The sequence below is a fragment of the Frederiksenia canicola genome (genome assembly GCF_011455495.1).
Taxonomy (GTDB): Bacteria; Pseudomonadota; Gammaproteobacteria; order Enterobacterales; family Pasteurellaceae; genus Frederiksenia; species Frederiksenia canicola.
This window is the reverse complement of sequence record NZ_CP015029.1, coordinates 1,557,128-1,672,470: the sequence shown is the minus strand read 5'-3', so window position 1 is coordinate 1,672,470 and position 115,343 is coordinate 1,557,128. Positions and strand designations below refer to the sequence as shown.

Genomic DNA, 115,343 nt, shown 5'->3' with positions numbered 1-115,343 from the left:
TAGTATTTCCTGAATACGCTGATTTTCCGATAATACAGCCATCCAAGCAAACAAACCACGTAGCTCATCACGCACTATATCATTAGGGGCAATAATAGATAAAATTTTACTCAGAGCTAATGGATTCGATGCTGAAGTCAATTTTTTAGCAAGATAATTACCAGCACAATATTCAGCAACAATTCTATGAACAGGGCGATGTTGTTCTGCCTCATCAGAGGGAATGAAAAATTGAGTAGATAAAATTTGTGTAATGTTTGTATCTGAATTTAAAGTAACAATATGTGGATAAAACCGATTAGAGGCCGAATCACTTAAACTTATTCCTTCTGAACCTGATAACATTAATTTAGTAAAAATATCTTCTACTAATTCAATTTTTTTAGAAGCAGGTAATATATTTTTATCATAAGAATAGCTACTATTATTTTCTTTTGCTAATCCTTCAATAGCTAGCCTAAATGCAGAATAACGATTTTCAAAGCATTGGTTGTTCTCTACATAGGATTTTGAAAATAGTTTCATAAATAAAGGATTAGCTAATAATGGCGTTAATTCAATATTAGCTGCTTCTTTTAAAAATTGTTCTGCATTTTGTTGTGGGTAATAATGTAAGAAAAGATCTTTTTGTTCTATTTCGTCGAAAGGTTTTAAATAAACTAATAAAGGTTCTTCGTCAAAAAGAGTTTTACAATAATGTGTATAACCTTCAGACCACTCACTAGAACGACTAGATAAGATTATTCTTTCTGCTGAAGTATTTTTAACCATTGTAAGAGCTTTCATTACCGTTGATGAGCCAATTTTTACTAATTCATCAAAACCATCAATAACAAGTAGGGAACATTTTTCTTCATTTGAATGAATAAAAATATTTGCAGTATTTTTAGTAACACCGATTTGTTTTGCCAAACTATCTAATAAATAACTTTTCCCTGCACCAGGTTCTGCAAGAATAATAATTACTTTCTTTTCAACCAAAAGCAGTTCAGATTCATTAAATTCTTGATTATTAGTTGTATATAAAACTCTAGAAAGATAAAATTTTGAATCCATATTTCTCTCCCTGAAACAATCTAATATTGATATACAATTCGTTATTCTAACTCAAATTCCCGCTAAATAAGTGTAAATTTTCATGCTTTCAATAACTTTATGGTCAAATATTATCTGTTTGGTATCTCATAGCAAGTACATTGTGTAAAAATAAAATCTGAAATCTAGCCTTTTTATACTTTATTTTTACGTATTCATACTTCAATCTGGGTAGATTAGTGTTTAATTAATTGATTTAAAATAGTTTTATAATTTACATTCCCAAATAATATGGAAACAACCATTCTAAAAATTCATTATGAATTTTTTTACGACTAGTTATGAAAAAAAAGAAGAGCCTTTTATGATAGTGGCTCTTCTTTTTTGTTATGTTTCTCACTATATTGAATCCGTTTACTCTTAGATTTTCTTCTTAGGATCAACAATGAAAAAAAACTTAATCACAACATCACTGTTACTCGCTTTACCAAATGTCGTTTTTGCTGAAACCGCAAAGTTATCACCAATCAACGTTTATTCTGCTTATGCAACCCCTGTCAATCAAGATAAAACCGCTTCGTCAGTTACCGTGTTGACCGAAAAAGATTTCGCAGCTCGCAATGCGACTTATGTGAGCGATGTATTAAAAACGGTACCTGGGGTGGCAATGGGAGCAAATGGTGGACGTGGTGCATTGACTAGCCTCTTTTTACGTGGTGCGAATTCAAATCAAACAGCGATTATTATTGATGGCGTTAAAATGCAGCCTGTTTCAAATTTAGGTTTTGATTTTGGAGGATTAGTATTAAGTAATGTAGAACGCATTGAAGTGCTACGTGGTGAGCAATCTGCCTTATGGGGTAGTGATGCGATGGGAGGTGTCGTTTATATCACGACTAAAAGTGGCTTATACAAAGACAAACCATTTAATGTTGATTTTGACTTAGGCACGGGTTCGCACGGTACTTATGATAGCTCTGCCACTATTTCTGGCTATCACAATGGCTTTTATTATGCCTTACACGGCGATAGCCACCGTACTCGTGGTATTTCTGCGTTAAGCTCCGATAAGTTTCACTATACTTCGACAATGGGTACTGCATTTTCTACTGGTGGTGCAGTTGAAAGAGATAAATTCCATCGAGATAATGCATCATTACGTCTAGGTTATGATGATAATAATAAAGGCGTTGAGATTTTAGCAACGCATTCATCTCAATCAGCACATTACGATGAAACTTACGATCGGAGCGAAACTTTCTATGATGATTACGCTCGCATGCGTGAGACTCTATTCAAATTAAGCGGTTATTTAGGCAACGATGAACAATTAGTGAAGCAAAAAGTTGTCGTGAGCCAAATCAAAACAGATAGCGATACATTCACCACACAAAATATTTATGATCCAACAACTTATGTGAAAACAGGCACTATTCCAAGACATAATGCTTATGATGCGAAAAAACAAAATGCGAATTATCAGTTAGATCTCAATTTTGATCGTGAAGGGGATGTAACACAATCAGTCAGTTTTTTAGGCGAATACCAACGTGCGAATTATGCATCCACTGAGTATGCGTCAGAGAAAAAATTAACTGAAAAAAGTATTGCAATGGAATATCGTTTGTTCACTGAACAAGATCATAGTTTATCCTTAAGCGGACGATTCACCGATAACTCCCAATATCAAAATGCGTTTACAGGACGTATTGCTGGGGCTTATCGTTTATTGCCAAATTTAAAAGCTCACGCAAGTGTTGCTCAAGCAATCCAAAACCCGACACTGACAGATTACTATGGCTACTATGGTTCTTATAAAGCTAATCCTGATTTAAAACCAGCGAAAAGTTTAGGGGGAGATGTAGGATTATTGCTTGAAACCACAAATAAAGCCCACAGCCTTGATGTCACTTATTTTGCTCGCAATGTAAAAGATTTTATTAGCAATAATTCGACTTATACTCAGTCCATAAACCTTGCTGGCACGAGCAAAATTAAAGGGATGGAAGTTGCTTATAATGGAAAACTCACTGATGATGTGACGACTTATGCAAATTACACCTTTACTCGAGCGAAGGACAGCAAAGGTGTGGAATTGGCTCGCCGTCCTAAACACTCTGCGAATGTTGGCTTGGGATATCAAATTACCGAGCAGCTAGGTTCCAATCTGAGCCTATCCTATGTGGGTAAACGCATTGATACCTATCCACACAGAACCAAAATGCCTTCATACACTTTGGTGAATATAGGTGTAAATTATCAGCTCAACAAAAATGTAAATATCTATGCGAATTTGAACAACCTGTTCAACAAAAAATATGAAAACGTGCTTGGCTATGGTCAAGATGGTCGTAATGTTTACGTTGGCTTAAAAGGGTCGTTCTAATCTTATCGGGCGTGGCAACACGCCTGTTTGTTATGCGTAAAACTCTCCAACTTTGTACCACACTTTTGCTTTCGATCGGCACGGCTTACGCTGAAACCGAGCAATTTATCTCGCTCAATTTGTGTAGCGACCGCTTGCTGATCGAACTTGCTCGCCCTGAACAAATTGCGGCACAGTCGCCTTATTCCAACAATCCGCTGATGATGTTGGATAAAATCAATGCTGACAAACCTATGGTTGAGCCTCAACTCAATCAGCTTTTGCCTTATTTGGATAAAACAGTGTTGATCAATCCGCTTTTTTATCCGCAGTTGGTAGAAAAATTGCAACAGTTAGGCGTGAAAGTGGTGTCGATTCGGGATCCACAAACGCCTGAAGAATTGTTCGCTTTGATAACACAGATCGGCAAGCTGACGGACAATGAAGCTCAAGCTAATCAGTTGATTTCTGAGTTAAATTTGCAATATTTTTCGCTAAACCGACCGCTTGCAGAAACCTTGATTTTGTCCGACACGGGCGTGCTAGACGGCAATAGCCAGCCTTTCCACACCTTGCTACAATTGGCTGGACTTGAACCGATGAAAAGCACACTCACACCGCAGAATTTTTCTCTTGAAAAATTGCTGCTAAGCCAGCCCAATCAGCTTGTGATATTCAGCGATAAGCAAGGCTACAACGAACAGGCAGAGTTGCTACGCCACCCGATTTTGCAAAAAATCTTCCAAAACCGACCGCTTGTTCAGCTTCCGTTAAAGTATAGTTATTGCTTCGACCACGGCTTGTGGCAAGGTGCAGAGAATATTCGACAACAGATAAAATGAAGAAAATCAATCAATTAAACCTGATTTTGACTGCAATATTGATGACACTCATCGCCCTTGCGTGCAGCTATCAGCTCGGCGATTTTTCTGCCCTTCGCAATGCGGATGGGGTATTAACAGATATGCGTTCCTTGGTGCTGGTGGATATTCGCCTACCGCGTTTTTTGCTGGCAGTGCTGACAGGAGCGAGTTTGGCGTTGGCAGGCAATGTGATGCAAGGCGTCTTTCAAAATCCACTTGCAAGCCCAGGGTTACTTGGTGCAGCGAATGGGGCGACCACGGCAAGTGTATTTATGTTGTACTATTTTTCCGTGCCGTTTTCGCTACTGTTATTTGGCGGAGTGGCTGGGGCATTGGCGAGCTTTTTGTTGGTCTATCTGATCGCCAAAAATTACGGCAGTACGATGATGATTTTAGCAGGCGTGGCGGTCAATATGTTGCTAGGTTCGACAATTGCGTTGTTGCTCTCCAACGCCAAAAGCCCTTGGGCGTTAGCGGAACTTTATCGCTGGTTGCAAGGCTCTTTAGTGTGGGCGAAATTCGATAACTTATTGATTTCATTGTTGATTGTGTTGCTTGGGGTATTCTGCATTTACCGACAACGGCGTTATGTGGATCTACTTACCTTTGGTGAAGAAACGGCTAGCACGATGGGGATTGACCCTAAACGTAGCTTCTTTATCACCACCTTGGGCGTGGCGTTATTGGTGGGAGCAACTATTCCGCAGACGGGCACTATCGGTTTTATCGGCTTAATTGCCCCACACTTTGCTCGCATTTTGCTGAAAAAACGCCCATCGCAGCTCTATCTGACCAGCAGTTTGATCGGGGCATTGTTGTTGCTAATTGCGGATCTTGCCATTCAATATCTGCCATTTTTCTCGCATATTTATATTGGCACGCTAACAGCGATTATTGGAGCTCCAGTATTGATTTGGATTTTGCTTACGCAGCAACGGAGACTTTATGATTAGCATCGAAAATGTGAGTTTGCCCTACGGTTTAAAAAACGTGAGTTGCCATATTCCACAAGGAAAACTGGTAGGCATTATGGGAGCGAATGGTGCAGGAAAATCGACCTTACTCAAAGTGATAGCAGGGATTTTGCCCGCAACAAGCGGTCAGATTTGGCTAGAAAATTGCAAATTGAGTCAGCTTTCACCTAAGGAAAAAAGTCAGAAACTTGCCTACCTCGCCCAAAGCACGGCAATTCATTGGGATTTAACCGCTTATGATGTCATCGCTCTTGGCTTGCCACAGCCATTGCCAAGCTGCCAAGAGCAGCAAAAAGTGCGGTCAGTGTCAGACAAGTTTTCTATTTCGCATTTGCTGAGCAAACCATTCCAACAGCTTTCTGGTGGCGAAAAAACACGGGTGCAGCTCGCCCGTTGTTGTATTAAACATCCGCCAATTTTGCTCGCCGATGAACCGATTGCCTCTCTCGATCCTTACTACCAAATCGACATTATGGAGCAGATCAAATCTCTCACACCTAAGCAAACCTGTGTGGTTGTAATCCATCACTTATCTTTAGCATATCGTTTTTGCGATGAGATAATTTTACTGAAAGCAGGCGAGATCATTGCCAGTGGGGAAACACAAAAGGTTTTGACAAAACGAAATCTTGCAGATGGATTTGGGATTCAGGTAGATATTGATGAAAGTAAACGTGATATTTTTTCGATTGAAAAACTACCAAGTTAGCGGCTGTGTTTTACCATGCCTTGATAACATTCGAGGGTGCGTTGTTTGAAAGAGTGGTTGTATTTAGTCATAAAAATCTGCACCTTAGTCAGTTGGATTTATAGTTCAACTTTTGGGGTGCAGATCATACGCCAGGTTATTTAAACTTAATTTAATAGCCAAACTCGCCCATAATGTTTCATATGCCCAGCTTGGTGGCCAGCTTTATCGCCAATGCCTTGGTATAAATCGAAGTGTTGGTTCTTAACAGCACCACCCACATCGAGAGCAACCATCAAACGCATTTCGTGTTTGCCTGTCCAGTTTCCTTGTTGATCAACTAATGGCATTTCCACAAGTAATACACTGCCTGTTGGAACAATGCGTTTATCTGATGCAACTGATGAAAGTGCAACCAGCGGAACTTGTGCAGAGCCTTTTACATCTAGTGTTGGATCATGACGGAAATAAACAAAAGATTTATTCCGTTCTAAAAGTCCTTTTAAGCGGTGTGGATTACGATTTGCCCAGTCTCGGATAGCTTGCACAGACATTTTTTCTTTAGGAATTTCGCCATTTTCAACTAATAAACGACCAACACTAGTGTAGCTGTAGCCATTTTTATCACCATAAGCAAAGTGTCTTAAATTACCACCGCCTAGATCAACAAAACCGCTACCTTGAACTTCCATTAAGAAATTCTCTAAATAAGAATTCGTATAGGCAAGTTCTAAGCCTTTTCCGTATAAAGCACCATTATAAATTTCTGCTCGACTGTATTTTTTATTGCCACGAGGAATAGCGTAAATAGGATGACGGAATTCACCTTGTGGTGACAAGCGAGCCTGAATAACGGGGATATAATATCCTGTCATTAAGACATTTTGGAAGCCATCTTCACCACGCATTTGACGAGAGAATAACCCGTAGCGTGCCAAATCGTTAATATTTCCGCCTGACTGAACCCAAGCGGTCACTTTACGGTAAGTATTTGCAAATGTAGCAGAAAGATTGCCTGAATATTGATAAACATGATTAAGCTGTTTTAGAAAATCGGATGAATTGACGATATTTCCATGTGCATCAACAGAAGCGGTGGCAAAGTAAGGAATATGTTCAGGCACGAACTGTCTCCCTTGAGTCACGGCTCCAAATTTTGCTCTATCCGCCGTATAGGCACCACTTTGTTTTTTTGTCGTGGTCGAACAGCTAGCGAGAAAGAACATTGTGCCAACTAACAATGCATATTTTGTGTATGCTTTCCAAGTCATTTTTAAATCCTTATGGAGAATAAAAGGTAGTTAGCATAGCAAAAGCTAAGACAAATAGATAGAATCAAATTGCATCAAAAACCGACAAATTTGCTGTTAAATAAGCAAATTTTGTGCTTATTTGGTTCAAATGAATCATCATTAAAAATAAATGATTGAAAATAAAAATGAGCAGAGTATGATACCAACCACTCAGACGCGGGGTGGAGCAGCTTGGTAGCTCGTCGGGCTCATAACCCGAAGGTCGTTGGTTCAAATCCAGCCCCCGCAACCATTTCTTTATGTTCTTTGCTAGCTACCTGCCTATTTTGTCTCTTTTCATTCTTCTCACTTATTTATTTTTATCCATGGTAATTATTTGTCTCTAAAACGATTTTTGCCTTTTATTAGTATAAAAAATGGCTTAAAACGTAATGTCTTAAGCCATTTTTTTGTTACTCGTTGTTATTTAAAGATAACATCATCTTTCGGGTCGTATTTTGATGCGTCTAACACTTTGTTTTCTTCAAAGTATTTTTTCAACATTTCGGCATCAATAAAGCCTGTATTGACATAGCTTGGGTGTTTTTTCAATACTGGGTAGCCGTCACCGCCACCAGCACAGTAGTCTGGTACAGAGAGTTTATATTTTTTGCTTAAATCTAGTGCTTTTCCACCAACTTTGACATCGGTGATTGTTTTAGATGCACGATCAACTACCATTGAGATGCCTGCAAACTGTGGATACGCCCCGCTATCAGGTTCTTTGAATGCAACTACATTTAAGTAATCGAGTAGTTCTTGACCGGTGAAATCAACAGTGGCGATCATATTACCGAAAGGTTGAACGCTTAGGAGATCTTTGTAAGTCGTCGGTCCTTCATTGATTGAAGTGCGGATACCACCGGAATTCATTACTGCCACATCTGCTTTTACACGCTCCATTTGAGATTGGGCGATCAATCGACCTAAATTAGTTTGTTGGAAGCGTATAATTTTGCGATCACCTTCAAATTTACCTTTTACTTCACCCACTTTTACCCCTAATAAGCGATCACCTTCGTCTTGATAAACTTTTAAGTGGTCAAAAACAGCTTTATCTTCAGCTATTTCATTCTGGTAGAGCTTATATTCCGATTTGCCATCAGCCAGTTTGATTTTTTGTTTCAGGTTAATTGGAATGAGTTGGTAATTGAGTAATTTTGCTTCACCATTTTTTAATTCAAAATCGGCACGCCCAACGTATTTACCCCATTCTCCAGCCTGAACAATCCAAGTACCATTTTGGAAATCTGGTTTACATTCATCACCTGGTGTGTATTTAACCTTAAATTCACCTTTTTCATCAATGCAAACGGTATCGTGAGTATGTCCGCCGATAATTAAATCAAATGCACCTTTGTCTAGAGAGCGAGCAAGAGATACATCACCAGGTGCATTTTGTCCATGTTTACCGTCGAAATAGTAACCCATATGCGTTAATGCAATATGGAAATCAGGCTTTTCTGTTGTATTGATATGGGCAAGAGTACTCTTAGCAGTGGCTAATGGATCTTGGAATACAACGTTTTCGGTTACATCTGGATTACCCAATTTACCGGTATCTTCAGTAGTTAAACCTACAACAGCGATTTTTAGACCATTTTTTTCTAGCATCACGTAAGGTTTTACCATAGGTTTATTGGTTTTTTTATTGATAACGTTAGCCGAAATAAATGGGAAGGTAGCCCATTTTTCTTGCATTTCAAGTACTTGTAGTGGGAAGTCGAATTCGTGGTTACCTAGTACGGCGACATCGTAGCCGATCATATTCATCCCTTCAATATCGGGTTTAGCATTTTGCATATCCGATTCTGGTACACCAGTGTTGAAATCACCAGCATGCAGTAAGAATACAGGTTCGCCTTTTGCTTCAAGCTCTTGGCGAATATTATCAATAGCGGTTTTTTGAGCGGCAAAACCATATTCACCTTTGTCATTTTTCCAAAAGTGGCCGTGAGTATCATTCACGTGTAATATAGTAAAGCGGTAAGTTTTGTCCGCTTCGGATGCCATTGCGGTGGTTGCAGAAAGTAATGCAACGGAAAGTAGAGTTTTAGTAAATCTCATGTAACGTTCTCCTTGTGTTGAAATTAGGGGCGAATATCAATTATCGCATGATGAATAACCGCTTGGTAAAGCTCATCAACTTCCTCATCAGTGACAGCAATACAACCGTGAGTCCAGTCTTTGAGTAAATGCATTTTTCCAATAGCACCAGTACCATTTCGTAAACCGTGAATTTTTATTAAACCACCCGGTGATTTCCCTTGCGAAGCCGCATAGGCTTTGTCGGCTTCATTTGGGTAAGACACACCTAAGTTTTTATGATAGCCGCTGTTTGGATTGCGTTCATTGATGCGATAAATGCCTTCTGGTGTTTTACCATCACCTTCAAACTGTTTGTGCCCAATAGGGTTGAAACCAAGAGCAATAGGGTAAACTTTAATCAATTGTTCACCTTGATATGCCCACATTTGTCGTTTTGCTTTAAAGACAACAAGCCGATCAATTTTGACATCGGGTAGGGCATCGTCACTGTTGACCAACGGTGGAGTAGGGCTATCAATTTGCATTTGGCTGATTTGCATCATACTTGACCAATAAAAATAGCTAAAAATTGCCGATGAAAGCAGAATAATTGTGCCGGCTATGTACAGTAATCGTTTCATTGGAAATCAACTGCTCTAGAAAAACAGAATGAGCAACCAGGTCAATGCAAAGATCATCATTGACATAAAGACCGCCGCGGAGCCAATGTCTTTAGCTCGTCCAGAAAGTTCGTGATAGTCTGATCCGATCCGATCTACAACAGCTTCAACCGCACTGTTTAATAATTCGGTCACTAACACTAACAGTGTTGAACCAACTAACAAAATTTTTTCAATTGACCCATCACCGAGATATAAACCGAACGGAATCAGAAAAAAACAAAGCCACACTTCTTGACGAAATGCAGCTTCATTTAAATAAGCACTTTTCAAGCCTTTCATTGAAAAGCCTGCAGCACGAATAACGCGGTGAAAACTCACTCTATTTTCTGGTTTCATAAAAATATTCATCTGAAAAAGGAGCTACATTCTACCCAAAGCAAAGGTTTGCGGAAAGAGTTTGTACGCATTTTTAGCAAAAATTCAAAAAAATAGCTAAAAAATAGAAAAAATCTAAGATTTGCAAAATTTCTACAGGAACTGACCGCTTGTCTATTCCCTTATGGTGATTTTTCGGCTACTCTTTAGGCTCTTTTAGGAGTATAGACGGCTGTGCCGTCCATTTTGTTTTATCTACAGGAAATGTTATGAGTCATTCGTTATCTTCCAAACTGTTAGGCGGCAATCTCGTGCTACGCATTGCCGTTGGTTTAGTACTCGGGGTATTGCTTGCGTTACTCCATGAAGAGTGGGCAAAAGACGTTGGTGTGCTAGGTCAATTTTTCGTTAAATCATTACGTGCTATCGCCCCCATTTTGGTTTTTTCTTTAGTGCTTTCTGCGATTGCCAATAAAGAAGTGGGCAGCGACAGCCGCTTGAAACCGATTTTAGTGTTATACCTTGTTGGCACTTTCTTAGCGGCATTAACAGCGGTTATTTTAAGCTATATGTTCCCGACCACTCTTGAATTAGTGACTAGTCCAGACGGCTTATCACCACCAAAAGGTGTGGGTGAAGTGTTGAAAACCGTGGTGTTCAACTTAGTAGATAACCCACTTGGTGCCATTACCAATGGTAATTTCTTAGGAATTTTAGCGTGGTCAATCGGTTTAGGTATTGCCTTACGCCATGCTGCACCAAGCACCAAAGTGCTACTCAGTGATATGGCAGATGCCGTTTCATTTGTAGTGAAAGTGGTGATCGCATTTGCCCCAATCGGCGTATTTGGGTTAGTGGCTGAAACTATTGCGACCAACGGTATGGACGCATTCGCAGGCTACTTGCGTTTGCTTGCGGTATTACTTGGTGCAATGGCATTTGTGGCGTTTGTGTTGAACCCGTTATTAGTGTTCTTAAAACTTCGCCGTAACCCATACCCATTGACGTTAACGTGCTTGCGTGAAAGTGGCGTAACGGCATTCTTCACTCGCAGTTCAGCGGCAAATATTCCTGTGAATATGGGGTTAGCAAAACGTTTGGGCTTAAAAGAAGAAATCTACTCCATTTCTATCCCGCTGGGTGCGAACATCAATATGGCGGGAGCCGCGATTACGATTACTGTGCTAACCCTTGCGGCAACTTACACTCAAGGTATCGTGCCTGATTTTGGGACAGCATTGTTATTAAGCCTTGTGGCATCAGTCTGTGCCTGCGGTGCATCAGGTGTTGCGGGTGGCTCATTATTGTTGATCCCACTTGCGTGTAGCCTATTTAACATTCCAAATGATGTGGCGGCTCAAGTGATTGGTGTTGGCTTCATCATCGGTGTGATTCAAGACTCTGCCGAAACCGCACTCAACTCATCAACCGACGTGTTGTTCACGGCAGCCGTCAGTATGGCAGATGAAAAATAGTATCAAATAGATTATTGAATTTAAGGACGCAAATCACAACTTGCGTCCTTTTTTTGTGATCTTTGTCGAGAAACAAGCGTAGCAAGCTAGGGTATTTAGTCGAGATTTTGCATAATTCCGCACGGATGGAGCGGAAAATGAATCTTGATCGTCTTTGTGTGCTTTTTGTGTTGAGTCTTTTACCTGTACTATGGCTGCCATTTGATTGGTTACCTTATGGTTTTGGCATCACTGGGCTGTCGCTACTGATTGCATTGATGCAAAAAAGTACACTATGGTTGCTGTTAGCGGTATTACAAGCGGTCAGTTACGGGCAAATTTTTGCCATTGCAAAGCGGGCGGATAATGTCACTGTTTCCCGTGTTCAAGAACCGATTGTGATTGAAAAAGTGCTGAAGCAAGGTGATTTTCAATCAGTCATTGCAAAGCGAGCTACAGGAGAGCGAATTTATCTTACGGTTCAACATAAAATCCCATTGCAGCTTTCGGGGCAATATCAGGCTGATTTTACGATTCGACCGATTTCAAGCCGCTTAAATATCGGCAATTTTGATCGTCAAAAATGGTATTTCGCCCAATCCATTCATCAAATCGGCACATTACGCCATATTCAGCCTTTGCCTCATCAAACGTCGTCTATCCGAACTAAATGGTTAGAGCGAGTTCACGAACAAACGGAAACCTTACGTTCACAAGGGCTTTTATTAGCCCTTGCATTTGGTGAACGAGCATGGCTTGAACAAGTAGACTGGCAACATTTTCAGCAAACATCGACGGCGCATTTAATTGCAATTTCGGGGCTACACATTGCACTTGCAATGGGAATTGGAATGGCATTTGGCAAAGGCATTCAATGGTTTTTATGGCAAGTAAATGGGAGGCAAGCGGTCAGATCCTCGCCTTTTTTTGCAAAAGCGATCGGCTTTGTATTGGCGTTGGGATATAGCTATTTGGCTGGGTTTGCAATCCCGACGTTGCGAGCATTACTGGCGATTGGGTTGATTTTGCTTTGCCAAGCACTACGCCGACACTATACTGCGTGGCAATTTTGGTGGCGTGTGGTGGCATTATTGTTGCTGCTAGATCCAATCAGTTTACTGTCTGACAGTTTTTGGCTCTCTGTGTTGGCGGTGGGGAGCCTGATTTTTTGGTATCAGTTTTTTCCGCTAAAGGCATTTGTGGAGAAGATTTGCAAAAAAATAAGCGGATCTTACCGCTTGTTGCTAGGGCTAGTTCATTTACAAGTCGGGATATGGCTAGTGTTTTCGCCAGTGCAATTCACTTTTTTTGATGGTATTTCGCCATTTGCTCTATTAGCTAATTTGCTGATTGTACCGCTGTATAGTTTGGTACTTGTACCATTGATTTTATTTACGCTGTTGACGGACAATGGGCTACATACTTGGCAATTGGCAGACTGCTTGTCGCAGGTTAGCTTATGGATACTTGAGCCACTATCAGATTATTGGATTTATCTCAGTTATCCGCAACAATGGCAGATTTTTTCTTTTAACTTATTGATTTTATTATTGTTGTATGGCTGGCTGCATCAATCTGTTAAGTGGTGGTGGACTTGTTTTTTACCTATTGCGTTAAATCGTTTCTATTTTGTTCCGAATTGGATTTTGCCACAGCCAGTGGTGCAGTGGCTGCATTTTGATGTTGGACAGGGGTTGGCCATGGCATTGGTTTATCAGCAACAAGGTGAGCAAAAAGCGGTAATTTATGATACGGGATCGAGTTGGCAAGGCGGCTCAATGGCGGAATTGGAGATTCTGCCTTATTTGAAGCGACAGGGAATTGATGTCTCTGTGGTTTTTATTAGCCATTCAGATAATGATCATGCAGGCGGGGTGACTCCACTGTTAAAAGCCTATCCGAAGGCGGTGTTGATCACAAGCGATCAACAAAATTATGGACATTTCCCGTCAGAGCATTGTGTAGCGGGACAGTTTTGGCAATTTGGTGATATACGATTGCAAGCGATTTTCCCAGAACATATTGTGAACAAAGCGGAAAATCAGGAGTCTTGTGTGTTGGTCGCAGAGGTTGGCAAGTTTCGCTTGCTACTAACGGGCGATAGCGGGATAAAACAAGAGCAACAATTTTCATCTCAAATTGGCAAGATAGATTTTTTGCAAGTGGGGCATCATGGTAGCAATACCAGCACCAGTCATACGTTGTTAGCCAATACTCAGCCAGATATGGCCATCATTTCTGCAGGAAGATGGAATCCGTGGCGATTGCCTAATCAACAAGTAGAAAAGCGACTCGAACAGTATCAAATTCCGTTTTTTAATACAGCCCAAGTGGGAATGGTTAAAATGAATTTTTATACTGAACACCATCAAATTGTTACGGCAAGATCCACATATAGTCCTTGGTATCAGCATTATTTTGGCAAAAAATAATGCCCTAATTAGGGCATTTATTCGGTCATTAAGGCGTATCGTTCAACGCATTCGCGTTTTTAGTAATAAACATTGCATCGCCATAGCTGAAAAAACGATATTTTGCTTCTACGGCGTGGCGGTAGGCATTCATACACTGGCGATAACCTGCAAAGGCAGAGACTAACATAATCAGTGTAGATTCGGGCAAGTGGAAGTTCGTAACCAAAGCATCCACAATGCGGAAAGATTTTCCAGGGTGCAGGAAAATGGCAGTGTCTGCGTAAAATGGTGCGATTAATTGACCGCTTGCTTCAGCCGCTTGGGCCGCACTCTCAATAGATCTTACAGATGTTGTGCCAACACAGATTACTCGCTTGCCATTGGCTTTGGTGGCGAGAATTTTATCTACCACTTCTTGGCTGACTTCGGCGTATTCAGCATGCATTTTGTGATCTTCAATGCTCTCTACCCGAACAGGCTGGAATGTGCCTGCTCCAACGTGAAGAGTCACAAAAGCGGTATTTACCCCTTTTTCAGCAATTTTCTGTAACGTGTTTTCATCGAAATGTAATCCTGCTGTGGGAGCAGCAACCGCTCCTAACACTTGACTATAAACTGTTTGATAGCGTTCTTGATCGGTATCTTCATCAGGGCGATCAATATAAGGTGGAAGTGGCATATGTCCTGCTTGTTGGAGTAGATCAAAGAGTGGCTGTTCAGCGGCAAAATGCAGTTCAAATAAGGCATCATGACGAGCTACCATCGTCGCTTTAAAGCCATTTCCTTCGCCTAATTTATCTTCACCAAGCCAAATTTCGGTATCAATTTTTGGGGATTTAGATGCCCGAATATGTGCCAGGCAGCGATGTGCATCCAGTACACGCTCGACTAAGACTTCCAATTTTCCACCGCTGGCTTTACGACCATATAAGCGAGCCGGAATGACACGCGTATTGTTGAAAATCAGCAGATCTCCAGCGTTGAGATGTGAGAGTAAATCAGTGAAGTGTTGATCTTGAAACAGACCGGTTTCACCATTCAGATAGAGTAAGCGGCTCGCAGTGCGTTCTGCGGTAGGATAGCGAGCAATAAGTTCATCGGGTAAATCAAAGTGGAAATCAGAGACAAGCACGAAAGTTCCTTAAATATAACGTTACAAAAAATAATAAAAATAGTGATAAAGGTTTTAAAAAGTGATTCGTTTCTTCAACGTTGCTAGCAGAGCTAACAATCAAATGCGAAAGTATTTTTCAGCTGATCGCAAAGCAAATTATAAAAGCGCGATGATGTCTTCAATGGCTCTGCGTAATTTTACGCGATCATGGCGATAGCTGACGTCCTCTGCACTTAGATCTTGGCGGAGTGTCTTGATGTGGGACGGTGTCTCACTACGTTCTTCAGGCACGGTGATAATGCCGTTTAAGCGAGTAACACCAATCCGATTTTCTATCCATTGAATCCGATCATTTAATGACAGTGTCCCAGCAATGCCATGTTCTTTGCCAATATTATCAATAAAGATCACGTTAGCGTGGCTTTGTTGAATAGTTTGGGCGACGTCATCAAGTAATAAATTTGGCATAATACTAGTGAAAAAGCTTCCAGGTCCAAGCAAAATCAGTTCAGCTTGGCGTAATTCATCAAGCAATTCTGGTGTTGCCGCCACATTTGGCTCTAGTGAAAGGGAATGGGGAAGCTGATCAAGAGCATCAATAGAAACCTCGCCTACAATGGTCTTTCCACAAGGCAGGAGACTGGCTAAATGAACTGGGGTTTCTGACATCGGCATTAATCCCACTCTTACATGCAGTAGATCACGAACTAGATCTAAGGCTTCCAAAGGGCGAATTTTCATATCTTCTAAGGCTTTTAAAATTAAATTGCCAAGATTGTGTCCCGCCAGTTCGCCTTTTCCAGCAAAGCGATATTCAAATAGGGCAGAGGCAACCGTCGGTTTGACGGTGATCTGCGTTAAGCAGTTACGCAAATCTCCCCAAGCGATGCCACCGTGTTGCGAACGAATTCGTCCTGTCGAACCGCCATTATCGGTTGTTGCCACAACACCTGTGAGTTTTTCACGTAAGAATGAGAGTGCGGATAAAACACGCCCTAGCCCGTGTCCGCCACCGATGGCAACCACTTTATTCAGTTGTGTGAGATGGGGGTGGCGTGGTGAAAGGTTTTTTTCAGTCATAGAAATCCGTTTGCAAAAAAATCTGCGGATCAGACCGCTTGTTTGGTACTTGGTAATGCGTTAATAACCGCTTTTACCAAGGTAGCAAGTGGGATAGCAAAAAACACGCCCCAAAGCCCCCAAAGCCCACCAAAAATGATCACTGCAACAATAATAGTTAAAGGATGTAAATTGACCGCTTCCGAAAATAAAAATGGTACAACTAAGTTGCCATCCAGTAGCTGGCTGATCACAAAAGCAAGCAACAAATAATAAAAATCAGGCGAAAGTCCGAATTGGAAAAGGGCAACTAACACCACGGGAATCGTGACTAACACCGCACCGATATAAGGCACTAAAACGGACAACCCGACAGCCACTGAAAGTAATAGTGGATAATTTAAGCCAAAAAATAGGAAAATAATATAAGTGGCAAGCCCGACAATCAGAATCTCTAACAACTTTCCTCGTATATAATTGGCAATTTGTTGTTGCATTTCTGTCCAAACATGGGTGGCTAATCCACGGTTTTCAGGCAGCAATTTACTCAGAGAGCGAAGGAATAAATTCTTATCTTTTAACAGGAAAAAGACCATAAGTGGTACAAGGAAAGCATAAATTCCTAACCCGACTAAGCTGACCAATGAATTGAGCGAAAAAGCGAGCAGTGAATCGCCAAAGCCGAGAATTTTACTGCGTAATGTTGTCATGATGGAATCCAACATCACATAATCGATTAGCTCTGGATAATGCTCTGGCAAGGCTTGCAGCCATTCGTTTAATAGATTGAACATCGACGGCAAGTCTTTGAGAAATTTAACCGTTTGATTCCAGAGATTTGGCAACATCACCATAAAGAGAAACACAGAAAGTGAAATAAAACCGCCTAATACAATAATTAAGCTAACAATTCGTGGCAGTTTAAACTGTTCAGTAAGGAAGCGGATTGGCCATTCGAGTAAGTACGCAAAAACAATAGCGATAAGTAAAGGCATGAGCAGATCACTAAAAAAGTAAATCGTCCCGAAACCAACTAATAAAATGGCTAATAAGACAGCCGTTTGTGGATCATTAAATTTTTGTTTGAACCACGTTTGAAACATTTCGAACATTGCGACTTCCTGTTAAAGCGATGATATTTTTCTAAAAGTGGACATAAAAGAAGTTAAATCAGCCCCGAAGAATGGGGCTGAAATGTCACGGTTATTTTTGGCTACAAACGGCAATAAATCCCAGTTTGTTGTCTGGATTATTAAAGGTTTGGAACATTTTTTTGAAGGTTTCTCGATTTTCTGGTTTTAATGCATTACCAACGATTTTCATCGCACCAAGCACCCCTTCATCATAGATTAGCCCTTTGGGTGAGAGCAAACTCATTTCACCAGTGAAGGTTTCAACATTGCGAAAGCCACAGTCTAGGAATAAGGTTTTCCAATTTTCTTTGGTTAGCGGAGTGACAGTAATGTTAATCGCGTCACGTAAATCGGCTAAGATTTGTTCGGAATCTTCAGTATTCAGCAAAACATCGTGAGTGAGTAAGAAACCGTTAGGTTTTAGCACACGTAAATACTCACGAATAGCTTTTTCTTTTGCTTCAATGGGTAACATAGTCAACATGGCTTCGTTGATAACAATATCAAAACTATTGTCTTCAAAAGGCAGTTTTGTGGCATTGGCTCGCTGCACTTGGACTAAGTCTTCCATTTTATTTTCTGCAATATTTTGGCGTGCTTTTTCAAGTGCTTCTTCATCGAGATCAATTCCGATCACTTCGCAGCCAAATTGCTTGGCAATTTCAATTGCGGTTGTCCCCATATTGCACGCAACTTCTAAGACTTTTTTGTCTTGACGGAAATCGCCGTTCGCAATAAGCCAATCCGTTGCCAATTTGCCACCTGGACGTAAACGGGTTTTACCTAAACGGGCTAAGAAATGGTGACCAACTTCTTCTTTTTTCATAAACCACCTCAATTTGCAAAAAATTTCTAAAATCTGACCGCTTGTCACGAGATAAAGTTCGTTATCACACGGAAATGCTCCAAATTATACAGACTTTTATATACAAGTGATAAGATTTTTGGCAAAATTCGCCCCGCTTTTTCGTAAGCGAATGTATTTTTTTATAATGAAGGAAATTTGAATGAAAAAATCTGAAAAATCAACTCACTACGCTCATCAGCGGGGGGAAATCCAAGAGAGTGCAATGAAAGCATTGGTGACTGACAAATTATTCCGCAGCAGAGTAGAACGAAACCGAAAAGGTAAAGGCAGCTACCAACGAAATGCCAAGCACCGAAAAGGTTATGCAAATGGAGAAAACCCATTTAAAAGTATTCAAGTGAATATTTCTAAATGGGTTTTCTTATGTTAGAAAAAGTTTTGGCTCTTAAGCGGTAACGGTTACGGGAATTTGTGATTTTGTTACCCCCGCCATTTCACTGAGTTCATCCATTCGATTAATAGTAATGTATTTTCCTTGTACCGTAATCATGCCGCTTTTTTGGAAGCGACCGAGTAAACGGCTTATCGTTTCAATGGTTAAGCCAAGATAGTTACCAATATCGCCACGTGTCATTGTTAAACGGAATTCACGAGCGGAGAAGCCGCGAGCAGAGTAGCGTTGAGAAAGGTTGTATAAGAACGCGGCCAATTTTTCTTCTGCGTTCATTTTAGAAAGTAACAAAATCATCTCTTGATCTGTTTTGATTTCATGGCTCATTAATCGCATAATTTGATGCCGAATACGTGGCATCTTGCCTGCAAGATCGTCAAGGATCTCAAATGGAATCTCACAAATCATTGAAGTTTCCAACGCTTGAGCAAATCCAACGTGTTTCATATCCATAATGGCATCAAAGCCGACGAGATCACCTGGTAGGTGGAATGCGGTGATCTGTTCTTCACCATTTTCACTGATAGTATAGCTTTTGATTGTGCCTGAGCGAATCGCATAAATGGCTTTTAGTTCATCACCAGATTGGAAAATCACTTGAGACTTTTGCACTGGTTTTTTACGCTCAATGATGTTGTCTAGTTGAGTGAGTTCGTGTTCATTGAGTGTAAAAGGTAAACAGAGCTGACTAATACTGCAGTTTTGGCAGTGAATTGTGCAAGCTGTTCTTCCATTTGTTTTTGAATCAGATACAATTTTCATAAAATGCCTCAAATTTGATTTAGGGCAAATTTTAACATCTTTTTTGAGAATGTGAACCAATAAATTTGATAAGGAGAATGGGCAGTGCCAGCGGAAAAATTAACCAAGAAACGATTAATTCAAATTTGTCTGATGTTAGTGATTTTAGTGATTGCGTTTTTGTATCGAACGTACACGCATTCGTAAATTTTTCATCGAAAGTGACCGCTTGTTAGCCTACAAGCGGTCACTTTTGCCATTATTTTTGCAGTTTTTCTTTGTAATGGCGGCGGCAAACTGAGAGATAAGTGTCGTTGCCCCCAATTTGGATTTGTTCGCCATCGGCAACGGCTTCACCTTTTTCATTCATTCGAATAACAAAGTGGGCTTTGCGTCCGCAGTAACAAATGGTTTTCAACTCCTCAAGTTGATCAGACCATGCCAATAAATATTTACTGCCTTCAAAGAGTTCTGCTTGGAAATCGGTGCGTAAACCGTAACACAAAACTGGAATCGAGAGCTTATCGACCACTTCAGTCAGCTGATAAACTTGAGCCTTGGTTAAAAACTGTGCTTCATCCACCAAAATGCAATGTAGCGTTTGTTTTTCAATATGGGCTTTAACCTCTTCGAAAATATCGGTATTTGTATGAAAAAGATTGGCTTCTTGCATAATACCAATGCGGGAAGCAACTTTGCCTAAGCCATAACGCCCGTCAATCGCAGCGGTGTAGACTAACGTATTCATTCCCCGTTCTTGATAGTTGTAGGAAGATTGCAACAACGTAGTCGATTTCCCTGCATTCATGGAAGAATAGTAAAAATAGAGTTTTGCCATAATTTATCCAATAAAAAACGGCTAACTTGATGAAATTAGCCGTTTCTGTTGTTCAAATTAAACGTTGTCGATTTGACCTAAAAGTGAACGTAAACGGTCTTGGAAACCTTGGTGTTCTGCTTTTAATTGTTCGTGCTCTTGACGCAATGTTTCATTTGCACGATTAGCTTCGTCGTTTTTGCCTTTTAATTCTTCCACTTCTAATTGAAGTAATTGAATAGTTTCAACGGCTTGTTTAATTTTGTTTTCAAGTTGATCAAGCACTTCGATTGACATAATTTTTCCCTCTTTATAATAACGCTGAAAGTTGCAAGATTGTACCCCAATCTGGCAGCCATTTCATTATAAAGTTTTGAAATCTTGATAAAAAAATCCCCTAACTGTGGTTAGGGGAAACAGATTATTTCACACGAGAAACGTATTCGCCAGAACGGGTATCTACGCGGATCACTTCGCCGATTTGAACGAATAATGGTACACGAACTACCGCACCAGTGCTTAAGGTTGCTGGTTTACCGCCAGTACCTGCAGTATCGCCTTTCAAACCTGGATCGGTTTCAACCACTTCTAACTCAACGAAGTTTGGTGGGGTTACACCGATTGCAGAGCCATTCCATAAGGTGATGATACATTCTGCTTGGTCAACTAACCATTTGTCGTTATCGCCTAAGGCTTTAGCATCAACAGAGATTTGTTCGAAGGTTTCTGGGTGCATAAAGTACCAGAAATCTTCGTCTTTGTATGAATAGGTGTAGTTGTAATCGACAACGTCCGCGGCCTCTACTGAAGTACCTGATTTGAAGTTGATTTCTAATACTTTACCAGAAATCAATTTACGGATTTTAGTACGGGTAAATGCTTGACCTTTACCTGGTTTTACGAATTCGTTTTCAACAATCACACAAGGTTCGCCATCTTGGATAAATTTTAAACCTGGTTTGAAGTCGTTAGTGCTGTAACTAGCCATTGTATTCCTCAGAATAGATTGATAATTGCCTAAATGGCAAAGGTAAAAAAGGTGAATATAATACAACAAAATTGGTCAATGGTTAAAAAATTTCTTGCTATGGCAGGGGATTTTTTTCGGGTATAATCCGATCAATTTTTTTACTTGGACTCAAAAAGGAAAAACATGAATAAGATGATGACATTCGCTATGGTATTGGCACTATCAGTGGCAACAGTCGCAGAAGCGAAGCGTGGTGGCGGCTTTAAAGTAGCTAAAAGCAAGCCAAGTACAAGCCAAAGTCAGCAGCAAAAAAATCAGCAAGATGCCGATTTTAACAATACGCCAAATGCAATACCAAATGGTGCGGCAGCCCAAGCTCAGCAAGTTCAGCGTGGTAGTGGAATGAACAATTTTGTCACAGGAGCGGCGGCGGGTTACTTATTAAGCAATGTGCTTTCACCAACAGAGGCCCAAGCTCAGGAAACGGGTACACAAGCGGTCAGTTCCGAGCAAAATATTGCAAATCCGACAACAAAACTGACTCAAAAAGTGGAGCAAATGGCGAATGTGCCTGCGTTCAAACAGCTTGATCCAACCGATCCAAATATGATCGAACGCAATGCGAACTATTCACGCTACTGCTTAGGCGGTATGCAATATCTTGTTAGTGGCTCAAAAGCGATGGTGTTGGTCGATAGCCAAAACCAGCCACAACGTTGTGTGGTGACACCATAACGATGCAACGCATTGACATTCAGTCACACCACAAACCGCAATGGTTGCAGGACTTGGCAGACGCCTTTAACGATCCGACTGAACTGTTGCGGTTTTTAGATTTTGATCCCTCCGATTTTGCTCAAGATTTGCCCGCACGCAAGCTGTTTGCGGTTCGGGTGCCGCGTCCCTTTGCGGAGAAAATGCAAAGAAATGACCGAAATGATCCGCTTTTCTTGCAAGCAATGGCGTTGCAAGACGAGTTTTTGCAAGCGGACGGTTTTGTGAAGGATCCTCTTGAAGAACAGCATTCACCTGCCCCTAATATTCTGCATAAATACCATAACCGTTTGTTATTTATGCTAAAAAATAGTTGTGCCATCAACTGTCGCTACTGCTTCCGCCGTCATTTTCCTTATGATGATGTCAAAAGTGGTAAAGCGGTTTGGCAGCAAGGGCTCGCCTATATTGCTGAACATAGCGAATTGGAAGAAGTGATTTTGTCGGGCGGCGATCCGTTAATGGCGAAAGATCACGAAATTGACTGGATTTTGAGCGAGCTAGAGCATATCCCCCATATTAAAACGTTGCGTATTCACAGTCGCTTACCTGTGGTGATCCCAAATCGCATTACCCCCGAATTTGCCGACCGCTTGCAACGTTCTAGACTGAATGTCGTGCTGGTGACACACATCAATCATGCCAACGAAATTGACGATATTTTTGCTGAAAAAATGGCAATACTTAAACAAGCGGGCGTGATGTTGCTGAATCAATCGGTGTTACTCAAAGGCGTAAACGACAACGCTAAAACACTTAAAGCCTTGAGCGACAAGCTATTTGGCTATGGCATTCTGCCGTATTACTTGCATCTGCTTGACAAAGTAGAAGGAGCAAGCCATTTCTATGTGAGCGACGAACAGGCGTTTGTGATTTACAAAGAATTACAGCGGATCACATCTGGCTATCTTGTGCCAAAACTGGCCCGAGAAATCGCCTTTGAACCGCATAAGACGTTGATGAACGCTGGGTAACAAGCGGTCAGATGCGACCAAAATTTTGCAAATGGAGAAAGACATGTTGAATACCATCCACACCTATGCTGCCATGAATGCGGGTGAATCCCTTGTTCGTTATGATTATCAGGCAGGCGAATTGTGTGCCGATGATGTTGAAATCAAAGTGCATTATTGTGGCATTTGCCATTCAGATCTGTCGATGATCAACAACGATTGGGGCATTAGCCAATACCCATTGGTTGCAGGACATGAAATTGTTGGTGAAATTATCGCTTTAGGTACGGCAGTTAAAGGTTTGCAAATCGGGCAAATGGTCGGCGTAGGTTGGACTGGGCAGTCTTGCCAATCTTGTGATCACTGCATTGACGGCAAAAGCCAGCTATGTAAGGAAGCTTTACCAACGGTGTTAAAAATGGGTGGTTTCGCTGATAAAGTTCGCACGCAATGGCAATGGGTGATCCCGCTGCCGAGTCATTTAGATTTTGCGAAAGCCGGTCCGCTGTTATGTGGTGGTATTACCGTTTTCCAACCACTTTTGCAACATAACATCAACGCAATGCATAAAGTCGGCGTGATTGGCATTGGTGGCTTAGGGCATCTGGCATTGCAGTTTTTAAAACAATGGGGCTGCGAAGTGGTAGCGTTCAGTTCAAATCCTGCAAAATATGATGAGATTTATGCACTAGGGGCAGATCGCATTTTAGATTCTACCAATGAACAAGCCTTGAAAGTCGAACGGCAAAGTTTGGATTTGATTATCTCAACGGTGAACGTATCGCTAAATTGGAATGCTTATATGAGTTTGCTCAAACCTGAAGGCAAACTGCATCTCGTAGGTGCTGTGCTTGACCCACTGAATATGCATTCTTTTTCCTTGATCGATGGCAATAAAACGGTGGCAGGATCAACCACAGGATCCCCTGCACAACTCCGCAAAATGATCGACTTTTCGGCCCGTAAACAAATTTTGCCGAGGGTTGAAATGTTCCCAATGTCGCAAATCAACCAAGCCATTCAGCATTTAAAAGAGGGCAAAGCCCGCTATCGCATTGTCTTGAAGAATGACTTTTAGTCTCACAAGCGGTGAGATTCAGCCTAAAATTTGCAAAATTTTCCCCGAAACTGACCGCTTGCTTATGTTAAAATCCGACAAATTTTTCAGTCGGATTTTTTTATGAGTAAGCAAGGCAAACCTTTTATTCTTCATTCCCCATTTAAACCCGCTGGCGATCAGCCCGCAGCCATTGCCAAATTGGTCGAAGGGCTAAACGATGGCTTGGCACATCAAACGTTGCTTGGGGTAACGGGTTCGGGAAAAACATTTACTATCGCCAATGTCATCGCCACTCTCAACCGCCCTGCGATGTTACTCGCGCCGAATAAAACCCTTGCGGCTCAGCTTTATGCAGAGATGAAAGCGTTCTTCCCCGAAAATGCGGTGGAATATTTCGTTTCCTACTACGACTACTATCAGCCCGAAGCCTATGTGCCAGCCAGCGATACTTTTATCGAAAAAGATGCGTCCATCAATGAGCAAATCGAGCAGATGCGGCTTTCCGCCACGAAGTCTTTTCTAGAACGACGTGATACCATTGTGGTTGCTTCTGTTTCTGCTATTTATGGCTTGGGCGATGTTGATGCTTATATGCAGATGATGTTGCATTTGCAAGTCGGGGCGATTATCGACCAACGTACCATTCTCTCTCGCCTTGCCGAACTGCAATACACTCGCAACGACCAAGCCTTTCAGCGTTCTACTTTCCGAGTGCGTGGCGAAGTGATTGATATTTTCCCTGCGGAATCTGATGAAGTGGCGTTACGAGTGGAATTGTTTGATGATGAAATCGAAAATTTATCGCTATTTGACCCGCTGACAGGGCATAGTCTCGGCAAAGTGCCACGCTACACCATTTACCCGAAAACCCACTACGTGACTCCAAGAGAACGGATTTTGGAGGCGATAGAGCAAATTAAAGAAGAGCTTGCCGAACGCCGAACTTACTTTATTCAAGAACATAAATTGTTGGAAGAACAACGCCTTGCACAACGTACCCAATTTGATATTGAAATGATGAATGAGCTTGGTTACTGCTCGGGGATTGAAAACTACTCACGCTATCTGTCAGGCAGAAAAGCAGGCGATCCGCCACCGACCTTGTTCGACTATATGCCAAGCGACGGCTTGCTGATTATCGACGAAAGCCATGTTACCGTGCCGCAAATTGGCGGAATGTATCGAGGCGACCGAGCGAGAAAAGAAACCTTGGTGCAATACGGCTTTCGCTTACCGTCTGCATTGGATAATCGTCCACTACGTTTTGAGGAGTTTGAACGCCTTTCACCACAGACGATCTACGTTTCTGCTACGCCCGGACCTTACGAATTAGAGAAAAACCCTGATGTGATTGACCAAGTCGTGCGACCAACGGGGTTGCTTGATCCGATTATCGAAGTTCGCCCTGTGGCGACGCAAGTCGATGATTTACTGTCGGAAATTCACAAGCGGGTAGAAGTGAACGAGCGGGTTCTGGTTACTACGCTCACCAAAAAAATGGCAGAAGATTTGACTGATTATTTGGACGAACACGGCGTGCGGGTGCGTTATTTGCATAGCGATATTGACACCGTCGAGCGGGTCGAAATTATCCACGATTTACGAATGGGAATGTTTGACGTACTGGTTGGGATCAACCTATTGCGTGAAGGTTTGGATATGCCTGAAGTATCACTTGTGGCAATTTTAGATGCCGATAAAGAAGGCTTTCTACGTTCTGAACGCTCGCTGATCCAAACCATCGGACGTGCTGCCCGAAATCTCAACGGCAAAGCCATTCTCTACGGCGACCGCATTACTCACTCAATGCAAAAAGCGATCACGGAAACCGAACGCCGTCGTGAAAAACAGATGGAACATAACCGCTTACACGGCATCACCCCGCAAGCGTTAAACAAAAAAGTCGGCGAATTACTCGACATCGGTCAATCCGACAAACCGAAACGCAGCAAACAAGCGGTTAGATCCGCCGATCATTTTGCAAATGACTATAAACCAAAATCCCGCAAGGAATTAGAGAAAGAGCTCAAAGTTCTAGAGCAACAAATGAAAGAATTTGCTCAGAATTTAGAGTTTGAAAAAGCGGCAGCGGTAAGGGATAAATTGCAAACTTTGAAAGTGATGTTGTTGGAAATATAGAGCTTATTTAGGAGTAGAATGGCAAAAATAGTATGCAATAATGTTGAATTAGAAATAATTCCAATAGGACATTATTATCGTAGTGATGGTAGCGATACTAACGAATTTTATTATGCAATTTCATTGTATGAAGATAAGAAAAGGCAATCTTATCCCTTAGGAATAAATAATGGGTTGATAGATGTATTTGAGATTGAAACAATGGACTATATGATTTCTCAATCATGTTTTGACGCACTTTATAATCATAAAGTTAGTTATGCCGATGATATATGTAATGGTGGATTTGATATGTCTTTTTCTCCTATAGATGATAAATGGAAAATAGAAATTGAACTTAATCCTTACTATTTAGAACATGAAAATGGCATTGAATATAGCTTTGAGCTTAGTAAAGATGAATTTTTCTTATTTAGCAAAACACTAAGGTTGGAAGAAATAAAAGTTATTGTCAGTAGGGGATAATCCCCCGATAGCACTCGTCTGCGACGAGTGCTTTTTCTGAGACTCAACGCGATATGATCTCATTCAGATAATTCGCTTTTTATCACGATACCAACTCTTTTATTACTATTCTAATTTTTATATTGCTTGTTTAGCTTTGCGGTTTTTCTTCCATTTCCAGAAAATAAATAGACCGCCAACGACTAAAATAATCCAAATCGCTAATTGCCCTTTATGAATTTGTTCTTTTAACCAATCTAAATTTTTAGCACCAAAATCGCCTAAATAAACCCAAATCGGCACAGAAATAATGGCGGCAAAGAAATCAACTAGTACGAAGCGGGTGTAAGTGACACGACGTGTAATGCCTGATACTAAATATACCACGGCACGAAGTCCAGGTAAGAAACGGGCAACGAAAAGTAATTTCCAGCCTTGTTTTTCGAAACGTTCTTGCACGGTTTGGAACCGTTCTGGGGTGGCGATCTTTCGAATAAGTGGGAAATTGAGAATTTTTTCGCCATAAATGCGACCAAGCCAATACATAGTGCTATCACCGACGAGTACGCCAATCATACTCACGACTAACATCCAATGCACATTGGTGTAGCCTAACCCTGAAATAACCCCGCCTGAAACAAGGGTAATATCTTCTGGAATTGGTACGCCAAAACCACAAATAAGTAGTACAAAAAAAACGGCCCAGTAACCGTAGCTACTAAAAAATTCAATTAAATATTCCATTAAAACCTCTGTGGATTATGCCTGTGTCAAATTTCGTACAGACTGTCTAATAACGAGTTCAGGATAGAACTCCAACGTGGTTGGGGTATGTGGTTGTTCACCACTATTAATTCGTTCAAATAAAATATCCAGCGCCATTCGTCCAACGCGTGCTTTTGACTGGTGAATAGTCGTTAAAGGCGGGGCGTAAAAACGAGAGTTGTGGATATTATCGTAGCCGATCACCGAAATATCTTGCGGCACTGATAATCCTTTTTCAGTAATCGCTGAAATCGCTCCAAGTGCTACGGTATCGCAAGAGCAGACTACTGCTGTTGGCAATTTATCTTGCTTGAGAAGTTGATTCATGCTCTCAAAGCCGGCTTCTGGCTCGAAGTCATTTTCTAAAATCCATTCATCACGAATTAGCAATCCCGCTTCCGTCATGGCTTTCACATAGCCATCAAAACGGGCTTTGGAAATGGTTTTAAACAGATCACCAGTAATAATCGCAATATCCCGATGTCCATTGTCGATTAAATGGCGAGTAGCGAGATAACCGCCTTCGACCCCATGATCAAGAATACGGTCGCTTTTATTATCGTTTGGGCCCCAATCCATTACTACCATAGGTACATTGGTTGCATTAAATAGCTCGAAAGAGTTTTCCGCATATTCAGAGCACATCACCAAAATGCCATCCACCCGTTTTTTCACCAACATATCGAGATGGTTTTGAATTTTCTCAGGATTATTTTGGGTGTTACATAAAAACAACGAATAGCCATTTTGGTAGCAATATTCTTCAACCGCTAACACAATTTCCGCAAAATAGGGAGCTTCACTAGTGGTGATGATCATACCAATGGATTTGGTGGTATTTACTTTTAAACTGCGTGCTACGGCACTTGGCGAATAGTTTAGCTCAGAGACCGCCTTCCATACGGCTTTTGCGGTGTCTTCTGCAACAAAGCGGGTTTTGTTGATCACGTGGGAAACCGTTGTTGTTGAAACACCCGCTAGTTTGGCAACATCTTTAATCGTAGCCATAAGATTCCTCACAATCAAAAAATTGCCGTATTATAGCGAATTTCTTAAAATGCTTAAACAAAATAACGGATTGCTTTTCATTTTGGGCAAATCGTTTTAGAATAGCTGGGCTTTACGTGATTTAATGGAGAAAACAAAATGGGTACTTTGGGTTATTCAATGTTAGCAGTAATCGGTTCATTAGGCATGATTGTCTTATTTGCTGTGAACATTTTCTAATTTTAGTGTTATCAGGCGGGATTGACCCGCCTTAATTTTTTCTGCAGACAGGCGAAAACCTGTCTTTGTCTTTTTTATGAACAAACTCACTTTTGCAACACTGTCTTTCAATGCTCAACAGACACCCATTTCCGAGCAATTTGACGATATCTATTTTTCCACCCAAGATGGTCTTGCTGAAAGCTACTATGTTTTCCAAGACGGCAACCAGCTTTGGCAAAAATGGCAAAACCATACTCGATCGCATTTTGTGATTGCGGAAACGGGCTTTGGCACGGGGCTGAATTTCTTGGCGGTCGTTGAGCGTTTTCAGCAATTCCGATCGGAATTTCCCCATTTACCACTGAAACGGCTCTATTTTATTTCCTTTGAAAAATTTCCACTGCAGGCAGAACAGTTCGCGCTGGTTCATGAAACGTTTCCGCAATTTGCAAAACTGTCGCAGAAACTGACCGCTTGTTGGCAGCCTCGCCAAGTCGGCTGTCAGCGTTACCATTTTGATGATGTCTATTTAGATATTTGGTTCGGTGAAATGGCGGAGAATCTTATTCAGCTTGGGGATAGTGACAATAGCTCAGTCGATGCGTGGTTTTTGGATGGCTTTTCACCCGATAAAAATCCAGAAATGTGGAATGCACATCTTTATCGGCAGATGTTTCGCCTTACTCGCAATGGTGGATCTTTTGCGACGTTTACCGCCGCAAGTGAGGTGCGGAGAGGTTTACAAGCAGTCGGTTTTGAGGTGAAAAAACGCAAAGGCTTTGGCAAAAAACGAGAAATGTTATGGGGCGAAAAACCGTTTGATGCGTTGCCGAACGATATTCGCTTTCCTTATTTTTATCAGCAGAATCAAACAAATAATGAGGATGTGGCGATTGTTGGTGGTGGTGTGGCAAGTCTGTTTTTGGCATGGTCACTGTTGAAAAAGGGTAAAAAAGTCACCCTTTATTGTAAAGATGCACAGCTGGCGGAAAATACATCGGGCAATTTGCAGGGGGTGATTTATCCGCAGTTGAGCGACGATGATCAACGCAATGTGCGGTTTTATGTGCATAGCTTTGATTATGCCTTGCACCGCCTAGGGCAGCTGTCACAAGCGGTTACTTTCCAGCACAATTTTGCAGGTGTGGCACTTTACGCTTACAACGACAAAACGGCTCAAAAATTGCAGAAAATGGCAGAACAGGGCTGGGACGAACACCTCTTTAAGCGTTGTTCAGCAACGGATCTGAGTGAAAAAATCGGCTTATCTGTGGTGAATGGCGGGGCATTTATCTCGCAAGGCGGTTGGCTTTCACCTGTGGAGTTAGTTCGCAATGGCTTTGCTTATTTGCAAGCACTGGGGCTGAAAATTGTGCTCAATCATCGGGTTGATATGCCTGAATTTCACCGCGGCAAATGGCAATGGACACATCAGGACGAAAATTTTGCTCACGATGTGTTGGTACTGGCAAATGGACATACTTTAACGGATTTTCCGCAGGCAGACGGTATTCCCCTTTACCCTGTACGGGGACAAGTCAGCCAAGTGCCGACCAACGATCAGCTTCGCCAGCTAAAATGTGTAGTCTGTTTTGATGGCTATATTACACCGATGTCCGCATCGGAAAGCCACTGTATCGGGGCGAGCCATGTGCGTGACAATGCTGAAACGTCATTCAGTTTGGCGGAACATCAGCAAAATATTGCAAAACTTCAGCAGAATCTGACCGCTTGTCGCTGGACAGAGCAGATCGATAGCTCACAAAACCAAGCCAAAGTGGGCATTCGGGCGGCGTTGCGAGATCGGGTGCCAATGGTGGGAGCGACGCCGAATTTTACTCGGCAAAAAGCACAATTCGCTAATCTTTACAACCAACTTCGTCGTAGAGAGCCTATTGAGCAAGCAGAATGCTATCCGAATTGTTATTTGATTGCAGGGCTTGGCTCCCGAGGCTTAACTACCGCACCGCTATTGGCGGAGTTGCTTGCTAGCCAAATTTGCGGCGAACCTATGCCGTTGAGCGAAGACATTCGCCATGCATTAAGTACCAACCGCACTTGGATACGGAATTTGTTACGAGGTCGAAAAGTGACATAAAAAAACAGGGCGTATGATTATTACGCCCTGTTTTGCTATTCATGGTTTGTCTTTAGGTAATTTATATAATTGATTTTTATACAAATAACTGCCCAATAAGGCATGGGCAAGTGCCTCTTTTTTCATCGCCTCAGGCTGCTCTTTGGGAGTGAGTTTGCGAGATAGTTTGTCATACTCATAACCTTGTGGAGCATTGTTAGGTTGTAAGATAATCACATCTGAACCTTTCATCATCGCTTGCGTTTGGTCGTATTGCATAAAGGCACGATTGGGATCGTCATTTTGCGTTAGGTCATAACCGATCATTGGATAATCGCCGCTGATGCCCGCCAGAGAAAGGAGTGTGGTTGGCATATCAATTTGGCTCACTAAACGAGAGTCACGCTTTGGTTCAATGCCATCACCCAAAATTAACGCAGGAATATGGAAATGGTTGATCGGCACTAATTCCGCCCCTGCCACACGGGAATCGTGGTCCGCAATCACAAGAAAAATAGTATCTTTCCAGTAATTTGAATGTTGTGCTAATTTAAAGAAATACCCTAATGCATAGTCTGCATATTTGGCGGCATTATTGCGGGTCTGTTTGTCTTTATCAAAGAGCTCAATTTTGCCGTCGGGGAACTCAAACGGATCGTGGTGGCTTGATGTGAAAACTAAACTAAAGAATGGCTGATTGCCTTTGGCAAGTTCGGTGAATGTGTCATTGGCTTTATCAAACAGATCTTCATCACTCATTCCCCAAGTACCTTGGAATTTTGGATTTTTGTAATCTTTTTCATCAATAATGGTTTGGAAACCGTTGCCGTAGAAGTAGCTTGCCATATTATCGAAATGCTTTTCACCACCATAAATAAAGGACGTTTTATAGCCATTGCGACCGAGTAAATCGGCAATAGTGAAGAAACCATTTTGGCTTTTGGTCAGTTTCACGGTGGCACGAGCAGGTGTCGGTGTGAAACCTGCCGTTACGGCTTCAATGCCACGCACTGATCGGGTTCCTGTGGCGTAGAGATTTTCAAATAACCAGCCTTGCATGGCGAGTTTATCAAATTCAGGGCTGATTGGGCGCCCACCTAACGTGCCAATAAACTGTGCACCTTGGCTTTCCATCAGCAAAATCACGATATTTTTGGGTTTGCCTTGATAAGTGGCTTGGTTGCGGCTTAAGGTTGGATATTGTGCTGAAATATAGTCATTTACATCACGTCCACGGCTCTGTTTAACGATTTGTAACATTTCGTCCACCGCCATTTTGCCATACTGTTCAGAAGACTTATCTTCATCTTTTAATTGCTGAGCAGCATAAAGCACCGAATAGCCTGAATTGAGTACCAGTGAATTAATTAACGGATCGCCCGAAAATGCCACCATAGCAGGGTTAATTCCACGATGTTGGAAAGTGGAACGAGCACCAATAAAGGAAATGGCAATAATCACCAACGCCATCACCGGTCGCCATTTCCAACTTGGTGAACGCAGATTTTGCGTTGCCCAGCCAGAGAGTTTCCAATAAATCACAGTAGCTAAAATGGTGGTCACTAAACTCAAAATGACAGCGGTTAAATGCCCGTTTACTAGCATCGTAGAGACTTCTTTCGGGTAAAGCAAATATTCAATAAATAAGCGGTTTGGACGGAAATCGTAGGTGTCAATAAAGGCTGGTGTTGCCATTTCCACAAAGATAATGAACACGCTGCTGACGGTGAGCCATACACGTAAAATCGTTTTCCAAATGTGGCCTAACACATTGTGATGATAAAGCAATACACTAAACAGGGCAGGCACACCAAACAGATAGCAAACGGAAACAATATCGATCCGAATACCTTGCAAAAAGAGGGGTAACCAGCCATCAACAGCCGCAATGCGATCCGCGTGCCATAGGGAAAGTCCAAGCCGAGAAAGGCTAAAGATAATGAGATTAAGCACCACGAAAAACAGCACGGGGAATAACACAGCGCGGGCTTGTTGTTGCATACGCAAACCTTATTCTAAAATGGAAATAAAATCTCCCACACGGATCACCCCGCTATTTTCAGGCACCAAATGAATACCAAAAATGGGTTTGCCTTTTTCATTGGTATGTTGTTGTTTGAGCGTGCGAAACGGTTCCGCTTTGGGGTCGAGTTCAAGGGTTTGTACATCACGGGTAATCAGAATACAGCGAGTACAGCATTGCGAGAAGGTGAATTTGACTTCACCAATTTGAATTTTTCGCCACTGTTCTTCTTCAAACGCCACGTTGCCGTCTATGACAATATTGCCACGAAATTGTTCCATCGAAATTGGCACAGGCGACCATTTTTGCACCTGCTCCAAGGATTTTTCTGAAACCAGTAACAGCGGATTACTATCGGCAAAACTTAGCGGATGATCGCCAAAGTTGGCAACAGTGCGTTGGCTTTTTTCACCCAACCAACGCAACTGCACAGGGCGACCCAATTTTTCGCTCAGCCATTGATTGACGGTTTCACCTGCGATCCAAGATGGGAAATAGGTTCCCCATACTTCGCTGGAGTCACATTTTGCAAAATCTTGGTATAAAGCGACCGCTTGTTCGCCCTGATCGTCGCGGATCACAATTCCCGTCGAAATCGGAAATGCTGACAAACGATAGAGCATCTGCTCCTTGCGGGCGGTGATAAAGGTGCCATCAGGCTCCGTAATCATAAATTCCCGATCGAAATTCAATCCCTGAGGTTGCACAAACGCCTGTGCAACTTTGTATGCTCGGGTCGATTTTATCGGAAACAAATTTAGTTCAGTAACTTGCATTTGATTCTCCTTTAAAAATGGCTCGCACAATAGCGGAAAAGCCTGAAATTTGCAAAAAATTCCAGTAAAATGGCCGCTTGTATTTTCGCAAAATGAAAAGAGCTAATTATGGCAAAGAAACCAACAGATTTTGAAACCACGTTAAAAGAACTAGAAGACATTGTTGGGCGTTTGGAAGCGGGCGATTTACCGTTAGAAGATGCCTTAAACGAATTTGAAACCGCAATTAAATTGGTGCAACAGGGGCAAGATCGTCTGCAAAAAGCCGAGCAACGCATTCAAATTTTATTACAGAAAAACGAGCAAGCTCCCCTTGCCGATTACGAATAATAGGGTAGCGTAATGGTAAAATTTTCGCAGGAACTGACCGCTTGTCAGGCTCGGGTTAATCACTTTTTAGAACAGCAACTACATAATTACGAACAGGCGGGATCACCCTTAGTCGAAGCGATGGCGTATGCCGTATTATTAGGCGGTAAACGAGTTCGCCCGTTTTTGATTTACGCGACAGGGAAAATGCTGGGTGTGCCACTAGACAAACTTGATCACTCCGCTGCTGCAATGGAAGCCATTCATGCGTATTCGTTAGTACACGACGATTTGCCTGCAATGGACGATGATAGATTTCGCCGTGGCAAACCAACTTGTCATATTGCGTTTGATGAAGCTACGGCAATTTTAGCGGGCGATGCGTTGCAAAGTTTTGCGTTTGAGCTATTAGCGAAAGATCCCAGCCTCACAAGCGGTCAAAAAGTTGCACAAATTTACCAACTGGCGACTGCTGCGGGAGCAAGTGGAATGTGCTTAGGGCAGAGTTTGGATTTACAAGCGGAAAATAAAAGTGTCAGTCTTGCGGAGCTAGAACACATTCACCGCAATAAAACGGGAGCGTTGATTGTGGCTTCAGTGTTGATGGGATTTAACTTATCTGATTACGCACAACATATTGAAATTAAAAATAATTTAGAACAATACGCCCGAGCGATTGGATTAGCCTTCCAAGTACAAGATGACATTTTAGATGTGATTGGGCAGAGCGATAAAATTGGCAAAACCGTTGGTTCAGACGAAGCATTGAATAAAAGCACCTACCCGAGATTACTCGGTTTAGATGGAGCCAAGCAGAAAGCCAATGATTTATACCAAACCGCACTGAATGCGTTAGAACAATTGCCGTTTGATTCACAAATTCTGCGAGAGCTGGCAGAATTTATTGTGAAACGTGAGGCCTAAGCAATTTTATTCATAACAAGAAAGAAAGGAAAAGCGTATGCAAACTTACAATATTGCTGTGTTAAGCGGCGATGGAATTGGTCCTGAAATTATGGCTCAAGCGATCAAAGTGCTTGATGCGGTGCAGCAAAAATTTGATTTTAAACTCAATTATCACCCTTACGATATCGGCGGCATTGCGATTGATAACCACGGTAAAGCCTTGCCAGACAGTACATTGAAAGGCTGTGAGGCGGCAGATGCTATTTTATTCGGCTCGGTAGGCGGGCCAAAATGGGAGCATTTGCCTGCTAACGAACAGCCAGAGCGTGGGGCGTTATTGCCACTGCGTAAACATTTTTCACTATTCTGCAACCTTCGCCCAGCCACGCTTTACCAAGGCTTGGAACAGTTTTGTCCATTACGTGCAGATATCGCCGCGAAAGGGTTTGATATGGTTACGGTGCGTGAATTAACGGGCGGGATCTATTTCGGTCAGCCAAAAGGGCGTGAAGGCACGGGTGCCAATGAAAAAGCATTTGATACGGAAGTTTATCATCGTTATGAAATCGAACGGATTGCGAGAGTGGCATTTGAAACTGCAATGAAACGCCGCAAACACGTGACTTCGGTGGATAAAGCCAACGTGCTGATGAGCTCTATTTTGTGGCGTGAAGTGGTGAATGACGTGGCAAAAGATTACCCTGAAGTTACGCTCGATCATATCTATATCGACAATGCTACGATGCAGTTGATCAAACAGCCAAATTTCTTCGATGTGTTACTCTGTTCTAACATTTTTGGCGATATTATTTCTGATGAATGTGCGATGATCACCGGCTCGATGGGTATGCTGCCGTCAGCTAGTTTGAATGAGAAAGGCTTTGGTTTATACGAGCCTGCGGGCGGTTCAGCACCAGATATTGCAGGTAAAAATATCGCCAATCCTATCGCACAAATTCTTTCTGCGGCAATGATGTTGCGTTATAGTTTTGGCTTGGAAGATGCCGCAAAAGCGATTGAAAACGCAGTGCAAAAAGTGCTTGCAAATGGACATCGAACAGCGGATTTAGCCGATCAATCTGCACCAGTGTCCACAAGTGAAATGGGCGATTTAATTACCCAAGCGATTAATGGCTAGTGAAGCCGAAAAAGAAGGTGGTTGTAAAATCACCTTTTTTATTTTAGAGTGAAAAAGGTGAGGGCGTTCCCAGCACTTCTCGGCACACGGAGCTTTCAATTCTGGCTGCTTTCTTCCGAACCTGACCAAGTAAACTGAATTCCATTGCGAGAGACCAAAAACGCCCTCATTGGATTACACCAAAGTGTAAGGACCCGAATTATAGAGAGTTCATTGAATGAACTCAAGTAAAAAGCACAACAAGCGGTACGATTGTTTGAAAAATTTCCAAATTTTAGGAAAGCTAACAAGGAGAACAACATGAAAGCACTTGCACGTTTAATCGAATTACTGACTTTGGAACGCCTAGATGATGGTTTGTTTCGAGGTGAAAGTGAAGACCTTGGCTTTCCTCAAGTATTTGGCGGGCAAGTCGTTTCACAAGCTATTGCAGCGGCAATGCGAGTGGTTGATGTTGAAAGAGATCTTCACTCCTGCCATTGTTATTTCTTGCGAGCAGGCGATGCGGCGTATCCGATTATTTATGAAACAGAAGTGCTACGAGAAGGCAAAAGTTTCACTGCGGTAAGCGTGAATGCAAAGCAACATAATGAGCTTATTTGTCGAGTGATGACTTCATTTCAAGTTCGGGAAGTAGGGTTTGAACATCAAGTGAGTATGCCAAAAGCAGGCTCCCCTGATGAATTTTATTCTGAGAATGAACTGATACAGTCGTTAGCATTGATGTTACCAATGCCATTGAGAGAAAAATTTCAGGCAGAGCGTGCGTTTGATGTGCGTATTAAGTATCCTAATGATCCTTTCAATGGTCATAAATTACCAGCAGAGCAGACACTGTGGGCGAAATTAAATGGCAATGCACCGCTGGATCGCCGTTTGCAACAATGTCTTGTCGCTTATTTCAGCGATTTTCACTGTATTTTGACGATGTTACACCCGCATGAACGTGGTTTTATGCAACCAGGTGTTCGAATCGCGACCCTTGATCATAGTTTATGGTTTCATCGAGACATTAATTTTAATGATTGGCTACTGTTTGCATTACATAGCTCTAACGCAAGCGGTGCAAGAGGGCTAACTCGCGGGGAAGTGTTCGATCAGCAAGGTAATTTGCTTGTGACGTATCAACAAGAAGGGCTAATTCGTGATGAGTCAGAAAGCATAGAAAATTAAGCAAGCCGCCTTGGATAATCACCAAGGCTTTTTACTTTGACTTGCTTTGCACCAATTGCAAAATTTCGTTAGAATCTGACCGCTTGTAACCTTTGAAACGTTTAAGATAAATGATTGATTTTCGTCCTTTTTACCAACAAATCGCCACCACGAACTTATCAGCGTGGCTTGAAACCCTACCTTTACAACTCAAACAGTGGGAAAAACAAACCCACGGCGATTACGCCAAATGGGCAAAAATTGTCGATTTTCTGCCAACTTATCCTGCCAAAATTGATCTGAGCAAACGAGTTGAAGCCCGTTTAAACGAGCCACTTTCAACAGGCGAAATGCAGCGGCTGGTTTATCATCTCAAACAGCTTATGCCTTGGCGAAAAGGACCTTACCACCTTTATGGTGTGCATATTGATACTGAATGGCGTTCCGATTTCAAATGGGATCGTGTACTGCCACATTTATCGCCATTGAAAGACCGAACCGTACTCGATGTCGGCTGCGGTAGCGGCTACCATATGTGGCGAATGGTCGGTGAAGGGGCAAAAATGGTGATCGGTATTGATCCTACAGAGCTGTTTTTATGCCAATTTGAAGCAGTACGAAAATTGCTGAACAACGATCGCAGAGCGAATTTAATTCCCCTTGGCATTGAACAAATGCAGCCGTTACACGCCTTTGACACGGTGTTTTCAATGGGGGTGTTGTACCACCGTAAATCGCCACTTGATCACCTTTCACAGCTTAAAAATCAACTCGTCAAAGGTGGGGAGTTGGTGCTAGAAACCTTGGTGATTGATGGTGATGTGAACACCGTGCTGGTACCAGTCGACCGCTACGCCAAAATGAAAAACGTCTATTTTATTCCATCTGTGGCGGCATTGATTAATTGGCTAGAGAAAGTCGGCTTTAAAAACGTTCGTTGCGTAGATGAAGCGGTCACCACATTGGAAGAACAACGCAAAACCGACTGGCTAGAAAACGAATCGTTGATTGATTTCTTAGATCCAAACGACCACAGCAAAACCCTTGAAGGCTACCCCGCACCAAAACGAGCGGTGATTATTGCGAATAATCCTTAAAAAGGTGTAATTAACGCAATTTAAATCAGATTTTATAAGTGGCATTCTGAATGCTAAAACAAACTCTGCTGCCCAATTAAAAACTCAGGTTTAGCTTTTACTGAAAATCCATATTCGGCTAAATAGCCTTTTAAGCTCTCAATATTGTAGAAAGAATGGCTTTTGGTGGTGTTCTGGAAATAGAGATAGAGCTGGTCGAATTCATCTCTGCGTTGATGAAGTAACTTGGCTAAATGTTGTAATTCGCTTTCACTATAACGGTAGTCGTGGCGTTCTGCCGCTGATTGCGCTTTCCACCAGTTTGGATTACGTCCATGTAGGCGTAAATAAGCGGTGCGTTGATTGGCGTAAAATTGAAAAGTGGGCAAGCCGATATTCTGTGGATAATCCACATTACACCAAATCAAATTTTGTTTACCTTGAAAATAATCCAGTACGGATTGGATATGCCAACTGGCGTGGCGAAATTCAATGGCTAAAGGATAGCCCTCAAACCAAGACACCAATTCCGCAAGATAATAACGATTGGCTTGAGTGCGTTCAAAACTCGAGGGAAACTGGATAAACAAATTCGCCAAACAATCTTGTTCTACCAATGGTTGCAACGCATTTAAAAAGGCTTCTGCTTGTTGTTTAAGTGCGGTGCGTTTATGGCTAAAATCCTGATGCAATTTCACCGAAAATTTCAACCGCTCTTTTGCCTTCTCCACCATGCCTTGCAACGCCTTAGCCCCGATTGGTGCGTGAAAGGTGCTGTTGATTTCAATGGCATCATAATGCTGGCTGTAAATCGTCAAAAAATCTGATTTATCTGTGCCAAATGGATAAAGCGTACCGATTAAATCTGTATCGCTATAACCGCCTGTGCCGAGGTAGATGTGGGGTAATTGCATTTTACTATTCATCGGACTCTAAAGAGCCTTTTTGACTTTTCAACAAGCGGTCAAAATCACTTTCAAATTTGCGATCTTGAATAATACGGTATTTTTCAAACTCCGTTTCGGCATAAAGTTTTGCTTCATCAAAACTGATTTTGCCTTTGTTGTCTAAAATCGGTAAATCATCCGCATTTAAGAAAATATCCAACCGCTTTGCCCAATCTTCCATTGTCATTGGAATTTGTCGCCTAGCACGTCGCTCTGCAAGGTCTAAAAACGCATTGACGATCGCCCCCAAATCTTTTAACTCTTCATTATTCAAGTAGTTCTTTGCTACCAATACATCGCTTTTTAAGATTTTGCCATCGGGTGATTTTGCCCAAGTGCTCAATCCCATATTCGGCTTATTGCTGTCTGCTCGTTCTCGAATCAATTCCGCAGCAGTATGTTGATGAATAGCGTAATGCAGTTTGTTTTGAACAGTAGCAAAAAACTGCTTGGTTGTTGGAGCATCTTTGTTGTAATCCACCGCTGTGGCATAAATATCAGTAATCTTCTGATAAAAACGGCGTTCCGATAAGCGAATTTCTCGAATTTCTTCTAACAAACGCTCAAAGTAATCTTCTCCTAAGAACGAACCGTTTTCCATTCGTTCCCGATCTAGCACATAGCCTTTCATCGAAAATTCACGCAAAACTCTAGTTGCCCATTGACGAAACTGTGTTGCCCGCACGGAATTAACCCGATAGCCAACAGAAATTACAGCATCTAAATTATAGTGTTTAGTGTTGTAATTTTTACCGTCTGAGGCAGTTGCCGAGAAAATCTCGGTAACTGAAAAAGGATCTAACTCGCCATCTTTAAAAATATTTTTTAAATGCAGAGAAACATTATCACTAGAGCATTCAAAAAGTTCAGCAATACGTTTCTGTGTTAACCAAATTTCGCCATTTTCATAACGAACTTCAATATTTTTATCGCCTGTTTGATTGGTAAAAATCAAAAATTCGGCAGTGCTGTTGCGGATCAGTTTGGTCATCATTAAATACCTTTGCAAAAATCTGTGCAAATTTTACCGATTGTTGTGATTTTGTCGAATGGAAATATGAGATTTTCGACAGAGATCGCAAAATGCGTAATCTTTTAGATGAGAAGAAAAAGACTGAATAAAAGGCAAGCGGTCAGTTTTGGAGAAAAATTTGCAAATTTGGGATAAAAGTTCAGTTGGAATATTGGTTCTATAAACAAGAATAGATAAGGCTCGTCTGCAATGAGCGCTTTGCATAACAAAATTTTAGCACTCGTCAAAGACGAGTGCCATCGGGGGAAAAAATTATCGAGCTTGAGTTATCAAGTTTGAAAAAATATCTGTAAATTTATAAATTGCACTACTAATAGCAGCTAGTACAATTAAAGCTGTATATGCTGGATGAGCTTTTATCAATTCAAAAATAACAATCCAGTGAAATCCATATTTTTCTCTGAATGTACCATTATTCTTTAGTTTATTTGCATGTGCTCTATCAAAAAAATTAGCTAACATATCTAGTTTCCTTAATGTAGACATGTGTAGTGCCTTATAATTTTTTTCTTTAAATGCATTTGCTTCATCACGCCCTTCCATTGCATCCTTCACAGCAACATTATTCATTGCGGCAAGTACCATCATACGCCCTTTATATTCTTTTCCATTTTTTGTATATTCATGACTCGCATAATTACGTCCATATAAAGAAACTAACACTCTTGCAAGATCAAATTTTCTATCATCAGTAATAATTACAGGTTCTCCCCCTAAAACTTTGTATCTGTGTTCTAAAGCTTGAAACCCATAATTTATATCTCTCATATTCCAATGAATATAGTGTGCTCTTGAATTTATTCTAATAAAATTAAAATAAGAATCCAAAACATCCTTTTCTAACTCATCTAAATATTCATCAATTTGATCTTCTTTATTTTTCACTTCAGCGGATAACCAAATAGACCAATAATGAGTTTGCGCATCTTCTAAATTACGTAATCCTATTGACGTTATACGACCACTCTTAAAGGTATTATATTCTTCATCATAAAAAGATTCACAAGAATAATGAACCACATAATTATTTGATTTATTTGAATAAATAGTATCCATCAGCTCTCTATTTCGGCGTCTACTTTTTAGTCTATCCAATTCTGAAATATTTGTTTTTGGCATTTGATTTTATTCCTTTACAAAAGTAATTCTACTTCATCGCTACACTCAACCATTTCAACATCGTCTTCTCATCCCAACCTTTTCGTTTGGCATAATCCACAGCCTGATCTTCGTCAATACGTCCTAGTGTGAAATAGTTGCTCGCTGGGTGGGAGAAGTACCAGCCGCAGACGGAGGCGGCGGGCCACATGGCGTAGCTTTCGGTGAGTTTCATGCCGATGCGTTGTTCTACTTCCAATAAATCCCAGATGATCTGTTTTTCGGTGTGTTCTGGGCAGCTTGGGTAGCCGGGGGCGGGGCGGATGCCGATGTATTCTTCACGAATTAAACGTTCGTTATCCATAGTTTCGTTTGAATAGCCCCAAACTTTAGTGCGAAGTTCAAAGTGAAGATATTCCGCCATGGCTTCGGCTAAACGGTCGCCGACGGCTTGCAGTAAGATGGCGTTGTAGTCGTCACCTGCGGCTTTGTAGCCTTCCACTAAGTCGTGCTCTTCAATCCCTGCACAAACGGCGAACATACCGAACCAGTCTTGCTGTCCGCTCTCTTTATCGGCGATAAAATCGCTCAAGCAAAGGTTATATGGGCTTTTGCTGTTTTTGCCCCGTTCGGTTTGTTGGCGTAGGTTATAGACTTTGCCCACTGGCGAAGTGCGGTCGGAATTTGCAAAAATTTCAATATCATCGCCCGCTCGACAGGCAGGGAAAATCCCCATTACGCCACTTGGGTTGAGTTTGCCGTTTTGCTCTAATTCGTCTAACACTTTTTGGGCATCATTCCATACTCGGCGAGCTTCTTCGCCCCCTTCAGGATAATCGAAAGCATCAGGATAGCCACCCATCAAGCCCCATAACATAAAGAATGGCGACCAGTCGATAAATTTGCGTAAGGTGGCAATCGGCACGTTTTTATATTCGATAATGCCCGTTTGTTTTGGCTGTGGCACTTGATAATCCGCCCATTCGCCCGCAAAGGCATCAAAGCGATTGGCTCGTGCCTCTTCAATTGGCAACTGTTTGCGTGGAGCTTTTTTGTTGGCAAAGGCGTGCTGAATTTGCTCATATTCCTTTTTCATTCGTTCCCACAATTCCGCTTTAGTTTCTGGGTTCATTAGTGCAGCACAAACGGTTACCGCACGAGAAGCGTTGGTGGTATAAACCACTTCGTGCTTATATTTTGGATAGAGTTTAATAGCTGTATGTTCTTTTGACGTGGTCGCTCCGCCAATCATCACCGGCAGATTTAAGCCTAAACGGGTCATTTCGCCTAAGAAATATTCCATTTCATCTAAAGACGGGGTAATCAAACCACTCAACGCAATCACATCGGCTTTTTCTCGAATGGCGGTGTCGATAATTTTATCCGCAGGCACCATCACGCCTAAGTCAATCACTTCAAAGTTGTTACATTGCATCACCACACTCACGATATTTTTACCAATATCGTGCACATCGCCTTTCACCGTTGCGATTACCACTTTGCCCGCTGACGAGCCTTTTTGCTTGGTGGCATTGATAAATGGCTCTAAGTAAGCCACCGATTGCTTCATTACACGAGCAGATTTTACCACTTGCGGTAGGAACATTTTGCCATCACCAAATAGCTCGCCCACCACATCCATACCATCCATTAACGGCCCTTCGATCACTTCCAATGGCGAGCTGAATTTTAAGCGAGCTTCTTCGGTGTCTTCAATGATATGGTTGGTGATCCCTTTGACTAAAGCGTGTTTCAAACGTTCTTCTACGCTCCAAGTTCGCCACTCGGCGACGCTGTTATCTTCCTGACGAGCGGTCGAATTTCGGTATTTTTCTGCAAGTTCGATTAGCTGTTCTGTGGCGTCTGGACTACGGTTTAGCACCGCATCTTCAATGATGTTACGCATTTCAGGATCGAGATCATCATAAATCGCCAACTGCCCAGCATTGACAATCCCCATATCCATGCCTTGCTTAATAGCGTGATAGAGGAAAACGGCGTGAATGGCTTCACGCATCACATTATTGCCTCGGAATGAGAAAGAGACGTTAGACACACCGCCCGAAATTTTGGCGTGCGGTAGGCTCTGTTTAATTCGCCCTACGGCATTGATGAAATCCACACCGTAGTTGTTGTGTTCTTCAATTCCTGTACCGATAGCGAAAATGTTTGGGTCAAAAATAATATCTTCAGGCGGAAAGCCCACTTGATCCACTAAAATGCGGTAGGCTCTGGTACAGATTTCTACTTTGCGATCTTCTGTATCTGCTTGCCCCACTTCATCAAACGCCATCACCACCACAGCCGCACCATAACGGCGAACGAGCTTGGCTTGTTGAATAAATTTCTCTTCCCCTTCTTTCAAGGAAATCGAGTTCACGATTGCCTTGCCTTGCACCACTTGCAAGCCTGCTTCAATTACTTCCCATTTGGACGAATCGATCATCACCGGCACTTTTGCCGCATCAGGTTCCGTCGCCATAATGTTGAGGAAACGCACCATACATTTTTCCGAATCGAGCAAGGCCTCGTCCATATTGACATCGATCACCTGTGCACCGTTTTCCACCTGCTGAATGGCAATTTCAATGGCTTCGGCAAATTTTTCTTCCTTGATTAGCTTTTTAAATTTAGCCGAACCCGTCACGTTATTGCGTTCACCCACATTGACGAACAGGCTATCTTCATCAACGGTTAATGGCTCAAGCCCAGATAAACGCATAGCGGTTTTGATTTCAGGTAACTGACGTGGTTTGATGCCTTCCATCGCTTCACTAAAGGCTTTGATATGCTCAGGCGTTGTCCCACAGCAACCGCCAACAATGTTCACAAAACCTTGCTCCGCCCATTCTTTTAAATGAGCTGCCATTTCTTCCGCACCTAAATCATAGCCCCCAAAGGCATTTGGCAAGCCTGCATTAGGGTGCACAGACACATAGGTCTCGCTGATTTTCGACATAGCTTCTACATATTGACGCAACTCTTTCGGGCCTAAAGCACAGTTCAAGCCAAAAGTGAGTGGTTTAACATGGCGTAGGGAATTGTAGAAGGCTTCGGTGGTTTGTCCCGAAAGGGTTCGCCCAGAGGCATCGGTGATCGTGCCTGAAATCATAATTGGCAAAATCACGCCCAATTCTTCAAACACTTGGTCAATAGCAAAGGCAGCTGCTTTAGCGTTTAAGGTATCGAAAATGGTTTCGATCATAATCAGATCAGATCCACCTTCAATTAAACCTCGAGTGGCTTCCGCATAAGCATCAACTAATTCCATAAAAGTGACGTTACGGAAACCGGGATCGTTTACATTCGGTGAAATTGAGGCTGTGCGGTTGGTTGGGCCTAAAATCCCCGCCACAAAACGAGGCTTTTCTGGCGTGCTATATTTATCTGCCGCCAAACGAGCCAATTTTGCCCCTGCAAAATTGAGTTCATAAGCTACCGCTTGTAATTCATAATCGGCTTGGGCAATGGTGGTTGAGCTAAAAGTATTGGTTTCAATAATATCTGCACCCGCCGCCAAATATTTCTCGTGAATGGCTTTAATTAGCAACGGCTGGGTGAGAGTTAATAAATCGTTATTACCACGCAAATCAACGGGGCTATTTTTAAAACGCTCGCCACGAAAATCTGCTTCAGTGAGTTTATATTTTTGGATCATCGTCCCCATCGCACCGTCTAGAATTAGAATGCGTTGAGAGAGGAGAGTAGTGAGAAGTTGTGTTTGGTCTTTCATTAGAATCTATAAGTAAAGGAAAATAGGCGAATAATAGGAAGATAGCGAAAGCCTGTCAAAGGTTTATTTGAAGTACTTGCAAGCGGTCAGATCCACACGCAATTTTGCAAACAAAAAAGAGTTGCTGTTTCCAGCAACTCTTGTACTTAAAATTTAGTTAGATAACAGGCTATCAGATTACCATTGATAACCAACACTACCACCAAAGTTGACATCACCGCGAGAGTTCAAGCCCGCTCCGACTTTGATTGAGATTTTGTTGTTATCAGAGTTTCTTGAGTATCCTACCGCAACGGCTGATTCAGCTTTGTATGAACCCATACCGACGGAAATGATGCTCTTGCCAGCTTCATTTGGACGTTGTAAGAAGGAGATTGCAGTTGCACCAGCAATACCAGCACGAAGATCTTTGTTGATTTTATTCACGTGGTTATTGATGTTATTTACTGCACCTTTTAATTGTCCAACATTTACTGCATCATTGTTATCAACACCAGGAGCAACGTTAGTAATGCGTGCAGCAGAACCATCTGCCTTACTCACTTTTAAGTCACCCGTTGAAGTTGAACCTACTTTCGGCCCTTTATCCCCACCAACTTGAATGGTGTTAAATACTGGGTTGTCCGAAATGGTTACTTTCACTTGACGTGTGCCATCAGCCAGCGTTGAACCTGTGACCGTTGCATTTTTGTTGCCACTTGCAAATTCAACACGGCTGTTATTACGCACTTGATCTTTGTATTTGTCATCTGCTGTGCCAATCACAAAGCCTAAGTTTTGTAAATCACCCACGGTCGCCACATTGTTCGGGTTAGAGTTTGCAAAATCCGCTAAACCACCGTTACCTGCTGTACCTAAAGCATCTTTCGCTTTTGCTGCATCAATGGCTTTTGCATTCGCTTTTGCAGAACCGTTTGGATCAACTTGATCTGCTGCATACCATTTACCATCGTTAGCAAGTTTGATGTCTTTGCCATCTACTTGCGGCGCAACAAAGGTGTTTGCACCATTTGCAACATTACCTAATTGTGATGGTGCACCAATTTCACCATTCGGTGCAGCTGGGTTCACTAAGTTAGTGCTTAATGCATTCACATCCGCAGGTTTAGTCATATCTGGTTTGCCATCTGCACCCACTTGGTAGAACTTGTCTCCCACTTTCGCTACAGGCACATCTTTACCACTTGCATCTTTAGTTGTGTAGGTAAGTGGTAAACCATTTACGTGTACAGAAACTTTGGTTGTATCCACACCTGTTTTTTCATCACGTGTTGTTTCTGCTGTTACAACCGTATTTGCACCATTGGTGAAATCAACCACATCGTTCGGGGTCACTTTTTCAGTCGGTTTACCCTTACCGTTGGTGGACTCACCATTTTGTTGTACAAAGAAGCCTGATTTGTTAACTGTTTGATCTAATTGATCTTTGTTCACCGCTTGGTCAGGTTTTTCTGCCCAGGCAACATTATCCAAGTTCACACCACCTGTACCTTTGGTGATTTCATCTTTAGCATTTGGATTTGCTTTGATTGCGGCTGCTTTCGCTGCATCTACTGCTTTTAAGATGTCCGCTGGCGTTGCTTGTGGGTTAGCAGCCAAAGTGTCTGCGACCGCTTTTTCAGCTGCAGCTGCAATTGGGTCTTTCACTTCATACTTCGGCGTTTCTTTACCAAGACCGTTAGTGAGCTGCGCACCTTTGTTCAGTTTTGCAACTTCAGCATCTGCTAATGGTGTTGCATTACCGTTTGGTTTGCCATCTGCTCCAACTTGATCTTTAGCATAGATCTTGCCGTCGTTTGCTTTCACAAACTCTTTGCCCGTTGCGTCGGTGTATTTGAAGTCAATTGGTAAATCCACATCCACTTTTACAGTCGTCGTCGTTACTACTTTACCGTCTTTGTCTTCTTGCTTCACTGTACCCAATGATACTTGAGTATTTTTACCGTCAGCAAAACTAACTTTATCATCAGGGTTCACTTTTTCAGACTTGTTGTTATAGTCCACGTTTGCCGCTTCTGCTGCATCCGCTTTACCGACTGTCCAGCCTGATTTTTGCAACGCTTCTGCGACTTTGTGACCAGTCACTAAGCCATCACCATTGTTTACCACAGTGTCTTTCTGTGCTTGTGTTAATGGTGTTGCCCCCGCTTTTGGCTCACCTGTTGTTGGGTCAATGTCTGATTTTTTGTAGTAGTTACCATCTGGGGTTTTCACTACTTCCGTTTTTTGACCATCAATGGTTGCAATGCCTTCGTTTGGCTTGATAACGTCACCTTCTTTCAAGGAAATCTTGATTTCACGTGTGCCATCCGCTTTAGTTGCACCTTCTACATTGATAAATTTCTTATCGCCAACAAAGTCTACTTTGGCATTGTTACGAACTTGGTCGGTATAACCATTTTCTGATGCACCAATGTTAAAACCAAGATTTTGTAAATCACCAACTGTCGCCGCATTGTTCGGGTTAGATTTCTCGAAATCTACTAAACCACCATTAGGTGTTGCCTTAAGTGCTTCTGCTGCTTTCGCTGGGTCAATAGCGGTTGCGGTATCTGTTGGTTTACCGTTAGCTCCAACATCACTTTCTTTGTACCATTTACCGTCGTTAGCGAGTTTAATTTTCTCACCGTCAACAACTGGTGCATCAAAGGTGTTTGCACCATTTGCAACATTACCTAATTGTGATGGTTTACCAATCTCACCATTCGGTGCAGCTGGATTCACTAAGTTAGTGCTTAATGAATTCACATCCGCTGGTTTGGTCATATCTGGTTTGCCATCTGCTCCCACTTGGTAGAACTTGTCACCCACTTTCGCCACAGGTACATCTTTGCCTGTTGCATCTTTGGTCGTGTAAGTAAGTGGTAAGCCGTTTACATTGACTGTAACTGTTGTCTTATCAGCACCCGTTGCTTCATCACGCTTGGTTTCTGCTGTCACAAGGGTATTCGCACCATTTGCAAAGTTTACCGTGTCGTTTGGTGTGACTTTCTCAGTTGGTTTACCTGCGATAGTTGACTCACCGTTTTGCTCTACAAAGAAGCCTGATTTGTTGACAGTTTGATCTAACTGGTCTTTGTTCACCGCTTGGTCAGGTTTTTCTGCCCATGCAACATTATCCAAGTTCACACCACCTGTACCTGCAGTCACCGTATCTTTCGCTTCAGGATTTGCTTTAATCGCATCAACACGCGCTCTATCCGTTGCTGTTTTTACTGCAGCTGCAATTTGCTCTGGAGTAGCTTGTGGGTTGTCTTGCAATGTTTTCGCAACAGCATCTTTGGCTGCTTTTTCTACTGCTACTTGAATTGGATCTTGTGCAGTATAACCATTGTTTGGTTGACCATTTGCATTTACCCCATCAGTAAGCTGAGCACCTTTCTTCAACTCAGAAACTTGGTCATCTGTGAGTGGTTGAGCACTGATGCTTGGGAAGCCATCAACACCTACTTCATTTTTCGCATAGAACTTACCATCGTTTGCTTTCACATACTCTTTGCCTGTCGCATCGGTATATTTGAAATCAACTGGTAAATCGACATCCACTTTCACAACAGTCGTAGTAACAACTTTGCCATCCGCATCTAATTTCTTCACAGTACCTAAAGACGCTACTGTGTTTTTACCATCTGCAAAGCGAACATTATCATTCGGGTTCACTTTTTCATCTGCATTAGTATAAGTGACTTCAAATGCTTCTTCAGCCTCTGCTTTACCTACTGTCCAACCTGATTTTTGCAACGCTTCTGCCACTTTGTGACCCGTCACTAAACCATTACCATTGTTTTTAATGGTTGCAACTTGATCATCGGTTAGTGGTGTGATATCCGCTCTTGGTTGATTTGACTTTGGATCAACAAATGGAAGACCTGTTGTAGGATCGATATCTGATTTCTTATAGTACTTACCATCAGCCGCTTTCACGACTTCTGTCGGTTGTCCATCAATCGTGGCTGTGCCTTCGTCTTTATTGATGATATCGCCTTCTTTCAAGGAAATCTTGACTTCACGTGTACCAGTCTCTTTATTAGTTGAACCTTCTACAGTGATAAATTTCTTATCGCCTACAAAGTCTACTTTGGCATTGTTACGAACTTGGTCGGTATAACCATTTTCTGATGTACCAATGTTAAAGCCAAGATTTTGTAAGTCGCCTACTGTTGCCGCGTTATTTGGATTAGAGTTTGCAAAATCAACTAAACCACCATTAGGTGTTGCCTTAAGTGCTTCTGCTGCTTTCGCTGGGTCAATAGCGGTTGCGGTATCTGTTGGTTTACCGTTAGCTCCAACATCACTTTCTTTGTACCATTTACCGTCGTTAGCGAGTTTAATTTTCTCACCGTCAACAACTGGTGCATTAAAGGTGTTTGCACCAGTTGCAACGTTAGTAATTTGATTACCGCCGTTATTTAAGCCATCTTTGGTTAAAGATACTGTTTTGGTTGGATCTGCTTGATTAGCAGGCGTAATCGTTACACCATTACCATTTACGGTTGTTGTGTTACCTGCGGCATCTTGGAATTCTGCACTAGAAAGCCCTGTTAAATTTTTAGCAAGTTTAACCTCTAGTTTATCGTTGCCATTTGCAACAACACCTATGTTACCGCTTGATAATTTTGTTTCATCTGTAACACCACCAACCACACTTACTTTTTGACCAAGTTTACGGGTTACATCAGCACCAGTATCACCACCAAAAGATAATGGGCTATTTACTGCATCATTTAAGCTATTTAATGCATCGCCTACATTATTTGCTTGTTTCACTGAATCATTTGCAGGGTTAGTGATGTTATAAGTTGGTGCTTTAATTGTGCCGTCTGGGTTAACCGCAGCACCACCACCTAACGCATCAACCGCACCTTTCAGTTGGCTTACATTTACTGCGTCAGTATCTTTTTTACCTGCTTGGACATTTGCTAATGTAGTTGGGTTAGTTGTTGAACTATCAGCACCTTGCATAGAGGCAATAATATCTGCAAGTTCGACTTTGTTTGTTTTATCCGTTGGATCTGTGTAGAAATTGCCATCAGCGTGTTTATAGACTTTAGTACCATCTGCTTTAGTGTAAACCACAGGCAATTGTGCTGTTTCTGCCAATTTCTGAGCATCAACATTCACCTTGAAAGTTGTCTTATTACCATCTGTTTCACTTGTTACTGTTGTACCAGTGCCATCAGCAAAATTCACTGTATCGTAAGGTTTAACAAAGTCTGTTGCTGTACCATTTGTTTGTAAATTAAAGCCTGCATTTAGTACATCACCAACGGTTGCTGCATTAGTTATAACAACATTGTTTGGTTTTGTTTGTGTCTTTGTGCCATTATGTGGCTGATTAGCTGCTGCAGTATTATCATTTATAACTGGTAAATTAGAAGCAACGTTAGTGATTACTTCATTATTCGCATTTAAACCAGCATTAGAGATATACGTTTTTCCACCAACGTTAACACCGTTGTCATCCAATACAACTTGGTTTACGCCAGTGCCTGCTGTTACACCTTTAAAGGTTGGTGTATCAGAGAAGTCTAATGTAATGGTGCCACCATTTTTGGTTGCGGTTAAGTTAGGGTCATTAGATACCACATTTTGTAGTGCAGAATCTGCTTTCGCTAAACTATCTTTTGCCTCTTGAGTTAAATCAACCGTGACTTTATTGCCTTCTACTACAGTGGTTACTTTTCCATTATCCTTACCAACAATATCAAAACGTGCATTGTCTTTATCAATAACAATACCTGTAGCTGTTGCATCTTTATCTGCACCTACAGTAAATGAACTTAACTTACTTTCTACAACAGTTTTTACCTCGTGTAATTGGCTACCATTTATGGCATCAGTAGAGGTTGAATTGACATCACCATTAGCCACATTAGTAACTTTGTTACCACCATTATTAAGTCCATTATCAGTTAAACTAACATCTGACTTGTTAGGGTTTTTAATGGTAATGCCGTCTTTATTAATAGTCGTTAAATCATTGCCTGTACCAAAATTAGCACTTTCTAATCCTTTTAGGTTTTTAGCTAACTTAACTTCCATTGAGTTAGTGTCACGAACAATAACACCAATATTTTTATCATTTAGAGTAGTAAGATTTGCATCATTATTTTCTCCACCTTTAATATCCATTGCTTGGTTAGAGCTTCGGGCGATAACATTCTGATCTCCAGCTGGAATACCGCTATCCTGATTGCTGATGGTGGAGTTATCTCCTCCAAAACGTAATGGACGAGTTAAAGCGTAAAGTTGGCTACCATTGATAGCATCAGTACTTTCAGCATCAACCAATCCAGCCGCAACATTTTGAATTCTACGCTCTGTCCCAGTGGCACCAACGGTAACAACACCTACAGGTTTGCCTCCTGCAAATGTATGTCCAGAATGATTATCCGTTCTTGTTGTATAGGTTTCCATTCCGGATGATGAAGCTGACTTAGCTACATGGGCGGAGGCTCCATCACCTAAATAAACGGAATTATCCTGTGTTGTTGTGACATTATTACCAAGTACAAAGAAACTGTTACCTTTTGCGTTTAAGGTATTGTTCGCACCGATAACTGTAGAATCTATAATTTTAACTTCCTCTTGCGAATCAGGATCATCAATATTCGCAACTGTATTGTGGTGTCCATAAACAAATAAACCACTTAAATCATTAGCAAGTTTATTGCCACTGCTGATAGTATTTTCATAACCAGATACTTGAATGTTTTTAAGTTCATTAACAGGAGCAGCTCCGCTTGGTGTGGTAGTGGTTACATTTCCGATGATATTTTGATTACCTACAATACGAACATTTTCTTTTGCTTTTAATACGTTGTTATTACCAAATACACCACTTTCATTAGCAGAAATATCGTCGTTAGTATTACCGAGAGAATAAGTACCAGAGCCACTAACTACAGTTGCATTTGTATCACCTAATACGCCAGCATACCCGATGCTACCAGAGTTGGTTCCTGTAACTTTTGTATGGGTACCGAAGGCAATAGAATTAGTTCCTGTTGCGTTAGCAAGAGTACCAATGGCATTAGCTGATTCAGCGCCAGAGAATGCTTCACTACCAAATGCATTACCTTTTAGTGAGTTAGCAATTGCTCTATCACCAATAGCATTTGCTTTTTCAGCAGATGAGCGAGCAAAATAACCAAGTGCAATTGCACGATCAACATTACCTTTGGTAATGTCTTTATTTGATGTGGCTGCTAAACTACCAATTGCAATTGAATTGTGTCCTTCAGTATTTGCTCCTGCACCAATAGCTAGACCATATTGATATTTGTTATTTGCAATTGCAGCATTAGTTTCACTACTTCTATCTGCAACACCATCATCTAACTCAGCGGAGCCGATATATTTAGTGCCAATAGCAATAGAACCTACTCCGTGTGCATTTGCGTTGTTACCAATTGCAATACTACGTTCAGCAATTGCTGCTACAGATTGACCAATTGCCATTGATAATTCACCAGTTGCTTTTGAATTATCTTTATTACCTCTCGTAATACCACCATCATTCACACTAAAATAATGTGTTGTAGTGCTATTTACATATGCTAGCATTTGACCGTAATTAACAGCATCTTTTTCTGTCTTAGCATCAGCAACATTGGAGATACGAGTATTTTGCTTTAATGTAATACCTGCAGTAGCTCCACTATCTGCTGGAGGTGGAACCACATCATAATTGATACCATTATTTTGGTTTTGTGGTAGATTATTGATAAGTTGATTTAAATTGTTAGTGACATCAGATGAGGCTCGTTTTAATTGTGCAACGGTTACTACATCTTGATCGTCTGCACCATCCGCAACATTTACGATTCGACGAAGAAGGGGAGTATCTAAATTTTGATTACCAACAGAGACTACTGAACTTGATGGTTTAGCTGTGAGGTAGCTTGTTGCACTTTTTTCTTTAGCTACTGAGCTACTACCTAAAGCAACATTATTTGCATCTGAGCTTGCACTAAAACCAATTGCAACACCGCTTTCGCCCTTGATACTAGCGTTGAAACCAATAGCAACAGATTGTTTTGAAGATGCATTAGCATTGTAACCTAGAGCTGTAGAATCTTGACCTGCTTTAGTTTGTGAACCAACAGCTGTCGCACGTTGGATTGCTGTTGCACTGGTATAGGTATTTGCATTATTACCAATCGCAATATTTTCGCCTAGTGTTTCTGGAGAGTTAACAATAAATTTACCAGCGTGCTGACCTAATGCAATATTTACTTTGCCGATAACATTGGAGCCTGCTCCTGCACCAATACCGATATTTCCTTGACCGTCTACATTTTCACCAGCTTCTTCACCAATATTGATATGGGAATTTTTGGTTCCTGTTGCATCGGAAGCTTGACCTTTACCAGCATTTAAACCAATAGAAATGGTTTTTTCTGGTAACGCTTGAGCGAGTTGACCAATAGCAACACTGCTTGAAGATGCTGCATTAGTATTTTCACCAATTGCAACAGCTCTTGTTGATGCTCTAGCAGTAGAACCTACGGCAATAGCTGAATCGCCTATTGCTTGAGAATTTGGACCAATAGCAACTGCTTTTTGAGCAGACGAGGTGGCTTGATTACCAATTGCTAGAGCAAAGTCGGCTTTTTTCTCGACTTTCGCTTCATTACCTAATGCAATAGCTTTACTACTTGCAATTGTTTTTGCGGCTGTACCTATAGCAATGCTGTCTTCTGCAAAAGCAGTATCAGCGTCTTTATTTGCAGTTACAGAATCTTTACCAATAGCGATATTACGATTACCACGAGCTATAGCATTGTCACCCACAGCAACGGAACTTTCACCATCACCAATTACATAGGTTGAGCCACCATCATAAGTAACATCCCCGTCCTTTTTTGAGCCTACTCGTGATTTATTACCAATGGCAACTCCTTTTTTAGCCGTATCTTCAGTATATGAACCTGAACCAATTGTAATAGACATGTCTGCTTTGGCAGTAGTGTTATGGCCAACAGCCACAGTCTCTTTATCTTTAGCTTCTGCATTGTGACCAACAGCCACAGCATTATTGCCAGTAGCTTTAGAACTTGAGCCTGCTGCAAGAGCATTTGTTCCTGTTGCAGTTGCATCTGGTCCAGTTGAATTTGCACGAAAATATTTGATTCCTGAATAGGTTGATGTTAATTCTAATGTGTTGAATAATGTATTTAGTGCATTAAATTGATTTTGATTATTAGTAACCGTATTAGATAGGGTGGTTAATGCGGATTTATCTGCTTTGTTGTTTTGCAAAGCAGTTACATCTGTTTGGTTGGCTTTGGTTGCAACAGTGGCTTGCAAGGTTGTTAAATCCGCTTGACTTGCTTTAGTTGCGACTGTGCCTTGTAATGCTGTTAAATCAGTTTGATTAGCTTTACCCTCTACAGTTGTTTTCAATGTATTTAACTCTGTATTGTTAGCTTTACTGTTTAACTGATTCGTTAAATTAGTAATTTGCTCTTCTGTAGCAACATTTTTTCCCCCAACAGTTAGAGTGTTGGTGGTTATTCCATTATTAAATGTTGCATTTCCATTAAAGGTAGCTGTTCCAGTTACATTTAATGTGTCAGCATTTACTTCCGTCGCAGTGACATAGCTTGGGAGTGCAAATACTATGGAAGATAGAAGAGCAAGTTTGGTTAATTTAAATGTTTGTGTATTGTCCGAAGGGCTTACACCATCACTATTGCTGACAGACTTAGTTTTTCCTCTAGCACTAGCTAACTCAGAAACAGCAATAAATGCATTAGCTACTTGGCTCCAGATAACTTTGTATATCTTATTCATAAATAATTCTCCCAAGAATTCTTGTGTCAATTAAATTTGAGTATTGAAAAATAAAGTACGCTAAGTCATATTTTAGTTTCTGGTAAGAAGATGACTTAGCTTTTTAATTATACACGCTAACCTATCTAATAATAAGTAATCTATTGTAAGTAAAGTATAAAGAAGTGTTTGGTAATTATAGGGTGTTAAGCTTTTATGATTGGTTTATAGATAAAGTTTAGTGCTTTCTAATTGATACTTATATCACGCTTACATATTTGTCATATAACAGTGGATTAACTGCTAGTTAAGTGGCAAAATGAATAATGTGGACTGTTTTTCCGCAGGAGAACGAATGAAATACGAACTACACAAAACCAGTGGCAACGCTCGTCGTGGGCGTTTAACCTTTTCTCGTCCAAAAGGCGAGTTTCACGTTGAAACCCCCGCTTTTATGCCTGTAGGCACTTACGGTACCGTGAAGGGGATGACGCCCGAAGAAGTGGCGGCAACAGGGGCACAAATTTTGCTCGGCAATACCTTTCATTTATGGCTGCGTCCAGGGCAAGAGATTATGAAGTTGCACGGTGATTTGCACGATTTTATGCAGTGGCATGGCCCAATTCTCACCGATTCAGGTGGCTTCCAAGTGTTCAGCTTGGGTAAATTACGCAAAATCAAAGAAGAAGGGGTCACCTTCCAAAACCCAATCAGTGGTGAAAAAATCTTCTTATCACCTGAAAAATCAATGGAAATTCAATACGATCTCGGCTCCGACATTGTGATGATTTTCGATGAATGTACGCCATATCCCGCCACCTTTGACTATGCCAAACAATCCATGGAAATGTCGCTCCGCTGGGCGAAACGTAGCCGCGATCGTTTTGATGAGCTGGAAAACCCAAATGCCTTATTCGGTATTATTCAGGGCGGTGTGTATGAAGAATTACGCAAAATTTCGGTAGAAAAATTAGTCGAAATCGGCTTTGACGGCTATGCGGTTGGTGGTTTGGCGGTCGGTGAGCCGAAAGAAGATATGCACCGCATTTTAGAGTACGTTTGCCCGCAAATTCCTGCTGACAAACCTCGCTACTTAATGGGCGTAGGCAAGCCAGAGGATTTGGTCGAAGGTGTTCGCCGTGGGATTGATATGTTCGACTGCGTAATGCCTACTCGCAATGCCCGTAACGGCCATTTATTCGTGAGCAATGGCGTGGTGAAAATTCGTAATGCGAAATATCGCAACGACACTAGCCCGCTTGATGCCGAGTGCGATTGCTACACCTGCAAAAACTACACCAAAGCGTATTTGTATCATTTAGATAAATGTAATGAAATTTTAGGAGCAAGGCTGAACACCATTCACAATTTGCGTTATTATCAACGCTTGATGGCACAAATTCGCCAAGCGATTGAAGAGGACCGCTTTGATGAATTTGTGGTGGCGTTCTACCAAAAAATCGGCAAGGAAATCCCGCCACTACAATTAGGAAACAACGAAAATGCTTAATTTATCACCACAGCAGTTCGTCACTTGGGACGAACCGATTGAAATGCTTTACGCCTGCCATGGCAAAGTGAAAAATTTCTGCCGTCAGTTGCAAATTCTGCCAGATTATATCGAGCAAAACGGCTGCAACGAAGCGGTGAAAAATGATGTGAAGCAGATTTTAAACTACTTCAACCAATCTGCCCCGTTGCACCACGACGATGAAGAAAAAGATTTCTTCCCTGCGTTGATTAAACAAGTACCAACCGCCCAAGCCGATGTCGATTTACTTGAACAGCAGCACGTTGCATTGCATAAAAACTGGGACGAACTTTCCACGCAACTGGTGGCGTTACTTAATGGCGAGCGGGAGAATGTTGATCGAGAGCTGATCAAGCGGTTCGTTTCGGGCTACGATTCGCATATTGCCATTGAAGAGCCGTTGTTTGAGCTGGGGCGTGAGCATCTTGCCGAGAGCGAACTGCAATCTATCGGTAAAATTATGGCGGATCGTCGTAAAGTTTAATGGACTACCAACTCGACCTGACCGCTTACCGCTGCCCCTTGCCGTTGTTAATGACCAAAAAAGCGTTGCAGCAACTCAAACAAGGCGAGCTATTGAAAGTGTTGCTGAATGAAACGGCAACATTGAATGATTTTATATTGTTAGGCCATACGATGGGGGTATTGGTTGAGCAGGGCGGTGAAAACGAAAAGATGCAACTTATTTTTAAAAAACGGAAGGACGCTTAGGCGTCCTTCATCATTTGCAAAAAATGTAACGGAACTGACCGCTTGTCGTTTGATTACCAACCGTTATTGCGTTTGCGGCGTGGCATAAGAAGTGGGAGTAACAGTCCAAGTAATAAACCAGCACCAAGTACAGTGCCACCATAGATAAAATATTGAATCATAATTTCACGAGACTCAGCATCTTGAATGGCTTCCAGATCACGGTTTTTATTCTTTAAAATTTCCAATTCACGTTTTAATTGTGCGTTTTGTTCTAATAATTCACTGCTTTGCTGATCAGCTTGTTGTGTGCGACGTTGCATTTCTGTAGTGCGTTGCTGCCAATCGCCATCAATTTTATTTAGTTTTAATGTGAGCTCTTGCACTTGTTGTTGTAATTGTGGGGTAAGTTCTTTGGAGCTTGGTGTTGTGGTTAGTTCACTATTGAGAATCCATGCTTCACGATTTTTGGCATCTCGTATCAAAGAATAGCGTTCTCTACGCTCGAGCACAGTTACCTTTTCACCTGCTTGAATCGTGCCGGAAATTTTGAAATTATCGCCTGCTCCTTTGCGTAGGTAGGTGTTAAGATTTTCGGTAACGTATTGGGTTTGAGCAAAAATGGGGAGAGAAGTGGCGAGAAAGAATGAGCCGAGTAGAGTTGCAACAGTTTTTTGCATAGTAAATCCTTAAATTACATAATCAGAAAGTGCCATAAATGCACTTTCTGATTCCGATAAAAGTGGGAGGTTCCATTTATTAACGGAAAATCGCACTTAAAATGTAGTAAATAATAATAGAAAGTATTGCTCCTGCTGGAAGAGTAATAACCCATGAGGCAACGATGTTTCGTATCACACCAAGATTCAGTGCTGCGATACCGCGAGCAAAGCCTACACCGAGAACCGCACCCACTAGGGTTTGTGTCGTTGAGATTGGTAAACCTGTTCCTGAGGCAAGTACAACGGTAATTGCACAAGAGAATTGTGCAGCGAAGCCACGGCTTGGGGTGAGATCAGTAATACCAGTACCAATAGTACTCATGACTTTATGACCCATTACGGCTAAACCCGCAGCAATCCCAATTGCACCAAGTGGAAGTACCCACGGTGCCATAACGGTTTTACCTTCGATAACACCGCCATGATCCACGATAGAAACCACCGCTGCCAATGGACCAATCGCATTTGCTACATCATTTGAGCCATGGGCAAATGCCATTGCACAAGCCGTGATTAACATCAACATACTAAATACTTTTTCTACGCCACTGAAGCCACCGTTTTGTAAACGTGAGACAAAGGTTTTACTGCGTAAATAAAAGAAGCTAGCACAAGTTGCAATAATGGCAAGTAGAAGACCTAGCCCCACTGTTTGCAACCCACTAAGATTTAATCCAACGTGCTTTAACCCTTTATCTAATGTGACAACACAGATAATAAAGACGGTTAAACCTGCATAATAAGGAGCATACTTTTGAGCATTGGCAAGGGGGTGTTCAGTATCAAAAATAAGTTTTTGCGTAGAAATGAAGATAGCAAATGCCACAATTCCCGCAATAACTGGTGTGATAAACCAACTACCAACAATACCGCCAAATTTAGACCATTGTACGGCCTCTATACCAATAGTAATACAAGCAAAACCGACAATCGCACCAATAATCGTATGCGTTGTTGATACTGGCCACCCTTTCTGGGAAGCGATTAATAGCCACACACCTGCCGCGAATAGTGATGCCATCATTCCTAGTATCAGAACATCAGGTTGGCCGACAAACGCATCGGATGCGATGACTCCGCTTTTGATTGTCTCTGCAACTTCGCCACCCGCAAGGTAAGCTCCCGCAAATTCAAAAATTAGAGCGATATAGACGGCTTGTTTTGCTGTAATTGTGCCTGAACCGACAGATGTGCCCATTGCATTGGCAACATCATTTGCACCAATACCAAATGCCATAATAAAGCCGAAAACCGCAGTAATCAGCACAATGATGAAGCCGTAGTGATGTATCAGTTCCATAAATTTTATACCTCTTATGAACGTGCTAACATCAACTCAATACGTGAGCCAACTCGTTGTGCTTGATCGGCAAGAACCCCAATCCATTCAATGATTTTATATAAAAACATAATATCAATTGGATTATAGGCGTTTTCAATTTGTAGTAATGCTTTACGTAATACAATTTGTAATTGATCCGTATCATCTTCAATAGTATCAAGCTCTAAAATCATATTATTCACGAAGTTAAGCTCACGACCGCGGAAGCCTGTTTCAAGAAGTTGATCCATTTCATTGATGACTTTATCTGCTTGCGTTGTAGCATCAAGGCTACGGGAGAGAAAATGCACAAAAGAAGGTTGCATTTCGGTTGGAATCAGTAATTGACGACCAATTACTCTGCCAGAAATATCTTTAGCGAAGTTAGCTAATTTATCTAATTGGGTGACAAGTTCTAGTAAGTCAGTACGCTCAACAGGCATAAAGAGCCCACGAGGTAGTTTGAGGCGAATTTCACGTTTGAGCGTGTCTGCTCTGCGTTCTAAATCAATAATTTGACGACGAATATTTTCTGCATCGTCCCAACGACCTTCAAATGTCGCTTCAAAAAAAGGAACTAACAAACCGCAACATTCTGTGACTTTCTTAGAATGTTTTTGTAATGGCTTGAGAGGCGAATGGGCGAATAATCCTAAAATATTATTCATTGCCATAGGTTGATCTCCAATGTGATTGATTTAAATTGGCTTTGTCTTAAGGCAAAGCGACAGCAATTTTACTTGATGTCGTCAGCAAGATCACGAATTAAAATGTAATTTTTTACTAACAAGCGGTCAGATTCTCAGAATTTTTTGCAAATCAGCATGCTCTTCAGTAATTCGGGCCTATCAATCTAATAGTTACAAATCAACAAGTTAAACTATATTTCAATTTACAAGGCTGCTTAGAAGTATTACTATTTCACCATTTTTGATTACAAAATTTAGAGGATAGGAATGCAAAACCTAGAAAATATTGTGGCTCAAGCCTTGAATGCGATTGCAAATGCCAATGACGTCGCGAGCCTTGAAGCACTACGTGTTGAATATTTTGGGAAAAAAGGACACTTCACTACTTTAATGCAAGGATTGCGTGACGTGCCGGCAGATGAACGCCCAGCCGTTGGGGCAAAAATTAATGAAGCAAAACAAACGGCTCAGGATGCGTTAAATACGAAAAAAGAGCAGTTGGAGGCCGATGAACTAAATGCCAAATTAGCTAGTGAAAGCATTGATGTGAGTTTACCAGGGCGTAAAACCGAATTAGGTGGTTTGCATCCTGTTTCTATCACGATTGAACGCGTGGTGAAATTCTTCTCCGAACTTGGTTTCAGCGTGGAAAAAGGCCCGGAAATCGAAACCGACTACTACAACTTCGATGCCTTAAACATTCCTGCTCACCACCCAGCCCGTGCTGACCATGATACTTTCTGGTTTGATGCCGAGCGTTTACTGCGTACTCAAACTTCTGGCGTACAAATCCGTACCATGGAAAAAATGCAGCCGCCAATTCGCATCATGGCTCCAGGTCGTGTATATCGTAACGACTACGATCAAACCCACACCCCAATGTTCCACCAAATCGAATTACTTTATGTCGATAAAAAAGCGAATTTCACGGAGTTAAAAGGCTTGCTCCATGATTTTCTACGAGCATTCTTTGAAGAAGATCTACAAGTGCGTTTCCGCCCGTCTTATTTCCCGTTCACTGAGCCATCAGCAGAAGTGGATGTAATGGGTAAAAATGGGAAATGGTTAGAGGTGTTAGGCTGCGGTATGGTGCATCCAAATGTCTTACGCCAAGTTGGTATCGATCCGAACGAATACTCAGGTTTTGCCGTGGGGATGGGGGTTGAGCGTTTAACGATGCTCCGCTATAACGTCACAGATTTGCGTGCGTTTTTTGAAAATGATCTACGCTTTTTAAAACAATTTAAATAGGAGTTGATGAGATGAAAAAACTATTAGCAACTACATTAGCCCTGCTTTCAGCAACTGCATTTGCAGACACAAAAGTGGATACGCCTACTGAAAGTCATGTACAAGACAAACAACCGTTTGCAATGATTCGAGTGTTTGATACTTCTGGAAAAGAGCCGAAATTAATGGATGGAAATCGTCTTTCTCGTCATAAATCTCGCCAAGTTTGTGTTTTTGTCGCTAATGTGCCTATTCAAGAACAAAATCTTTTTGCTGAATATTTTCAAGCTCCTAAGCCGATGAAAATTCATTTTGAAGGTGCAAATGTACAAGCGGAAGATAATCAAAAGAACTATTTAATTTCATTTAATATGACCAAAGAACAAATAGTCGATGATATCGTTTCTCAATGTTGGACTTTCACAAAAAATGATCCAATCGGTACATATAAATTAGATGTGCAATTTAATGATATTGTTTTTAAAGGCTTAGAATTCAAAGTATTAAAATAAGAAGTGAGAATATAGATGAAATTTAATGAACAGTGGTTGCGTGAATGGGTGAATCCTGCAATTAGTACAGAGCAGCTTTGCGACCAAATTACGATGTTAGGTTTAGAAGTCGATGGTGTAGAAGCAGTTGCGGGCGAATTTTCAGGTGTGGTTGTGGGCGAAGTGGTCGAATGTGCCCAACATCCTGATGCGGATAAATTGCGTGTAACCAAAGTGAATATCGGTGGTGATCGTTTATTAGACATCGTATGTGGTGCCCCAAACTGCCGTCAAGGCTTAAAAGTGGCGTGTGCGACTGAAGGGGCGTTATTACCAGGTGATTTCAAAATCAAGAAAACCAAATTGCGTGGTCAGCCATCAGAAGGGATGCTTTGTTCGTTTGCTGAATTAGGCATCAAAGCTGAACAAGATGGCATCATTGAATTGCCATTAGAAGCTCCGATCGGCACTGATCTGCGTGATTATCTTAAATTAGACGACAGCACCATTGAAATCAGCTTAACTCCAAACCGTGCGGACTGCTTAAGCATTGCAGGAATTGCTCGTGAAGTCGGCGTGATTAATCAATTAGCCGTGAGCGAACCGACTATTGAGCCAGTCAAAGCGACTATTGCCGATAAAGTCACAATCGATTTACAAGCCCCAGAAGCTTGCCCACGTTATTTATTACGTGTGGTGAAAGGCGTGAACGTCAATGTGGTGTCGCCATTATGGCTGCAAGAAAAACTTCGCCGCTGTGGTATTCGTTCCATCGATCCAATTGTAGATATTACCAACTTGAGCTTGCTTGAGCTCGGTCAACCAATGCATGCCTTTGATATGGCGAAAGTAGCTCAACCTGTACAAGTGCGTATGGCAAATGAGGGTGAAGAGCTGGTGTTATTAGATGGCACCACCGCGAAACTTCAGCCAAATACATTGCTAATTGCGGACCAAAACGGACCGCTTGCAATGGCGGGGATCTTCGGTGGCCAAGCAAGTGGTGTGAGCAGTGAAACGAAAGATGTGATTTTAGAAGCCGCATTTTTTGCGCCACTCGCAATTACAGGGCGTGCTCGCCAATACGGCTTACACACTGATGCATCTCACCGCTTTGAACGTGGTGTCGATTTTGAACTTGCTCGCAAAGCGATGGAACGTGCTACCGCATTATTGCTTGAAATCTGTGGTGGCGAAGCGGGTGAAATCGTGGAGGCGGTTAGCCCAGAGTATTTACCAAAATCTAACCGTGTTGAACTTCGCCGTGGTAAATTAGATAATCTACTCGGTCATCAAATTCCAACAGAAACCGTGACGGATATTTTAAATCGCCTTGGGTTGCAAGCGGAATACGCCAATGATGTATGGACAGTACAGTCGCCAAGCTGGCGTTTTGATATTGAAATCGAAGAAGATTTGATCGAAGAAGTCGCTCGTATTTACGGTTACAATAGTATTCCAAACAATGCACCACTCGCCCATTTGCAAATGCGTGGCGTGCCAGAGCGAATTTTAGATGCTCAACGCGTGCGTACGGCAGTTGTCGATAGTGATTACCAAGAGGTGATCACTTATAGCTTCGTTGATCCGAAAATTCAGCAGTTGTTGCATCCCGATCAAGAAGCATTGATTTTACCAAACCCAATTTCAAGTGAAATGTCAGCAATGCGTGTGTCACTTTTGACTGGCTTGCTCGAAACTATTGCTTACAACCAAAACCGCCAGCAAAATCGAGTTCGTATCTTTGAAACAGGCTTGCGTTTTATCCCTGATGCGACAGCCGAAAATGGTATCCGTCAAGAACAAGTGTTTGGTGCAGCGATTGTTGGCGATAAACGCCCAGCACATTGGGAGCAAAAGGCAGAAGCCGCTGATTTCTTCGACTTGAAAGGTGATTTGGAGCGAGTGATTTCACTTACTCACGCCCGTAATGATTTGCAATTTGTCGCGAAGCAGTTCCCCGCACTCCACCCAGGACAATCAGCTGCGATTATGTTAGACGGTAAAGAGATTGGTTTTATCGGTACGGTTCACCCTAAAATTGTGCAAAAACTTGGTATTTCAGGCAAGCCAGTGGTGTTTGAATTATTAGCCGATGCAATTGCAGAACGCCCAATTCCAAGTGCGAAAGAGATTTCTCGATTCCCTGCCAATAAACGTGATATTGCAGTCGTGGTTGATACTCATGTTGCCGCAGGTGAAGTATTGGCAGAGTGTCGTAAGGCAGGTGGTGAAAAATTGGTTGGCGTGAATTTATTCGACGTTTACCAAGGGGCAAATTTAGCGGAAGGCAAGAAAAGTTTAGCGATCAGCTTAACCGTTCAAGACACCGAAAAGACCCTTGAAGAAGACGAAATCAATGCGGTAATCCAAGCGGTATTAAGTGGACTCGCACAACGTTTTAATGCTTATCTGAGAGATTAGTAAGGAAAAATTATGGCACTTACCAAAATTGAAATTGCAGAAAACCTAGTTGAACGATGTGGTTTTGATAAACGTATGGCAAAGCAATTTGTTGAGATGTTTTTTGAAGAAATTCGTGCGACCCTGGAAAAAGGTGAAGATGTGAAATTATCAGGCTTTGGTAATTTCTCAGTACGAGATAAAAAAGCTCGCCCAGGTCGTAACCCTAAAACAGGGGAAGATGTCGCTATTGCAGCTCGTCGAGTTGTGACCTTTAAACCCGGTCAGAAATTTCGTGAGCGTGTAGAAAACTCAAAGGTAAAAGCCTAATTACATTTTAAAAAAGAAAGACATTTTGAGTTCAAAATGTCTTTTTAGAGGATTTATTATGATAAGCAAGAAAGCTGGCTTGCTCGCAGTATTGTTTTCTGCTGTTTTTGTCTTAACAGCATGTGGTAGCTCGGAATCAGCGGGTGGATCAGCAAAAATTTATCGCAAACAGGTTCAAGGTAGTATTTCTGATCCTATTTTTGCGATCAGTAGTTTGAGTGAACATCAGCATGATTGGAAGGGGACCCGTTACCGTTTAGGGGGAACCAGTCGTAGTGGAGTAGATTGTTCAGCCTTTATGCAAATTACCTTTCGTGATTTATTTGGTATTCAGCTGCCTAGAACGACATCAGAACAAGCTCAGAAAGGAACGAAAGTAGCTAAGTCTGAATTACAAACAGGAGATTTAGTGTTTTTTAAAACAGGACGTGGACCTAACGGTAAACATGTTGGCGTTTATGTTAAGAACGGACAATTTCTTCATGCCTCAACAAAAGGCGGAGTAATTTATTCAGATATGAATTCACCATACTGGAGCAAAACATTTTGGCAAGCACGTCGTTTGTAGCCCAAAATATGAAACAGATCACAAAATTTAAAGAAATTTGTAATTTCTTGAAATAGAATTTGAAAAATTGAAAAAATTGACGTATGCTATCCAACATAAAACGATAAGTGTTGTGTCCAGCAACCAATTTCATAAATTTGCTTTCCGAGTAGCCCCTAGTGTTAGGGGCTTTTTTTTGAGTAAATTTAACGGTTAGATTCAATGAATTGGTTACTATGCTGAATAAGCTGTAAGAATAGTGCAAGCGGTGGGCGTGAATGGGATTGTTTGTCTCCATTTGCATTGTAATGGACAAAGTCACCTCGGGTATCAATATGATACTGCTCTCCATTTGGCAGAATGGCTACATTCCAACGATAATTAGAGGACAACAGCCATTTCCGACTATTTTCTTTAGTTAAATCAATACCTTGAGAGTATTGGTCAAACGGTGTTGTTAGCCCAAAGAACTGACTGAGTAGCGTTGGTGTAATATCTAAATGGCTAGAAAGCCCAGCGTAACGTCCTTGGTCTTGTTGCCAGTAAAGTAACATTGGCACATTGATTTTTGCTTTTGCAAAAAAATTGTCGGAACTGACCGCTTGTCCGATATTTGACGTAATAATGATGATCGTGCTTTTTGTTAAACCTTCCGTTTCAAGCAACTGCCATACCTGCCCAAAGAGCTGATCAAGCGGTTGGTTTTCGTCAGTTTTTTGCAAGTCTAAATAGCTGAAAAAAGGTTGGGCCTCACGTTTTATTAGCCATTGTTGCCATTGGGAAATGGCCTGTTCATTGGTTTCAGCTTTAGGCAATTTTATATTAGCAAATAAGGCTTGCTGATAAATCGGCTCTGCAAAACCATTATGCGAAAAAAGCCCAAATTGATAGTCTAAGTTTTGTAAACGAGAAATAAGTACTGAAGGTTTTTTTTCGTTCAAAATAGCATCAACATAACGTCCACTTAATCCATAAAATAAACTGGCAATACCTGCTGACGGCGTTGCACCACCTGAGTAATGTTGCATAAAGCGGCGAGATAGCAGGCTCACTTGATGTAAATTTGGCATCTCATTTTCGGTAATCATATCATTGGTAAGCCCTGAAATATTGATGACGAATAGATTCGCTTTATTAGGTGCTTTTTCAAATTTTAGTGAAGCTTTAGGATAATTAAGGAAAAATGTGTCAAATCGACCGCTGGTTTCGATTACTTGTTCTAAATCAGCACGGTTGATTAAGCCGTGTTTTTCCAAGAAACTGCGAGCGGTCATCGGGTAAGAAAGTGGGTAATTTGCCTTTTGTGCGGTCACTGGGCGGTAAATTGCCATATCTGCCCAAGCATAGAGTAAATGGGTCGCAATGAAACAGCTTAGGAAAAACAGAGCGACATATTTGCCCCATTTTTGTCGGTTGAAACTACGCAGTTTGTTCCAACACCAGCGAGAGTAGAGCATTTCTACTAATAAAATAATCGGCATTGGCACAAATAAGAGTTGCCATTGGCGGGAAAGCTCGCCTTCATCTGGATTGACTAATAAATCCCAAACCAGTGGCGAAAGATGCAAATAAAAGCGTTTAAACACTTCGGTATCAACGAGTAAAACAGTCATGCCAATAGTGGAAAGAATGACCGAAATACCACGAAAAGTGCGATTATTTTTAATGATGAAACTAAGGGGAAATAGCACTAATAAAAACAGTGCAAAAACAACAAAGCTAAAATGCCCAAATAGACTGACAAAAAAGTAAAGTTTCCCTGCTAAGGTGTTAGGCCAGTCTGCATTAAAGGCGTAACGAGAAGCGATGAGCAACGCAATAATAATATTGAACAACGTAAACCAATGTCCCCAGGCAATGCGTTGTGAGGTTTCTTCTCGATATTGGCGAGAGTTTTCTGGTAAAAAGCGTTGCAACCAACTCATACTATTTCACATTTAATGAATCTTTTAATGCTGTACAAAATGCTTCAGCGAGGGCTTGTTGTTGAATTGGATTTTTGACATTGGTACTCAAAATATTTGTAACCATATTTCCGAGAGCCATCAGTGATAAATCCACAGGTGCTTTATGTTTTTCGAGAGTAACGATTAAATCGTTAAGCAGTGCTTCTAATTGTTTGTCTTGGTATTTTGATTGAGTTGCCATAATCGTGATTGAAAAATGAAATTGAACGCAATGGTAGCATAAATTTGAGTCTGCAAGCGGTCAGTTGACGAGAAAAATTTGCAAAAAATCTCGCGGAACTGGCCGCTTGTCATTTCACTGCAACTATTGAGCCGAAATTAAAGCATTGGAACCAGAGTTCGACTTTCTCAAAACCGGCTTGTTTTAGACGTTTACGATGAGTGTCGATGCTGTCGGTTCGCATTACATTTTCCAATGCGGTGCGTTTTTGGCTGACTTCCAGTTCACTGTAGCCGTTGGCTCGTTTGAAGGTGTGGTGTAGATCAATCAACAGCTCATTCATCATTTCATCTTCAAAGCGGAATTTTTCCGACAGCACGAGTACGCCATTTGGATTCAAGCCTTGATAGATTTTTTCTAGCAGTTGCAAGCGGTCTTCCGGCGGTAAAAATTGCAAGGTAAAATTGAGTACCACCATCGAGGCGTTTTTGATCTCAATATGGCGAATGTCATCGCATAAAATATCGACAGGAATATCTGAATGATAAGCGTTGAGATGGTGACGACAACGTTCGACCATCGGTTCGGAGTTGTCTACGCCAATGATGGTTGCCTGTTTATCGGCAATATTGCGGCGAATGGACAAAATGCCTGCTCCACGTGAACAGCCGAGATCGTACACATTGGAATTATCAGTGACAAAACGGTTGGCCAGCATTCCGATGGCAGTAATGATATTTGAATAGCCTGGCACTGAGCGTTGGATCATATCCGGGAAGACTTCAGCAACAGCTTCATCAAAGGTAAAATCGCCCAGTTTTTCAATAGGGGCGGCAAAAATGGTATCTTTCATTTGTTCTCAATAAAAAAGCACTTCAGTTGAAGTGCCTCATTATACGTGATTTCTAGTGGTTTACACAGTTTGAAATGATGGCTTTGCCATCACCAAATAAACTAGCTTGGTTACCTTTTGTAGAGAGTTCGTAGGTATAGTTCGGGTTAATTGCTTTATAGTGTTCGCTAGATGCCGTTTTCACCAATTCCATTGGAATCATTTCATCCACTTGGCTAATAATGGCATAGGTATTTTTTACGCCATTCACATACACCACCTCTAAGGTTTGGTTGTTTTCACATGCATAAATCACTTTGGTGACGTCTTGATTAGTGCTGTTTTGCATGGTTGCATTTGCGGTTAATGCGGCGAGCCCAAGTGTTGTTGCAGTTAGAAAAGTTGATCGTTTCATGTTGCTCTCCTTATAAAAATAAAGCGTATTTTAGAGAGCAAGATCACAAAAGAGTTCACTTTGTCATGTTAACTGTTGTTTTTTACATCAATTAAACGACAAGCGGTCAGATCCGAAGATTTTCTTGCACATTTGCAAAATATCAGACGGAACTGACCGCTTGTCAGTTGTTTAGCTGATCAGTTCACCTACTACACTGCGTGTTGCAACGCTTACCTCTTTGAGTTTCACTCGCACCGCTTGCCCGATTTGGTAGGCTTTTTCACCGTTGATAAACAAGGCAATTTGCTCTGGGTTGTATTGCATTTCGTCTTTGTTCGGGTGAATCGTTGAGAATGGCACGAAAATTGAGGCACCATTTTCAAGCACTTTCACTCGCAAGCCACCACGAGAAACATCGTGGATCTCGCCGTCAAATTCGACATTCTTTTCCACCATTGGGGCTAAATAGCGGGCGTAAAGCCAGTCAGCAATATCGCGTTCAACCAAGCGGTTCTGTTTGCGGGCTTCTTGCAATCGAGCCAAAATGCTTTCATCAACAGTGCAAGTTGGTTGGTTGAGCAAGGTCTGCTTAATCAAACGGTGGTTTACCATATCGCCATATTTACGAATGGGTGATGTCCAAGTCGCATAATGACTAATGCCCAAGCCTAAATGCGGGGCACATTCGGCTTTAAATTCAGCAAAAGTGAGATAGCGGCGTAATCGCATTTCAAGGAAGTTTTCGCCGAATTGCTCAATATCTCGACGCATCTCACAGTAACCTTCAAGGGTAGCAAGGCGTTCAGCCGAATAGCGTTCGGCTAATTCTGCACGATTTTCATCGGTTGCCAAAGTATCTAATAAGAACGTTTTTGCCGCTTCCAGATTTTTCGCATCAAAGCCTGAATGGGTGTTGAATACACCTGTTTTGGCATGATTTTGCAAATATTGTGCGGCACAGATATTGGCTAAAATCATCGATTCTTCAATCATTTGGTTCGCAATGCGGCGGTATTCGATATGAATGTCTCGCACAGAACCGTCTTCGTTTAGCTCGAACGTGTAATCGCCTTGCTCTTTGAACAACAACGCATTTTTGTTTCGCCATTCAATACGAGCCAAGGTGAATTGGTGTAGCCAGTCAATTTGCTGTTTCACTTCAGGATTTTCAGGCTGCCACGCATTTTCCGTCTGTTCTAAATAGTCAGACACCTTGTGATAAGCCAATTTTGCTTTAGACTCAACCCATGCGGAGATAAATTTTGCTTCGTTTAACATATTGCCAGCTAAATCCGTCTCGATATAAGCAACTAATGCAGGGCGTTTTTCGTTGGGTACCAGTGAACAGCGTTCATCAGATAATTCACGCGGCAACATTGGAATGTTGAAGCCAGGTAAATAGTTAGTGAAACAGCGTTGGCGAGCGGCTTTTTCGATATTAGACGTTTCAGGGATATAAGCGGTGGGATCGGCAATCGCCACCACCAAACGCCAGCCCGTTTGCGTACCATTTTCGCTGATCGGTTCGATAAATAACGCATCGTCCATATCCTGCGTGCTTGGGGAGTCGATAGTGGTGAAGTAGAGCGAGGTGAGATCTTGGCGATCTAACTCATCTCTTAATTCATAAGAAGGTTCACTTTTCACAGGCTCACGAGGCTGTTCATGGCGGGCAAGAGTCACCCACCAAGGGGCGAAATTATCGTCCGCTTTGCAAATAAATTGCGTAACTTGAGCGAAGAAAAAGCGATCATCACGCAGCGGGTGCGTTTTCAGTTGTGCGACCACCCAATCATTTTCAGCAAGTTGTTCAGTCACTTTTTTCTGGGTGTTAGCTGGAATAAGATTTTTGATGCTTGGGTGATCAACGGCAAGTTGCAATTTTCCGTCTTTGTTGAATTTGACTTGAGCGATAAAACGTTCGAGCATCGGTTCAAGTAGCGAGTCGATTTCTACTTGGGCTTTGTCGCCTTCACGTTTTACCACCGCACGCACTTTGTCGCCATGCATTACTTTTTTCATCTCTTGCGGAGGAATAAAAAAGCTCTCTTTTTCGCACTCTAAAAAGCCGTAGCTTTTATCTGAGCTTTTTACTGATCCTTCAACATACTCTTTGCTGGCTTCGATTTGTTGTTTGAGCTGGGCTAACAGGGGATTATTTTGAAACATTTGCTTTAACCAAAATTGTAAAAAGTTTGCGGAATTTAACCGCTTGTAGATAGAAATAGTAAGGGCGGACCTGTATGTCCGCCCCTACAAATAAATGATACATGCTAAAATTATTCGCTAATATCACCCATTGCGACAATGCTGAAACCCGCATCCACGTGAACCACTTCGCCCGTGATACCGCCGGCAAGGTCTGAACATAAGAACGCGGCTGAGTTACCCACATCTTCAATCGTGACGGTACGGCGAAGCGGAGCCGTTTTCTCAAAGTTAGACAACATTTTTTTGAAGTCTTTGATGCCTGATGCCGCAAGGGTACGGATTGGACCTGCGGAAATTGCATTGACACGAATGTCTTCTTTACCTAAATCTGCTGCCATCACACGTGTGCTTGCTTCAAGAGAGGCTTTTGCCAAACACATCACATTGTAGTTTGGAATCGCACGCTCTGCACCCAAGTAGGTTAGGGTTAAAAGTGCTGATTTTGGATTAAGCATCGGACGAGCGGCTTGAGCCATTGCCACGAAGCTGTATGCACTGATATCGTGAGCGATGCGGAAACCTTCACGCGTTGCGGCATTTACATAATCGCCTTCTAATTGATCCGCTGGAGCGAAGCCGATTGAATGCACGAAACCGTCAAATTTTTCCCAATGTTTGCCAAGTTCTGCAAAACATTCGGTAATGCTTTCGTCTGTTGAAACGTCCATTGGTAATACGATGTCAGAGCCAAATTCTTTGGCAAATTCTTCTACACGACCTTTTAATTTGTCGTTTAAATAAGTGAAGGCAAGTTCAGCCCCTTCACGTTTCATTGCGGCTGCGATACCGTAAGCAATCGAACGGTTGCTTGCTAAACCTGTAATTAAAATGCGTTTACCAGCTAAAAATCCCATAAATTTGTTCCTTTTGTTTGAAATAATTTAAGCAAAACGAGAGGATTATAGCGAAATTTCAGACATTGGTGAAATACAAGCGGTCAGATCCGAGTAGTTTTTTGCAAATGGGTAAAAAATGCGTAGGAACTGACCGCTTGTAATAGGGATTCCAATAGAAATTTAGTGACAAACAGGTATAATTCGGCGATTTTTTATGAAATTTATAGGGTAAAAATGGCAAGAAATATGCGTTTTTTAAATCAATTATTACTCGGCATTGGACTATCACTGAGTGTGGGGCTGTCTGCGTGGGCGGAATTACCGAACGAAAAGGATATTCAAGCGCAACTCAAGGATCTTAAAGCAGAAGATCAAAATAATCCTAGTAATAAATTAGCCATTCAGCATTTAGAAGAAACGTTGAATTTATTAGGTAAAATTCAAAAACAAAAAGCAGACACTAAAGTATTAGAAGAAAAAATTAATCATGCGGCAACACAAAGTGAAACGGTTCAAAAAGAGTTGGATTCTTTTAAAGCTCAGCCACTAGTCGCTGAACAATTTGAGTCTTTGAGTATTGATGAGCTGCAAAATAAATTGGTTCTTGCTCAACAAGATCTGCAGCGAATTCAGTTAGCGACAGGGACATTAAATACAGATCTGAGTAATCTACGGTTAGTACCTGAAAAAACACAAGCCATATTAAATGCCAACTTGCTACGTAGCCAAGAAATTAATCGTTTATTAAACGATTCGGGTACCACTTCTACTCAAAAAATGCAACTAGAAACAGAGTTAGAGTTGCTTGAGCAACAAAATGCGTATTATAAAGTGGCGATGCAAGGGAGCTATCCTTTGACATCGCTTTACACCTTGCAATTAGAAATTAAAACATTGGAACAGAATCAATTGCAAGAACAAGTCACGCTTTTACAAGAGATTATTAATAAAAAATATCTGAAAGATACCCAAACAAAAGCAGAACAACTTACTAAGCAACAAGATGAGCAAGCAATTCGTCATCCTGTGGTTGCAGAACAAGTGAAAGCAAATGTGAAATTGAGTCAGGAATTAGTTCAACAAACTGAGCTGATGAATAAATTGTCTCAAGATAATACTCGTATTCAAAGTGTGCTTGATAATTTGCAGCAAACACAGCGTACGATTAACGATCAGATCAGTGCATTGCAAGGTACGTTAGTGCTTTCACGTATCATTAATAAACAGAAAAACCTATTACCAAAAGGCGAAATAATTAAGGATCTAGGAACTCAAATTACGGATTTACGGGTCAAAATTTTTGATATGACGGAAGCCCGCGATAGTTTATATGATATCCAACAGTACATTGCACATCTTGAAACCAAAAATCGAGTTCAATTTTTGGATGAAGAAAAAACACAATTAAATAGCGTGCTCCAAGAGCGTCGTAACCTATTATCGGATATGGTGAATTCTCTCAATTATCAGCTCAATTTGTTGATGACAATTGAGTTGAATCAAAAGCAAGTTTCAGCCATTAGCGATCAGCTACAAGGAAAATTACAGCAACAAAGTTTCTGGGTTCGTAGCAATCCTCCGATGAATTGGCATTGGCTGACGCATGTTGCCCCAGCAATGCAATTACAGCTACTTGAAATTGTAAAATTGGTTGATTTTTCTAATTGGCATGATGATTTTGTGCCGACGACGCTGTTAGTTACTTTTTTATTCGTATTCGGGCTGTTTATTCGTTCCCAAAGACCAAAAATGGAACGATATATGCAAGACATAGTGAAAAAGCTCAATACATTGCATTCTGATAGTCATTGGAATACGCCTAAAGCCATTATGTGGGCGATGCTTTGTAGTTTGCCAAGCACCTTATTTTTTATGGCGTTGTTAGTCTTTGCAGTCTATGTTTGCTTTAAAGATCCTTACCAATTTTATGGCTGGATTTTCCAAATGGGCAATTATTGGTGGTTCTTTGCGTTTATGCTGACGATGTTGCAACCAAATGGCATTGCGTATCGACACTTTAATATGCCGAAAAAAAGTGTTGAAAATGCACGTCAAGTCTTACAACGCTCGGTATGGGTTTTTGCTTTGTGGATCAACGCCTCTATTTTTACCCACTTAGAGACGGGCATTCCGAATGACGTACTCGGTCAGGTGATGACTATTTCAGTATTGGTCATTTCTCTATTCATTATTGGTCCACGGTTGCGTAAAGCGGTAAATACGTATGAATCTGCCAAGCAAGAGCAAGCACAAAAAGGCGAAACGCATTGGATGTTTAATGTTTTCCGTATCTTCTTAGTTGTGGCACCAATAGTACTGATCGCCTTAGTTGCAATGGGATATTACTATACGGCATTAAATTTGATGGATCATATAATGTCGTCCTATTTCATTGTTGCGACTTGGATTGTGATTCGTAATATGGTGTATCGCAGTCTAAATATTTCAGCACGCCGTTTAGCTTACAATCGTTTGAAAGAAAAACGCGAAGTAATACAATCTAAAGTTGAATCGGACGAAGAACAAAGCTTAAGTATTGAATTGCAACAAGACGATACACTCGGTATGAGCCAAGTCAAACAACAAATGTTGCGAGTAACCGATTTAGTATTGATGATGTTGCTCTTCATTATGTTGTATTGGGTCTGGGCTGATTTAATTACCGTTGCATACTATTTAGATGGTGTAACGCTTTGGCGGCAAAGTGTTGTAACAGAAGCAGGCACAGTAATGGAATCCATTACACTGTTAAACTTATTGCTTGCTATTGTGATTTTAGTTGCCACCTACGCTTTAGTGCGAAATATTGGTGGCTTACTTGAAGTGCTGATTTTTTCTCGCTTCAATTTTTCGCAAGGAACGCCTTATACCATTACAACCTTAATTACTTATTTAATGATTGCAGTGGGAGCGGGTATTGCTTTTTCAACGTTAGGTATATCTTGGGCAAAATTACAATGGTTGTTCGCAGGACTTTCTGTCGGTTTGGGTTTTGGCTTACAAGCTATTTTTGCCAACTTCGTTTCAGGCATCATTATTTTGTTTGAGCGTCCAGTGCGGATTGGTGATGTGGTGACGATTGGCGAATATTCAGGTACCGTATCCAAAATTCGTATTCGTTCCACCACGTTGATTGATTTTGACCGTAAAGAGGTCATCATTCCGAATCAGTCATTTGTAACAGATCGCTTGGTAAACTGGGCATTAAATGATGCAATCACGCGTGTTGTTATTCAAATTGGTGTCGCTTATGGCTCAAATTTAGATTTAACTAAAAAGCTTTTACTGCAAGCGGCACAAGAATGCGAAAGGGTATTAAAAGATCCTGAGCCTGTGGTCTATTTCTTGAACTTCGGTGCAAGTACATTAGATCACGAATTGAGAGTGTTTGTTGGAAAACTTGGCGATCGCAATCTTGCGGTAGATTTCTTAAACCGCCGAATTAATGAATTATTTGCACAACACAATATTGAAATCGCCTTTAACCAGTTAGATGTCTTTATCCGCAATACGAGTAATGACCAAGAGATCAAAATTTCGAGCGATAAACCTCAGTTGGTTGAAAAAGCATAAAAATGAGAGGCATAGCTAACAGGCTATGCCTTTTTACTGCTAGCAAGCGGTTAGATCCTGCGATTTTTTTGCAAATCCAAAGCAAAAATGCACTTTCCCCTTGAAATTGGACTATTCGGACTTAATATATGCGGCTAAATTTAATTTCAGAGAAAAAGCATGGGTAGAAAACGAAGTGCAAGCTCATCACGTTGGCTTGCCGAACATTTTAAAGATCAATTTGTTCAAAAGGCACACAAGCAAAAGTTGCGTTCCCGTGCCTATTTTAAATTAGATGAAATTCAACAAACCGATCGCTTGTTTAAACATGGCATGACAGTGGTTGATTTAGGGGCAGCACCTGGCGGATGGTCTCAATACGTTGTCACGCAGATTGGTAACAAAGGACGTGTAATTGCTTGCGATATTTTAGATATGAACCCCATTGTAGGAGTCGATTTTTTACAAGGCGACTTTCGTGAGGAAAGTGTGCTAAATGCGTTATTAGAACGTGTTGGTGAAGACAAAGTCGATGTGGTTATGTCAGATATGGCACCAAATTTCAGTGGTATGCCATCGGTAGATATTCCACGGGCGATGTATTTGGTTGAACTCGCGTTAGATATGTGTCGCCAAGTATTGGCACCAAAAGGCAGTTTTGTGGTCAAAGTGTTCCAAGGAGAAGGTTTTGATGAATATCTACGTGAAATTCGCTCGCTGTTTTCAGTGGTGAAAGTACGGAAGCCAGAAGCTTCTCGGGATCGCTCTCGCGAGGTGTATATTGTGGCGACGGGGTATAAAGGATCATAAATTTATTCGAACTGTTCTCTGCTTTGCTAAAGAGTAGGATTTATAGTAACCTTACCAAGATTTTATTAGTTAAAAAGAGGTAACAACCTTGAACGATATGTTTAAAAATATTTTGCTTTGGGCCGTTATCGGAATCACTCTGATGACTGCGTTCCAAGGCGTTAATTCGAGTTTTAGCTCGGCTAACACTGTCGAATATTCAACCTTCATTAACGATTTAAAAGAAAATCGTTTAAAAGAGGTTAATTTTCAAAATGGTGATGAAACCATTACTGTGGTGAAAACCAATGGTTCTGAATATCAAACCACTATGCCAATGTATGATCAAGATTTATTAAATGATCTGTTAAATAAGAATGTGACTGTAGTGGGCAAGCCAGCAGAACGCCGTGGATTGTTATCTCAAATTTTAATTTCGTGGTTCCCAATGATGCTATTAATTGGTTTCTGGGTACTATATATGCGACAAATGCAAGGTGGCGGCCGCGGTAATCCGATGAGTTTTGGTAAGAGCAAAGCGAAAATGCTTGCTCCAGACCAAATCAAAACCACATTTGCGGATGTTGCAGGCTGTGATGAAGCCAAAGAAGAAGTGGCGGAAGTTGTGGATTTTTTGCGTGATCCAACTAAATTCCAAAAACTTGGTGGACGCATTCCAAAAGGGATCTTAATGGTTGGACCACCGGGAACAGGTAAAACTTTACTAGCTAAAGCGATTGCAGGCGAAGCAAAAGTTCCATTCTTTACCATGGCGGGTTCCGATTTTGTGGAAATGTTTGTGGGCGTCGGAGCATCTCGTGTGCGTGATTTATTTGATCAAGCGAAGAAAAATGCTCCTTGTATCATTTTTATTGATGAAATTGATGCGGTTGGCCGTAAACGTGGTGGAGCAGGCTTTAGTGGTGGTCACGATGAACGCGAGCAAACCTTAAACCAGATGCTCGTTGAAATGGACGGCTTTGAAGGCTCTGAAGGAGTGATTATCATTGCGGCAACTAACCGTGCCGATGTATTGGATAACGCTTTAACTCGTCCAGGTCGTTTTGACCGTCAAGTGATGGTGGGCTTGCCTGATGTAAAAGGTCGTGAGCAAATTCTGAAAGTACATATGCGTAAAGTACCGCTTGCACCCGATGTGGATCCAATGATTATCGCACGTGGAACCCCAGGCTATTCGGGTGCAGAATTGGCTAACTTGGTGAATGAGGCTGCATTGTTCTCCGCACGTGCAAATCAGAAAGTGGTGACAATGAATGATTTTGAAAAAGCCAAAGACAAAATCAATATGGGGCCAGAACGCCGCTCAATGATTATGACGGAAGAGCAAAAAATCTCGACCGCTTATCACGAAGCTGGACATGCGATTGTTGGCTATTTGATGCCAGAGCACGATCCAGTACATAAAGTGACGATTATTCCACGTGGACGTGCGTTAGGTGTAACGTTCTTCTTACCAGAAGGTGATAAGATCAGTATCAGCCAAAAACAACTCGAAGGCAAATTAGCGAGTACCTATGGCGGTCGTTTAGCGGAAGAATTGATTTACGGTAAAGAGAATATTTCAACAGGGGCTTCTAGCGATATCCAAGTGGCATCAAACATTGCTCGTCGAATGGTGACGGAGTGGGGATTCTCAGAAAATCTCGGTCCAATTCTCTATAAGGAAGAAGAAGGTTTCGGGGCTCCAAAAGTTGTTTCTGAAGCAACCGCAAAATTGATTGATGAAGAAGTGCGTAAAATCATCGAACGCAACTACGAGCGAGCAAGACAAGTTCTCATTGAGAATATGGACATCTTACACGCTATGAAAGATGCGTTGATGAAGTACGAAACCATCGATATGCCACAAATTAAAAACTTGATGGAACGTAAACCAGTAGGAGAACCAGCCGGTTGGCACGATAGCGATAGCACTCCGCCATCACCAGAAAAGCCAAATGAGCCAACGGTGATGGAAGAGCCGACGGATAAAGCCGATGAGTTAGGGCAGTCCATGGCAGATAATCCAGCGGATGTAAAATAGTCATATTAAAAAGCCGAACACAATGTTCGGCTTTTTTGTTATACAAGCGGTTAGATTCTCGCTAAAATTTGCAAATCCTTATTTTCGGAGTATCTCTATGTTTCACTCATCATTGCGTACCTTGAACCAGCTATGGCAGAAATACCCTATTGAATTTGTGATGAATATTATTGCCTGTTCAGTCGTATTATTTTTAGACAACTATTTAGATTTGAATCAAGACGGGTATCTATTCGGCGTGATATTTACCTATCCGCTATATTTTTCAATAACCTATCTTGCTAATTATTACCAAAGCCGACTTTATAAATGGTCTTGGCTTTATATGTTAGCACTGTGTGCACTTGCCAATTATGTTCCGCTGTTTGATGAAAATGAACGCTTTTGGTTCGGTGTCTATGTCATTCATATTCTATTATTCTTCTCAAAATTTTTGCCAAAAGATAACCGCCAATTTGTGCATAATATTTTAGTCACCAGTATTCATTTTCTACTTACTTGGATTTTGGCTTGGATTGTAGTGGGTCTGTTTTGGTCAATACACGAAAGTATTGTTGTGTTGTTTAATCTAGCACCTACATTTTATATTGAAAGCGGTAGAGTAAATATTCTGTTGATCTGCTTTTTTTCTACGTTCTTCTTTTTACTTTTGGAGAAAAGAGTTGGGCAATATGATAGCTATTCTGAAAGACTCTTTTTTACGGCGGACATTCTGATCAACTATTTACTATCACCGGTGGTGATGATTTATACGATATTGGTCTATCTCTATGTTGGAATGATTCTGTTCAGATTTGAATTGCCCGTCGGTAATGTCTCGATCATTACATTGTCTTATCTCTGCTTAGGCTTAGCTTGTATTGCTTTACGCCAACTTTCTGAGCAGCCAAAATGGGAAATGTTTTTCCGTCAGTTCTCACGCTTGTCGATTGTTCCACTTGGTTTGCTATGGGTCGGGATTCATGAACGTGTTTCAAGCTATGGCTTAACTGTTTCTCGAATTTATTTGATTGTAATAGCAATATTAGTCACATTATTTATTCTTTCCTGCCTTGTGCCAAAATGGGTGAAGTATCGTCTATTTGGTTTATACACTATTGCGGCAGTCGTTATTACAACGATGGTGATATCGCCAGAAAAAATAGAGTTTGAAAGCCAGAAAAAGCAATTTGTAGAATTAGCAACGGAGCTGAATTTGCTTGATGCTCACGGAAAACTGCAATTAAACGATCTTGACCCAGCATCCTTGGATATCAATAAATTAATGCGGTTAGACTCACTCATTATCCAATTTTATGGCAAAGAAGGAGAAGGGTTTGGATATGAATCTAATGATTTGGATTATATTCGACAAATTTATAATGATGCTTTGAGTTTGCGTGATACCTATCAAACCGAAAATGATTATTTTCACTACTCAAGAACGGAAGAACAGGCGATCCCAATTCAAACCTACAAGCAATTAGTTCTTGTCGAGGATTACTCATATAAAATAACGGATTGTTATGACTGCGACATGATTTCTTTTGAAAATAGTAAAACAAAAGGGCGCTTTACTGTTCAGCAATCGGTTATTGAAAACATCTTGCAACAACACGGTATTGAGAAAGGTAAACGATATACTGCACCAGTATTAGCTAAAGCGGCAGAGCAAATGAGTTTACTGCCAACGGATCAAGGCGTTACGTTATTGTTGAATAATGTTGCTCTAATTTATCGAGATGAGCTAAAAAGCTACCAATTAACGAATGCCACCATACTTGGTTACTTTAAGCCATAATGGGGTTCTACAAGCGGTCAGTTCCTTGCCGAATTTTGCAAGTTTGCAAAATGTTCTGAGAAACAGACCGCTTGTCATTTTTATTTTCAATCTTTGTAATAATAAATTTACAATATGTTTTGTTATCTATACAATATCGTCAATTTTTCGTTCCTTTTTGGGGTTTTGTATGAATAAAACATTAGGTAGTACGCTGATTGTCGCTGGAACAACTATCGGCGGTGGTATGTTAGCAATGCCGCTCACCTCAGCGGGTATCGGCTTTGGCTTTACGATGGTGCTGTTAGTCGCATTGTGGTTATTGCTCTGTTTCAGTGCGTTATTATTTGTCGAACTGTATCAAAATGCTGACAGTGATGCGGGAATTGGTACACTTGCTGAAAAATATTATGGTACCTTTGGGCGAGTAGTTTCCACGGCGGTATTGATTATTTTCTTGTATGCGATTTTATCCGCATACGTTTCAGGTGGTAGCTCATTATTAGCCGCATTTTTACCGACGATTGTCGATGCCGAAACGACCACCCGCCTTGCGGGCATTCTGTTTGTGGTCGTATTCGGGGCGTTTGTTGTTGTCGGCACGACGAGTGTTGATGCGGTCAATCGTTTGTTATTCAGCTCGAAAATTTTGGCATTTGTGTTAGTGCTTTTCCTGTTACTGCCAAAAATCTCTTTCGACAACTTGCTTGAAATGCCGATTGATAAGTTCTTATTGATCTCGGCAAGTCCTGTGTTTTTCACCGCGTTTGGCTTTCACGCCTCCATTCCAAGTTTAAATAAGTATCTCGAAGGCAATGTTAAAGCGTTACGCATTTCGATTTTAGTCGGTACCGCCATTCCGCTGATTGCTTATGTGCTATGGCAATTGGCGACCCATGGAGTGTTAAGTCAAACAGAATTTTTGGCGATTTTAGAGAAAGATCCTACCTTAAACGGTCTGGCAGAAGCCATTCACCAAGTGACAGGCAGCTCAATGATCAGCGGCACAGTACGAGTTTTCTCTGCATTAGCATTGGTTACTTCATTCTTGGGCGTGGCTCTCGGCTTACTTGAAGCGTTAGAAGATTTGTTCAAACGTGTAAATATTCATGCAGGTCGTCTGACTTTAGGGGCTTTAACTTTCGTACCGCCAATGTTATTCGCCTTCTTCTACCCACAAGGCTTCGTTGCCGCACTTGGCTACGCTGGGCAGATGTTCGCCTTCTATGCGATCGTTTTACCAATCGCAATGGTGTGGAAGCTTCGCCAGCAATCCCCAACGTTGCCTTACAAAGTCAAAGGTGGTTCGCTTTCATTGCTGATTGCGTTGATTATCGGTGTGTTTATCGTGATCGTTCCATTCTTAATTGATGCAGGATTGCTACCAAAAGTCGTTGGTTAATTGAATCGGAAGTTGACAAGCGGTCAGATTTGCAAAATTTTTTGCGGATCTGGCCGCTTGTTGTATCAACCTCCTTACAAAATTGTATAAAAATAAATACAGTGAAAATAAAACGTTACAATTTGTTTTCGCTTTGTTAGAATGCTGCCCATTCGTTTTACTTAAGGAAATTTACAGTGAAAAATAAAATTCTAGGCAGTGCTTTAATTATTGCTGGCACGACAATTGGAGCGGGAATGTTGGCAATGCCACTGACTTCTGCTGGTATGGGATTTGGTATGACGGTTGTTTTGCTTGGTGGGCTTTGGGCGTTACTCACCTATACTGGCTTGCTGTTTATGGAAGTCTATCAAACCGCAAAAGAGAAAGAGGTTGGTGTTGCAACACTTGCAGAACAATATTTTGGCATGACGGGACGTGGTTTAGCGACATTTAGTTTATTGGTGTTGCTGTATGCCTTATTAGCGGCTTATATCACGGGCGGAGGGTCGCTACTATCTGGTATTTTGCCTGTTATGGGAGATGAAGAAACGACATCTAAAGTCGGCATTTTACTATTTACCTTTATTTTAGGGACTTTCGTGGTTATTGGGATCAAAGGCGTTGATGGTATCACTCGCTTGATGTTCTTAGGCAAAATCGTAGCATTCATTTTTGTATTATTGATGATGTTACCAAAAGCCAAATTAGAAAATTTAACCGCTGTGCCGTTAGATAATTTATTAGTAATTTCTGCCATTCCGATTTTCTTCACGTCTTTTGGTTTCCATGTGATTATGGGGAGCATTAATAGCTACTTAGATGCCGATATTCGTAAAATCCGTTTAGCGGTTTTGATTGGTACTCTCATTCCACTTTCTGCCTATTTATTGTGGCAATTAGCTACGCACGGGGTATTAAGTCAGGGTGAATTTGTCGCATTAGTGAAGCAAGATCCCACTTTAAATGGCTTAGTCAAAGCAACGGCACAAATTACAGGCAGCACAATTTTGGGGGAAGCGGTGCGTTTGTTCTCGGCATTAGCATTGATTACCTCGTTTCTAGGTGTCGCTATGGGGATTTTTGAAGGCGTGGGCGATTTATTAAAACGCTTCAATTTACCGTCAAATCGTGTAGTACTTACGCCATTAACTTTTATTCCTCCATTGGTATTTGCATTATTCTATCCAAATGGGTTTATTGCGGCACTTGGTTATGCAGGGTTGTTGTTTGCATTCTACGGATTGATTTTACCAATCGGTTTGGCGTGGAAAGCTCGCCAATTATACCCAAATCTACCTTACCGTGTAGCCGGTGGCAATTTGGGATTAGTGATTGCGTTTGTGATGGGAGTTGTCATTATCGTTATTCCATTCTTAATTGAAAAAGGTATTTTGCCTGCCGTAGCGGGTTAAATTATCCCTTTTTCTCCTTTTTTAATCCGATCGCCTAACAAGCGGTCGGATTTTTTTTCTTTTTTGCAAATAACTTTAGACAAAATGTCTTAACTCGGTAGAATACTTCTTTAGTACAAACTGCTAGAAAGGTTTCAAAATGGAAAATAAAAAACTACCAAAGCCATTAGATGCTATTGATTTTAAAATCTTAAATGAGTTGCAACGTAACGGAAAGATTTCAAATATTGAACTCTCAAAGCGAGTTGGGCTTTCGCCAACGCCTTGTTTAGAACGTGTCAAACGCCTTGAAAAACAAAATGTGATTATGGGGTATCGTGCCTTATTGAACCCTGAATTGCTTGAGGCTCCATTATTAGTGATTGTTGAAATTACTTTAGTACGTGGTAAGCCTGATGTGTTTGAAGAATTCAATCGAGCCGTGCAGCAACTGGACGAAATTCAAGAATGCCACTTAGTCTCGGGAGATTTTGACTATCTACTCAAAACGCGTGTAGCCGATATGGCAGCATACCGTAAATTACTTGGCACAACATTATTGCGTTTACCTGGTGTGAACGATACTCGCACTTATGTAGTAATGGAAGAAGTCAAACAAACCAATTATTTGTTGTTGAAATAAGGACATTGTGTGATTGAACGATTAACAGGTAGAGAAAACCTCATCAAATTTACCTTGCTGCTTCTGGCATTGGCTGGTGCTTATTTATGTGTGGCATGGGCAAGTTATAGTCCGCTTGATAACGCTTGGACTGTCGCCAGCAGTGTGACACAAGACCCACTCAATAAAACAGGCTCATTAGGTGCATGGGTAATTGATTTACTGTTTGCTATGTTCGGCAAAATGGCGTTTCTGATTCCTTTTGCCTTTACCTTTGTGCCCATTTTTCTTTTGGTACTGCGTACCACAGGTGATCTACATTTACGACAAGCCTTGCTGTGGTTGCTGAGTTTTACCGTCTTTATGATAGGGCTGTCAGGACTGGCAAGTGTGCTGTTACCACATTCAGCAGCCTATTTATCTGGCGGCTTTATTGGGGCGATGCTGTCGGAGTTAATTGGAAATCGGCTTGGTCAGATCGGCGTACTGTTTTTATCGATGGTGATCACGGCAGGTGGATTCTATTTTTGTTCAGGGCAGACGTTAATTCGCCTGTTTGGGCGTTTGTATGATTGGATCATGGACAATAAAGAGCAGGAAGCTCCTCAGCCTGAAAGACAAGCGGTCAGTTCCGAGCAAATTTTTGCAAATCAGGAAAGCGATGAGACCGTTGAAAAAGAGATGACAGAATCACCTGAACATCCACAGCTAACGGATGTTACCCAATTTGCCCGCCCGAAAATTACAGGGCTAAAATCTGAAATAGTAGAGCAGAGTGAAACGAATGAGTTGGTTGAAACGCCGATGTATCATGTTGAAACGCAAACAGAGTTACCTAAAGTCAGCGTGCCAGCGTTTTCACCAGTTCCGCCTGCTCAACAACGGGTGCAGCAAGAAACCCTAGAAACCGTTGAACCTATTGTGGATGAACGAAATTTTCCAACGATTCGTTTAAACCCAGACATTTCAACGGTTCAAGCTGAAACAGAACCCACTCATTTGCAAAATTCGGACGTGATCTCACCGCTTGCAGTGCCGAGTGAGAGCGATCAGGTCGCTACTTCGGTCAAGAAAGATGAGCAGCACCCTGATTTTCTTAAACCGAACGTAAAAGTCGAACTGCCAGAACCCGTTGAAAAAGCGAAACAAGCGGTCAGTTCCGAGCCGAATTTTACCAAACCGAAAGCAGCAACGCCTGTTGTTCATCCGCTGTTACAACGACAAACAACAACGGAGAAACCAACAACACCTTTGCCAACTAACGATTTATTATCACGGGGAAAACAGGAAATTCAGCAAATTACTGAACAGGAAATTCGAGAGACATCAGCCCGTATTGAACAAGAGCTGGCGAATTTTGGCGTAAAAGCAACGGTAGAAGACGTGTTGGTTGGACCTGTCGTGACTCGATATGAAATTCAACCTGCTGCTGGAGTCAAGGCAAGCAAAATTTCCAACTTAGGCAGTGACTTAGCTCGCTCATTAATTTTTGAAGCGATTCGGATCACCGATGTTGTGCCGGGTAAGCCATTTATGGGGATTGAAACCCCAAATCGCCAACGTGAAACGGTGTGGCTACGAGATGTATTGGAGAACGATGCCTTCCGTCATAGTAATGCGATTTTGCCAATGGCGCTAGGCAAAGATATTAGTGGAAAACCGGTTGTGGTTGATATGGCAAAAATGCCGCATCTATTAGTGGCGGGGCAAACAGGAGGCGGGAAATCTGTCGGCGTAAATACGATGATTTTAAGTCTCTTATTTAAGCTTACCCCAGAACAGGTTCGCTTTATTATGATTGACCCGAAAGTCGTTGAATTGTCAGTGTATAACGACATTCCGCACTTGCTCACACCGGTTGTGACTGATATGAAAAAAGCTGAAAATGCGTTGCGTTGGGCGGTTGAAGAAATGGAACGCCGTTATCAGCTCGTCAGCTACTTACAAGTGCGTAATATTGAAGGCTATAACAACAAAATTGAGCAAGCGGAAGCCATGGGTATTCCAATCACTAATCCACATTGGAAACCAACAGATTCAATGGATCTCAATGCTCCGCCATTGAAAAAAATGAGTTACATTGTGCTTATTGTCGATGAATTTGCTGATTTAATGATGTCTGCAGGCAAACAAGTGGAAGATCATATTATGCGAATTGCTCAAAAAGCCCGTGCAGTTGGTATTCACTTGATTTTGGCAACACAACGCCCATCAACAGATATCATTACAGGCGTAATTAAAGCCAATATTCCCAGCCGTATTGCCTTCACGGTTGCAAGCCAAATTGACTCCCGTACTATTCTAGACAAAGGTGGAGCGGAAGCACTACTTGGTCGCGGCGATATGCTCTATTCAGGTGCAGGCAGCCCTGAAATGATCCGTATTCACGGTGCATTTATGACCGATGAAGATGTGCTAAGAGTAGCCGATAACTGGCGAGCAAGGGGGAAACCGGAATACATTGACAGCATTATTGAATCTGCTGACGATGAAGATGTTGATGGCAGCCAACGGGGAGCTTTAGGCGATCTTGATCCCCTTTTTGATGAAATTGCAGGATTTGTGGTCGAAAGCAACATCACCTCAATCAGTGGCATTCAACGCCGTTTCTCTCTCGGTTTCAACCGTGCTGCCCGTATTGTTGATCAGCTAGAAGCCCAAGGCATACTTTCCGCTCCTGATGCAAAAGGAAAACGAGAAGTGCTGGCGAGATAGTTATTATTAAATTTTGGTCGTTATATAGTGGCACAAGGCTACTTGTTTCATAGTTTGTTTCAATATATAACAAGCCTAAGTGGTTCAAAGGAAAATAAAAAGGAAAACAAAATGCGTTTAGATGATGAAAGAGAAAGTCGTAATGTGGAAGATCGCCGTGGACAATCTGGTTTTGGTGGGGGGCGAAGAGTTTCTGTTGGACGTGGAAAGGGCAGTATTTTAGGCTTTATTATCTTGTTGGTCGGGGCTTATTATGGTGTGGATTTATCAGGGATTGTCGGTTTTGGTCAAGAAGAAACGTATCAGCAGCAGGAGCAGAGTAGCTATCGATCATCATCTGAAGAAGCAGAACTCAATACCTTGTCACGCAAAGTGTTGGCAACAACAGAAAGAGTATGGGGTAATTACTTTCGTCAAAGTGGGATGACTTATCGTGAACCAACGTTGGTACTGTATCGGGGAGCAACTCAAACCGCTTGTGGTACAGGGCAATCTGTGATGGGGCCCTTTTATTGTCCTGTTGATGAAAAAATCTATCTAGATTTATCATTTTATGATGATATGAAACACAAACTCAAAGCAGCAGGGGATTTTGCTTTTGCTTATGTAATTGCTCATGAAGTGGGACATCATATTCAACATCAATTAGGTATTACAGAGCAAACTCAAAAGGCACAACGTAACGCTTCTAGCAGGAAAGAAGCTAATCGGATTTCAGTGAGTGTAGAACTACAGGCCGACTGTTTTGCGGGGGTGTGGGGCTATCACATTCAGAAAGAAGGGCGTTTGGAAGCAGGAGATGTGGAAGAGGCGTTTTTAGCAGCTGAAGCCGTAGGCGATGATCGCTTGCAGAAACAAAGCCAAGGTAGAGTGATTCCTGATAGTTTTACCCATGGTTCTTCTGCACAACGCTTAGCGTGGTTTAGAAAAGGATTGCAATCTGGAAACCCAAATGTTTGTGATACTTTTTAATCATTTGCTCACAAATTTTTGACAATTCATAACGATTGCTCTAGTTTAGCGGTACTTTGTGAGCACTATAAAAATAAAGAGAAAATATGACATACAGAAACGATGATATTCGTATCAACCACATTGAAGAATTGCTGCCACCTGTGGCATTGTTAGAGCGTTTTCCTGCCAGCGATGTGGCGGCGGATACCGTGGCAAAAGCCCGTTTGGCGGTTAATCGCATTTTATCGGGTGAAGATGACCGCTTGTTAGTGGTGATTGGGCCTTGCTCCATTCACGATCCTGAAGCAGCATTAGACTATGCGAAAAAAATCCAAGCGATCCGAGCCAATCCGCAAATTAATCAACATCTAGAAGTTGTAATGCGAGTCTATTTTGAGAAACCCCGCACCACAGTGGGCTGGAAAGGGCTAATTAACGACCCGTATTTAAACGAAACCTTTGCATTGAATGACGGTTTACGCATTGCCCGCAAAGTGCTTTCCGACATCAATGATCTCTCCGTTCCCGCAGCGGGGGAGTTTTTGGATATGATCACCCCGCAATATGTTGCTGATTTTATGAGCTGGGGGGCGATTGGGGCGAGAACCACAGAATCGCAAGTGCATCGTGAATTGGCTTCCGGGCTTTCCTGTGCGGTCGGCTTTAAAAATGCTACCAACGGCAGTGTGAAAATTGCCTTAGACGCCATCGGTGCTGCTGAAGCCCCGCACCATTTCTTATCTGTGACCAAATTTGGACATTCTGCTATTGTTTCCACCGCGGGCAATCCAGACTGCCACATCATTTTGCGTGGTGGTGATAGTGGTACGAATTACGATGCGGCTTCGATCGAAAAAGTTTGTGCTGACATCGAAAAATCCGGTCGCCGTCCGCATGTGATGGTCGATTTCAGTCATGCCAATAGTCAGAAACAATTCAAACGTCAGCTTGATGTCTGCAATGATGTTGCCGCTCAAATTGCCAATGGATCGCACAAGATCTCAGGTGTAATGATTGAAAGCCATTTGGTTGAAGGCCGTCAAGATTTAGTCGAAGGCAAAGCACTCACTTACGGACAGAGCATTACCGATGCCTGTCTTGGCTGGGAAGATAGTGAAAAAGTACTATTCCAACTCGCCGATGCGGTGGCACAACGCCGTAACAAGCGGTAAGATCCAAATGATTTTTTGCAAATAGGATGAACAAAAGGGACGTACAACGTCCCTCTATATTTTTATGATGAAGACAATTTTAGTATTAGACACCGCCACTGAAGCCTGTTCTGTGGCGTTATTTCACCAAGGTAAAACCACTTTTTTAGATGAACTCAGCCCACGTACGCATACGCAGCGGATTTTACCGATGGTTGATGAGTTGTTATCGCAAGCGGGTATTTCTCTGAAAGAGGTCGATGTACTTGGATTTGGGCGTGGGCCGGGTAGTTTTACGGGTGTGCGAGTGGGCGTGGGAATTGCTCAAGGCTTAGCAATGGGAGCGGAATTGCCCGTGGTGCCCGTGTCTAATTTATTGGCGATGGCAGAGGCGGCGTATCAACAGCAAGGTGCAACAGAAGTGGTTGCGTTGATTGATGCTCGAATGAACGAAGTCTATTTCGCACAATTTAGCCGTAGCGAAAAGGGCTGGCAAACGTTGGTGGCAGAGCAAGTCTGCTCGCCAGAAAAGGCGATTGCACAAATTCAGGCAGCGCGTCAGCCAACGGTAGTTGGTACGGGTTGGGCAGCATATTTGCAATTTTCGGCGGCAAACTTACCGCTTGTGGTGAGCGACATCACCTTACCTTCCGCCCGTTTTATGTTGCCACTAGTGCAGCAAGCCGCAGCACAAGGGAAAACGCAATCAGCCATGGAGATTGAACCTGTTTACCTTCGCAATGAAGTCACTTGGCAAAAATTACCACACAAGCGGTAAGATCCACCTAATTTTTTGCAAATAGCACAAGAAATAAAGGGGCGTTTAAAACGCCTCTTATTGTTTGAATTATTCAAACAGTGCTGAATGTAACGCCTGAATAATCTCGTCTGCCTCTTTATTTTTAACCAGTGTGCACACGTTATTCGTGCTAGCACCGTAGCTAATCAAACGTACATTATAAGGCGATAAGGTTTCAAATAACTGTTTAGCAATGCCTGCTTGTGTGTGTAGATTGTTACCAATAATGGCCACTAATGCTAAATCCGTTTCTACGTTCACTTTACACACTTCACGCAATTCTGCTAACAAGTCATCAGAAAGAATATCTAAACCTGACGATGTTGAACCCGTTTTATCAAGCGTGATTGCAATGCTGACTTCTGAAGTTGTGACGACATCTACGGAAATTTTATGTTTTGCCAAAATGGTAAAGACATTCGCTAAGAAGCCTTGTGAATGCAACATACTGAGACTGGAAAGGGTCAGCAAAATTTGGTTGCGACGTAAGGCGAGAGCTCGGAATGTTGGACGTGGTTGTGGATCACGAGTTACCCAAGTTCCTCCTTGTTCGGGAGCTTTGCTTGACCCCACAAAAACAGGGATATTGCTGCGTACAGCAGGTAAAAGTGTCGCGGGGTGGAGCACTTTCGCCCCGAATGTTGCCATTTCCGCTGCTTCATTAAAACTGATGGTATCAATTCTCTTAGCTGCAGAAACAATGCGTGGGTCGGTGGTATAAATACCAGGGACATCGGTCCAAATCAACACATCATTGGCATTCAGCACTTCTGCAAGTAATGCTGCTGAGTAGTCGCTGCCACCACGACCAAGCGTGGTTGTTTTACCTTCATCATCCCGACCAATAAAACCTTGGGTAATCACCACTTTACCTTGTTCTAGCAAGGGTTTAATCACTGCATTCGTTTGCTGAACGGTTTTTTCATCATTCGGAGCCGCTTTTCCGAAGTGACTATCTGTCGCCACAACGTCACGCACATCAACCCATACTGCAGGGAAATTACGTTCATTGAGTAATTGCGTAAAAATGCAGGTAGACATCATCTCACCGTGACAAATAATTTCATCCGTTAAGGCAAGGGAAGTGGCAAGGCTAGCTGATTCAGCAAGTGCTTTAATGTGTGTTAAATAGTGTTCGATTTTTTCAATCACCATTTCAGGCTTTTGAAGCTTTTCAATAATGTTAAACTGAATTGTTCTTACGGCATTTAAAATGTCGTTGCGTCGTGAAAGTTCACAGCCATTGGCAAGCTCAACTAAATAGTTAGTTACGCCCGCGGAAGCTGAAAGCACGACGACCCGAGTATTTGTATCAGCTGTGATAATATCGGCACAAGCTGACATTGCATCAAAGTTGGCAACGCTGGTACCACCAAATTTAGCAACGGAAAGATGAGGCATATTTAGAATTTCCTATAAAAAAGCATTGTGTTTACAGGAGATATGAGTGGCAAGAAAATTGGGGAAACATTGACACCAATTAAGAGCGCTCCGTTTAGTTGGCGACCAAACGACAGCTGATAGGATTCAACCTACTCAGCCGATGCTTATTCCTTCTCTAGCGAACTCACATCTCGGCAATCATTCCCATCACTTGTCTTCAAACGGTCTAGCTCCCTAAAACAAGTTACCTGAATGTTGCACCTCTCCCGCTATAATGAACCATTATAACTTTCTTTCGCTAAGAGCGAAAAACGGAGCTATAAATAACTTTTTCTTATTTTAATGTCAAATAAAATTTATGCGTTTAGCAATGAATTGCAACAAGCGGTGTAATTTTAATCAGCAAGCGGTCAGTTTAGCTTTTGATTTTGCAATTTGATTACACTAGAATGCTCATGATGTTGTTTATATTAGGAAAGCAGATGAAATTTTTTAATATTGCCCTAGCCAGTAGTGTAGTGGCATTTTCTCTACATAGTGTAGCCACCCCGTGGGAATCGATTCGGACTCCAATTGCTGGCAAAGTGCAGTCTATTGGTGGGTATAGTAATGGATGTATTATTGGTGCAGAACCTTTAGCTCTCAAAGGCGAAGGCTATCAAGTGATTCGCTCGATCAAAAACCGTTATTACGGTCACCCGCAGTTGTTGAACTATTTGCTAAATCTAGGTAAAAGTGCCAAGGCTGCAGGAATTCCGCCTATTTTGATTGGTGATATGGGAATGCCTGCTGGTGGACGTTTTTCATCGGGACATGCCAGCCACCAAACGGGTTTAGATGCAGATATTTGGTTGCGTTTCGGTCCAATGGACGATGAAACGGCTCGTAATCCTGCGGGTTTGGCAACGATTATGGTTGATCATTCAACCAATGTCGTGAATGAAAAGTTATGGACAACCAACCATACTAAATTGTTGAAATTAGCAGCGTCAGATTACCGTGTCGATCGTATTTTTGTGAACCCCGCAATCAAAGTCAAACTGTGTAATACCGCAGGAACTGATCGTGATTGGCTTCGCAAAATTCGCCCTTGGTACGCACACGACTCGCACTTTCATGTTCGTTTAACTTGCCCTGCTGACGCACCAAATTGTGAAAATCAAGCCCCCGTGCCTGCAGGTGATGGTTGTGGTGCAGAGCTTTATTCATGGTTCGAACCAGCTAAGCCATCCAGTACGCCAAAATCAAAAACGTTGCCACAACCGCCGCAATTGTGCCAAATGATCCTGTCTCAGCAGGGCTTCAATTAATCACAAATTTTGACCGTTTGTCCCTTACAAGCGGTCAGATTCTCTCAATTTTTTGCAAATCGGAACTATCCATTGAAACTATTCATCGCCGAAAAACCAAGCCTAGGCAGAGCTATCGCCCAAGTGTTACCTAAACCACATCACAATAAAGATGGTTTTATTGAGTGTGGTGAAGGCAATGTGGTGACATGGTGTATTGGGCATTTGCTTGAACAGGCTGAACCTGATGCATACGATGAACGTTTTAAGATCTGGCGAATGGAACATTTGCCGATTGTGCCAGAACAGTGGAAGCTGATCCCCAAAAAAGAGACGCTCAAGCAATTCAAAGTAGTGGAACGCTTGGTAAAACAGGCAGATCAACTGATTCACGCAGGCGATCCTGACCGAGAAGGGCAGTTGCTAGTAGACGAAGTGTTCGGTTATCTCAATTTGCCCACTGAAAAACGTTCGCAAATTCAACGCTGTCTGATTAGCGATCTTAACCCAAGTGCCGTACAAAAAGCGGTGGAAAAATTGCAAAGTAATCGGGATTTTATCCCACTTGCTACTTCTGCCTTGGCCAGGGCGAGAGCCGATTGGCTTTATGGCATCAATATGACTCGAGCCTATACGCTCCAAGGACGTTGGGCAGGCTACAAAGGTGTGCTGTCAGTTGGAAGAGTACAAACCCCCGTTCTAGGCATGATTGTGCGACGGGATCTCGAAATCGAAAATTTCGTGCCCAAAGACTATTTCGAAGTGCTAGCACACATCATTGTGCCTGAAACACAGGAACGATTTACGGCACAATGGCAGCCGAGCAAGGCGTGTGAAGATTATCAAGATGATGAGGGTAGGGTACTATCCCAACCGCTGGCAGAAAATGTAGTAAAACGTATCGAAAATCAGCCCGCTTGCGTTATCGATTATCAAGATAAAATCGAAACCGAAATAGCACCATTACCTTATTCGCTTTCGGCATTACAGATTGATGCTGCCCGCCGTTTTGGACTTTCCGCTCAGGCGGTACTCGATATTTGCCAAAAATTATACGAAACTCACAAGCTAATCACTTATCCCCGTTCCGACAATCGCTATTTGCCGAATGAGCATTTTGCCGAACGTTTGAAAGTGATGGCTGCTATTGCACATCATTTGACTGAATATACTGAAAAGCCTGAGGCGGTTGATCCTAATCGCAAAAATCGTTGCTGGAACGACAGTAAGGTTGAAGCTCACCACGCAATTATTCCAACGGCTAGGCAGGGCAATGTGCATCTCACCGACAATGAACGGCGAATTTACCAACTAATTGCTCGTCAATATCTGCTGCAATTTTGTCCAGATGCTGAATATCGCAAAGGTAAAATTATTCTAAATATCGCAGGTGGTACCTTTGCAACACAAGCTAGAAACTTAATTGTAGCGGGCTGGAAAGCATTGCTCGGTAAAGAGGATAGCGACGAAGTGGCTGAACCGTTGCTGCCTCTGGTGAAAAAAGATCAACAACTACATTGTGAAAAAGGTGAAATCGTCAGCAAAAAAACGCAACCACCACGTCCTTTTAGCGATGCTACGTTGCTTTCTGCGATGACAGGAATTGCCCGTTTTGTGCAAGACAAACAGCTCAAGAAGGTGTTAAGGGAAACTGACGGGCTCGGCACCGAAGCGACACGAGCGGGGATTATTGAATTACTGTTCAAGCGGGGATTTTTAATCAAAAAGGGGAGAAGCATTCACAGCACCGAAGCAGGTAGAACCTTGATTGCTGCTTTACCTGAAACCGCAACCCAGCCAGATATGACGGCTCATTGGGAAATGCAGCTCACCGATATCAGCAAAAAACAAGCAAGTTATCAACAGTTCATAGCCGATCTCAATAAGCAGTTGCCTAGCTTACTACATTCACCAAATCGAATGGTATTGCAAAATTTAGCGAGAATCATACCGCTTGTAACGACATCTAAAGGGCAGAGTAGTCGAAAAAACGTGAAATCTGCCGAAAAATAAGTCGAACGTTAAAAAATTCACGAAAATTTCCTTGCAAGCCTTAGCGTAACGCTATATGATGCACACATCGAAACGAACTCTGCCATGCAGAGTTTTCTTTTGAACAGAATTTAAAAAGAGACAACAATGTTAATCAATTTTCTAACTATTGCTTATCTCGTTGTAGCAGTTTTCCTAATCGGATTTATCTTAATCCAACAAGGAAAAGGGGCAGATGCAGGTGCATCATTTGGTGCAGGTGCAGCAGGAACCGTATTTGGTTCAGCAGGTTCAGCAAATTTTTTATCAAGAACTACAGCGATTTTAGCAATTATTTTTTTCGGCATTAGTTTAGTGATTGGCAACTTAAACACTCACACAGCATCACCAAAAAGCCAGTTTGAAGATTTAAGTCAAGTAGAACAAAAACAAGAAGTGCCAGCAGTTAAAACTGAAAATAGCGATATCCCGCAATAAAAAATTCACGCTCTGGTGGTGGAATTGGTAGACACGCTATCTTGAGGGGGTAGTGTCCAGAGGATGTGCGAGTTCGAGTCTCGCCCAGAGCACCATTTGACCTTTCGCAATGTTTTGTAACTTGTCGAAAAAATCAAACAAAGCCTTGAAGCAAAACGTTTCAAGGCTTTTTTCTTATCTTAACCGTTCGCAACTTTTCGTTTCCAACCGTAAATTTTGGTTACAGGATCTATCAGCATTATTTTATGAAGACAGAGAGGAGAATAATATAGTGAAAGAAGCGATGAATTTATTGAAAGATACCTGCGTTTTGGCGTTTAAGCTCTATATTTTATTACCTTTGTTCTTGTTTGGCTCCATCATTTTAGTCTTTACTTTCTCATCACTCACTCTTAATGATGTGTTTTCTACAAAAGGAGCTTATTGGTTTGTTGTGACAGTGGTTGGCATATTCAGCGTTAAATCCAAACGGTTTTTTATCGCCTTTTTAATCAGTCTAGCACTGTTTCTACTATTTGGTGGCATAGATTATATCCACGATTGGATATACTAATTTAATTTTAACTTATAACCCTGCTTATGCGGGGTTTTTATTACCTAAAAAAGAATAATTTATGAGGAGGCTTGCAAATTTTAGGTAAGGTTGTAGCTGCCCTTGATTTATTTAACATAATATATATTATGCGCACAATATTCACATAACATATTGATTCAAAAGAATTATTTAAATTCACTTACAAAAAATTTTACTATTGGTTTGCCTGCAGAAAAATTCGGTATTTTTCCAATAATCGATTACCGAATTCTGAACGCCATCCGAATAATAATTCAGGTTTCTGGTCTTGTGGTTGACCTTGCATTTGCCATTTAAATAATTGTTCTAGCTGACGTTTACTTGCAAAAACCTCCGTTGGTAAGTCTTGCGGTTGACATTCTTGAACAGCTTTCTTTAAAAAATGCATATCACGTTTATAATGAGGTGCATCGATCAAGCGATGAATAGGTTCAGGATAGTTTTCTGCTGCAATATTTTTTGCTTGTTCAACAAGTAATAATAATTTTTTGCCATGAAGTCGAACTTCATTTGGGTGCATAAATTCCAATAAACAAGCGGTATGTTTAGGCTGAAGTTTTGCAATTTGCAATAGAGACTGCTCTTTTACCACAAAATTTAAAGCTAAATCTCGTTTTTGTGCTTCTTTATATCGCCAATTCTCAAGAAGCTGTAGCACTGAAAGTTGTTGAGAGTTCAGCTGCCATGCATTACCAATTTTTTTATATGCTTTATCAACGTCAAATTCTATTAGTTTTTTCGCTTTCAAATAATGGCACTCTTCTTCGACTGCTTTTTGCCAACAGGTTTGAATTAGCGATACTTGCATTTTTTGATATATTGGTAACAAGTACCGTACATCTGCAGCTGCATATTGGAGCTGCTTTTCATTTAATGGGCGAGCTAGCCAGTCCGTACGTGATGAAGACTTATCTAGTTTAATTTGATAATAGTGATCAACAAGTTTAGAAAATCCAACAGATATGCCTAGTCCAATAAACTTACCGATCACTTGAGTATCGATCATAGGCTCTGGTAACTGATTAAAATAATGTTGGAAGACTTCTAAATCTTCACCACAGGCATGTAACACTTTAAGAATATTTGGATTTTTTAGTAGTTCTATGAATGGGGTAAAATCAGAGATAGTAAGTGGGTCAATAAGATAAACCTTTTTACCATCAAATAGTTGTAAAAGTCCTAACTTAGGAAAGAATGAACGAATACGAACAAACTCAGTATCTAATGCCACTACACTTGCATGCTTACAATCTCGACAAGCAATTATTAGTTTCTCATTAGTATCAATCCAATTAAAATCAATATGTTGATTCATCCCGCCTTTCCTTATTGTTGAAATTCACCCACTTTTTGTTCAAAAAATGTATTTTCTTCGTTTTATAAAATAAATTTTGTGAGTTCTCTCTCATAATTTATTCAAAATATTTGCCATTTTATCCAAAGATTGGAAAATACAAAACTCTCTTATGGAGCAGATAATTATAAAAGGTTTTATATGAAAACGGCATCTAACGATTATAAATTTCAGCATTTAGGACAGGTCTATCAGCTTATTGAGCAATTTGAGCTTATTTCTCGAACAGATTTGGCAAAATTATCAGGTTACGCACCTGCATCGATTACGGGTCTTAGCAAGCAGCTAATTGATCATAAATTAGTGCTTGAACGCACGGCTCAAAATTTACCCAGTCGAGGGCGTCCTGCGGTAGGCTTATCACTCTCTTCTTTTCATTGGCGTTATATCTGTATGATTTTGTCTGAAACTGATATTTCAATTTTTTTATGTGAATTATCTGGTAAAGCTATTCATCAGCAAAGATATACCCTGAACTTATCTCGTACTGAACTGTTAGAAAGCGTGACAACGTCTCTAAAAAATTTCTTACAATATTGCTCTGTTGAATTAGAATATGTTTTAGCTATGTCTGTTAGTGTTATTGGGAAGCTGAATCGAGATAAAACAGGTGTAGTACGATTAGGTAATAAAACATTAGATGTTGAATTATTCAGTGCATTGCAGATGTTGGTGGATAAACCCGTCTATTTAAATGAACATTTCCAGCTTTGGTTATTGGCTGAGTCTGCATTAGGTAGCTTAATTAGTCATGATGATGTGATTTTCTTGCAGTTAGACGAAGCCATTAATTTGAGTGTGTTACTTCGTGGCGAATTGCTTCACCGTGATGAGCATAAACGGATGAATGTGGATAAAATGTTAATGCCCAAATTTGGCGAGTTGAGTGACTTTATTGGCGAAAATTTAAATGAAATGGAACGTTATCAACTTGCCAATCAAATTACGTTTAATGCATTAGTCAAGGCAATAGATCATTATTTACCGAACCCTTTTGGTACTATCCGTCAAAAAATAGAATGGTTCTGCAAGCACATTCAAAAAGAAAATGCTGCTGCCCTACATATTTTAGAGCATATTGCAGATAATCTTTCTTACATGTTGCTTAATCTCATTAATCTTTTTTCGACGGAAAAAATTATGTTCTGTTCACCTCTACTCTCTATACAGACCGCATTATTTGAAAAAATAAGAGAAAAAATTGTGGTGAACTTGCGTCAAGATGATCTCAATATTGATTTAGTCACAAGCCAATATGAATGGAACAGTCCGCTCATTCCATCTGCTGCAATAAAATATGAAATTTATGCCGGAAATTTGATTCAGAACATAATTAAATTGTAAAAAGTTCGTTAAACTTCGCCCCACTTTTTTTATTCGAGAATCAAAATGCCAGCGATATTTATTGCGGGGACGGATACTAATGTGGGCAAGACCATTGTTACCCGAGCCTTATTACAAACAGTTTCTAAATATGAAATTCCAGTAGTTGGATATAAACCTATAGCTTGTGGTGGTGATGATTCACTACCCACCGAGCCGAATAATGATGACTATGCTTGCGAAGATAATAAGGATGTACTGATAATTCAGGATAGTTGCGTATATCCTGTACAATACAAAGAGATTAACAGCTATTCGTTTATCCACTCAAGTACCCCCGTCTTTGCTGCACTCGATGCGGTTCGCCATATATCAAGTAATAAGTTAGATAAAGACTTAGCACATTTGCAGCAGAAATATAATAATGTAATTGTTGAAGGAACATATGGTTGGCTTACGCCCATAAATCGAGGACTGAGTTTTGCGGAATGGGTTAAGCGTAATCAAATGCCTGTTGTCTTAGTTGTGGGTATTAAAGAAGGTTGTGTTAATCATGCATTACTCACTGCATATGCGATTCAACAACAAGGATGTACATTACTAGGATGGGTAGCCAATCGAGTTAATCCAGGGCTTCGTCATTATTTTGAACTCATTGAGCTTCTCTCTCAACGAATTGATGCTCCATTATTAGGACAAATTCCGTATTTAGGCAGCCCAGATAAGAAGGAGCTTTCACAATATATCCAAAATCCAGAACCATTATTAAATTATTTTAAAAAATAGCTAGCGTCTATTATTAGACTAAAATAAAAAACCTAGACATTTTAAAAATGTCTAGGTTTTTTTACAACCTTACCAGTTATAACTGAGATTTACTCCAATATTTACATCAGATGACTGAGAGCCATACTTTTGTAATTTAATTTTAGAGCCAACAGACACATTTTTGAATTTTTTCTCAATACTTGTTGTTAACCCATAAACTAGGTTGCTTGATTTTACTTCATATTGATTTTGTTCATAATTGGCTTGCGATAATGTACTACTATCGTTTAGTAATGCAACACTAGGTCTAATATCTACTTTAACTCCAGATAATTGATAACCAATATTTATTCCAACATCGCCACCAAATACAAATCTTTTATTCATTGCTACATCCTCATCCAATAATGTACGAGATGAAAAAGAGCCATAAACACCTACGAATGGGCTAACAGTGAGTTGATTATCAACAGCAAATTGTCGAGCATAATTTAGATATAAATCAACATTGTTGTTTTTGCCTGCTATATCTTCATGTTTAACGCTTCTATAACGAACAAAACTAGATAATGTATTATTGTTGTTGTCGTACTTCGCTCTCAGCCCAACAGTTTTTGTTTTACCTTCTTTAGAACGTTGTTCAAAGAAAACTCCAACAGCACTATTCTCAGAAATATCCGTATTTAATCCTAATGCAACTGAAGGATTATATTTTTTATTCTTTAACATTGAATCATATTCAATAAAAACTTTATCATATGAACTATAAAGAATATCGTTGTTATAACTATTTAATTTTTTAGCCTGATTAACATAATTAGAAAAATCTAATTTTGTATCTAGTGCTAAAAAATAGCTATTTAACATATTTTCTAAGTTTGCTATTCCGAAATAATCAATGAATTGTGGACTTTCATTACCTGTCAAATTAGAAACTTCATCTAAATATTCATTAAAAGCTCTAATTTTAGACGGCATTGCCGTTGTTTTAGCTTTTGACTGTAAACTTAGGTTTTCAATTACGACTTTTAATTCTTTCATTTCTTGATTTAATACGAAAGATTGTGATACCGCATAATCATTAGCCTTACGCATTTTGGCAATGAGTTCATCTTTTTGCCCTTTATTAAGATATTCTAGAGCTTGTATTCTTTCGATTTCATGAGATATTTCATCAGGTAGTCCCCATTCAAGTGCTTTATTTTCAATAGTTGAAAGATACTCTGTTAAGTTCTTAACCGTAATATCACCATCATCTTCAAATGCCACAAAAAGATTTCCCTCTTTATATGCTAAAGAAGAATACCCTGCTCCTTTTGGATTCCCTGACCCAGGTCGGATAATAGTTACTTGATGCTTATGTTCTGGATTTTTTGCATCTAACATCCAAAGTGCTAAGTTACCTCTAGCCCAATTATCGTGATTACCATTTGGTTTAGAGACTAATAATACTCGACGTCCATTTGGCAAAGTAACATAGATAGAAGACCCCTGAGTGGGTTGTGCTGTACTGGAACTAAATTCATTAACAGGTTCATAGAGATTCCAAGTTTTACCAAGATCTTCTGTGTAATAGGCCCATCTACCTTTAGCCTGATCGCGTCCAAGTCGATCTTCTCTTCCTGTCATAACAAGTTTAGATCCTATCTCAAATACCATATTTTCTAAAGAGATTTGATTTGGAGCTACTGGCGTTGTGGTTTCAGGCATATCCCACGTTTTTCCATTATCTTTTGAATACATAATTGTTGTCGCAATGCCATTTAAGTGAGCAGTCTGAATTGGGAATACCAATGTTCCATCTTTCATTACAATACCACTTCCTACACCACCTAAAAATGCAACAGTTTGATTTCCCGCTCCCTTTTGAACTTTTGCAAACACTTCATTATTAATATTCTTGCTAAACTCTGCATTCTTATTCCAAGTGTAACCGCCATCTGTTGATTTATAGATAGTCGTAGCCCAAACATTGTCCCTATAGTAAGCAATTCTATCTCGATACCAGTTTTGAGAACCCGTTGACCAAGTTCCATGCATCACATATAAGCTACCATCAATACTATTATGTAAAATAGTTGGATCCATTGCTCTACGAAGAGGAAGTTTTGACTCATTAAAATTCCAAGCAGTTCTTTTTTCCCAGGTATGACCACCGTCTTCAGAAATAGCTACACCAGGGTCAATACGACCATGGTCAGTTGAGCCTCCCCAACGTAAGTCAAACATGACTACCATCTTATTATCATCAGTAATCGTCATAGCCGGAATTCGTGCATAAGGTAACGTCAGGCTGCCTGCGGCTTCACCATTTGGACCAATACCTGGCCAAGGTTTTCCTTCTGTATCTTGATGGAATCCCTCATGACCGATACTTTTCGCTACATTGGTTAAATTTTCATTTAAATCTGATTTCCAAAAACCATTTGCGAGTGTTGGTAATGGAAGAGATGCAGCTAGTGCAGATAATAAGAAAATACGGTTTTTCATGTTTTTCCCTTAATGTTGTGATGAATAATTTGCAATAGATATTTATAGTATCCTCAGTAATGCTCAGTTTTGATGGAAACACTCCATAAAACTAAGCATTAGAGAATATATTCTTCAATACTATATTGTTCTATATAAAATCACAAAAACAAAAAGTAAAAAATGAGAAGTGGATCACGCTATTAATTTGTAAAAATTAATAGCGTAAAAAATGGATTTTTAAGAGCGACTGATAAAGTATTAAGAAAAGGTGGTTATGTTTTCGTATTACCGACTATTTGAATATAAGTTTATATAATCCAAAATCATCCACCTGAAAACTTAACCGTAAATCCTTTTTGTTCGAGAATTTGCTTCAGTTGATCTCGGTGATCGCCTTGGATTTCGATTATGCCATCTTTAACTGAACCGCCACACCCTGTTCGACGTTTTAGCTCAGAAGCAAGTGAAACAAGAGATTTATCGTCTAAATCAAGGCCTGTAATCACACAAACGCCTTTTCCTTTTCGCCCACTTGTTTGACGTTGTATGCGAATTATTCCATCACCTTTTGGTCGCTCAGGTTGCATTTTTTCTGGAATAATTCGTCCCTTTTCAGTTGAATACACTAATGCCATTTGCAACATTTCCTTCGGATCTGACCGCTTGTTAGGCAATAGCGGTATTGATTGATTTTAATATCGCAAGCGGATCTTGAGCTTGGGTAATTGGACGTCCAATCACCAAATAGTCAGCACCCGTTTCAATCGCTTGTTTTGGGGTCATGACACGGCGTTGATCACCAAAATCACTGCCTTCAGGACGAATTCCTGGAGTAACTAGTTTGAAATCCTTACCACAGTGTGTACGTAAAACTTCAACTTCTTGTGGAGAACAAACAACTCCATCAAGACCTGCTCGTTGACAAAGGTGGGCAAGACGAATAACTTGCTCCATTGGAGAGGCATTAATGCCGATTTGGAGTAAATCAAGATCTTCCATACTGGTGAGAACGGTGACCCCAATCAATAGGGGGGCGTCTTTGCCGTATGGTTCCAGAATTTGTTTGGCTGTTTCCATCATTCTTAAGCCACCTGAGGCATGAAGGTCAACCATCCAAACACCCAGATCTGCTGCAGAACGTACTGCTCTTGCTACCGTATTTGGAATGTCGTGGTATTTTAAATCAAGGAATACATCAAATTTGCGATCTTGTAATTGTTTAACAAAATGTGTGCCTAGTGTGGTAAACATTTCTTTGCCGACTTTTAAACGACAAAGGCTTGGGTCAACTTGATCAACAAAAGCAAGGGCTTCCGATTCCGTTTCGTAGTCAAGTGCAACAATCACTTTATTATTCATAGTTATCTCCATGATGGGGCTAAATAATTTCGGTAATACTTTGGACAGGTTTGATCTTTTCCCATTGCCGACATGATGGGCAATACCACATAAGTCGGTAGCTTTGATAGCCACAATGTAAACATCGGTATTGAAAGCCTTTTTTGATACGATCTCCGACCATATTATGCAGTAATTCAAGGCTTTCCTTACCTCTCCCCTCTTCTGCTTCATTCATTTGGTAGTAAATAAAACGGTGGAAAGTAATCATATTGGGAAATTGGCGAACTTGTTGATAAAGTCGAGATTGGGCTGCCTCTATACCATCTTTCTTTTCGATTAGTTCTGCAAGTGCTAAATCTACACTGCTGTTATGCTTAATTTGATTAGCTTTAATTAAGAAAAGCTCAAACTGAGCCGATTTTCCTAGTTTTTCATAACATTGCCCAATCTGTTCTAATACTTCGCTAATATATGCAGGATCTTGTTCTAAAATTTTCTCATAATATGTTAATGCTTCGGAAAATTGTTGAATATGGAAATAATAATCTCCAAGTAAAATGGAAGCTCTACTACAATTAGGTGAATAGTCTAATGCTTTATGTAAGTTCGCCAGAAATGATTTAGGATCGTCTTTAAGTGTTTGTGCATATTCACAATAAAAATGAGCAAGTGGCGTTAGGTCTGTCGTTGTATCAATGTGTAATAATTTCTCAGCTACATTAATGGCCTTTTTCCATTCTCTGGTTTTTTGGTAGACAACCATCAACTGAGTCAGTGAATGTACTGCAAATTCAGGTTCATCTAATAACGTGATGTAATAATTTTCTGCCCGATCATAAAAACCAGCAGCCATAAAATCTTTTGCTAGTTGTTGTTTAGCTAATAATTTTTGTTCAAAAGAATAATTTGGATTTTGCTCAAGAGCTTGATGAAGACGCAATGCTTTGTCCACTTCTCCACGTGAACGAAATAAATTTCCTAAAGTTAGCTCTGCTTCAAATTGAGGTTCACTCGCTATTTGATTTTCAGACTCTTGCTTTTCTAGCATTGATAAAAATAAATCAACAGCTTTTTCTTGTTGATTAGATAAAAGAAAATTTAATCCCGTGACATAGTCACGAGAAAATTTATTATTGATGCTTTCTTGATCTTTTTTTGCACTTCTTTGCCCCATATACCAACCGTATAATGCTGCAATTGGCAGAAGAAGGAACAACAGTTCAAGCATTATTCAGCCTTTGGTAAGGTTAATTCACTAATTTGTTGTGCCTGTCGTTTAACACGACGATTTAAAGCGATATTTTGCAGTTTAACCTTTAGATAGAAGAAACCAGTAATGAACCAACCTAATAGTAGCCCAAAGCCAAAAAGAATAGCAACTAAGGTAGAAAGTTTAAATTCATTTTTAGCTACAATATAATTAAAAGTAATCACTTGATCGTTATTCGCTCCGATAGTGATAGCAACGATAACAATAGCAAGAGCAATAATTAGTCCAAAAATATATTTTATCATAGTGATTCTCCATTGCTATTTAAGATCTTCGTGTAGACTAATGATCAACACGTTCTTTCAATTCTTTTCCAGGTTTAAAATGCGGAACATACTTAGATGTCAGTTTGACACTTTCCCCTGTTTTAGGATTACGACCAGTACGTGGTTGACGATAGTGTAAGGAGAAACTTCCAAAACCACGAATTTCAATCCGCTCACCTTTCTCTAAAGTATGCATAAGATGTTCTAGGATCTCTTTTACACCATCTTCAACTTCTCTGGCCGAGATTACCTGATTCTTTTCTGCTAAACTTTCAATTAATTCAGATTTAGTCATAGGGATCTCCTTGCTTAGCTTGGATATGACAAGCGGATATGTTTTCACATATCCGCTTGAGTTAAAAGAGTGAATTATTCACCTTTAGCTGCTTTAAATGCTTCAGCCATTGCGTTTGGAATAGCTTCTTCTTGTTTGTTCACTTGTGCCAGTGCTGCTGATTCTTCAGCTTCATCTTTAGCACGAACAGATAAGTTTACTACACGAGCTTTGCGGTCAACACCAGTGTATTTTGCTTCAAGCTCATCACCTACATTAATTACCGTTGTGATGTCTTCAACGCGATCACGAGTTGCTTCAGCAGCACGAACATAACCTTCTACGCCATCAGCTAATTCAACTTTCACGCCTTTAGCATCAACTTCAACTACTTTACCTTTCACTACTGCACCTTTTTTCGTGCCTTCAACGAAGTTTGTGAATGGATCAGAGTCTAATTGTTTGATACCTAAAGAGATACGCTCTTTCACTGCATCAACTTGTAATACAACAGCTTCTACTTCATCACCTTTTTTATAGTTACGAACAGCTTCTTCACCTGATTGGTTCCAAGAAATGTCAGATAAGTGTACTAAACCGTCGATACCACCTTCTAAACCGATAAAGATACCAAAGTCAGTGATTGATTTGATTTTACCTTTTACTTTATCGTTTTTGTTGTGAGTCTCTGCGAAGTGCTCCCATGGATTTGCTTTGCATTGTTTTAAACCTAAAGAGATACGACGACGTTCTTCGTCCACTTCAAGGACCATAACTTCAACAACATCACCAACACTAACCACTTTAGATGGGTGGATATTTTTGTTTGTCCAGTCCATTTCTGAAACGTGAACTAAACCTTCAACACCGTCTAAAATCTCAACGAAACAGCCATAATCAGTTAAGTTAGTTACTTTACCTGTTAATTTGCTATTTACTGGGTGGTTTTGAGCGATGGCTGCCCAAGGATCTTGGCCTAATTGTTTTAAGCCTAAAGATACACGGGTACGATCTTTATCGAATTTTAATACTTTAACAGTAACTTCATCACCTACATTAACCACTTCGCTTGGATGTTTCACACGTTTCCAAGCCATGTCTGTGATGTGTAATAAACCGTCAACACCGCCTAAATCAACGAACGCACCGTAGTCAGTTAAATTTTTAACAGTACCTTTAACTTCTGAACCTTCAACTAAGTTCGCTAATACTTCTTCGCGATCTTGGCTGCTTACTGATTCAATGACTGCACGACGAGAAACAACCACGTTGTTACGTTTTTGATCTAATTTGATTACTTTGAATTCTAATTCTTGACCTTCAAGGTTTAATGAATCACGCACTGGACGTGTATCAACTAATGAACCTGGTAAGAATGCACGAACACCATTTAGCTCAACAGTGAAGCCACCTTTTACTTTACCGTTTACTAAGCCAACAACCGTTGCTTGTTCTTCAAAGGCTTTTTCTAAAGCAGCCCAAGATTCGTTACGTTTTGCTTTTTCACGAGAAAGTTTGGTCTCACCAAAGCCGTCTTCTACTGCATCAAGAGCAACATCAACAACATCACCAACTTGAACTTCTAATTCACCTTGAGCATTGAAAAACTCTTCAGCAGGGATTGCAGATTCTGATTTTAAACCAGCATCTACGAATACAAGGCCTTTTTGGATTTTAACCACAGTACCTTTAACAATAGAACCTAAACGGGCTTCTTGACCTTTTAGTGATTCTTCAAATAGTTCAGCAAAAGATAATTCTGACATAAAAATTCTTCTTAAAAATGAAACATCCGATTAGCATCCTGCTAATAGGGGTTGATAATAAAAGTCCAATAATCCATTACTAGACAAAGAAACTACAATTTACTTTTGATATAAGCCAAAGCTTGTTCAATAACCTGATCTATGGATAAATTTGTAGAATCTAACAACTTCGCATCGGGTGCTGGAACAAGAGGAGCCACCTCACGATTTCGGTCGCGAAAATCACGCTCTTTTATCTCGGCTAAAATCTCGTCAAAGTTAGCATTAAATCCCTTTTCTTGCAACTGTTTTACTCGTCTTTTTGTGCGTTCTTCGGGGCTAGCCTCTAAAAAAAACTTAATCTGTGCATTTGGAAATACAATTGTTCCCATATCACGGCCATCAGCCACTAAACCTTTTTCTGAGCTAAAATCTCTTTGTCGCTGTAAGAGAGCTTCTCGGACTTTTGGATATACTGCGATTTTGGAGGCATTTTGTCCTGCTTCTGCGGTGCGAATTTGATCCCTAACATTTTCGCCATCTAAAATGACATTAATTTCGCCATTTTCAGGTATGAATTGCACATTAAGATGGCGGCCAAGCTCTGCAAGTTTATTTTCATCCGTTAAGTCAATCCCTTTTTTCAAAGCGGCTAAGGCTAAAATACGATAAATTGCCCCAGAATCTAAAAAGTCAAAATTTAATTTTTCCGCGATGGCATGACACAAAGTACCTTTACCTGCTCCACTTGGGCCATCAACGGTGATTACTACTGCCATAAAAATTCCTATAATTGATTTGTAAAATTTTTGCGTAAACAGACCGCTTGTACTATTCAGGGAATTCTGAAATGACAACGGTAAATTCTAATAATTGATTTTGTCGGGAAACCAAGACCCTCACTGAAGTGTTTGGTTGCATATCAGCTAATGCGTCCATCATCTGGGTAGGTGATTCTGCTTCGACATTACCAATTTTTAAGACCAGATCGCCAGGTAAGATTCCTGCTTTGTCTGCGGGGCCATTTTCAGCGACACCAGTAATTAGCACCCCTTTTTCGCCCAAACCAAGCTGTTTTGCAGAATAAAATAAAGCACTGTTTACACCAAAATAGCCACGAATTACTCGTCCATCCTTGATGATTTTTTTCATCACTTTATTCGCAAGACTTATTGGAATTGCAAAATTTAAACCCTCTGCAAGTTCATCACTATTTTTACCAAGGCTTAGCGTATTAATGCCGATTAGTTCGCCTGCAGTATTCACTAAGGCTCCACCTGAATTTCCTTTGTTAATGGAGGCATCAGTCTGTAAAAAATTCTGTCTCCCTGCTTCAGATAAGGCATTACGTCCCGTTGCACTGATGATGCCTTGGGTAATACTCTGACCTAAGTTTAGTGGGTTGCCAATGGCTAAAACGACATCGCCAATATTCACTGCTCGCTGTGCATTCTGCGGAATGGTAGGGAGATTCTCGGCTTGAATTTTAAGTACAGCTAAGTCAGTTAGTTTGTCTGAACCAACTAAAGTCGCATTAAAAATCGCCCCTGATTGTAGCGCAACAATAATTTGATCTGCATTTTGAATAACATGCTTATTTGTCAGAATATATCCATTTTCAGTCATGATAACGCCAGAACCTAAATTATTTACCGTAAGCTCTGGAGAAGTTTGTTGATTAGAGGCATCAAAAGCCTGGTTGTAAACATTCACTACCGCAGGAGAGGCGATTTTTACTGCATCATGATAACTTGCAACTTGTGGCGTGAAATAGTGTTTAATTGGCTGATTAACCAACGGTGCCACATATAAAATGAGACCTGCACAAAATAGTCCGAACCCCACGGCTTGTGCGATTTTTTTTATCATCATTAGATTACAATATAAAAAAATATACTCGGTAAGATACTCATTGTTTAAGAAAATTTTGCAAAAAATTCGATGTATCTTACCGCTTGTTATGGAAGTAGATTACAACGTTTTCACTAATTTTTTCAAATAGTCCTTAAATGAACTACCGAATTTATTGTGGTGTAAACTATACTCAACAAAGGCTTGCATATAGCCTAACTTATCACCGCAGTCAAATGTTTTTCCTGTCATATGGAAAGCCTCAACATCTTGTTGAGCGATTAACATATCAATCGCATCGGTTAGCTGAATCTCATCACCTACACCGATTGGGGTTTTGGCTAATAAGTCCCAAATCTCTGCAGAAAATACATAACGCCCAACCACTGCAAAGTTAGAAGGTGCGTCTTCAACAGCGGGTTTTTCTACGATATTAACGATCTTCGCAGTTCCTGCGGGTTGTAGATCTACGCCTTGGCAGTCCACTACACCGTAGCTGCTCACGTCTTCTTTCTCAACAGGTGCAACCATAATTTGACTGTTACCCGTCTCTTTAAAGCGAGCAATCATTGCGGCCAAGTTTTCCGTTTTTTGATCCGCTGTGAAATCAGCCAACATTACATCAGGCAATACCACTGCAAAAGGCTCATTTCCGACTACTGCTCGACCACATAATACAGCGTGTCCTAAGCCTTTAGCTTGCCCTTGGCGAACGTGCATCAAAGTCACATCTTTTGGCACAATCGAGCGGACTTCATCTAACAGTTGGCGTTTCACCCGTTTTTCGAGCATAGTTTCTAATTCAAAAGAAGTATCAAAATGGTTTTCGATAGCATTTTTTGAAGAATGTGTCACAAGTACGATTTCTTTAATTCCTGCGGCAACACATTCATTAACAATGTATTGAATTAATGGTTTATCTGCAACGGTTAACATCTCTTTTGGAATAGCTTTCGTTGCGGGTAACATACGGGTTCCTAAGCCAGCAACAGGAATGATTACTTTCATTTTAAATCCTTAAAATTAGATAAAAGTAGACCGCCTACAATGCAAGCGGTCTGTTTGAAGTTAAATTTTGCAATACGGAGCGAACAAGGCAAGAACCTTGTTTCGCTTTGGGTTATCGCATTCCATTTCTATATTTAATTGCTCAAAAATATTACAGAACTCAAATAAATTGACTTTTTCCATAATATTTCCTTGTTAATTAGATTCATTTTTCATCGAGTTTCGTTATCTGAACTTTCAGATAATGCTTTAATACGTTGATAAATCTCTTCTCGGTGTACTGCAATTTCTTTTGGTGCTTTGACGCCCAATTTTACTTGACTACCACGAACGCTTAACACCGTAATTTCTACATCATCACCGATCAATAGGCTTTCCCCTATTTTACGCGTTAAGATCAGCATCACTACTCTCCTATGATAACTGCAAGGCAAATTCCTTCTGCCTTGCATATGATTAAAGTTTTGCTTGAATCCAATTCATTGCTAAATCAAGAGCTTTCGTAATATGTTCTGGCTGAGAACCGCCAGCCATTGCCATATCTGGACGACCGCCCCCTTTTCCGCCCACTTCTTGAGCCATTAATCCAACAAGCTCACCTGCATTCAGTTGCTTGGTTAAATCACTGGTTACACCAACGATCAAATTCACTTTGTCATCCGATTCGGTGGCAAATGCAATTACTGCGGAGCCAAGCTGATTTTTCAAATCATCCACCATTGTACGTAATGCTTTAGCATCAACACCATCTAAACGCTGCACCACCACATTCACACCATGGATTTGTTTTGCTTGTTTCGCTAACTCACTACCTGCTTGTGCAGCTAATTTTTCTTTGAGTTGTTGTAACTCTTTTTCAACTTTTTTGCTCTTTTCTTGCAATTGTTGAATTTTTTCCACCAAAGTAGCACTGTCAGCTTTTAACAATTCAGCACTTTGGTTAAGCACTTGTTGCTGGCTGTGTAATAATGCAATCGCCTTTTCACCTGTTACCGCTTCTACTCGACGCACACCTGCCGCAACAGCACCTTCTGAAATAAATTTGAATAAACCAATTTCACCAGTTTGTTTAATGTGCGTACCACCACAAAGCTCAATGGAAAAATCTGTCATACCCACAACACGCACTTTATCGCCATATTTCTCGCCGAATAATGCCATCGCACCTTTTGCTTTTGCCGCATCTAAATCCATCACATCTGTGGTTACAGCAATGTTTTCACGAATTTTGCGATTAATAATACGCTCAATTTCTTCAAGGTCCGATTTGGCGATCGCTTCTGGCTGAGAGAAGTCAAAACGTAAGGTGTTTTCAGACACTAATGAACCTTTTTGTGCCACGTGCTCGCCTAATACTTGGCGTAATGCGGCATGCAATAAGTGTGTTGCACTGTGGTTTAGCGTAATTGCGTGACGACGTGTCGTATCAATTTGTGCAAATACTTTATCACCCACGGATAAGCTACCAGAAGCTAATTGCCCGATATGGCCAAAAACTTGACCATATTTTTGCGTGTCTTTAACCTCAAAATTGCAAATCTCGGATAAAATTTGACCCGAGTCTCCAATTTGACCACCTGATTCGCCATAGAAAGCGGTTTGATCTAACACCACAACGGCATTCTCACCAGACTGAATAGTCTCGACGGCTTTACCATTACTGAACAACGCCACAACCGTTGCTTCAGTTTCAGTAGTTTCATAGCCTTTGAACGTGGTTACACCATCGACTTTGATCACGTTGTTGTAATCGGTCCCGAAATTGCTGCTGGCTTTCGCACGCTCACGCTGTGCTTCCATTTCACGCTCGAAGCCTTTTTCATCAATGAGAATATCACGTTCACGACACACATCGGCGGTTAAATCTAATGGGAAACCGTAAGTATCGTAAAGTTTGAATGCTACTTCGCCTGAAAGCTGTTTGTTTTCAACTTTGGTTAAAGCATCTTCCAATAACGCCAAACCACGCTCAAGTGTACGAGCAAATTGATCTTCTTCCGCCTTTAAGGTTTTTTCAATATGAGCTTGTTTTGTGGTTAAAATTTCACCCGCTTGTCCCATCGCTTTTGCGAGCGTTGGCACTAATTTATAGAAGAAGGCTGACTTCGCGCCTAAGATATTCCCATGGCGAACTGCACGGCGAATAATACGACGTAACACATAGCCACGACCTTCGTTGGAAGGCACTACGCCATCGGCGATTAAATAAGCACAAGAGCGGATATGGTCTGCAATCACACGCAAGGATTTATTGTTTAAATCTTGCACGTTTAACAAACTTGCCACTGCTTTAATTAAGGTTTGGAAAATATCAATTTCATAGTTGGAGTTTACGTGCTGCAATACGGCACTGATACGCTCTAAACCCATACCGGTATCAACAGATGGCTTCGGCAATTTTTCCATCCTGCCATCGGCTTGGCGGTTAAATTGCATAAATACCACGTTCCAAATTTCGATATAACGGTCACCATCTTCTTCTGCAGATCCTGGTGGTCCACCCCAAATGTGATCACCGTGATCGTAAAAAATTTCAGTACAAGGACCGCAAGGACCAGTATCACCCATTTGCCAGAAATTGTCTGACGCATAAGGAGCACCTTTATTATCACCGATGCGAACGATACGCTCCGCAGGCACACCCACGTCTTTATTCCAAATCTCGTAGGCTTCATCATCGGTTTCATATACTGTTACCCACAATTTTTCACCGGGTAAACCTAACCATTGCGGTGATGTGAGATATTCCCACGCAAATTTAATTGCATCGTGTTTGAAGTAGTCGCCAAAACTGAAATTGCCCAACATTTCAAAGAAAGTATGGTGACGAGCAGTATAACCAACGTTTTCTAAGTCGTTATGTTTTCCGCCTGCACGCACACAACGTTGTGAACTGGTTGCACGGCTGTAACTGCGTTTGTCTAGCCCTAAGAAAACGTCTTTAAATTGGTTCATACCCGCATTCGTAAATAATAATGTCGGGTCATTGTCAGGTACAAGTGAGCTACTTGGCACAATGGTGTGCCCTTTTGATTGGAAAAATTCTAAAAAGGATTGTCTGATTTCAGAAGTCGTTTTCATAAATACTCTAATATATAAAAAAGTGTGTAAACTGCTGTTATGGCTAACAGAAACAAAACCTCGCTATTCTACACATTTTTTTAGATACTGTGCGAAGTCGCTGACAAAATTGCAAAATTTTTATCAGATCTGACCGCTTGCTAAGTACAACAAACGGTCAGTGATTAGTAATTTTTGCTATTCGTTGCTTAATGGTACAACTAACATATCCACAGAAACATTATTCATCACTTGACGTGTGGAAGACATAAATTTACTCCAAAAGTCTTGGTGATGACCTGTCACAAGAAGATCGATTTGATATTTTTCAACAGCATCTTCTAGCACTTGACTAAAATCCCCGCTGCCGTTCAAACGCTCTGTGACGGGATACTCCACTTTATCAGCCAATTCTTTTAAGGCTTTTAAGGTTTCTTCTGAAACAGAGTCCTGTACTGATGACATATTAATATCAATCAGTCCAGTATAAAGGTCAGAAAAATTCACATCCACGTGGATTAAAGACAACTTTGCTCCACATTTTTCAGCTAGCTTCGCCCCTTTCCGAAGTAAGATGAGACTTTCTTCGGAAAGATCTACCGCAACCAAAATATGTTTATACATAATAAGCTCCTTGTTACAACGGTGTTGAATTCACGATTTGGAGCATACCACACTCTAATTATTTAAAATTTGAAGCAGATCGCAAATTTGAAAAGAAGTTGAAAAATTTCTCAGATTTCTAGCAGGAGAGAGTCGTGATAGGAGATAAGTGCTATCACGACAAGCGGTGAGTTCCCACTGATTTTTTGCAAATGGGCTTTTAGTATATGGTGGGCTAGTGGCTTACCTTAGCAAACTCATCAAAGAAGGTCGGAAAGGTTTTTGCTGTACATTTGGGATCGAGAATAGTCACTGGCGTGTTGGATAATGCCACCAACGCAAAACACATCGCCATTCTGTGATCGTTGTAGGTTTCAATTTCAGCGTGTTGGAATTTATCCAATGCAAGCGGCTGAATGCGGATGAAATCCTGCCCTTCTTCCACTTCTGCACCGATTTTTCGCAGCTCCGCTGCCATGGCACTCAAGCGATCAGTTTCTTTCACTCGCCAGTTGTAAATGTTGCGGATAATCGTTTCACCTTTGGCAAATAATGCGGTGGTAGCAATCGTCATTGCTGCATCGGGAATGTGGTTCATATCCATATCAATGCCTCGCAACTCTCCTTGTTCCGCTTGGATAAAATTGTCGCCCCAAGTGATTTTGGCACCCATTTTTTCCAATACATCCGCAAACAAGCGGTCGCCTTGAATAGAATTTTTACCAATCCCTGTCACTTTCACTCTGCCCTTGATTGCTCCCGCCGCTAAGAAATAGGACGCAGAGGAGGCATCCCCCTCGACTAGATAGCTTTGCGGTGCAACGTAACGCTGATTGCCTTTCACCAAGAAACGTTGGTAGTGATGATTTTCGACATTCACCCCAAAATCCTTCATCATCGCCAAGGTAATATCAATGTAAGGTTTGGAAACCAAATCACCCATAATTTCAATTTCTAAATCACTTTCGGCAAGCGGGGCTGTCATCAATAATGCGGTCAAAAATTGCGAAGAAATTGAACCATCGATCTGCACGTTTTCGCCACGTAAACCTGAATTGCGAATGGCAATTGGTGGATAGCCTTCATTTTCCAAATAGCGAATTTCCGCCCCAAGCTGACGCAATGCATCGACCAAATGCAGAATCGGACGCTCTTTCATCCGTGGCTCTCCGGTTAAAATTACCTCCGCCTCTTTCTCGCCTTTCAAACACAACGCGGCAGCCAGTGGTCGCATTGCCGTACCTGCATTGCCGAGAAATAACGCCAAGCCATTTTGAATGTTAAAAGCCCCACCTACGCCTTGCACTTCGCAAACGGTTTTATCGTCTGAAAGTTGATACTGTACGCCGAGTTGTTTCAGAGCATTGAGCATATGGCGAGTATCGTCGCTGTCTAACAAATTGGTAACTTTAGTGGTGCCTTTCGCAAGGGCAGCAAGCAATAATGCTCGGTTAGACAGGCTTTTTGAGCCGGGTAAGTTGATCTCGCCTTCAATATTGGCGATCGGATTTAGAGTGAGTTTTTCCACAATATTGTCCTATTTACGTTGGAAAGCTATTATTTTTTACAAATAATAAATAAATTCTCACAATCTCGCTATGCTTAATTATTTTTTGTTAGATTTTTGTTATTGTAGCGTCTAATTTTCCGTGAATAATCACAATTCAACCCTAACAGGAGACTTCCATGAAAAAACGACTTTTAACCTTTTTATCAAGTGTATTCCTTGCTACCACGGCATTCGCAACGGAGTTTAAAGACTTTGCTCAAACCGAATTTGATAGCTTAATGCAACAAGGTAAGCCCGTTTTGGTGCACATTCATGCGAACTGGTGCCCAACCTGCAAACGCCAACTCAGTGTGTTAGAGCCTACCTTGAAAGACGACAAATTTGCTAATTTAACCGCATTGAGAGTCGATTACGACACTCAAGATGACGTGCTTAAAGCGTTTAAAGTTAATCGCCAAAGCACCTTAATTATGTTTGATCAAGGCAAAGAAGTTCGCCGTGTCATTGCCGAAACCCACGCCGATAAATTAGTGCAATTCATTACTCTACCGTAATTGGCTATGGACTTAAATGTTACTGTCTTAGCTCTGAGCTTATTGGCGGGGCTATTAACTACGCTTTCTCCTTGCGTATTGCCAATTTTACCCATCGTAGCCTCTTCGGCAATGGCACAACGTAAAATCGGTTTATTCACTCTCGCAATTGGCATGGGGATTTCCTTTACCTTTGTTGGCACCTTGATTGCTTCTATTGGCTTAGCCCTTGGGGTGAACAGTGCTTACTTACGTTATGCGGCAGCGATTTTGATGATCTTGGTGGCAATTTGGCTACTTAGCTCGAAATTGCAGCACTATCTCAGCCAGTACACATCGGCATTAAGCAACAAAGGCGACCAATGGTTAAGCAGTTTTAACCCTGAATCCTCCCTTGGGCAATTCTTTGTCGGGTTATTGCTCGGTGTGGTTTGGGCTCCCTGCATTGGTCCAACATTGGGTGCGGCGATTGCTCTTGCGAGCCAAGGTGAATCACTTGGTAGCGTATCTGTTGTAATGATGATTTTCAGCCTTGGGGCTGTGATTCCGTTGATTATCATCGGGCTACTCTCTCGCCAAGTGTTTCGTGAAAAACGTGAAAAACTCGCCAATGCAAGCCAAACTGGGCGAAAAGTGATGGGTTGGAGTTTATTGGCTGTCGGTTTACTCGTGCTAACGGGTTTTGATAAACAGATCGAAATGTGGCTAGTCACCATCAGCCCAGACTGGCTAACTGACTTAACTACTCGATTTTAATGATAAAGGACGCCGTAGCGTCCTTTATACTTTCTACTTCAACACTTTCACTAACGCAGCAAAAAAGCGATCGTTTTCTTCGGGCAAGCCGATGCTAATTCGCAGGTGATTTGGCATGCCATACACACCAATTGGGCGGACGATGACGCCTTGTTCTAGCAATTTTTGATAAATCGGTGCAGCGGGTTGGTTCAGATCGACAGTAATAAAATTGCCTTTGGATTGAATATAATCCAAGCCATTTTGTTGGAAAAACTGTTCATATCGAGCCATTTCCAAGCGGTTATTTTCTGCGACTTTCTGAATAAACTCATCATCTTGTAGTACAGCAACGGCAGCAGCTAAGGCAAGGCTGTTACAGTTAAACGGTTGGCGAACTCGGTTAAAGAGATCGGCAATTTCAGGTTGAGAAACCGCATAGCCGATGCGTAGCCCCGCTAAACCGTAGGCTTTGGAAAGCGTGCGACAGATCACTAAATTCGGGTGGATTTGCAAAAGTTTAAAGGAATCTACCCGCTTGTCTGGGTCGGTAAATTCCGTATAGGCTTCGTCTAGCACCACAATTACGTGTTCTGGCACTTTTGCCAAGAAATCTGTGATTTGTTGATGACTTAAAAACGTCCCCGTTGGATTATTTGGGTTGGCGAGATAAATCAGCTTAGTTTTTTCAGTGATTGCCGCTAAAAAGCCCTCTAAGTCGTGACCAAAATCGTTGGCAGGCACCACCACCGATTTTGCATTAATCGCCTGTGCGACAAGCGGGTAAACAATAAAGGCATATTGCGAAAAGATAATTTCATCGTCTTCGCTGGCAAAGGTACGGGCGATCAGCTCTAACAAATCATTTGAGCCATTGCCAAGGGTGATTTGATCCATCGCCACACCAAATTTTTTGGCTACCACTTCTTTGAAATAGAAACCGTTGGCATCGGGATAACGGGTTAAATCTGCCAGTTGTGTGCTAATCGCATGTTTGGCACTTTCAGGAAAGCCGAATGGGTTTTCGTTTGAGGCTAATTTCACAATGTTGGAAATGCCCAGTTCACGCTCTAATTCCTCAATCGGTTTGCCTGCTTGGTAAGGGGACAGGGTTTGGACGCCTTTGTTGGCGAGCGTTGTGTATTGCATAATTTTCCTTAATAGCGTGTTTTTATTTGTTTTTTTGAATAAAGGCAACAATCGGTAGCAGCAAGAAATCGGGAGTGAAACGGCTGCTAAACACCATTAATTTATTCAGCCAGTTTGGAATAATCACGTTTTTGCCAAGATTCTGCACCGCATATGTTGCCACTTCTTCGGCGGACTGTACTTTCAAGCGGTCAAATAATTTGGAGTTTTGCAAATTCGCTGCTTTTTCAAATTCCGTTGCGGTTGTGCCCGGTGC

The 115,343-nt window shown here is 41.2% G+C and carries 94 protein-coding genes, 2 tRNA genes, 1 other RNA gene and 1 riboswitch (2 of these 98 running past the window's edge); of the genes, 47 read left to right on the top strand and 50 right to left on the bottom strand.

The window, feature by feature from the left end:
- Window positions 1–1,056 carry the 5' end (the start) of an NACHT domain-containing protein gene (locus A4G17_RS08105; RefSeq protein ID WP_123956075.1) on the bottom strand. Its footprint begins 2,964 nt before the window's first position, so only the first 1,056 of its 4,020 coding nucleotides appear in the window; its start codon is at window positions 1,054–1,056; the stop codon falls past the left edge of the window.
- 424 nt (window positions 1,057–1,480) lie between these two features.
- Here A4G17_RS08105 and A4G17_RS08100 point away from each other — a divergent pair, with 424 nt between their 5' ends.
- Genes A4G17_RS08100 through A4G17_RS08085 form a run of 4 tightly spaced genes read left to right on the top strand, consistent with a single transcriptional unit; the run spans window position 1,481 to window position 5,946 of the window.
- Window positions 1,481–3,421 carry a TonB-dependent receptor plug domain-containing protein gene (locus A4G17_RS08100; RefSeq protein ID WP_123956076.1) on the top strand — a complete coding sequence of 647 codons (1,941 nt, stop codon included), beginning with the start codon at window positions 1,481–1,483 and terminating at the stop codon, window positions 3,419–3,421.
- A 32-nt stretch (window positions 3,422–3,453) separates the two neighbouring features.
- Window positions 3,454–4,242, top strand: a complete 789-nt coding sequence (locus tag A4G17_RS08095) for an ABC transporter substrate-binding protein (RefSeq protein ID WP_123956077.1) — start codon at window positions 3,454–3,456, stop codon at window positions 4,240–4,242.
- Window positions 4,239–5,216, top strand: a complete 978-nt coding sequence (locus tag A4G17_RS08090) for a FecCD family ABC transporter permease (protein ID WP_123956078.1) — start codon at window positions 4,239–4,241, stop codon at window positions 5,214–5,216. Before A4G17_RS08095 ends, A4G17_RS08090 begins: the two co-directional genes overlap by 4 nt.
- Window positions 5,209–5,946 carry an ABC transporter ATP-binding protein gene (locus tag A4G17_RS08085; protein WP_123956079.1) on the top strand — a complete coding sequence of 246 codons (738 nt, stop codon included), beginning with the start codon at window positions 5,209–5,211 and terminating at the stop codon, window positions 5,944–5,946. The genes A4G17_RS08090 and A4G17_RS08085 overlap by 8 nt, the downstream gene beginning before the upstream one ends.
- Before the next feature lie 146 nt (window positions 5,947–6,092).
- On the opposite strand, the gene mltA is transcribed toward A4G17_RS08085, so the two are convergent.
- On the bottom strand, window positions 6,093–7,196 hold the full coding sequence (gene mltA / locus A4G17_RS08080) for a murein transglycosylase A (RefSeq protein ID WP_123956080.1): 1,104 nt from the start codon (window positions 7,194–7,196) through the stop codon (window positions 6,093–6,095).
- A 197-nt stretch (window positions 7,197–7,393) separates the two neighbouring features.
- Between mltA and A4G17_RS08075 the strand changes: the two genes are divergently transcribed.
- Window positions 7,394–7,470, top strand: a tRNA-Met gene (locus A4G17_RS08075).
- A 170-nt stretch (window positions 7,471–7,640) separates the two neighbouring features.
- Here A4G17_RS08075 and ushA read toward each other — a convergent pair.
- The 3 genes from ushA to A4G17_RS08060 are packed head-to-tail and all read right to left on the bottom strand — an operon-like array spanning window position 7,641 to window position 10,264.
- Window positions 7,641–9,284 (bottom strand): bifunctional UDP-sugar hydrolase/5'-nucleotidase UshA, encoded by a 1,644-nt coding sequence (ushA, locus tag A4G17_RS08070; RefSeq protein ID WP_123956081.1) that lies wholly within the window; start codon window positions 9,282–9,284, stop codon window positions 7,641–7,643.
- A 23-nt stretch (window positions 9,285–9,307) separates the two neighbouring features.
- A complete protein-coding gene (locus A4G17_RS08065; protein ID WP_123956082.1) occupies window positions 9,308–9,886 on the bottom strand; it encodes a L,D-transpeptidase family protein in 579 nt (192 codons plus the stop codon).
- 15 nt (window positions 9,887–9,901) lie between these two features.
- Window positions 9,902–10,264, bottom strand: a complete 363-nt coding sequence (locus A4G17_RS08060) for a diacylglycerol kinase (protein WP_123956083.1) — start codon at window positions 10,262–10,264, stop codon at window positions 9,902–9,904.
- 248 nt (window positions 10,265–10,512) lie between these two features.
- Here A4G17_RS08060 and sstT point away from each other — a divergent pair, with 248 nt between their 5' ends.
- Complete coding sequence (gene sstT, locus A4G17_RS08055) at window positions 10,513–11,718, top strand: serine/threonine transporter SstT (protein ID WP_123956084.1); 1,206 nt, start codon at window positions 10,513–10,515, stop codon at window positions 11,716–11,718.
- Window positions 11,719–11,855: 137 nt separating this feature from the next.
- Window positions 11,856–14,129, top strand: coding sequence for a DNA internalization-related competence protein ComEC/Rec2 (locus tag A4G17_RS08050; protein WP_123956085.1), 2,274 nt, complete (start codon window positions 11,856–11,858; stop codon window positions 14,127–14,129).
- 28 nt (window positions 14,130–14,157) lie between these two features.
- Here A4G17_RS08050 and queA read toward each other — a convergent pair whose 3' ends face one another.
- From queA to A4G17_RS08030, 4 genes are all read right to left on the bottom strand, one after another.
- Window positions 14,158–15,243, bottom strand: coding sequence for a tRNA preQ1(34) S-adenosylmethionine ribosyltransferase-isomerase QueA (queA, locus tag A4G17_RS08045; protein ID WP_123956086.1), 1,086 nt, complete (start codon window positions 15,241–15,243; stop codon window positions 14,158–14,160).
- A gap of 138 nt (window positions 15,244–15,381) precedes the next feature.
- A complete protein-coding gene (locus A4G17_RS08040) occupies window positions 15,382–16,305 on the bottom strand; it encodes a gluconeogenesis factor YvcK family protein (RefSeq protein ID WP_123956087.1) in 924 nt (307 codons plus the stop codon).
- A gap of 29 nt (window positions 16,306–16,334) precedes the next feature.
- Entirely contained in the window at window positions 16,335–17,396 is a 1,062-nt protein-coding gene (locus A4G17_RS08035; protein WP_123956088.1) for an AI-2E family transporter, read from the bottom strand.
- 91 nt (window positions 17,397–17,487) lie between these two features.
- A complete protein-coding gene (locus A4G17_RS08030) occupies window positions 17,488–18,243 on the bottom strand; it encodes a class I SAM-dependent methyltransferase (RefSeq protein WP_123956089.1) in 756 nt (251 codons plus the stop codon).
- A 181-nt stretch (window positions 18,244–18,424) separates the two neighbouring features.
- On the opposite strand from A4G17_RS08030, the gene A4G17_RS08025 reads away from it, so the two are divergent.
- Window positions 18,425–18,655 carry an alternative ribosome-rescue factor A gene (locus A4G17_RS08025; RefSeq protein ID WP_123956090.1) on the top strand — a complete coding sequence of 77 codons (231 nt, stop codon included), beginning with the start codon at window positions 18,425–18,427 and terminating at the stop codon, window positions 18,653–18,655.
- Window positions 18,656–18,670: 15 nt separating this feature from the next.
- On the opposite strand, the gene A4G17_RS08020 is transcribed toward A4G17_RS08025, so the two are convergent.
- The 4 genes from A4G17_RS08020 to efp form a co-directional block, all read right to left on the bottom strand.
- Window positions 18,671–19,438 carry an FNR family transcription factor gene (locus A4G17_RS08020; RefSeq protein WP_123956091.1) on the bottom strand — a complete coding sequence of 256 codons (768 nt, stop codon included), beginning with the start codon at window positions 19,436–19,438 and terminating at the stop codon, window positions 18,671–18,673.
- Between the two features lie 238 nt (window positions 19,439–19,676).
- Complete coding sequence (locus A4G17_RS08015; RefSeq protein WP_123956092.1) at window positions 19,677–20,255, bottom strand: thymidine kinase; 579 nt, start codon at window positions 20,253–20,255, stop codon at window positions 19,677–19,679.
- Window positions 20,256–20,312: 57 nt separating this feature from the next.
- A complete protein-coding gene (gene zapB, locus A4G17_RS08010) occupies window positions 20,313–20,531 on the bottom strand; it encodes a cell division protein ZapB (RefSeq protein WP_123956093.1) in 219 nt (72 codons plus the stop codon).
- A 124-nt stretch (window positions 20,532–20,655) separates the two neighbouring features.
- A complete protein-coding gene (efp, locus tag A4G17_RS08005; protein ID WP_123956094.1) occupies window positions 20,656–21,222 on the bottom strand; it encodes an elongation factor P in 567 nt (188 codons plus the stop codon).
- A gap of 165 nt (window positions 21,223–21,387) precedes the next feature.
- Here efp and A4G17_RS08000 point away from each other — a divergent pair, with 165 nt between their 5' ends.
- From A4G17_RS08000 to A4G17_RS07980, 5 genes are all read left to right on the top strand, one after another.
- The gene (locus A4G17_RS08000) at window positions 21,388–21,939 is read left to right on the top strand and encodes a hypothetical protein (RefSeq protein WP_123956095.1); all 552 of its coding nucleotides are present in this window, start codon (window positions 21,388–21,390) and stop codon (window positions 21,937–21,939) included.
- Between the two features lie 2 nt (window positions 21,940–21,941).
- Window positions 21,942–22,952 carry an EF-P beta-lysylation protein EpmB gene (epmB, locus tag A4G17_RS07995; RefSeq protein WP_123956096.1) on the top strand — a complete coding sequence of 337 codons (1,011 nt, stop codon included), beginning with the start codon at window positions 21,942–21,944 and terminating at the stop codon, window positions 22,950–22,952.
- A gap of 31 nt (window positions 22,953–22,983) precedes the next feature.
- Window positions 22,984–24,009 carry an NADPH-dependent aldehyde reductase Ahr gene (gene ahr / locus A4G17_RS07990; RefSeq protein ID WP_269467680.1) on the top strand — a complete coding sequence of 342 codons (1,026 nt, stop codon included), beginning with the start codon at window positions 22,984–22,986 and terminating at the stop codon, window positions 24,007–24,009.
- Between the two features lie 102 nt (window positions 24,010–24,111).
- Window positions 24,112–26,130, top strand: coding sequence for an excinuclease ABC subunit UvrB (uvrB, locus tag A4G17_RS07985; RefSeq protein ID WP_123956098.1), 2,019 nt, complete (start codon window positions 24,112–24,114; stop codon window positions 26,128–26,130).
- 18 nt (window positions 26,131–26,148) lie between these two features.
- Window positions 26,149–26,595 (top strand): hypothetical protein, encoded by a 447-nt coding sequence (locus A4G17_RS07980; RefSeq protein WP_123956099.1) that lies wholly within the window; start codon window positions 26,149–26,151, stop codon window positions 26,593–26,595.
- Window positions 26,596–26,712: 117 nt separating this feature from the next.
- Here the strand turns inward: A4G17_RS07980 and A4G17_RS07975 are convergent, their stop codons facing one another.
- Window positions 26,713–27,318, bottom strand: a complete 606-nt coding sequence (locus A4G17_RS07975; RefSeq protein WP_123956100.1) for a DedA family protein — start codon at window positions 27,316–27,318, stop codon at window positions 26,713–26,715.
- Window positions 27,319–27,333: 15 nt separating this feature from the next.
- Window positions 27,334–28,347 (bottom strand): HTH-type transcriptional repressor PurR, encoded by a 1,014-nt coding sequence (gene purR / locus A4G17_RS07970; RefSeq protein WP_123956101.1) that lies wholly within the window; start codon window positions 28,345–28,347, stop codon window positions 27,334–27,336.
- 295 nt (window positions 28,348–28,642) lie between these two features.
- On the opposite strand from purR, the gene mnmC reads away from it, so the two are divergent.
- Window positions 28,643–30,646 (top strand): bifunctional tRNA (5-methylaminomethyl-2-thiouridine)(34)-methyltransferase MnmC2/FAD-dependent 5-carboxymethylaminomethyl-2-thiouridine(34) oxidoreductase MnmC1, encoded by a 2,004-nt coding sequence (mnmC, locus tag A4G17_RS07965; RefSeq protein ID WP_123956102.1) that lies wholly within the window; start codon window positions 28,643–28,645, stop codon window positions 30,644–30,646.
- A 39-nt stretch (window positions 30,647–30,685) separates the two neighbouring features.
- On the opposite strand, the gene A4G17_RS07960 is transcribed toward mnmC, so the two are convergent.
- Together A4G17_RS07960 and A4G17_RS07955 are read right to left on the bottom strand one after the other, a co-directional pair.
- Complete coding sequence (locus A4G17_RS07960; protein ID WP_123956103.1) at window positions 30,686–32,626, bottom strand: LTA synthase family protein; 1,941 nt, start codon at window positions 32,624–32,626, stop codon at window positions 30,686–30,688.
- Between the two features lie 9 nt (window positions 32,627–32,635).
- Complete coding sequence (locus tag A4G17_RS07955; RefSeq protein WP_123956104.1) at window positions 32,636–33,424, bottom strand: MOSC domain-containing protein; 789 nt, start codon at window positions 33,422–33,424, stop codon at window positions 32,636–32,638.
- Window positions 33,425–33,532: 108 nt separating this feature from the next.
- On the opposite strand from A4G17_RS07955, the gene xseB reads away from it, so the two are divergent.
- The 3 genes from xseB to leuB are packed head-to-tail and all read left to right on the top strand — an operon-like array spanning window position 33,533 to window position 35,777.
- The gene (gene xseB / locus A4G17_RS07950) at window positions 33,533–33,754 is read left to right on the top strand and encodes an exodeoxyribonuclease VII small subunit (RefSeq protein WP_123956105.1); all 222 of its coding nucleotides are present in this window, start codon (window positions 33,533–33,535) and stop codon (window positions 33,752–33,754) included.
- Window positions 33,755–33,766: 12 nt separating this feature from the next.
- Entirely contained in the window at window positions 33,767–34,657 is an 891-nt protein-coding gene (gene ispA / locus A4G17_RS07945) for a (2E,6E)-farnesyl diphosphate synthase (RefSeq protein ID WP_123956106.1), read from the top strand.
- 37 nt (window positions 34,658–34,694) lie between these two features.
- Window positions 34,695–35,777 (top strand): 3-isopropylmalate dehydrogenase, encoded by a 1,083-nt coding sequence (gene leuB, locus A4G17_RS07940; RefSeq protein WP_123956107.1) that lies wholly within the window; start codon window positions 34,695–34,697, stop codon window positions 35,775–35,777.
- Window positions 35,778–35,840: 63 nt separating this feature from the next.
- Here leuB and ffs read toward each other — a convergent pair.
- Window positions 35,841–35,938: signal recognition particle sRNA small type (gene ffs / locus A4G17_RS07935), an RNA gene on the bottom strand.
- Window positions 35,939–36,077: 139 nt separating this feature from the next.
- Between ffs and A4G17_RS07930 the strand changes: the two genes are divergently transcribed.
- Together A4G17_RS07930 and cmoB are read left to right on the top strand one after the other, a co-directional pair.
- Window positions 36,078–36,950 carry an acyl-CoA thioesterase gene (locus tag A4G17_RS07930; protein WP_123956108.1) on the top strand — a complete coding sequence of 291 codons (873 nt, stop codon included), beginning with the start codon at window positions 36,078–36,080 and terminating at the stop codon, window positions 36,948–36,950.
- A gap of 110 nt (window positions 36,951–37,060) precedes the next feature.
- A complete protein-coding gene (cmoB, locus tag A4G17_RS07925) occupies window positions 37,061–38,026 on the top strand; it encodes a tRNA 5-methoxyuridine(34)/uridine 5-oxyacetic acid(34) synthase CmoB (RefSeq protein WP_123956109.1) in 966 nt (321 codons plus the stop codon).
- A 53-nt stretch (window positions 38,027–38,079) separates the two neighbouring features.
- Here the strand turns inward: cmoB and A4G17_RS07920 are convergent, their stop codons facing one another.
- The 5 genes from A4G17_RS07920 to A4G17_RS07900 form a co-directional block, all read right to left on the bottom strand.
- Window positions 38,080–38,919, bottom strand: coding sequence for a DUF72 domain-containing protein (locus tag A4G17_RS07920; RefSeq protein WP_123956110.1), 840 nt, complete (start codon window positions 38,917–38,919; stop codon window positions 38,080–38,082).
- 4 nt (window positions 38,920–38,923) lie between these two features.
- Window positions 38,924–39,943 (bottom strand): virulence RhuM family protein, encoded by a 1,020-nt coding sequence (locus A4G17_RS07915; protein ID WP_123956706.1) that lies wholly within the window; start codon window positions 39,941–39,943, stop codon window positions 38,924–38,926.
- 294 nt (window positions 39,944–40,237) lie between these two features.
- Window positions 40,238–41,104, bottom strand: coding sequence for a hypothetical protein (locus A4G17_RS07910; protein WP_123956111.1), 867 nt, complete (start codon window positions 41,102–41,104; stop codon window positions 40,238–40,240).
- Between the two features lie 28 nt (window positions 41,105–41,132).
- A complete protein-coding gene (gene metH / locus A4G17_RS07905) occupies window positions 41,133–44,816 on the bottom strand; it encodes a methionine synthase (protein WP_123956112.1) in 3,684 nt (1,227 codons plus the stop codon).
- A 177-nt stretch (window positions 44,817–44,993) separates the two neighbouring features.
- Entirely contained in the window at window positions 44,994–54,614 is a 9,621-nt protein-coding gene (locus A4G17_RS07900) for a YadA-like family protein (protein ID WP_123956113.1), read from the bottom strand.
- Window positions 54,615–54,948: 334 nt separating this feature from the next.
- On the opposite strand from A4G17_RS07900, the gene tgt reads away from it, so the two are divergent.
- Genes tgt through A4G17_RS07885 form a run of 3 tightly spaced genes read left to right on the top strand, consistent with a single transcriptional unit; the run spans window position 54,949 to window position 56,835 of the window.
- Window positions 54,949–56,103, top strand: coding sequence for a tRNA guanosine(34) transglycosylase Tgt (gene tgt / locus A4G17_RS07895; RefSeq protein WP_123956114.1), 1,155 nt, complete (start codon window positions 54,949–54,951; stop codon window positions 56,101–56,103).
- Entirely contained in the window at window positions 56,096–56,608 is a 513-nt protein-coding gene (locus tag A4G17_RS07890) for a hemerythrin domain-containing protein (protein WP_123956115.1), read from the top strand. Before tgt ends, A4G17_RS07890 begins: the two co-directional genes overlap by 8 nt.
- Window positions 56,608–56,835, top strand: coding sequence for a sulfurtransferase TusA family protein (locus A4G17_RS07885; protein ID WP_123956116.1), 228 nt, complete (start codon window positions 56,608–56,610; stop codon window positions 56,833–56,835). The genes A4G17_RS07890 and A4G17_RS07885 overlap by 1 nt, the downstream gene beginning before the upstream one ends.
- A gap of 53 nt (window positions 56,836–56,888) precedes the next feature.
- On the opposite strand, the gene A4G17_RS07880 is transcribed toward A4G17_RS07885, so the two are convergent.
- The 3 genes from A4G17_RS07880 to A4G17_RS07870 all read right to left on the bottom strand — a co-directional run bounded on the left by A4G17_RS07880 (window position 56,889) and on the right by A4G17_RS07870 (window position 59,531).
- The gene (locus tag A4G17_RS07880; protein ID WP_123956117.1) at window positions 56,889–57,494 is read right to left on the bottom strand and encodes a TIGR04211 family SH3 domain-containing protein; all 606 of its coding nucleotides are present in this window, start codon (window positions 57,492–57,494) and stop codon (window positions 56,889–56,891) included.
- Window positions 57,495–57,573: 79 nt separating this feature from the next.
- Window positions 57,574–58,836 (bottom strand): inorganic phosphate transporter, encoded by a 1,263-nt coding sequence (locus A4G17_RS07875; protein ID WP_123956118.1) that lies wholly within the window; start codon window positions 58,834–58,836, stop codon window positions 57,574–57,576.
- Between the two features lie 14 nt (window positions 58,837–58,850).
- Complete coding sequence (locus A4G17_RS07870; protein WP_123956119.1) at window positions 58,851–59,531, bottom strand: TIGR00153 family protein; 681 nt, start codon at window positions 59,529–59,531, stop codon at window positions 58,851–58,853.
- Window positions 59,532–59,813: 282 nt separating this feature from the next.
- Between A4G17_RS07870 and pheS the strand changes: the two genes are divergently transcribed.
- The 5 genes from pheS to A4G17_RS07845 are packed head-to-tail and all read left to right on the top strand — an operon-like array spanning window position 59,814 to window position 64,568.
- Window positions 59,814–60,797: a phenylalanine--tRNA ligase subunit alpha gene (gene pheS / locus A4G17_RS07865; RefSeq protein ID WP_123956120.1), complete on the top strand. Its 984-nt coding sequence runs from the start codon at window positions 59,814–59,816 to the stop codon at window positions 60,795–60,797.
- Between the two features lie 11 nt (window positions 60,798–60,808).
- Window positions 60,809–61,288 carry a hypothetical protein gene (locus A4G17_RS07860; protein ID WP_123956121.1) on the top strand — a complete coding sequence of 160 codons (480 nt, stop codon included), beginning with the start codon at window positions 60,809–60,811 and terminating at the stop codon, window positions 61,286–61,288.
- A 15-nt stretch (window positions 61,289–61,303) separates the two neighbouring features.
- The gene (gene pheT, locus A4G17_RS07855; protein WP_123956122.1) at window positions 61,304–63,691 is read left to right on the top strand and encodes a phenylalanine--tRNA ligase subunit beta; all 2,388 of its coding nucleotides are present in this window, start codon (window positions 61,304–61,306) and stop codon (window positions 63,689–63,691) included.
- A 12-nt stretch (window positions 63,692–63,703) separates the two neighbouring features.
- The gene (locus A4G17_RS07850; RefSeq protein WP_123956123.1) at window positions 63,704–64,000 is read left to right on the top strand and encodes an integration host factor subunit alpha; all 297 of its coding nucleotides are present in this window, start codon (window positions 63,704–63,706) and stop codon (window positions 63,998–64,000) included.
- Between the two features lie 58 nt (window positions 64,001–64,058).
- Entirely contained in the window at window positions 64,059–64,568 is a 510-nt protein-coding gene (locus tag A4G17_RS07845; RefSeq protein WP_123956124.1) for an NlpC/P60 family protein, read from the top strand.
- 185 nt (window positions 64,569–64,753) lie between these two features.
- On the opposite strand, the gene A4G17_RS07840 is transcribed toward A4G17_RS07845, so the two are convergent.
- The 6 genes from A4G17_RS07840 to A4G17_RS07815 form a co-directional block, all read right to left on the bottom strand.
- Window positions 64,754–66,472 (bottom strand): DUF3413 domain-containing protein, encoded by a 1,719-nt coding sequence (locus A4G17_RS07840; protein WP_123956125.1) that lies wholly within the window; start codon window positions 66,470–66,472, stop codon window positions 64,754–64,756.
- Between the two features lies 1 nt (window position 66,473).
- On the bottom strand, window positions 66,474–66,695 hold the full coding sequence (locus tag A4G17_RS07835) for a YejL family protein (RefSeq protein WP_123956126.1): 222 nt from the start codon (window positions 66,693–66,695) through the stop codon (window positions 66,474–66,476).
- A gap of 109 nt (window positions 66,696–66,804) precedes the next feature.
- On the bottom strand, window positions 66,805–67,527 hold the full coding sequence (gene cmoA / locus A4G17_RS07830; RefSeq protein WP_123956127.1) for a carboxy-S-adenosyl-L-methionine synthase CmoA: 723 nt from the start codon (window positions 67,525–67,527) through the stop codon (window positions 66,805–66,807).
- Between the two features lie 52 nt (window positions 67,528–67,579).
- Window positions 67,580–67,921, bottom strand: coding sequence for a c-type lysozyme inhibitor (locus A4G17_RS07825; protein WP_123956128.1), 342 nt, complete (start codon window positions 67,919–67,921; stop codon window positions 67,580–67,582).
- Between the two features lie 171 nt (window positions 67,922–68,092).
- Window positions 68,093–70,072: an exoribonuclease II gene (locus A4G17_RS07820; RefSeq protein WP_123956129.1), complete on the bottom strand. Its 1,980-nt coding sequence runs from the start codon at window positions 70,070–70,072 to the stop codon at window positions 68,093–68,095.
- A gap of 110 nt (window positions 70,073–70,182) precedes the next feature.
- Complete coding sequence (locus tag A4G17_RS07815) at window positions 70,183–70,968, bottom strand: SDR family oxidoreductase (RefSeq protein WP_123956130.1); 786 nt, start codon at window positions 70,966–70,968, stop codon at window positions 70,183–70,185.
- A 216-nt stretch (window positions 70,969–71,184) separates the two neighbouring features.
- Here A4G17_RS07815 and mscK point away from each other — a divergent pair, with 216 nt between their 5' ends.
- From mscK to tsaB, 11 genes are all read left to right on the top strand, one after another.
- On the top strand, window positions 71,185–74,523 hold the full coding sequence (mscK, locus tag A4G17_RS07810; RefSeq protein WP_236940998.1) for a mechanosensitive channel MscK: 3,339 nt from the start codon (window positions 71,185–71,187) through the stop codon (window positions 74,521–74,523).
- Between the two features lie 159 nt (window positions 74,524–74,682).
- Window positions 74,683–75,312, top strand: coding sequence for a 23S rRNA (uridine(2552)-2'-O)-methyltransferase RlmE (rlmE, locus tag A4G17_RS07805; protein WP_123956132.1), 630 nt, complete (start codon window positions 74,683–74,685; stop codon window positions 75,310–75,312).
- 97 nt (window positions 75,313–75,409) lie between these two features.
- A complete protein-coding gene (gene ftsH / locus A4G17_RS07800) occupies window positions 75,410–77,335 on the top strand; it encodes an ATP-dependent zinc metalloprotease FtsH (protein WP_123956133.1) in 1,926 nt (641 codons plus the stop codon).
- 97 nt (window positions 77,336–77,432) lie between these two features.
- Window positions 77,433–79,115, top strand: coding sequence for a DUF4153 domain-containing protein (locus A4G17_RS07795; RefSeq protein WP_165894269.1), 1,683 nt, complete (start codon window positions 77,433–77,435; stop codon window positions 79,113–79,115).
- 169 nt (window positions 79,116–79,284) lie between these two features.
- On the top strand, window positions 79,285–80,496 hold the full coding sequence (locus tag A4G17_RS07790) for an aromatic amino acid transport family protein (protein WP_123956135.1): 1,212 nt from the start codon (window positions 79,285–79,287) through the stop codon (window positions 80,494–80,496).
- A gap of 176 nt (window positions 80,497–80,672) precedes the next feature.
- The gene (locus A4G17_RS07785) at window positions 80,673–81,890 is read left to right on the top strand and encodes an aromatic amino acid transport family protein (RefSeq protein ID WP_123956136.1); all 1,218 of its coding nucleotides are present in this window, start codon (window positions 80,673–80,675) and stop codon (window positions 81,888–81,890) included.
- A gap of 139 nt (window positions 81,891–82,029) precedes the next feature.
- On the top strand, window positions 82,030–82,512 hold the full coding sequence (lrp, locus tag A4G17_RS07780; RefSeq protein WP_123956137.1) for a leucine-responsive transcriptional regulator Lrp: 483 nt from the start codon (window positions 82,030–82,032) through the stop codon (window positions 82,510–82,512).
- Window positions 82,513–82,521: 9 nt separating this feature from the next.
- A complete protein-coding gene (locus A4G17_RS07775) occupies window positions 82,522–85,206 on the top strand; it encodes a DNA translocase FtsK (RefSeq protein WP_123956138.1) in 2,685 nt (894 codons plus the stop codon).
- Window positions 85,207–85,317: 111 nt separating this feature from the next.
- A complete protein-coding gene (ypfJ, locus tag A4G17_RS07770) occupies window positions 85,318–86,178 on the top strand; it encodes a KPN_02809 family neutral zinc metallopeptidase (protein WP_123956139.1) in 861 nt (286 codons plus the stop codon).
- 86 nt (window positions 86,179–86,264) lie between these two features.
- Window positions 86,265–87,332 carry a 3-deoxy-7-phosphoheptulonate synthase AroG gene (gene aroG, locus A4G17_RS07765; RefSeq protein WP_123956140.1) on the top strand — a complete coding sequence of 356 codons (1,068 nt, stop codon included), beginning with the start codon at window positions 86,265–86,267 and terminating at the stop codon, window positions 87,330–87,332.
- 64 nt (window positions 87,333–87,396) lie between these two features.
- Window positions 87,397–88,089, top strand: coding sequence for a tRNA (adenosine(37)-N6)-threonylcarbamoyltransferase complex dimerization subunit type 1 TsaB (tsaB, locus tag A4G17_RS07760; protein WP_123956141.1), 693 nt, complete (start codon window positions 87,397–87,399; stop codon window positions 88,087–88,089).
- A gap of 69 nt (window positions 88,090–88,158) precedes the next feature.
- Here tsaB and lysC read toward each other — a convergent pair whose 3' ends face one another.
- Entirely contained in the window at window positions 88,159–89,511 is a 1,353-nt protein-coding gene (lysC, locus tag A4G17_RS07755) for a lysine-sensitive aspartokinase 3 (protein WP_123956142.1), read from the bottom strand.
- Window positions 89,512–89,586: 75 nt separating this feature from the next.
- Window positions 89,587–89,767, bottom strand: a riboswitch (Lysine riboswitch).
- Between the two features lie 208 nt (window positions 89,768–89,975).
- On the opposite strand from lysC, the gene mepA reads away from it, so the two are divergent.
- The 5 genes from mepA to A4G17_RS07730 all read left to right on the top strand — a co-directional run bounded on the left by mepA (window position 89,976) and on the right by A4G17_RS07730 (window position 93,804).
- Window positions 89,976–90,803: a penicillin-insensitive murein endopeptidase gene (gene mepA / locus A4G17_RS07750; protein WP_123956143.1), complete on the top strand. Its 828-nt coding sequence runs from the start codon at window positions 89,976–89,978 to the stop codon at window positions 90,801–90,803.
- 72 nt (window positions 90,804–90,875) lie between these two features.
- Window positions 90,876–92,795, top strand: coding sequence for a DNA topoisomerase III (locus tag A4G17_RS07745; protein ID WP_123956144.1), 1,920 nt, complete (start codon window positions 90,876–90,878; stop codon window positions 92,793–92,795).
- Window positions 92,796–92,921: 126 nt separating this feature from the next.
- The gene (gene secG / locus A4G17_RS07740) at window positions 92,922–93,251 is read left to right on the top strand and encodes a preprotein translocase subunit SecG (protein ID WP_123956145.1); all 330 of its coding nucleotides are present in this window, start codon (window positions 92,922–92,924) and stop codon (window positions 93,249–93,251) included.
- A 9-nt stretch (window positions 93,252–93,260) separates the two neighbouring features.
- Window positions 93,261–93,346: transfer RNA gene (locus A4G17_RS07735), tRNA-Leu, on the top strand.
- 26 nt (window positions 93,347–93,372) lie between these two features.
- Complete coding sequence (locus tag A4G17_RS07730) at window positions 93,373–93,804, top strand: hypothetical protein (protein ID WP_123956146.1); 432 nt, start codon at window positions 93,373–93,375, stop codon at window positions 93,802–93,804.
- 196 nt (window positions 93,805–94,000) lie between these two features.
- Here A4G17_RS07730 and rnd read toward each other — a convergent pair whose 3' ends face one another.
- The gene (gene rnd, locus A4G17_RS07725; protein ID WP_123956147.1) at window positions 94,001–95,140 is read right to left on the bottom strand and encodes a ribonuclease D; all 1,140 of its coding nucleotides are present in this window, start codon (window positions 95,138–95,140) and stop codon (window positions 94,001–94,003) included.
- A gap of 180 nt (window positions 95,141–95,320) precedes the next feature.
- Here rnd and A4G17_RS07720 point away from each other — a divergent pair, with 180 nt between their 5' ends.
- Window positions 95,321–96,523: an ROK family protein gene (locus A4G17_RS07720; protein WP_123956148.1), complete on the top strand. Its 1,203-nt coding sequence runs from the start codon at window positions 95,321–95,323 to the stop codon at window positions 96,521–96,523.
- A gap of 45 nt (window positions 96,524–96,568) precedes the next feature.
- Entirely contained in the window at window positions 96,569–97,288 is a 720-nt protein-coding gene (bioD, locus tag A4G17_RS07715) for a dethiobiotin synthase (RefSeq protein WP_123956149.1), read from the top strand.
- A 69-nt stretch (window positions 97,289–97,357) separates the two neighbouring features.
- On the opposite strand, the gene A4G17_RS07710 is transcribed toward bioD, so the two are convergent.
- The 14 genes from A4G17_RS07710 to aroA all read right to left on the bottom strand — a co-directional run bounded on the left by A4G17_RS07710 (window position 97,358) and on the right by aroA (window position 112,688).
- On the bottom strand, window positions 97,358–99,760 hold the full coding sequence (locus A4G17_RS07710) for a sialidase family protein (protein ID WP_123956150.1): 2,403 nt from the start codon (window positions 99,758–99,760) through the stop codon (window positions 97,358–97,360).
- A gap of 305 nt (window positions 99,761–100,065) precedes the next feature.
- On the bottom strand, window positions 100,066–100,377 hold the full coding sequence (yciH, locus tag A4G17_RS07705) for a stress response translation initiation inhibitor YciH (RefSeq protein ID WP_123956151.1): 312 nt from the start codon (window positions 100,375–100,377) through the stop codon (window positions 100,066–100,068).
- A gap of 31 nt (window positions 100,378–100,408) precedes the next feature.
- Window positions 100,409–101,101 (bottom strand): orotidine-5'-phosphate decarboxylase, encoded by a 693-nt coding sequence (gene pyrF / locus A4G17_RS07700; RefSeq protein WP_123956152.1) that lies wholly within the window; start codon window positions 101,099–101,101, stop codon window positions 100,409–100,411.
- 19 nt (window positions 101,102–101,120) lie between these two features.
- The gene (lapB, locus tag A4G17_RS07695) at window positions 101,121–102,311 is read right to left on the bottom strand and encodes a lipopolysaccharide assembly protein LapB (protein WP_123956153.1); all 1,191 of its coding nucleotides are present in this window, start codon (window positions 102,309–102,311) and stop codon (window positions 101,121–101,123) included.
- The gene (locus A4G17_RS07690) at window positions 102,311–102,598 is read right to left on the bottom strand and encodes a LapA family protein (RefSeq protein WP_123956154.1); all 288 of its coding nucleotides are present in this window, start codon (window positions 102,596–102,598) and stop codon (window positions 102,311–102,313) included. The genes lapB and A4G17_RS07690 overlap by 1 nt, the downstream gene beginning before the upstream one ends.
- Before the next feature lie 37 nt (window positions 102,599–102,635).
- Complete coding sequence (locus A4G17_RS07685) at window positions 102,636–102,914, bottom strand: integration host factor subunit beta (RefSeq protein WP_123956155.1); 279 nt, start codon at window positions 102,912–102,914, stop codon at window positions 102,636–102,638.
- A gap of 74 nt (window positions 102,915–102,988) precedes the next feature.
- Entirely contained in the window at window positions 102,989–104,659 is a 1,671-nt protein-coding gene (gene rpsA / locus A4G17_RS07680; RefSeq protein WP_123956156.1) for a 30S ribosomal protein S1, read from the bottom strand.
- 92 nt (window positions 104,660–104,751) lie between these two features.
- Window positions 104,752–105,417, bottom strand: a complete 666-nt coding sequence (cmk, locus tag A4G17_RS07675; protein WP_123956157.1) for a (d)CMP kinase — start codon at window positions 105,415–105,417, stop codon at window positions 104,752–104,754.
- Between the two features lie 52 nt (window positions 105,418–105,469).
- A complete protein-coding gene (degS, locus tag A4G17_RS07670; protein WP_123956708.1) occupies window positions 105,470–106,507 on the bottom strand; it encodes an outer membrane-stress sensor serine endopeptidase DegS in 1,038 nt (345 codons plus the stop codon).
- Window positions 106,508–106,609: 102 nt separating this feature from the next.
- Window positions 106,610–107,497 (bottom strand): UTP--glucose-1-phosphate uridylyltransferase GalU, encoded by an 888-nt coding sequence (gene galU, locus A4G17_RS07665; RefSeq protein ID WP_123956158.1) that lies wholly within the window; start codon window positions 107,495–107,497, stop codon window positions 106,610–106,612.
- 212 nt (window positions 107,498–107,709) lie between these two features.
- Entirely contained in the window at window positions 107,710–107,901 is a 192-nt protein-coding gene (gene csrA / locus A4G17_RS07660; RefSeq protein WP_123956159.1) for a carbon storage regulator CsrA, read from the bottom strand.
- A gap of 52 nt (window positions 107,902–107,953) precedes the next feature.
- Window positions 107,954–110,578 (bottom strand): alanine--tRNA ligase, encoded by a 2,625-nt coding sequence (gene alaS / locus A4G17_RS07655; protein WP_123956160.1) that lies wholly within the window; start codon window positions 110,576–110,578, stop codon window positions 107,954–107,956.
- A 177-nt stretch (window positions 110,579–110,755) separates the two neighbouring features.
- The gene (gene uspA, locus A4G17_RS07650; RefSeq protein WP_123956161.1) at window positions 110,756–111,181 is read right to left on the bottom strand and encodes a universal stress protein UspA; all 426 of its coding nucleotides are present in this window, start codon (window positions 111,179–111,181) and stop codon (window positions 110,756–110,758) included.
- Window positions 111,182–111,395: 214 nt separating this feature from the next.
- Complete coding sequence (gene aroA / locus A4G17_RS07645; RefSeq protein ID WP_123956162.1) at window positions 111,396–112,688, bottom strand: 3-phosphoshikimate 1-carboxyvinyltransferase; 1,293 nt, start codon at window positions 112,686–112,688, stop codon at window positions 111,396–111,398.
- Between the two features lie 158 nt (window positions 112,689–112,846).
- On the opposite strand from aroA, the gene A4G17_RS07640 reads away from it, so the two are divergent.
- Both A4G17_RS07640 and A4G17_RS07635 read left to right on the top strand, forming a co-directional pair.
- A complete protein-coding gene (locus tag A4G17_RS07640; RefSeq protein ID WP_123956163.1) occupies window positions 112,847–113,224 on the top strand; it encodes a thioredoxin family protein in 378 nt (125 codons plus the stop codon).
- Window positions 113,225–113,230: 6 nt separating this feature from the next.
- Window positions 113,231–113,959 (top strand): cytochrome c biogenesis CcdA family protein, encoded by a 729-nt coding sequence (locus tag A4G17_RS07635; RefSeq protein ID WP_123956164.1) that lies wholly within the window; start codon window positions 113,231–113,233, stop codon window positions 113,957–113,959.
- 33 nt (window positions 113,960–113,992) lie between these two features.
- Here A4G17_RS07635 and hisC read toward each other — a convergent pair whose 3' ends face one another.
- Both hisC and A4G17_RS07625 read right to left on the bottom strand, forming a co-directional pair.
- Complete coding sequence (gene hisC, locus A4G17_RS07630; RefSeq protein WP_123956165.1) at window positions 113,993–115,087, bottom strand: histidinol-phosphate transaminase; 1,095 nt, start codon at window positions 115,085–115,087, stop codon at window positions 113,993–113,995.
- Between the two features lie 22 nt (window positions 115,088–115,109).
- Window positions 115,110–115,343 carry the 3' end of an SDR family NAD(P)-dependent oxidoreductase gene (locus A4G17_RS07625; protein WP_236940997.1) on the bottom strand. Its footprint extends 522 nt past the window's final position, so only the last 234 of its 756 coding nucleotides appear in the window; its start codon lies off the right edge, out of view; it ends in the stop codon at window positions 115,110–115,112.

Bases quoted from the DNA above. Each gene is read 5' to 3' on its own strand.
- bioD (WP_123956149.1), top strand. From the start codon at position 96,569: ATGCCAGCGATATTTATTGCGGGGACGGATACTAATGTGGGCAAGACC.
- mltA (WP_123956080.1), bottom strand. From the start codon at position 7,196: ATGACTTGGAAAGCATACACAAAATATGCATTGTTAGTTGGCACAATG.
- leuB (WP_123956107.1), top strand. From the start codon at position 34,695: ATGCAAACTTACAATATTGCTGTGTTAAGCGGCGATGGAATTGGTCCT.
- csrA (WP_123956159.1), bottom strand. From the start codon at position 107,901: ATGCTGATCTTAACGCGTAAAATAGGGGAAAGCCTATTGATCGGTGAT.
- A4G17_RS07900 (WP_123956113.1), bottom strand. From the start codon at position 54,614: ATGAATAAGATATACAAAGTTATCTGGAGCCAAGTAGCTAATGCATTT.
- xseB (WP_123956105.1), top strand. From the start codon at position 33,533: ATGGCAAAGAAACCAACAGATTTTGAAACCACGTTAAAAGAACTAGAA.
- A4G17_RS07820 (WP_123956129.1), bottom strand. From the start codon at position 70,072: ATGTTTCAAAATAATCCCCTGTTAGCCCAGCTCAAACAACAAATCGAA.
- A4G17_RS08050 (WP_123956085.1), top strand. From the start codon at position 11,856: ATGAATCTTGATCGTCTTTGTGTGCTTTTTGTGTTGAGTCTTTTACCT.
- A4G17_RS08065 (WP_123956082.1), bottom strand. From the start codon at position 9,886: ATGAAACGATTACTGTACATAGCCGGCACAATTATTCTGCTTTCATCG.
- rnd (WP_123956147.1), bottom strand. From the start codon at position 95,140: ATGAATCAACATATTGATTTTAATTGGATTGATACTAATGAGAAACTA.
- A4G17_RS08035 (WP_123956088.1), bottom strand. From the start codon at position 17,396: ATGTTCGAAATGTTTCAAACGTGGTTCAAACAAAAATTTAATGATCCA.
- A4G17_RS08020 (WP_123956091.1), bottom strand. From the start codon at position 19,438: ATGAAAATTGTATCTGATTCAAAAACAAATGGAAGAACAGCTTGCACA.
- lrp (WP_123956137.1), top strand. From the start codon at position 82,030: ATGGAAAATAAAAAACTACCAAAGCCATTAGATGCTATTGATTTTAAA.
- cmoA (WP_123956127.1), bottom strand. From the start codon at position 67,527: ATGAAAGATACCATTTTTGCCGCCCCTATTGAAAAACTGGGCGATTTT.
- A4G17_RS07790 (WP_123956135.1), top strand. From the start codon at position 79,285: ATGAATAAAACATTAGGTAGTACGCTGATTGTCGCTGGAACAACTATC.
- A4G17_RS07860 (WP_123956121.1), top strand. From the start codon at position 60,809: ATGAAAAAACTATTAGCAACTACATTAGCCCTGCTTTCAGCAACTGCA.
- cmoB (WP_123956109.1), top strand. From the start codon at position 37,061: ATGATTGATTTTCGTCCTTTTTACCAACAAATCGCCACCACGAACTTA.
- rpsA (WP_123956156.1), bottom strand. From the start codon at position 104,659: ATGTCAGAATTATCTTTTGCTGAACTATTTGAAGAATCACTAAAAGGT.
- pyrF (WP_123956152.1), bottom strand. From the start codon at position 101,101: ATGAATAATAAAGTGATTGTTGCACTTGACTACGAAACGGAATCGGAA.
- A4G17_RS07960 (WP_123956103.1), bottom strand. From the start codon at position 32,626: ATGCAACAACAAGCCCGCGCTGTGTTATTCCCCGTGCTGTTTTTCGTG.
- A4G17_RS07710 (WP_123956150.1), bottom strand. From the start codon at position 99,760: ATGAAAAACCGTATTTTCTTATTATCTGCACTAGCTGCATCTCTTCCA.
- lysC (WP_123956142.1), bottom strand. From the start codon at position 89,511: ATGCCTCATCTTTCCGTTGCTAAATTTGGTGGTACCAGCGTTGCCAAC.
- A4G17_RS07955 (WP_123956104.1), bottom strand. From the start codon at position 33,424: ATGCAAGTTACTGAACTAAATTTGTTTCCGATAAAATCGACCCGAGCA.
- cmk (WP_123956157.1), bottom strand. From the start codon at position 105,417: ATGGCAGTAGTAATCACCGTTGATGGCCCAAGTGGAGCAGGTAAAGGT.
- A4G17_RS07980 (WP_123956099.1), top strand. From the start codon at position 26,149: ATGGCAAAAATAGTATGCAATAATGTTGAATTAGAAATAATTCCAATA.
- tsaB (WP_123956141.1), top strand. From the start codon at position 87,397: ATGATGAAGACAATTTTAGTATTAGACACCGCCACTGAAGCCTGTTCT.
- degS (WP_123956708.1), bottom strand. From the start codon at position 106,507: ATGATAAAAAAAATCGCACAAGCCGTGGGGTTCGGACTATTTTGTGCA.
- sstT (WP_123956084.1), top strand. From the start codon at position 10,513: ATGAGTCATTCGTTATCTTCCAAACTGTTAGGCGGCAATCTCGTGCTA.
- A4G17_RS07880 (WP_123956117.1), bottom strand. From the start codon at position 57,494: ATGCAAAAAACTGTTGCAACTCTACTCGGCTCATTCTTTCTCGCCACT.
- mscK (WP_236940998.1), top strand. From the start codon at position 71,185: ATGGCAAGAAATATGCGTTTTTTAAATCAATTATTACTCGGCATTGGA.
- pheS (WP_123956120.1), top strand. From the start codon at position 59,814: ATGCAAAACCTAGAAAATATTGTGGCTCAAGCCTTGAATGCGATTGCA.
- A4G17_RS07795 (WP_165894269.1), top strand. From the start codon at position 77,433: ATGTTTCACTCATCATTGCGTACCTTGAACCAGCTATGGCAGAAATAC.
- A4G17_RS07685 (WP_123956155.1), bottom strand. From the start codon at position 102,914: ATGACTAAATCTGAATTAATTGAAAGTTTAGCAGAAAAGAATCAGGTA.
- A4G17_RS08085 (WP_123956079.1), top strand. From the start codon at position 5,209: ATGATTAGCATCGAAAATGTGAGTTTGCCCTACGGTTTAAAAAACGTG.
- purR (WP_123956101.1), bottom strand. From the start codon at position 28,347: ATGGCTACGATTAAAGATGTTGCCAAACTAGCGGGTGTTTCAACAACA.
- A4G17_RS07915 (WP_123956706.1), bottom strand. From the start codon at position 39,943: ATGACCAAACTGATCCGCAACAGCACTGCCGAATTTTTGATTTTTACC.
- ftsH (WP_123956133.1), top strand. From the start codon at position 75,410: ATGTTTAAAAATATTTTGCTTTGGGCCGTTATCGGAATCACTCTGATG.
- A4G17_RS07910 (WP_123956111.1), bottom strand. From the start codon at position 41,104: ATGCCAAAAACAAATATTTCAGAATTGGATAGACTAAAAAGTAGACGC.
- A4G17_RS07835 (WP_123956126.1), bottom strand. From the start codon at position 66,695: ATGGCAACTCAATCAAAATACCAAGACAAACAATTAGAAGCACTGCTT.
- mnmC (WP_123956102.1), top strand. From the start codon at position 28,643: ATGAACAAACTCACTTTTGCAACACTGTCTTTCAATGCTCAACAGACA.
- zapB (WP_123956093.1), bottom strand. From the start codon at position 20,531: ATGTCAATCGAAGTGCTTGATCAACTTGAAAACAAAATTAAACAAGCC.
- A4G17_RS07920 (WP_123956110.1), bottom strand. From the start codon at position 38,919: ATGCAATTACCCCACATCTACCTCGGCACAGGCGGTTATAGCGATACA.
- rlmE (WP_123956132.1), top strand. From the start codon at position 74,683: ATGGGTAGAAAACGAAGTGCAAGCTCATCACGTTGGCTTGCCGAACAT.
- A4G17_RS08030 (WP_123956089.1), bottom strand. From the start codon at position 18,243: ATGAAAAAAGAAGAAGTTGGTCACCATTTCTTAGCCCGTTTAGGTAAA.
- ushA (WP_123956081.1), bottom strand. From the start codon at position 9,284: ATGAGATTTACTAAAACTCTACTTTCCGTTGCATTACTTTCTGCAACC.
- A4G17_RS07720 (WP_123956148.1), top strand. From the start codon at position 95,321: ATGAAAACGGCATCTAACGATTATAAATTTCAGCATTTAGGACAGGTC.
- A4G17_RS07870 (WP_123956119.1), bottom strand. From the start codon at position 59,531: ATGGCAATGAATAATATTTTAGGATTATTCGCCCATTCGCCTCTCAAG.
- secG (WP_123956145.1), top strand. From the start codon at position 92,922: ATGTTAATCAATTTTCTAACTATTGCTTATCTCGTTGTAGCAGTTTTC.
- A4G17_RS07845 (WP_123956124.1), top strand. From the start codon at position 64,059: ATGATAAGCAAGAAAGCTGGCTTGCTCGCAGTATTGTTTTCTGCTGTT.
- A4G17_RS08090 (WP_123956078.1), top strand. From the start codon at position 4,239: ATGAAGAAAATCAATCAATTAAACCTGATTTTGACTGCAATATTGATG.
- A4G17_RS07930 (WP_123956108.1), top strand. From the start codon at position 36,078: ATGAAAGCACTTGCACGTTTAATCGAATTACTGACTTTGGAACGCCTA.
- ahr (WP_269467680.1), top strand. From the start codon at position 22,984: ATGGAGAAAGACATGTTGAATACCATCCACACCTATGCTGCCATGAAT.
- aroG (WP_123956140.1), top strand. From the start codon at position 86,265: ATGACATACAGAAACGATGATATTCGTATCAACCACATTGAAGAATTG.
- alaS (WP_123956160.1), bottom strand. From the start codon at position 110,578: ATGAAAACGACTTCTGAAATCAGACAATCCTTTTTAGAATTTTTCCAA.
- A4G17_RS07875 (WP_123956118.1), bottom strand. From the start codon at position 58,836: ATGGAACTGATACATCACTACGGCTTCATCATTGTGCTGATTACTGCG.
- A4G17_RS07825 (WP_123956128.1), bottom strand. From the start codon at position 67,921: ATGAAACGATCAACTTTTCTAACTGCAACAACACTTGGGCTCGCCGCA.
- hisC (WP_123956165.1), bottom strand. From the start codon at position 115,087: ATGCAATACACAACGCTCGCCAACAAAGGCGTCCAAACCCTGTCCCCT.
- epmB (WP_123956096.1), top strand. From the start codon at position 21,942: ATGCAACGCATTGACATTCAGTCACACCACAAACCGCAATGGTTGCAG.
- A4G17_RS08025 (WP_123956090.1), top strand. From the start codon at position 18,425: ATGAAAAAATCTGAAAAATCAACTCACTACGCTCATCAGCGGGGGGAA.
- ypfJ (WP_123956139.1), top strand. From the start codon at position 85,318: ATGCGTTTAGATGATGAAAGAGAAAGTCGTAATGTGGAAGATCGCCGT.
- A4G17_RS08060 (WP_123956083.1), bottom strand. From the start codon at position 10,264: ATGAAACCAGAAAATAGAGTGAGTTTTCACCGCGTTATTCGTGCTGCA.
- A4G17_RS07850 (WP_123956123.1), top strand. From the start codon at position 63,704: ATGGCACTTACCAAAATTGAAATTGCAGAAAACCTAGTTGAACGATGT.
- lapB (WP_123956153.1), bottom strand. From the start codon at position 102,311: ATGCTTGAACTGTTGTTCCTTCTTCTGCCAATTGCAGCATTATACGGT.
- A4G17_RS08000 (WP_123956095.1), top strand. From the start codon at position 21,388: ATGAATAAGATGATGACATTCGCTATGGTATTGGCACTATCAGTGGCA.
- A4G17_RS07890 (WP_123956115.1), top strand. From the start codon at position 56,096: ATGCTTAATTTATCACCACAGCAGTTCGTCACTTGGGACGAACCGATT.
- A4G17_RS08015 (WP_123956092.1), bottom strand. From the start codon at position 20,255: ATGGCAAAACTCTATTTTTACTATTCTTCCATGAATGCAGGGAAATCG.
- A4G17_RS07840 (WP_123956125.1), bottom strand. From the start codon at position 66,472: ATGAGTTGGTTGCAACGCTTTTTACCAGAAAACTCTCGCCAATATCGA.
- A4G17_RS08095 (WP_123956077.1), top strand. From the start codon at position 3,454: ATGCGTAAAACTCTCCAACTTTGTACCACACTTTTGCTTTCGATCGGC.
- yciH (WP_123956151.1), bottom strand. From the start codon at position 100,377: ATGGCATTAGTGTATTCAACTGAAAAGGGACGAATTATTCCAGAAAAA.
- uvrB (WP_123956098.1), top strand. From the start codon at position 24,112: ATGAGTAAGCAAGGCAAACCTTTTATTCTTCATTCCCCATTTAAACCC.
- uspA (WP_123956161.1), bottom strand. From the start codon at position 111,181: ATGTATAAACATATTTTGGTTGCGGTAGATCTTTCCGAAGAAAGTCTC.
- pheT (WP_123956122.1), top strand. From the start codon at position 61,304: ATGAAATTTAATGAACAGTGGTTGCGTGAATGGGTGAATCCTGCAATT.
- A4G17_RS07690 (WP_123956154.1), bottom strand. From the start codon at position 102,598: ATGATAAAATATATTTTTGGACTAATTATTGCTCTTGCTATTGTTATC.
- metH (WP_123956112.1), bottom strand. From the start codon at position 44,816: ATGAAAGACCAAACACAACTTCTCACTACTCTCCTCTCTCAACGCATT.
- A4G17_RS08040 (WP_123956087.1), bottom strand. From the start codon at position 16,305: ATGACTGAAAAAAACCTTTCACCACGCCACCCCCATCTCACACAACTG.
- mepA (WP_123956143.1), top strand. From the start codon at position 89,976: ATGAAATTTTTTAATATTGCCCTAGCCAGTAGTGTAGTGGCATTTTCT.
- efp (WP_123956094.1), bottom strand. From the start codon at position 21,222: ATGGCTAGTTACAGCACTAACGACTTCAAACCAGGTTTAAAATTTATC.
- A4G17_RS08100 (WP_123956076.1), top strand. From the start codon at position 1,481: ATGAAAAAAAACTTAATCACAACATCACTGTTACTCGCTTTACCAAAT.
- A4G17_RS07975 (WP_123956100.1), bottom strand. From the start codon at position 27,318: ATGGAATATTTAATTGAATTTTTTAGTAGCTACGGTTACTGGGCCGTT.
- A4G17_RS07640 (WP_123956163.1), top strand. From the start codon at position 112,847: ATGAAAAAACGACTTTTAACCTTTTTATCAAGTGTATTCCTTGCTACC.
- A4G17_RS07635 (WP_123956164.1), top strand. From the start codon at position 113,231: ATGGACTTAAATGTTACTGTCTTAGCTCTGAGCTTATTGGCGGGGCTA.
- tgt (WP_123956114.1), top strand. From the start codon at position 54,949: ATGAAATACGAACTACACAAAACCAGTGGCAACGCTCGTCGTGGGCGT.
- ispA (WP_123956106.1), top strand. From the start codon at position 33,767: ATGGTAAAATTTTCGCAGGAACTGACCGCTTGTCAGGCTCGGGTTAAT.
- A4G17_RS07885 (WP_123956116.1), top strand. From the start codon at position 56,608: ATGGACTACCAACTCGACCTGACCGCTTACCGCTGCCCCTTGCCGTTG.
- A4G17_RS07815 (WP_123956130.1), bottom strand. From the start codon at position 70,968: ATGGGATTTTTAGCTGGTAAACGCATTTTAATTACAGGTTTAGCAAGC.
- galU (WP_123956158.1), bottom strand. From the start codon at position 107,497: ATGAAAGTAATCATTCCTGTTGCTGGCTTAGGAACCCGTATGTTACCC.